68 protein-coding genes and 1 tRNA gene are annotated in these 81,858 nt (G+C 58.9%); 26 read left to right on the forward strand and 43 right to left on the reverse strand.

Annotated elements, in window-relative coordinates; all coding sequences use genetic code 11:
- Window positions 1-839: patatin-like phospholipase family protein (locus tag WA157_RS05515; RefSeq protein ID WP_422620013.1), on the reverse strand; the 839-nt coding region annotated here is incomplete at its 3' end.
- A gap of 155 nt (window positions 840-994) precedes the next feature.
- On the reverse strand, window positions 995-2,008 hold the full coding sequence (locus WA157_RS05520; protein ID WP_422620014.1) for a M14 family zinc carboxypeptidase: 1,014 nt from the start codon (window positions 2,006-2,008) through the stop codon (window positions 995-997).
- A gap of 641 nt (window positions 2,009-2,649) precedes the next feature.
- Between WA157_RS05520 and WA157_RS05525 the strand changes: the two genes are divergently transcribed.
- Window positions 2,650-4,149, forward strand: a complete 1,500-nt coding sequence (locus WA157_RS05525) for a CHAD domain-containing protein (protein ID WP_422620015.1) — start codon at window positions 2,650-2,652, stop codon at window positions 4,147-4,149.
- 116 nt (window positions 4,150-4,265) lie between these two features.
- Here the strand turns inward: WA157_RS05525 and WA157_RS05530 are convergent, their stop codons facing one another.
- Window positions 4,266-4,826 carry a cytochrome b gene (locus WA157_RS05530; protein ID WP_422620016.1) on the reverse strand — a complete coding sequence of 187 codons (561 nt, stop codon included), beginning with the start codon at window positions 4,824-4,826 and terminating at the stop codon, window positions 4,266-4,268.
- Between the two features lie 454 nt (window positions 4,827-5,280).
- On the opposite strand from WA157_RS05530, the gene WA157_RS05535 reads away from it, so the two are divergent.
- Complete coding sequence (locus tag WA157_RS05535) at window positions 5,281-5,751, forward strand: Lrp/AsnC family transcriptional regulator (RefSeq protein ID WP_422620017.1); 471 nt, start codon at window positions 5,281-5,283, stop codon at window positions 5,749-5,751.
- Between the two features lie 230 nt (window positions 5,752-5,981).
- Here the strand turns inward: WA157_RS05535 and WA157_RS05540 are convergent, their stop codons facing one another.
- Window positions 5,982-6,743, reverse strand: a complete 762-nt coding sequence (locus WA157_RS05540) for a lysophospholipid acyltransferase family protein (protein WP_422620018.1) — start codon at window positions 6,741-6,743, stop codon at window positions 5,982-5,984.
- A 19-nt stretch (window positions 6,744-6,762) separates the two neighbouring features.
- Window positions 6,763-8,706 carry a PhoX family protein gene (locus WA157_RS05545; RefSeq protein ID WP_422620019.1) on the reverse strand — a complete coding sequence of 648 codons (1,944 nt, stop codon included), beginning with the start codon at window positions 8,704-8,706 and terminating at the stop codon, window positions 6,763-6,765.
- A 208-nt stretch (window positions 8,707-8,914) separates the two neighbouring features.
- On the opposite strand from WA157_RS05545, the gene WA157_RS05550 reads away from it, so the two are divergent.
- Window positions 8,915-9,325 carry a hypothetical protein gene (locus WA157_RS05550; protein ID WP_422620020.1) on the forward strand — a complete coding sequence of 137 codons (411 nt, stop codon included), beginning with the start codon at window positions 8,915-8,917 and terminating at the stop codon, window positions 9,323-9,325.
- Between the two features lie 54 nt (window positions 9,326-9,379).
- On the opposite strand, the gene sixA is transcribed toward WA157_RS05550, so the two are convergent.
- A complete protein-coding gene (sixA, locus tag WA157_RS05555; RefSeq protein ID WP_422620021.1) occupies window positions 9,380-9,841 on the reverse strand; it encodes a phosphohistidine phosphatase SixA in 462 nt (153 codons plus the stop codon).
- Window position 9,842: 1 nt separating this feature from the next.
- Window positions 9,843-11,945, reverse strand: a complete 2,103-nt coding sequence (gene ppk1, locus WA157_RS05560) for a polyphosphate kinase 1 (RefSeq protein WP_422620022.1) — start codon at window positions 11,943-11,945, stop codon at window positions 9,843-9,845.
- 176 nt (window positions 11,946-12,121) lie between these two features.
- On the opposite strand from ppk1, the gene WA157_RS05565 reads away from it, so the two are divergent.
- Window positions 12,122-14,746, forward strand: coding sequence for a bifunctional diguanylate cyclase/phosphodiesterase (locus WA157_RS05565; RefSeq protein WP_422620023.1), 2,625 nt, complete (start codon window positions 12,122-12,124; stop codon window positions 14,744-14,746).
- A gap of 1 nt (window position 14,747) precedes the next feature.
- Here the strand turns inward: WA157_RS05565 and WA157_RS05570 are convergent, their stop codons facing one another.
- From WA157_RS05570 to WA157_RS05595, 6 genes are all read right to left on the reverse strand, one after another.
- Window positions 14,748-15,080, reverse strand: a complete 333-nt coding sequence (locus WA157_RS05570) for a hypothetical protein (RefSeq protein WP_422620024.1) — start codon at window positions 15,078-15,080, stop codon at window positions 14,748-14,750.
- Between the two features lie 83 nt (window positions 15,081-15,163).
- Window positions 15,164-15,685: a GNAT family N-acetyltransferase gene (locus WA157_RS05575; protein ID WP_422620025.1), complete on the reverse strand. Its 522-nt coding sequence runs from the start codon at window positions 15,683-15,685 to the stop codon at window positions 15,164-15,166.
- Entirely contained in the window at window positions 15,682-17,013 is a 1,332-nt protein-coding gene (glmM, locus tag WA157_RS05580; protein WP_422620026.1) for a phosphoglucosamine mutase, read from the reverse strand. Before glmM ends, WA157_RS05575 begins: the two co-directional genes overlap by 4 nt.
- A gap of 40 nt (window positions 17,014-17,053) precedes the next feature.
- Entirely contained in the window at window positions 17,054-17,932 is an 879-nt protein-coding gene (folP, locus tag WA157_RS05585) for a dihydropteroate synthase (RefSeq protein WP_422620027.1), read from the reverse strand.
- Window positions 17,933-18,005: 73 nt separating this feature from the next.
- Window positions 18,006-19,925: an ATP-dependent zinc metalloprotease FtsH gene (ftsH, locus tag WA157_RS05590; protein WP_422620028.1), complete on the reverse strand. Its 1,920-nt coding sequence runs from the start codon at window positions 19,923-19,925 to the stop codon at window positions 18,006-18,008.
- Between the two features lie 118 nt (window positions 19,926-20,043).
- Window positions 20,044-20,718 carry an RlmE family RNA methyltransferase gene (locus WA157_RS05595; RefSeq protein WP_422620029.1) on the reverse strand — a complete coding sequence of 225 codons (675 nt, stop codon included), beginning with the start codon at window positions 20,716-20,718 and terminating at the stop codon, window positions 20,044-20,046.
- Window positions 20,719-20,746: 28 nt separating this feature from the next.
- Between WA157_RS05595 and WA157_RS05600 the strand changes: the two genes are divergently transcribed.
- The gene (locus tag WA157_RS05600; protein ID WP_422620030.1) at window positions 20,747-21,220 is read left to right on the forward strand and encodes a YhbY family RNA-binding protein; all 474 of its coding nucleotides are present in this window, start codon (window positions 20,747-20,749) and stop codon (window positions 21,218-21,220) included.
- A gap of 54 nt (window positions 21,221-21,274) precedes the next feature.
- Here the strand turns inward: WA157_RS05600 and WA157_RS05605 are convergent, their stop codons facing one another.
- The 20 genes from WA157_RS05605 to rpsB all read right to left on the reverse strand — a co-directional run bounded on the left by WA157_RS05605 (window position 21,275) and on the right by rpsB (window position 42,436).
- The gene (locus tag WA157_RS05605; protein WP_422620031.1) at window positions 21,275-21,688 is read right to left on the reverse strand and encodes a DUF4149 domain-containing protein; all 414 of its coding nucleotides are present in this window, start codon (window positions 21,686-21,688) and stop codon (window positions 21,275-21,277) included.
- Window position 21,689: 1 nt separating this feature from the next.
- Complete coding sequence (gene greA, locus WA157_RS05610) at window positions 21,690-22,166, reverse strand: transcription elongation factor GreA (RefSeq protein ID WP_422620032.1); 477 nt, start codon at window positions 22,164-22,166, stop codon at window positions 21,690-21,692.
- Between the two features lie 185 nt (window positions 22,167-22,351).
- Entirely contained in the window at window positions 22,352-25,648 is a 3,297-nt protein-coding gene (gene carB / locus WA157_RS05615) for a carbamoyl-phosphate synthase large subunit (RefSeq protein WP_422620033.1), read from the reverse strand.
- 86 nt (window positions 25,649-25,734) lie between these two features.
- A complete protein-coding gene (gene leuE, locus WA157_RS05620) occupies window positions 25,735-26,415 on the reverse strand; it encodes a leucine efflux protein LeuE (RefSeq protein ID WP_422620034.1) in 681 nt (226 codons plus the stop codon).
- Window positions 26,412-27,599 carry a glutamine-hydrolyzing carbamoyl-phosphate synthase small subunit gene (carA, locus tag WA157_RS05625; protein WP_422620035.1) on the reverse strand — a complete coding sequence of 396 codons (1,188 nt, stop codon included), beginning with the start codon at window positions 27,597-27,599 and terminating at the stop codon, window positions 26,412-26,414. The genes leuE and carA overlap by 4 nt, the downstream gene beginning before the upstream one ends.
- Before the next feature lie 153 nt (window positions 27,600-27,752).
- Complete coding sequence (locus WA157_RS05630) at window positions 27,753-28,547, reverse strand: TrmH family RNA methyltransferase (RefSeq protein WP_422620036.1); 795 nt, start codon at window positions 28,545-28,547, stop codon at window positions 27,753-27,755.
- Complete coding sequence (gene rnhB / locus WA157_RS05635) at window positions 28,544-29,203, reverse strand: ribonuclease HII (RefSeq protein ID WP_422620037.1); 660 nt, start codon at window positions 29,201-29,203, stop codon at window positions 28,544-28,546. The genes WA157_RS05630 and rnhB overlap by 4 nt, the downstream gene beginning before the upstream one ends.
- Entirely contained in the window at window positions 29,175-30,344 is a 1,170-nt protein-coding gene (gene lpxB, locus WA157_RS05640) for a lipid-A-disaccharide synthase (RefSeq protein WP_422620038.1), read from the reverse strand. The genes rnhB and lpxB overlap by 29 nt, the downstream gene beginning before the upstream one ends.
- Before the next feature lie 23 nt (window positions 30,345-30,367).
- Window positions 30,368-31,162 (reverse strand): acyl-ACP--UDP-N-acetylglucosamine O-acyltransferase, encoded by a 795-nt coding sequence (lpxA, locus tag WA157_RS05645; RefSeq protein ID WP_422620039.1) that lies wholly within the window; start codon window positions 31,160-31,162, stop codon window positions 30,368-30,370.
- Between the two features lie 92 nt (window positions 31,163-31,254).
- A complete protein-coding gene (gene fabZ / locus WA157_RS05650; protein ID WP_422620040.1) occupies window positions 31,255-31,695 on the reverse strand; it encodes a 3-hydroxyacyl-ACP dehydratase FabZ in 441 nt (146 codons plus the stop codon).
- 89 nt (window positions 31,696-31,784) lie between these two features.
- Entirely contained in the window at window positions 31,785-32,789 is a 1,005-nt protein-coding gene (gene lpxD, locus WA157_RS05655) for a UDP-3-O-(3-hydroxymyristoyl)glucosamine N-acyltransferase (RefSeq protein ID WP_422620041.1), read from the reverse strand.
- 22 nt (window positions 32,790-32,811) lie between these two features.
- On the reverse strand, window positions 32,812-33,336 hold the full coding sequence (locus tag WA157_RS05660; protein WP_422620042.1) for an OmpH family outer membrane protein: 525 nt from the start codon (window positions 33,334-33,336) through the stop codon (window positions 32,812-32,814).
- The gene (gene bamA, locus WA157_RS05665; RefSeq protein WP_422620075.1) at window positions 33,336-35,633 is read right to left on the reverse strand and encodes an outer membrane protein assembly factor BamA; all 2,298 of its coding nucleotides are present in this window, start codon (window positions 35,631-35,633) and stop codon (window positions 33,336-33,338) included. Before bamA ends, WA157_RS05660 begins: the two co-directional genes overlap by 1 nt.
- 39 nt (window positions 35,634-35,672) lie before the next feature.
- A complete protein-coding gene (rseP, locus tag WA157_RS05670) occupies window positions 35,673-37,034 on the reverse strand; it encodes an RIP metalloprotease RseP (protein ID WP_422620043.1) in 1,362 nt (453 codons plus the stop codon).
- An 18-nt stretch (window positions 37,035-37,052) separates the two neighbouring features.
- A complete protein-coding gene (ispC, locus tag WA157_RS05675; protein ID WP_422620044.1) occupies window positions 37,053-38,267 on the reverse strand; it encodes a 1-deoxy-D-xylulose-5-phosphate reductoisomerase in 1,215 nt (404 codons plus the stop codon).
- 8 nt (window positions 38,268-38,275) lie between these two features.
- A complete protein-coding gene (locus WA157_RS05680) occupies window positions 38,276-39,121 on the reverse strand; it encodes a phosphatidate cytidylyltransferase (protein ID WP_422620045.1) in 846 nt (281 codons plus the stop codon).
- A 99-nt stretch (window positions 39,122-39,220) separates the two neighbouring features.
- Window positions 39,221-39,781, reverse strand: a complete 561-nt coding sequence (gene frr / locus WA157_RS05685) for a ribosome recycling factor (protein ID WP_422620046.1) — start codon at window positions 39,779-39,781, stop codon at window positions 39,221-39,223.
- A gap of 60 nt (window positions 39,782-39,841) precedes the next feature.
- Entirely contained in the window at window positions 39,842-40,564 is a 723-nt protein-coding gene (pyrH, locus tag WA157_RS05690) for a UMP kinase (RefSeq protein WP_422620047.1), read from the reverse strand.
- A gap of 109 nt (window positions 40,565-40,673) precedes the next feature.
- Window positions 40,674-41,597, reverse strand: coding sequence for a translation elongation factor Ts (gene tsf, locus WA157_RS05695; RefSeq protein WP_422620048.1), 924 nt, complete (start codon window positions 41,595-41,597; stop codon window positions 40,674-40,676).
- A gap of 86 nt (window positions 41,598-41,683) precedes the next feature.
- Window positions 41,684-42,436 carry a 30S ribosomal protein S2 gene (gene rpsB, locus WA157_RS05700; protein WP_011464282.1) on the reverse strand — a complete coding sequence of 251 codons (753 nt, stop codon included), beginning with the start codon at window positions 42,434-42,436 and terminating at the stop codon, window positions 41,684-41,686.
- Window positions 42,437-42,610: 174 nt separating this feature from the next.
- Between rpsB and WA157_RS05705 the strand changes: the two genes are divergently transcribed.
- From WA157_RS05705 to WA157_RS05755, 11 genes are all read left to right on the forward strand, one after another.
- A complete protein-coding gene (locus tag WA157_RS05705) occupies window positions 42,611-43,939 on the forward strand; it encodes an amidase (protein WP_422620049.1) in 1,329 nt (442 codons plus the stop codon).
- A 115-nt stretch (window positions 43,940-44,054) separates the two neighbouring features.
- Window positions 44,055-45,281 carry an FAD-dependent oxidoreductase gene (locus tag WA157_RS05710; RefSeq protein WP_422620050.1) on the forward strand — a complete coding sequence of 409 codons (1,227 nt, stop codon included), beginning with the start codon at window positions 44,055-44,057 and terminating at the stop codon, window positions 45,279-45,281.
- 62 nt (window positions 45,282-45,343) lie between these two features.
- Window positions 45,344-46,186, forward strand: coding sequence for an HDOD domain-containing protein (locus WA157_RS05715; RefSeq protein ID WP_422620051.1), 843 nt, complete (start codon window positions 45,344-45,346; stop codon window positions 46,184-46,186).
- Window positions 46,187-46,195: 9 nt separating this feature from the next.
- Window positions 46,196-47,083 carry an MBL fold metallo-hydrolase gene (locus WA157_RS05720; RefSeq protein WP_422620052.1) on the forward strand — a complete coding sequence of 296 codons (888 nt, stop codon included), beginning with the start codon at window positions 46,196-46,198 and terminating at the stop codon, window positions 47,081-47,083.
- A gap of 5 nt (window positions 47,084-47,088) precedes the next feature.
- Complete coding sequence (locus WA157_RS05725) at window positions 47,089-48,546, forward strand: NAD(P)H-hydrate dehydratase (protein ID WP_422620053.1); 1,458 nt, start codon at window positions 47,089-47,091, stop codon at window positions 48,544-48,546.
- Between the two features lie 690 nt (window positions 48,547-49,236).
- On the forward strand, window positions 49,237-53,298 hold the full coding sequence (locus tag WA157_RS05730) for an EAL domain-containing protein (protein ID WP_422620054.1): 4,062 nt from the start codon (window positions 49,237-49,239) through the stop codon (window positions 53,296-53,298).
- Window positions 53,299-53,410: 112 nt separating this feature from the next.
- Window positions 53,411-54,253: an HDOD domain-containing protein gene (locus WA157_RS05735; protein WP_422620055.1), complete on the forward strand. Its 843-nt coding sequence runs from the start codon at window positions 53,411-53,413 to the stop codon at window positions 54,251-54,253.
- A gap of 12 nt (window positions 54,254-54,265) precedes the next feature.
- Window positions 54,266-55,735: an ATP-binding protein gene (locus WA157_RS05740; RefSeq protein WP_422620056.1), complete on the forward strand. Its 1,470-nt coding sequence runs from the start codon at window positions 54,266-54,268 to the stop codon at window positions 55,733-55,735.
- Entirely contained in the window at window positions 55,732-57,081 is a 1,350-nt protein-coding gene (locus WA157_RS05745) for an HD domain-containing phosphohydrolase (protein ID WP_422620057.1), read from the forward strand. Before WA157_RS05740 ends, WA157_RS05745 begins: the two co-directional genes overlap by 4 nt.
- Window positions 57,082-57,200: 119 nt before the next feature.
- Window positions 57,201-58,496 carry an HD-GYP domain-containing protein gene (locus WA157_RS05750; RefSeq protein ID WP_422620058.1) on the forward strand — a complete coding sequence of 432 codons (1,296 nt, stop codon included), beginning with the start codon at window positions 57,201-57,203 and terminating at the stop codon, window positions 58,494-58,496.
- A complete protein-coding gene (locus WA157_RS05755; RefSeq protein ID WP_422620059.1) occupies window positions 58,493-60,154 on the forward strand; it encodes an ATP-binding protein in 1,662 nt (553 codons plus the stop codon). Before WA157_RS05750 ends, WA157_RS05755 begins: the two co-directional genes overlap by 4 nt.
- Before the next feature lie 59 nt (window positions 60,155-60,213).
- Here the strand turns inward: WA157_RS05755 and WA157_RS05760 are convergent, their stop codons facing one another.
- Complete coding sequence (locus WA157_RS05760) at window positions 60,214-60,969, reverse strand: SDR family oxidoreductase (RefSeq protein WP_422620060.1); 756 nt, start codon at window positions 60,967-60,969, stop codon at window positions 60,214-60,216.
- 36 nt (window positions 60,970-61,005) lie between these two features.
- The gene (gene rnr, locus WA157_RS05765) at window positions 61,006-63,246 is read right to left on the reverse strand and encodes a ribonuclease R (protein ID WP_422620061.1); all 2,241 of its coding nucleotides are present in this window, start codon (window positions 63,244-63,246) and stop codon (window positions 61,006-61,008) included.
- A 50-nt stretch (window positions 63,247-63,296) separates the two neighbouring features.
- On the opposite strand from rnr, the gene WA157_RS05770 reads away from it, so the two are divergent.
- Window positions 63,297-63,381 (forward strand) — tRNA-Leu (locus WA157_RS05770).
- A 113-nt stretch (window positions 63,382-63,494) separates the two neighbouring features.
- On the opposite strand, the gene rimO is transcribed toward WA157_RS05770, so the two are convergent.
- The 3 genes from rimO to WA157_RS05785 all read right to left on the reverse strand — a co-directional run bounded on the left by rimO (window position 63,495) and on the right by WA157_RS05785 (window position 66,029).
- The gene (gene rimO / locus WA157_RS05775) at window positions 63,495-64,889 is read right to left on the reverse strand and encodes a 30S ribosomal protein S12 methylthiotransferase RimO (RefSeq protein WP_011464268.1); all 1,395 of its coding nucleotides are present in this window, start codon (window positions 64,887-64,889) and stop codon (window positions 63,495-63,497) included.
- Window positions 64,890-64,923: 34 nt separating this feature from the next.
- The gene (phaR, locus tag WA157_RS05780; protein ID WP_422620062.1) at window positions 64,924-65,457 is read right to left on the reverse strand and encodes a polyhydroxyalkanoate synthesis repressor PhaR; all 534 of its coding nucleotides are present in this window, start codon (window positions 65,455-65,457) and stop codon (window positions 64,924-64,926) included.
- A gap of 284 nt (window positions 65,458-65,741) precedes the next feature.
- Window positions 65,742-66,029 (reverse strand): late competence development ComFB family protein, encoded by a 288-nt coding sequence (locus WA157_RS05785; RefSeq protein WP_011464266.1) that lies wholly within the window; start codon window positions 66,027-66,029, stop codon window positions 65,742-65,744.
- 276 nt (window positions 66,030-66,305) lie between these two features.
- Between WA157_RS05785 and WA157_RS05790 the strand changes: the two genes are divergently transcribed.
- From WA157_RS05790 to WA157_RS05815, 6 genes are all read left to right on the forward strand, one after another.
- The gene (locus WA157_RS05790; protein ID WP_011464265.1) at window positions 66,306-66,617 is read left to right on the forward strand and encodes a winged helix-turn-helix transcriptional regulator; all 312 of its coding nucleotides are present in this window, start codon (window positions 66,306-66,308) and stop codon (window positions 66,615-66,617) included.
- 95 nt (window positions 66,618-66,712) lie between these two features.
- A complete protein-coding gene (locus WA157_RS05795) occupies window positions 66,713-67,066 on the forward strand; it encodes an FKBP-type peptidyl-prolyl cis-trans isomerase (protein WP_422620063.1) in 354 nt (117 codons plus the stop codon).
- Between the two features lie 159 nt (window positions 67,067-67,225).
- Window positions 67,226-67,789 (forward strand): nucleotide exchange factor GrpE, encoded by a 564-nt coding sequence (gene grpE, locus WA157_RS05800; RefSeq protein WP_422620064.1) that lies wholly within the window; start codon window positions 67,226-67,228, stop codon window positions 67,787-67,789.
- An 85-nt stretch (window positions 67,790-67,874) separates the two neighbouring features.
- A complete protein-coding gene (dnaK, locus tag WA157_RS05805; protein ID WP_422620065.1) occupies window positions 67,875-69,830 on the forward strand; it encodes a molecular chaperone DnaK in 1,956 nt (651 codons plus the stop codon).
- 97 nt (window positions 69,831-69,927) lie between these two features.
- The gene (dnaJ, locus tag WA157_RS05810) at window positions 69,928-71,067 is read left to right on the forward strand and encodes a molecular chaperone DnaJ (RefSeq protein ID WP_422620066.1); all 1,140 of its coding nucleotides are present in this window, start codon (window positions 69,928-69,930) and stop codon (window positions 71,065-71,067) included.
- Window positions 71,068-71,189: 122 nt separating this feature from the next.
- On the forward strand, window positions 71,190-72,554 hold the full coding sequence (locus WA157_RS05815; protein ID WP_422620067.1) for an MBL fold metallo-hydrolase: 1,365 nt from the start codon (window positions 71,190-71,192) through the stop codon (window positions 72,552-72,554).
- 60 nt (window positions 72,555-72,614) lie between these two features.
- Here the strand turns inward: WA157_RS05815 and WA157_RS05820 are convergent, their stop codons facing one another.
- Together WA157_RS05820 and WA157_RS05825 are read right to left on the reverse strand one after the other, a co-directional pair.
- Complete coding sequence (locus WA157_RS05820) at window positions 72,615-73,010, reverse strand: hypothetical protein (RefSeq protein ID WP_422620068.1); 396 nt, start codon at window positions 73,008-73,010, stop codon at window positions 72,615-72,617.
- 237 nt (window positions 73,011-73,247) lie between these two features.
- The gene (locus tag WA157_RS05825; protein ID WP_422620069.1) at window positions 73,248-74,498 is read right to left on the reverse strand and encodes an iron-containing alcohol dehydrogenase; all 1,251 of its coding nucleotides are present in this window, start codon (window positions 74,496-74,498) and stop codon (window positions 73,248-73,250) included.
- A gap of 197 nt (window positions 74,499-74,695) precedes the next feature.
- Between WA157_RS05825 and WA157_RS05830 the strand changes: the two genes are divergently transcribed.
- From WA157_RS05830 to WA157_RS05840, 3 genes are all read left to right on the forward strand, one after another.
- Window positions 74,696-76,783, forward strand: a complete 2,088-nt coding sequence (locus WA157_RS05830; protein WP_422620070.1) for a dehydrogenase — start codon at window positions 74,696-74,698, stop codon at window positions 76,781-76,783.
- A gap of 176 nt (window positions 76,784-76,959) precedes the next feature.
- Window positions 76,960-77,661 carry a VIT1/CCC1 transporter family protein gene (locus WA157_RS05835; protein ID WP_422620071.1) on the forward strand — a complete coding sequence of 234 codons (702 nt, stop codon included), beginning with the start codon at window positions 76,960-76,962 and terminating at the stop codon, window positions 77,659-77,661.
- Between the two features lie 48 nt (window positions 77,662-77,709).
- Window positions 77,710-78,684: a rhodanese-related sulfurtransferase gene (locus WA157_RS05840; protein WP_422620072.1), complete on the forward strand. Its 975-nt coding sequence runs from the start codon at window positions 77,710-77,712 to the stop codon at window positions 78,682-78,684.
- A 39-nt stretch (window positions 78,685-78,723) separates the two neighbouring features.
- Here WA157_RS05840 and WA157_RS05845 read toward each other — a convergent pair whose 3' ends face one another.
- The 3 genes from WA157_RS05845 to WA157_RS05855 form a co-directional block, all read right to left on the reverse strand.
- The gene (locus WA157_RS05845) at window positions 78,724-79,689 is read right to left on the reverse strand and encodes an NAD(P)H-dependent flavin oxidoreductase (protein ID WP_422620073.1); all 966 of its coding nucleotides are present in this window, start codon (window positions 79,687-79,689) and stop codon (window positions 78,724-78,726) included.
- A gap of 100 nt (window positions 79,690-79,789) precedes the next feature.
- Window positions 79,790-81,580, reverse strand: a complete 1,791-nt coding sequence (locus tag WA157_RS05850; RefSeq protein ID WP_422620074.1) for an acyl-CoA dehydrogenase — start codon at window positions 81,578-81,580, stop codon at window positions 79,790-79,792.
- A 102-nt stretch (window positions 81,581-81,682) separates the two neighbouring features.
- Window positions 81,683-81,858: FAD-binding protein (locus tag WA157_RS05855; protein WP_422620076.1), on the reverse strand; the 176-nt coding region annotated here is incomplete at its 5' end.

Consider the following 81,858-nt stretch of genomic DNA (forward strand, 5'->3'; position numbering starts at 1 on the left):
GCCGCATGAACGAACATCCGCATCTCGCGCATGAAGTTGGCACTGAACGCCAGTTCGGCGATGCGCGACTCGATCTCATCCACCGTGTTCGGTGTGCCTTCGCGTTTCAGCGGACTCAGCAGCACCAACAACACATCGCGCGAATCGCAGTCGTAAAACAGCGGGAATACCGCCGGATTGGCCGCGTAGCCACCGTCCCAATACGGCTCGCCATCGATTTCCACCGAATGATGGATTTTGGGCAGACAGGCGGAGGCGAGCATCACGTCAACGCTGAGTTCACTCTCGCGAAACACGCGCAGCTTGCCGGTATTCGCCTGCGTGGTGCCGACGAACAACTTGAACGGACTGCGCGCGCGCAACTGCTCAAAGTCGACCAGCCGATTGAGCAGATCGCGCAAGGGGTTCAGATCAAAAGGGTTGAGCTGTGCTGGCGAGAAGTGGCCGGCCCAGTTCACCAGCAACTTGCTGGCTGGCGACAGGCTGATCGCCTCGCCCTCACCCTGGGTCATCAAGCCCCAGGGCATCTGCTTGCCAACTTCCATCCAGAAATCCGACAAACCCTGGCGAGCGCCATCGCGCCCGCCCTTCATCCAGCCATCGGCAAAGACCAGCGCGTTCATGGCCCCGGCGCTGCTGCCGCTCAGGCCCTCGAACTCAATGCGCGGGTCTTCCAGCAGCGCGTCCAGAACGCCCCAGGTGAAGGCACCGTGCGCACCACCGCCCTGAAGCGCGAGGTTGAGCGGGCTGGGCGACGGCTGCACCAAGCGCTTGAGCCAGGCAAGGCCTGACTGCCTGGTGACGCCTGGGCGCACGGGTGTTGCTGCGCTGTCGATCAAATGAACTCCTTCGCGGTGTGAGAACCGCCCTACCTGTGCGAATCAGTATAGGATTTTTCTGTGTCACCGTGCACACACCGGCCGAACGGCCCAGGACCTTGCGTCAAGCGGTCAATCGTGCACAACGTTGCACAAAACCACGTCTGCGTTGTAGATCAATACCAGTCCTGTAGCGCCTGTGCATGGTGTTGCGCCCGGGTCTCATGGCCTGGAAGCCAAAGTGAGTGACCACACGCTGCGCGCGACAAGAAGTCCAATAACAACTGGTGCTGGCGGAGCACCCGCTGTTGGCGGTGCTCAATCAGGGGATTAAAAATGCCGTGTCGCGAAAACAGCTGGCGTGGATTTTTCTTCACCCAAAGCCAGGAACCCATCTCTAGCGTGAGCGGCAGAAATATGTTTTTGGCTTGCGCACATGACTGTTGGTACAAATGGTCCCACAAATCCCCATGCGCAAGGTACTGCAAGCTTTGCGGTTCAATAATGTACCGGTGATGGCTGTTCGACTGCACAAAAATGCTCTTGAGGGCATGCATCTCTGCCAAGTGGGTGATGGGCACCCGGGTATGTGCATAGGGAAACCAGATGCGGTCGCTGGCGCCAAAACCCGAATGACAATCCACGCTCAGGCTGAAGCTGCGGGGCAACAATTCAGCCTTCACCACATCACACACGGCCTGATTCTCAATTTCCATGGCCTGGCCTTTGAGACCGCGGTACCAAGGCAAGCCAGCGCTCAAGCGCTGTCCGCCGACCAAAAATGGCACCGGCTCTTGCGCCTCTACCGGCGCGTTTCTCATCAAGTCCACACCGTTGGGGTTGGCCCGGGTGCCAAGCGCCATGCCGCCCGGATTGACGATAGGCATAAAGACCAGGCGAACCGCTTCAAGTTGCCGGTGCAAGGTGCTGTCCCATTGCAGACGCATGACCAAACTTTGCAGATACGAAATCACCACGCCAGTGCCAATGCGCTCCAGGCCATGAACACCACCAAAATAACCCACCGCCGGCACGTCGAGCGCTGGATTGCCCAATGCGATGACATGAACCGGATAGGAGCCCCCGCCTGGCAAATTGACGTTACAGACCACGCGTGTTTCGAGCCAGGCTGCACCCAATTCAATGATGCGCTCCAACGCAAGCAATTCTGGCAGCCTGGTTTGCGTCACAGTTGCCGATGGGATAAGAGTTGAAGGACGATCGTCATGAACGGTGAGCTTAGCGTCGAATCCTTCGCGCGTGCAACGCTTGTCTGGATAGGCGTCGTAATTTGACACTGACACAAGGCTGTCACAAGGCCGGTGTAATTTGGCTCTTGCCAACTACAAAACGCCTGCCAGCGTCTACCCTATGTTTAACAAAAGAACTTTCTTTCGCGTCATGGCCATCCCGGCCTGTATTGCCTATGGTGTGCTCGAATTCCTTGCTTTGCAACGCTCACGTCTGATGAGTCGTCGCACTTATTCCTAGACACCGCTGCCGGGTTCTGATTTTCGCGGGCCAACGCTACATCAGCGTCTTCAAGTTGTCATTTTTCCCCATTAAATTAGCGCCATGTTGGTGGCGGGACGGACATTCCCGGCAAACAATGCATCAGTATTCATTGACGTGATGCTACCAACGCCATACACCAAGTGGCCGATCAGCAGATCGGCCACTGCTTGCTGTCAGCATGTATTCACCTGGTGGCCAGGGTCAGAACTGAAGACTCAAGACGCATAATTGAAGTCCAAAGTTGGTACAAAGGACAGGTTTTATGAGAGTCGTGTTGTGCCTGAGCGGCAGCGATTGAACAAGCAGCTTGCATCTTATGAAACAAAATACTCTCCCCCAGGGTCCGCAAGAAATCGAGCTCAAACTGGCCTTGCCAGGCTCTGACCCCTCACACCTGGCACAGCAGCTGGCGCAGATACCCCTGTTGGCTCGGCGCCAGGCGATCCGTCTGCACCTGCACAATGTTTACTACGATACGCCTACGCAGGTATTGCGACAGGCGCGCATCGCATTGCGAATACGGCGCGTTGGCAGCGATGCAAAACCGCAATGGCTACAGACCCTCAAAATGGGGGGGCTTGGTGACTCGGCACTGAGCCAGCGTGGCGAATGGGAAGTGCCCATGCCGGATGCCAGGCTCGACTTGCAGGCGCTTCAGGCGACCCCCTGGAACCATATCGATCCTGATGGAAGCGTGTTTCAGTCCCTGGCGCCGAGTTTCTCAACGGTCTTCGACCGAACAATCTGGGTCGTTCGCAAACGCGATGGCAGCGTGGTCGAGGTCGCGCTGGACCTTGGGCAAATAGAAGCCAATCACTTGAATTCACCGATTTGCGAATTGGAGCTTGAATTACTCGCGGGCTCACCCCTTGCCCTGTTTGACATCGCCCGACAAATTGCCAAGACAACTGCCGTATTGCCAGCCAATGCCAGCAAGGCCGAGCGTGGCTACACCCTGGCCGACGGCTGCCTGGACAAGCCACTGCGCGCCCAGCCCCCCAGCCTGACACCCAAGCTCTCATTACATGAGACGACGCGGCGAGTATTGCGCGAGATGTTCTGCCAGTTCACCACCAATCTTGGCCTGCTATGCCGCTCTGACAACCCCGAGGTGGTGCACCAGGCCCGGGTCGGTTGGCGACGCTTTAAAAGTGCTTTGCGACTTTTCAAGGTAAGCCTGCCGGGCAACGCGATGCCATCGTGGCAAGCGCTGCGGCCGTTATTAAATCTTCTAGGTGACGTGCGCAATTTCGACGTTGCCTGCACAGAAACGCTGCCCCCGCTCGGCGCCGCCTATGCCGCCGGAGACAGCCAACGGGCACAAACCTGGCACACGATGGAACAGGCCTTGAAACAGGCCGCCATGCGCCAGCGCGAGCTCGCGCGCGAGGCGCTCCAGCGGCCCGCGGTCGGCGCAAGTCTGCTTGAAATCACTCAATGGCTCGAAGGATGGTCAACTTTGATGGCGCCGGACCAAGTCGCGCTTGAACCCAAAGAGCCCCTGCGGGGCTGGGCCAGGCGTCGAATCAAGCGCCTGCATGATCAGTTGCAGCTCGCCCTGCGCGACACCAGCGACCCGGACAGTCAGCACCATGCTCGCATCATTGCCAAGCGAATGCGCTACGGCATCGAAGCATTACAGCCGCTGCTACCCAAAAAGCGCTCGCAACGCTGGCATGAACAGGCGAGCGAGCTTCAATTGAGTATTGGCGCAGCACGCGATGTCAGTCTGGCCATCACCCTGGTTGCCAAGTTGGAAATAGAACCCGGCGTGCTTGATTTCTTGCGCGGCGTCGCGGTCGGCAGACAAAGGTGAGTGCATTCAATACTGAAGCGCTGCTGATTGCGCCAGGCCACCGTTTTGTGCGTTCAACTGTCTGTGGGGCAGGCAGTCCTGGAAGCACCGAGACCACCAGTCGCTGCACTTTCACTTCATGTGGCCAATTTCCTGGAACCTGGCCACATGCGCAGCAAGGTATTGTCGCGCTGGACGTAGTGATGGAATAAGGCTGCCGCCGCATGGCCACCGATCAGGAAGTAGCCGGCGGTCCCCACGAACTCATGGATTTCCTTGAGCTGGGCCGCCAACGCCTTGTCTGGCCCGATCAGCGCCGGGAGCTCCAGACCAAAAAATGGAATGGGCTTGCCTGCCGCACTCAGCATGAGCCAGCCCAGCAGCGGCATGCCAATCATGATGGCGTACAGCATCAAGTGGGCCAGTTTGCCAGCCATCGCTTGCCACTGAGGCAGGGCGGCTTGCAGGCGCGGAGCGGGGTAGATCGCGCGCATTGCCAGGCGCAGCCAAACCAGGGCAAACATGAAAAGACCCAGCATGAAGTGCAGGCTTTTCAAGGCCTCACGGGGCACGCTGCCCTTGTCAAAAAGCTCGCGCAAATTAATGCTGGCATACACGCCGATAAACAAGGCAAGCATCAGCCAATGCAGCGATATTGACGCCAGGTGATATCGATCCACTGTTTTTCTAAAAGTCATAAACCAACTCCTAACATTGAAGAAGTCGGGATCCTAAAAATCCCTGCTTAAGGCCTCCTTAAATTTCAGCCATTTCAGGCGATTTGCTTACCTCTTGTCACCGTTGTTGCATCGCTCGCAATCCTTGACCATCTTTGAGCAAGGTACGTCGCCCCTCATCAAGAAAGGCATTCAAAGACGCGGGGCGGTTAAGAGATTCCATTAACCCAGGGCGAATGTTTCGCCTGGGTTCTGGTTTTGCATCGCCCGCCCTCGTGAGGCCAGCTTGCGCAACGTTTGGCTTTGACCAGTTTGTTGCATTTGCCTGTGGGTAACAGGTGAGAGAAGTGTAGATCGGGGTGCCCCGCAGGGGATTGCGTAATTTTCACAAAAATCAAGTTTTTAGATATTTACTGCTTGTAGATTAACTTAATTTAGAATAATCTGCCTGAATATTCGGAATATGAGGCAAAACATGAAACTGGATCGCTACGACCAACACATACTTGAAGTGCTGCAGCAAGACGGGCGCATCAATAACCAGGACCTGGCCGACCGCATCGGCCTGTCCCCGTCACCCTGCCTGCGCCGGGTGCGTGCGCTGGAGGAATCCGGCCTGATCGTGGGCTACCGGGCGGTGCTGGACGCCAAAAAAATGGGCCTGACGCTGCTGGCGCTGATCAACGTCTCCATGGACCTGCACACGCCCGAGCGCTTTGCCAATTTCGAGGCGACCGTGTGCGCATTGCCCGAGGTGCTGGACTGCCTGCTGATCACCGGGCAGGATGCCGACTACCAGCTCAAGGTGGCCGTGCGCGACATGGATCACTACCAATCTTTGCTGCTTGACCAGCTCACCCGCATTGAGGGCGTGACCGGCGTGCACTCCAGCTTCGTGCTGCGCCGGGTGGTGAGTAAAACGGCGCTGGCAGTGGCGGCGGGGTAAGGCGCGCCGATACCTGTCAAAGTGCTGTGAATCGGATCGAATCAGCCTATCGTTTGGCGAGATTGAAGACGGCCCAATCCGTGGCAGAGCCGTCTTCGGCGAGGAGATTCCGGCCATGGGAACGCTCTTGTATACCGACGTACGCTTGTTTTGCGAGAGGGGCATTCCCGGCGTCATTTATGGCGCCGGACCGCGCACCGTGTGGAGTCCCACGCCACCGCTTTCTGCACTCAGCTGTCCACGGGGCTTGCCCGCAGGGCTTCTACCGCCAGGCGCAGGTCGGCGCTCCACGCACGCCGTCCACGCTCTTGGGCTGATTGCTGCTCGCCAAAGATCAAGGTCGCGCACAGCGGCGGCGCGGTCAGCATGCGCCACATGGAGCCCATTAGCGTGTCGTTATTTATGTAGCACGGCGCCAGGCTGTGCGCGGCGCTGGCGGCATCCGAAAACCGCAGCGCCACGGGCTGCACCGGCGCATTGGCAGCAATGGCGGCTTGCACCAGGTTGGCATGAAATGGCAGCACGCCAACGCCGTCACTGCTGGTGCCTTCTGGAAACACCACGATCGAGTCACCGGCATGCAGGCTATCTGCCATCTGCTGCACCACACGCAGAGCGTCTCGCCGGGACTCGCGCTCGATAAACAAGGTGCCGACAGCCGCGGCCAGAGTTCCGATCAGGGGCCAGCGCCCAACATCGGCTTTGGCGACAAAGCGGCAATGGCAGACCGCATAAATCACGTAAATATCGAGCCACGAGATGTGGTTACACACCAGCAACAAGGGGCCACGCTTTGGCGGCCTGCCGATTACTACCAATTTGATAGCTAGCAGCGCAAGAAGGGCGAGGGCCCAGGCCCTGATTCGTTCTTGCTTTTGGGGGGTCGTCAGTCCTGGAAACACCAGGACCACCGTCCACCAGCCGCGCAGCAGATGCAGCAGCACACATGCCAGTTTCCAACTGGCATGAACCCTGGAAGCGATCGGTTTCATCAAACCGAACAGCACACGCTCAGAGTGCGGGCAGTCCGCTGAGGTAGCCGATGGCGGCGCTCTTCTTGTTGTTCCAGTTGGCGTTGATCAGCGGATCGACGCCAGCCTTGATCACCGAATGGATGCTGCCCCAGTCACCGGGGTGCTGGAAGTTGCTCATGATGTAGGAGAAGCCATTGAGGTTATCCACCATCTCCAGCCCGGTCGCCTCGCCGCCCGCCGGAACCGAGAGAATGCGCGACAACTTCTTGCTGTCCACGTTGTAAGCCCACAGGAAGTTGTTGACGTGCTGACCAGAGTCTTCGCCAATGAACAGCGTGCGCAGTTTTTCCGAGAACTTGAGGTTGTCGGCGTTGGCGATTTTGTCCACGTTGGCGCTGTTGCCAACGGCGTCAGCGGCCTGATCTTCGCCCACCAGGGCGGGGATGGCCGCCATGACGGTGGGGACCCAGTCACTGCCGATGGTCGTGCCCGCCTTGTCCTTCTGGCCTGTCGACAGCTTGAGTTCGTAGGTTGCACCGGCCGAGATGGCGCCCACCTGAATGTCACCAGCCGTATCCGACATGCTTTTCTGGATGTACGACACGGCGACGTAAGCGACTTTGTCCTTGCGGTTGAGTGTTACCCCCTCCATCTTGGTGAATTCCATTGAACCACCCATCACGGCGGCATAGCGGTGGGATTCCAGGAAGGCGGCTGCTTTTTCCTTTCCTGCAGCAAACTTGACCCACTCCGTCTTGCCATTGAAGGCAATCTTGCTGAAGCTGGCATCCAGCGGATCGGTCTTGCTGACCGTCACGATATCGCTGGCTGAGAGCGTGTCTGCCAGGGCCTTGATTTCTGCGCTGGTGGCGCTGCCCAGCTTGATCCAGCTCAGCGTGGCGGTACCGCCCGCAACAGCCGAGGTCTGCGTCCATTTCGCAACATACAGGCTGCCACTGCTGAGGTCTTTTTCCTTGTCAGCAATGAACATGAACAGGCCGGTGTTGGTGCCGTCATCACCCATCAGCACGGTCTTGTTGTCGGGGCAGACTTCGACCAGTTCGCGCGCGATGCGGCCCAGGCAGTAGTGTTTCACGATGGTAGCCGTTCCGTCGGGCTTGACCGTGACTTCCGGCACGTGGCCGTAGTGGTAGGGCTTGGCAGCGGTAGTGCTGCCGAACAGATTCTGGCTGAACGCCTGGAACATGGTGTTGCCGGCGATATTGACGGCGTCAGGCTCGTACTCCTCGCTGGAGAGGTGGGTGTTCCAGGGCGACAGGCTCGAAGCACAGGTGATCCACAGGCCGTTGACCGGCTTGGTATCCACATTGAAGTGCTTGACGGCTTTCAGTGCACCCGTCGTCTTGTCCTGGTCCAGGGTGGTGATGGAAATCGGCGATGGCAATGTGCCGTACATGCTGACGCCGGCATTGTTGAGGGTCTTGTACTCGTACTGCGTCACCAGGAACAGCGTGTTGCCTGTAACGCCAGCCACCGTTGGGTTGGACAAGGAGATCAGCGAGTTGCCATCCGGACAATCAGAGTAGAACGGCTCAGACGTGGTGCCCGACGTGTCCATGATGGGGTTGCCATTGATGTCATAGAAGGCGCCGGCGATCACGCTGGCGCTGCCGTTCTTGAGCGTGTCGCCGGTCTTGAACAGGGTGTTGTAGGCCAGTGCCTGGGTCTTCGTGCCGGCATCGGAATAGCTGATCTTGACGCTGGCGCTGGTGAAAGTGGTAGCGCGTTGTACATCGGTCATGGTGGCAGGCATGCCGATGAACTCCACGCCCGTGGGGGCGACGGCTGTTGCGGCATCGCTGCCACCACAGGCACTCAGACCCAAGCTTCCCAGTCCCAACGTGGCAACGCCACCGAGCGCGCCTTTGAGCACTTGGCGGCGCTGCAGGTGAGTCGCTCCTGGCGCAATGCGCTCAGGCTTGCCGGATGCGGTGTTGGTGAGTGAAAAATTTGACTTCATGGAGACTCCTCGGGTTGAAAAGCCATCAGCATAAAAACCAATCATGACAGGATGACGGCGGTTTTATGACAGTTCCGTGAAACACCGCGAGCCGTGGCGATGACACGTGTGTCTGTCCAAGCAAACCCGTCAAATTGGACCTGCAACTTGACGAATTTGTATCAAACAATATAAACTGTATAAATCGTTTTATAAAGGACAGTTCATCATGGTCACAACAGACAAGAAAATCGTTTCTGCCAAATCTGCAAAAACAGCCGCACCAGCAGTGGTTCGCGCCAAGGTCACGCCCGCGCCAGTAGCGCCTGCCACCATGGCAAAAGTGGCGCTCAAACGTAGCGCCAAACCAATTGCCAAACCAATTGCCATGCCTAAGACCGAAAAGCCCTCCAAGGTGAAAAAACCGAAACTGGTACGCGACAGCTTTACCATCCCCAAGGCTGAATACACCGTGCTCGACGACCTGAAGCAACGCGCTGGCAAGCTGGCCCATGCCGTCAAGAAAAGTGAATTGCTCCGCGCCGGCATCAAAGCCCTGGCTGCCATGCCAGACGGGGCTTTTCTGGCCGCGCTGAAGGCCGTGCCAGCCATCAAGACCGGGCGCCCCAACAAAGATTGAGCCTGCGCGAACTTCTGCCGGACCGCATCTGAAAATGCCGCGCTGGTGGATTCGCTACATGACCTCGGGTGACTGTACCGCGACGATCACAGTCTGGGACTGTGCGTCGCGCTGGCGATTGCGCAGCCACCAGACCGCCCCTTTTTTGACCGTGCATTCGGTCGCGCTTAGACCGAGCAACTGGGCGATGGTTTGGCCCAACGTAGGTTGATGACCCACCACCAGCACGGTGCCTTTTGCAAGCGGCCATTGAACCAGCGCCAGCAACCGGTCGGCACTGGCGCCCGGCGCCAGTTCTTCTCGCAACTTGTATTTACGTCCCAGTGCCTGCGCAGTTTGCTCACAACGGCGTGCCGGGCTGACAAAAATACGCGTGCCTTCGGGCAACTGACGGTCGAGCCAGTTCGCCATGCGCGCGGCCTGTTTGTCGCCACGCGAAGTGAGTGAGCGGGCCATGTCGTCACAGCCCTCCAGCCATTCCTGTGCCTCCGCGTGACGCCATAAGATCAGATCCATATCAGCCTGCGCGTCTGTCGTCCTGTCCGGCGTAGCGCGCCATCAGGGCAGCTTGTGCACCATGCGCCAGGCGTGGATGCTCGCACTTGACGCGCGCATAGGTGCCGTCCGGCAGCAAGTCCCACGCGTCCACACCGTCATGCAAATAGGCCACCAACTCTTCATCAACAATGCGCTGGCGCTGCGCCGGGTCCGTGACTGGCCAGGCCAGTTCTACCCGGCGCAGCATGTTGCGATTCATCCAGTCGGCGCTGGACAGGTAAAGCTCTTCCACGTCATCATGGCGAAAGTAGAAGACCCGCGAGTGCTCCAGAAACCGGCCAATGACGGAGCGGACCCGGATGTTGTCGGTGACACCCGGCACCTGGGCTGGCAGCATGCAGGCACCGCGTACGATCAGGTCAATCCTGACGCCCTTCTGCCCGGCTTGAATCAATGCGTAGATGAGTGCTTCATCCGTCAAGGCATTCATCTTGGCAACGATGCGAGCGACCCCACCCGACGCGGCCACAGCGCCCAATTTGTTGATTTTTTCGAGCAGCTTGCGTTGCAGATAAAACGGCGCCAACAACACCCGCTTGAGTTTGGGCAGCCGACTGTGGCTGGCCAAATGAACAAACACATACTCAACATCGGCCGTGAGCACCGTGTCGGCCGTGAGGTGGCCCCAATCGGTGTACAGGCGCGCCGTGCGAGGGTTGTAGTTGCCGGTCGACAGGTGCGCGTAGCGCACCAGCCTATTGCCTTCGCGGCGGGTAATCAGCATCATCTTGGCATGGGTTTTAAGCCCCACCACGCCGTACAAAACCTGTGCGCCAATGGATTCGAGCATCTCGGACCAGTTGATGTTGGCCTCCTCGTCAAACCGGGCCTTGAGTTCCACCACCACGGTGACTTCTTTGCCACGCCGCACCCCCTCGCGCAGCAAATCCATCAGCTCTGAGTCAACGCCGGTGCGATAGATCGTCTGTTTGATCGCCAGCACCTGCGGGTCATTCACGGCTTCACGTAAAAATGCCAGGACGCCGCCAAAGCTCTCAAACGGCTGGTGAATCAAGACGTCGCCCAGCTTGAGTTGCTCAAAAAACGATACACCTGGCGTCAGTTGCGTCGGATAACACGACTGGTAGGTGGGAAAACACAATTTCGGCAACGGCACCAGATCAATCAACTGCGTCAACCGAACCAGATTGACCGGACCTGGCACGCGGTACAAGGCCTGCTCCGGCAAATTGAACTGCTCGCACAGAAACGCTGACAAGTACTCTGAGCACCCAGCGGACACTTCCAGCCGCACCGCTTGGCCAAATTGACGGGATTCCAGGCCCTGGCGCAAGGCAGTGCGCAAATTCCTGACGTCATCTTCGTCCACGGCAAGATCGGAATGGCGGGTCACCCGGAACTGTGAGAATTGCCCGACATCCCGCCCCGGGAACAACTCGGCCAGATGTCCCCGAATCACGCTGGAGAGGGAGACGAAGTGGTAAGTTTTACCCGAGATTTTTTCCGGCATGCGGATCATGCGCGGTAAAACACGCGGCACCTTCACGATGGCAATCTCGTTCTCTCGGCCAAACGCGTCGTGGCCACCCAACCGCACGATGAAATTGAGCGATTTATTGGCCACTTGCGGAAACGGATGCGAAGGGTCCAACCCGACCGGAATCAGCAAAGGGCGCACTTCGCGCTCAAAGAACTGCTTGACCCAGCGCCGCTGGGCCTCGTTACGCTCACCATGGGAGACCACCTTGATGCCCTGCGCCTCCAGTGTCGGCATCACGTGATTGTTGTACAGCGCATACTGACTCGCGACCAAGGTGTGTGCGGTCATGGCAAGCCGCTCAAACGACGCCACCGTATAGTTTCCCTTGGCATCCTGACGCTGGTTGGCCACCAGATGAGGCTCCGCCCGAACCTCAAAAAACTCATCCAGATTGGACGACACAATGCACAGATAGCGCAGCCGCTCCAGCGGTGGAACGTCTTTGCGCCGGGCCCAATCCAGCACCCGCTCGTTGAACGCAAAAATGCTGTGGTCGCGATCAAGAAGCGTCACCGCTGCAATGGCCGGCATCAATTTTGGCGGACGAAAGAATGAAGACATGATGCCCCAAGGCTCGTTTATTACAGACAGATGACTGATTGTTGACCGTATTGGTGACAATCGTGTGACAACAGCTTACTCCGCACCCAGCTCAACTGGCGCAACGCGTCAAACCGGGTCCGTCGACGATGAGGCGCACACCGAGCCGACTCCTTTATTGATAGACTCCGACCGACATGATGAATGCAGCCCGCCAGCACCGCACGCGCCAATGGATTTTGGCGACGAGCGTCTTTGTTTTCAGCGCGGTGGCCATCGCTGTCTTAATCTGGCGCTGGGAACAGCAGACACTTATAGAAGTCCGCGCGCGAGCCGCTGATCTGGCCACAGATCACGCACACACCCTGCAACGCGATATCGAGCGGGCCTTGTCTGCAACCTACGCAATTGCCGCGCTGGTTCGCCAAGGCCAGGGAAACATCGCTGATTTCGAGGCGGTCGCCACTGAAATGCTGCCGTTTTATCCTGGCATTGCCGCATTGGGAATGGCTCCCGACGGCATTATTCGAAACGTGGTGCCTCTTGCTGGCAATGAAAAAAGCATTGGCTTTAACCAGTTGAAGGACAACGCCCAGAACCAAGAGGCGATCATGGCCCGTGACACCGGCAGGCTGACACTGGCGGGCCCCCTCAAGCTTGCGCAAGGTGGACTGGGAGTTGTGGGGCGTCTGCCCGTCTTTCTGAACAACGCGCAGGGACACAAGGTATTTTGGGGCTTCACTTACGTAACCTTGCGGTTTCCGGATGCTCTGGCCTCCGCCCGCCTGCCTCTTTTGACGCAACGCGGTTATGCCTACGAGCTTTGGCGGACCGCACCGGACACGGGCGAGCGACAAAGCATTGAGGCGTCTGGAAACGCTGTGCTCAATGCACCGGTAGAGCGCACGCTGGAACTGCCCAACGGCCAGTGGACACTGAGTGTCGCGCCGATCAACGGCTGGGGCCAATCAGACCGCATCGGGTTCGAGGCCGCCGCCGGATTGCTTCTCAGCCTGCTGATGGCCTATCTCGCCTGGTTGCTGTATGAGATGAGGATGCGTGACCAGGGACTAGAAGTGCAGGTGAACGAGCGCACGGCTGAAATTCTGGCGACGCAGCGACAGCTTCAAGCTACGCTGGGCGCCATTCCGGACCCGCTCCTTGAGTTGGGACTGGACGGGCGCTGTTACAACGCACACTCGTCCCGGACTGACTCACTGCCATGGCCGACCGAGGATCTGATCGGCAGAACGATCATGGAAGTGCTGCCACCGCAGGCCTGCCAAATCGTGCTGGCGGCCTTGCAGGAAGCCAAAGAAAGAGAATGTTCAATCGGCAAACAAATCAAAGTGCCGCTTGACAATGGCATGCACTGGTTTGAAATGTCGGTGAGGCGCAAATCAGCCTTGCCTGGCGAAGAACCCCTCTTTTTGGTTTTATGCCGCGACATCACCGAAGGCAAACAGGCAGAGAGAAAAATCCAGCTGCTGGCACATTTTGATTCACTCACAGGCCTGCCCAATCGGGTGTTGTTGACCGACCGCTGCAACCTGGCACTTAGCGCCGCGCAGCGCAATGGCACACCGCTGGCGCTGTTGCTCCTGGACCTGGATCATTTCAAGAACGTCAACGACTCGCTCGGACACCGGGTAGGCGACGAAGTGCTGATTGCCCTAGCGGGTCGGCTCAAAGGCGCCGTGCGTGAGCAGGACACCGTTTGCCGTCTGGGTGGTGATGAGTTCATCTTGGTACTTCCCGAAACAAATGCTGCGGGTGCTGCACACATCGCCGAAATGTTGCTGCAATCGGCATTGGTGGCATTTGAGCTCGAACCGCATGAGTTGACGGTGACACCCAGCATCGGGATTGCCTTGTTTCCTGGCGACGGCTCAGACTTTGACACGCTGTCGCGCTGCGCCGATGCCGCGATGTACCGCGCTAAAAAAGACGGGCGCAACAACTACCGCTTCTTCACGGCAGAAATGCAGGCTCGCTCTGAACGCACCCTGGCGCTGGAAAATGCGCTGCGCCGTGCTTTGGAGCGCAATCAGCTGCAGTTGCACTACCAGCCGCAAATTTCGCTGGCGAGTGGCCGCGTCGTTGGCGCAGAAGCCTTGCTGCGATGGAATCACCCCGAGCTGGGGGCTGTGCCGCCGGCTGAATTCATTCCCGTGGCCGAGACCTGCGGACTGATTTTGCCCATCGGCGAATGGGTGTTGCGTACCTCTGTACAGCAGTTCAAAGCATGGATTGACGCCGGGATGCTGCCCATTGCCCTCTCTGTCAATCTGTCATCGGTGCAGTTCCGCCATGCCGACCTACCTGAACTGGTAACCAGCATTCTGAATGAAGCCCAGTTGCCCGCCCATTTGCTGGAACTCGAACTGACCGAAAACGTTGCCATGACCGACCCACTGGGGGCCATTGCCGTCATGAACAATTTGCACGAACGCGGCGTACGCATGTCGATTGATGACTTTGGCACGGGTTATTCGTCGCTGAGCTACCTGAAAAAGTTTCGGGTCTACAAAGTCAAGATCGATCAATCTTTTGTGCGTGACATCACCGAAGACTCCGACGACAAGGCAATTGTGGGCGCCATCATCAGCATGGCAACAAGCCTGGGCATGCAAACCATTGCCGAAGGGGTAGAAACCGAGGGGCAGCTTGAATTTTTGAAGGCCAAGGGCTGCACCGAAGTGCAAGGCTACTATTTCAGCCGACCGCTGCCGGTTGAACAGTTTGAAGCGTTCATGGGGACAAAATCATCTTCAAACCAGCCGTTTGTTCCCGGTCAGTCCGCTATTGACATAAGGCTCTGAATCAAGGACCTGGCTTATCGCTGTGCGACACATCAAAGCCATCGGCCACGTAGGCTGGGCCTTTCATGAGCCAGACAATGACACAGCCGATGGTGACAGTCACCACCAGCGCCCAGATAAAGATCACCAAACCAATCATCACAAAATCAAACAATTGAATGCGTCGCGCCAGTTCTGCCGCGCTGCCGTCGACGATCAAAAAACGGGCGGCCAGCGACATCAGGGCTGGCAGCAGCGTACCCGCCAGACACGCCGTCGGCATCAGGCGCAGCAGGCGCCACTCAAGTCCATAGGGCGTTTGCTGAAATCCAGGCAGTTTTCGAAGCCAGTTCATGCGCAAGATTTTAAAAGAATAGCCAATATTTTGCTGCTATCAACGCGCACAGCATCTTGACCAGGAATTTCAACGACTTGCCACTAACGAAGCCACTTTTGCAAAAATTGAGCCTGCCCCATGGCCGGGTCAAGTTGGTAGTTGGCAAATCCAACGCGGTGATAAAGTTTGATAGCGCCCGCGTTGCCGTGCAGCACTTCGAGCGTGAGTTTGCAGGCACCCCGCTCACGCGCTATTTCCTCAGCCAGAGCCAGCATCTTCTCGGCGACACGCTGCCCCCGGTACGCAGGCAACACGGCCACATCGTGTACGTTGACCAAAGGCTGACAGGCAAAAGTCGAGAAGCCTTCAATACAATTTACAAACCCGACAGGAAGACCACCGCCAAGACCGTCCACATCATCAAACGCCAGCACACTGAAGGCTTGCGGGCGCGCTGCGAGTGCCGGGATGAGATTGACTTTGGCGAATTCACTCAGGGGCTCGGCACCCCCCATCGGATCCTGGGCATAGGCGTCCAACAAGCTCACCAGTGCTTGCGCATGCACGGGGTTGGCGTAATCAGCGCGACAAACGCGCAGGGAAGTGTTGGGCGCCATGGTCATACCGAGAGGGTGTTGGCAATCCGCTCGGCGCACACCCTGGCCTGGACGGCGTCACGCGCCTCCACCATCACGCGCACCAAGGGCTCTGTGCCGCTGGCACGAATCAGCAATCGGCCAGCGGCACCCAGTTCTGTCTCCACCGCCCGCGATTCGCTGGCCAGGTTGGCGCTAAGCTGCCAGTCCTGGCCGGGTTGCAAGCGAACATTGATCAGGGTCTGCGGAAATAGCGTCACTTCAGCGAGCAAGTCAGCCAACTTTTTCCCGCTGCGTACGCAGGCTTGTAACACCTGCAGAGCCGAGATTAGCCCATCGCCGGTGGTATGTTTGTCCAGCGCCAGCAAGTGGCCAGAGCCTTCTCCACCCAGCAGCCACTTGTGCTTTTCAAGCTCTTCCAGCACATAACGATCCCCCACCTTGGCGCGCACAAACTGCACCCCACGGGCTCGAAGCGCCACCTCCACGGCCATATTGGTCATCAAGGTACCCACCACACCCGGTACCGGTTCATCGCGCCCCAGTCGCTCGTCCACCAACAGATATAACAGCTCATCTCCGTTGTACAGACGACCCGCATGGTCAACCAACTGCAGACGATCAGCATCGCCATCGAGCGCTACACCAAAATCAGCCTGGTGCGCCTTGACGGCTTCAATCAGGGCCTGCGGATGTGTGGCTCCCACCTCGTGGTTGATGTTCAAACCGTCGGGCGAACAGCCAATGGCGACGACTTCTGCCCCCAATTCGTGAAACACCTTGGGTGCCACCTGGTAGGCCGCACCATGCGCAGCATCCACCACAATCTTGAGCCCCTTGAGTGTGAGGTCGTTGGCAAATGTACTCTTGCAAAATTCAATGTAACGGCCCGCGGCATCATCGAGTCGCCGCGTCTTGCCCAGGCTGGCGGAATCAGCCCATACCGGTGACTCGTCCAGTGCAGCCTCCACGTCATGCTCCCAAACGTCTGGCAGTTTGCTGCCCTGAGCACTGAAAAACTTAATGCCATTGTCGGCAAAGGGGTTGTGGCTGGCGCTGATGACCACGCCCAGCGAGGCACGCTGAGCGCGCGTGAGGTAGGCCACGCCTGGCGTCGGCAAGGGACCCAACAACACGACATCGACACCGGCAGAATTGAAACCACTCTCCAGTGCGCTCTCCAGCATGTAGCCCGAGATGCGGGTGTCTTTGCCAATCAGCACGGTCGGGCGCGCTTCTGATTTTTTGAGCACGCGACCCACCGCATGGGCCAGACGCAACACAAAATCAGGGGTGATGGGCGCTTGCCCAACCGTGCCGCGAATACCGTCCGTGCCAAAATATTTTCTAGTCATTGATCTACTCTTGCCTACTTGTTAATGAAATCGACGCCAACTATCTTATAGCGCCGAGCACCTTGAGAGCCTGCACGGTTTCCCGCACGTCATGCACACGGACAATGGCGGCGCCACGCTCCACCGCCAATAACGCAGCGGCCACACTGGGCACCAGGCGCTCATGAACATCCAGTGTCGCCACGGCGGCCAGCGGGGTGGCTGTAACCGCTGCCAATGAAGATTTTCGCGACCAGCCGACCAGCAGCGGAAAACCCGCACCCAGCAGCTCACCCTGCCGTGCCAGTAGCGCGAAATTCTGTGCCACGGTCTTGCCAAAGCCAATGCCGGGGTCAATAACGATACGATTACTTTCTACCCCTAGCCCACGCAACGACTGGGTTTCATGCTTCAAAAACAATAGCACCTGCGACACCACGTCACCCTCCATGGGGGCCACCTGCATCGTCAAAGGTTCACGGTGCATGTGCATCAGACAGACGCCACAGCTGGGGTGTTGTGCCACCACTTGCATGGCGTTCAAGGCAGCGGGTGCGGCGCTGGCACAGGGCTCAGTCCAACGCAGAGCCCAAATGTCGTTGATGATGTCAGCGCCGAGGTCCAGCACGGCTTGCATGACTTTTGGCTTGTAGGTATCGACCGATACCGGCACACCCAAGCGAACCGCTTCACGCACGACCGGCAGCACCCGCGCCAACTCTTCATCCAGTGGCAAGGACAAGGCGCCGGGACGGGTCGACTCCCCCCCGATATCCAAAATGTCAGCCCCCTCTTTGAGCAGCGTCTCACAGTGCCGCAGAGCCGCTGCGGTGGAGGCATGCTGACCACCGTCCGAGAACGAATCGGGTGTGATATTGACAATGCCCATCACCTGGGGGCGGCTGAGGTCAATCAGGAATCGGGCCGTGTTCCATTTCATGCTGATAGAGCGCTCCAGAAATTTGAAAACAGAAACGGGGCTTGTCGCCCCGTTTTTTTGATAAATACCGTTTTCAGGCAGCCGTTGGCGCCACATCCGTTTTGACGGCGGGCGTGCCCCCACTGCTGCTGTCACTGCCAGCGGGCGGGATACGTGGCGTCCAGTCTTTCGGCGGACGGGGCTCTTTACCGGCCATGATGTCATCGAGCTGTTCACTGTCAATGGTTTCCCACTCCAGCAAGGCCTTGGCCATGGCGTGCATCTTGTCGCGATTGTCTTCAATGAGCTTGCGCGCCAGACTGTATTGCTGGTCAATGATGCGGCGCACCTCGGCGTCAACCTTCTGCATGGTCTCTTCGCTCATGGTGGTGGTCTTGGTGACAGAGCGACCCAAAAACACCTCACCCTCATTCTCGGCATAGACCATCGGGCCCAGGGCATCGGTCATGCCATAACGCGTCACCATGTCGCGCGCAATATGAGTAGCACGCTCAAAATCGTTGCTGGCACCGGTGGTCATCTGGTTCATGAACACTTCTTCAGCAATACGACCACCAAACAGCATGCTGATCTGGTGCAGCATGTATTCGCTGTCGTAGCTGTAGCGGTCTTGCGCCGGCAAACTCATGGTGACACCCAAGGCACGACCACGCGGAATGATGGTCACTTTGTGCACCGGATCGCACTTGGACAACAACTTGCCGATCAACGCGTGACCCGACTCGTGATAAGCCGTGTTCTTGCGCTCGCTTTCGGGCATGACCATGCTCTTGCGCTCCGGGCCCATCAGAATTTTGTCCTTGGCCTTTTCAAAGTCCACCATCTCGACCGTGCGCGCATTGCGACGTGCTGCCATCAAGGCCGCCTCATTGCACAAATTGGCCAGATCAGCACCCGACATGCCCGGTGTACCGCGCGCGATCACCCCAGCATTGACATCCTGACCCAAGGGCACCTTGCGCATGTGCACATTGAGAATTTGCTCACGGCCCCGAATGTCGGGCAACGTGACATACACCTGGCGGTCAAAACGGCCGGGACGCAGCAAAGCGGAATCCAGAATGTCAGGGCGATTGGTGGCAGCCACCACGATCACGCCAACATTGGTCTCAAAACCATCCATCTCCACCAGCATCTGGTTCAGGGTTTGCTCACGCTCGTCATTGCCACCGCCCAAGCCGGCGCCACGTTGCCGGCCCACAGCATCAATTTCATCGATAAAGATGATGCAAGGCGCATTTTTCTTGGCGTTCTCAAACATGTCGCGCACCCGGGAAGCACCGACGCCGACGAACATTTCAACAAAATCCGAACCCGAGATTGAAAAGAACGGCACCTTGGCTTCACCGGCAATGCCCTTGGCCAGCAGCGTCTTGCCGGTGCCCGGTGGGCCCACCAGCAACAGGCCACGCGGAATGCGTCCCCCCAGTTTCTGGAATTTTGCCGGGTCTTTCAGGAAGTCAACCACTTCCTTGACTTCTTCCTTGGCCTCATCGCAACCTGCCACATCCGCAAACGTGACTGTGTTGGTGTTTTCGTCAAGCAGACGCGCCTTGGATTTACCAAAACTGAAGGCCCCACCCTTGCCGCCGCCCTGCATCTGGCGCATAAAGTAAACCCAGACACCGATCAACAAGAGCATCGGTCCCCAACTGACCAGCAGCGTCATGAGCAAAGAACCTTCTTCGCGGGGCTTGACATCAAACTTGACATCATTGGCGATCAGGTCGCCCACCAGACCACGGTCCAGGTAAGTCGCGGTGGTCCTGACCCTGCGGTCATCGGTCGTCACAGCCACAATTTCAGTACCGCCCTGCCCCTCCTGGATGACGGCGCTCTTGATACGATTGCTGCGCACTTCCTCCAGAAAGTCAGAGTAGCCCAGATACCCGGCGCTCGCAGGCCCACGCGCATCAAACTGCTTGAATACCGTGAAAAGCACAAGTGCAATAACAAGCCAGACGGCAATTTTTGAAAACCACTGATTATTCAAGCGAGGCTCCAAAGGGTGAGCAAATAAGAAGACAGAGATAACTTGGGTTGCATTTTAGGCGTTTCAAGATGCGCCGGACATGGTTTTCTGCCGTTCATCCTCAGACAAAGCATGGGATTCAATGGGGTTTCAAACCCAGACCGACAAGAAAGGTTTCCGACGACTTGTCACGCGAGGCCTTGGGCTTGATCCGCTTGACCAGCAAAAAGGTCTCCTTGAATCGTTTGACCAGTGGGTCGTAGGAAGCGCCATGAAACACTTTTGCCACCAGCGCACCCTCCGGTTTCATGTGGGTCTGGGTGAATTCAAGCGCCAACTCCACCAGATGCTCAATGCGGGCAGCGTCGGCAGAGTCAATGCCCGACAAGTTGGGGGCCATGTCGGAAACCACCACGTCGGCCTGGCGCCCCTGCATTTCAGCCTCCAACTGCAGCAAGACATCGGACTCCCGAAAATCCCCCTGCAAGAAGACAACGCCTTCTACCGGCTCCATCGGCAGGATATCGAGCGCAATGATGGTGCCATTGAGCGCCCCGACCGCCGCGCCGCCGCCGGTGGCGGTTTTGGGTGACATTTTGCGGCGCACGTACTGACTCCACGCGCCGGGGGTTGAGCCCAGATCCACCACCAGCTGACCCGGCTTGATCAAACCCAGCGTTTCATCGATTTCCTTGAGCTTGTACGCGGCGCGGGCACGGTAACCTTCGAGTTTTGCCAATTTGACGTAGGTGTCATTGACGTGGTCGTTTAACCAGGCCCGATTGACCTTACTGCTTTTAGTTTGGGATTTCATTTTGACCTTCCTCGTCGATAATATAGACATGTCTCAAATTCAACTGACCCCCGCCCAACGCAAAGTACACCGCTCAGAAGCACACCACCTTGACCCAGTGGTCATGGTTGGGGGTGACGGGCTCACGGCCGCGGTTAAAAAGGAAGCCGATGCCGCCTTGAACGCGCACGGGCTGATCAAGATTCGTGTCTTCTCGGACGATCGGGCCGCACGCGAAGCCATGTTTCAGACCCTGGCCGACGAACTGGGCGCAGCACCAATTCAGCATATCGGCAAGCTGCTGGTACTCTGGCGACCGATGCCGGAACGGGAAAAAACAGTGGATGAAGATCGCATGCCCGGCCCACGCGACTTCAAAGTACTCAAATACAGCAAACGCGGCGGCCAGCGTCCCGAAGTCAAGACCTTGCGTGTGCTGGGCAACCAGCGCCTCACTTCGGGAGGCCAGGTGAAGCGTTCCAAACCGAAACAAATCAGCATCAAGAAGCGCAGCCAAACCTGAAGTTCCGAGAACTTGCGGGGCAAGTCCCAACCACACGCATCAAACCGGCCCTTTCTAAGTACGTTGCGACGTCAACTTCCAGAACGTCGCCCCAGCGCACAACCATTGCAGCAAGTACATCGCGCTGCCCACGCTGTGCCACAGGCGCAAATTCTCGCGCGCCACAATGCGGGGCGCCACGGCAAACTCGGCCAGCAGCGCCAGCAGCATCCCTCCAACTATAAAAATAATAGCTGTTTGTTCAATAGGGGCGGGGGCTAGAGCCTGATTTTGCCTTGAACTCATGAGCAGCAGCAAAGCACACACACAGGACAGCCCGGTCTGAGCGGCGAACAGGCGTGCCGCCATATTGCCCGCCAGCGCCGGGGTCGGCAAAGTCGCAAACAGCAGGGGCACAACCAGGAATCCGATCGTGCTCAGGCTGCCCCACCACAGTGCAGCCGCCCAAAAAGGCAACCGTGACAACAACTTAGACGTAGCTCACCGCCACCACTTCATAGTGTTTGATGCCACCCGGCGCCTGCACTTCGGCCGTGTCACCTTGTTCTTTGCCAATCAGCGCCCGGGCAATCGGGCTGCCAATGTTGATCAAGCCCAGTTTGATATCGGCTTCATCTTCGCCGACGATCTGGTAAGTCACCGCTGCGCCGGACGCCTCGTCCTCAAGTTGCACCGTGGCACCAAACACCACCCGGCCTTCCGCATGCAGTTCAACCGGATCAATGACCTGGCAGACCGAGAGCTTGCCTTCAATCTCCTGAATGCGCCCTTCGATAAAGCCCTGCTTGTCTTTGGCGACCTCGTACTCGGCGTGTTCGCTCAGGTCACCCTGGGCGCGCGCCTCGGCGATGGCGTTGATGACCCAGGGGCGATCAACCGTTTTCAGCTTGTGCAACTCGGCTTTGAGCTTTTCGGCACCGCGTTTGGTAATAGGAAGGGTAGCCACGTGCTGCTCCGTTAAAGGGAATGGGGTATAAAAATAAAACCGCCGAGCGTTACCGTTCGGCGGCATGGACCAAGAGTTCGAGGGGCAACCTTATTTCTGGAAGTTTGCGCAACAGACAGACGTCACGCGAAACTGGCTAGCTGCGCCCCCAATTGGCTGGATTATGCAGTGATTGTCAGGTCACATCAAGCACCAGCCAACTGGGCATGCATTTCCTGGATCGAAATAACACTCAGGTCGTCCATGTAGCGCATTCCCTGCACGGCGGCCTCGGCGCCGGCAATGGTCGTGAAGGTGGTCACCCGCCCGAACAAAGCCGAGGTGCGAATATGACGCGAGTCCGCAATCGCATTGCGCCGCTCTTCCACCGTGTTGATGACCAGCGCAATCTCCTGGTTCTTGATCATGTCCACAATGTTGGGCCGTCCTTCGGTCACCTTGTTGACCGTCGCACAGGGCACACCGGCCGCGTTGATGGCCAAGGCCGTGCCCTTGGTTGCCAGTACCGTGAACCCGAGGTCAACCAGATCACGCGCAACCTCAATGACACGGGGTTTGTCGTTGTTTTTGACCGAGATGAACACCTTGCCTGCAGGCTCGCCAGAGGGCGTGCGCGGCCGGGGCAATTTGGTGCCGGCCCCGATTTGAGACTTCACAAAGGCCTCACCAAAAGTCTTGCCCACGCCCATCACCTCGCCGGTGGACTTCATCTCGGGGCCGAGAATGGTGTCAACGCCGGGAAATTTGACAAAGGGGAACACCGCTTCTTTCACGCTGAAATAGGGTGGCGTCACTTCCGTCCCGATGCCCTGAGAGGCAAGCGACTGACCGACCATGCAGCGGGCCGCCACCTTGGCCAACTGAACACCGGTGGCTTTGGACACAAAGGGCACGGTGCGGGACGCTCTTGGATTGACTTCCAGCACAAAAATAACATCAGCGCCATCGAGGGTCTGAATGGCGAACTGCACGTTCATCAAGCCGACCACATGCAGGGCCTCGGCCATGGCCGCCGTTTGCCGCTTGATCTCTGTCACTGTTTCAGCACACAAGCTGTAGGGCGGCAGCGAGCAGGCCGAGTCACCACTGTGCACGCCCGCCTGTTCAATGTGTTCCATCACGCCGCCGATGAAGGTTTGCCCCTGCGAGTCGCGCACACAGTCCACATCGCACTCAATGGCGTCATTCAGGAAGCGGTCCAGCAGCACCGGCGAATCGTGGCTGACCTTGACCGCCTCGCGCATGTAACGCTCCAGGTCGCGCTGCTCATGCACAATTTCCATGGCCCGGCCACCCAGCACATAGCTCGGTCGCACCACCAGCGGGTAGCCCAGCGCGGCCGCCTTTTCAAGCGCCTCGGCCTCGGTGCGGGCAGTCGCGTTGGCGGGCTGACGAAGCCCGAGTTGATGCAGCAACTTCTGAAAGCGTTCACGGTCTTCGGCGGCGTCAATCATGTCGGGCGAGGTGCCGATGATGGGCACGCCGTTGGCTTCCAGCGCCAACGCCAGTTTGAGTGGCGTCTGGCCCCCGTACTGCACGATCACGCCATACGGCTTTTCCTTGTCCACGATTTCAAGCACGTCTTCCAGCGTGACCGGCTCGAAATAGAGACGGTCCGAGGTGTCGTAGTCGGTCGACACAGTCTCGGGGTTGCAATTGACCATGATGGTCTCATAGCCGTCTTCGCGCATCGCCAGCGCCGCATGCACGCAGCAGTAGTCAAACTCGATGCCTTGGCCAATGCGGTTCGGGCCACCGCCGAGCACCATGATTTTTTTCCGGTCGGTGGGATCGGCCTCGCACTCGCTACCGGTGTCGAAGGGGCTGGACGACTCATAGGTCGAGTACAGATACGCCGTGTTGGTGGCGAACTCGGCCGCGCAGGTGTCTACACGCTTATAGACCGGGCGCACACCCAGGGCGTGGCGCTTCTCACGCACAGCCGTGTCGGTGGTCTTGAACTGTTTGGCCAGGCGCCGATCGGAAAATCCTTTTTGCTTCAAAGCGCGCAAGGTCTCGCCGTCCATCGCATCCAGCGCGGAGCCCTGTTCCGGCGCGGGCAGGCGCTCAATCTCCAGCTCAATCTTGACGATCTGCTCAATCTGCACCAGAAACCAGCGGTCAATTTTGGTCAGCTCAAACACCTCGTCGACGCTCCAGCCGGCGGCAAACGCGTCGCCCACGTACCAGATCCGCTCGGGGCCGGGCTCGCCCAACTCTTTTTCCAGCACTTCACGGTCCTGCGTTTTCTCATTCATGCCATCGACGCCCACTTCGAGGCCGCGCAGGGCTTTCTGGAACGACTCCTGAAAGGTGCGCCCCATCGCCATCACTTCACCGACCGATTTCATCTGCGTCGTCAGGCGGCTGTCAGCCGCCGGGAACTTCTCGAACGCGAAACGCGGAATCTTCGTCACCACGTAGTCAATGCTGGGCTCAAAACTGGCGGGTGTGGCCCCGCCCGTGATGTCATTGCGCAACTCGTCCAGCGTGTAACCAACCGCGAGTTTGGCGGCGATCTTGGCAATCGGAAAACCAGTGGCCTTGGAAGCCAGCGCTGAGGAGCGGCTGACGCGCGGGTTCATCTCGATCACCACCATGCGCCCATCTTCGGGGTTGATGGAAAACTGCACGTTGGAGCCACCGGTATCGACGCCGATTTCGCGCAGCACGGCCAGACTGGCGTTGCGCAGAATCTGGTACTCCTTGTCACTCAGCGTCTGCGCCGGCGCGACCGTAATCGAGTCGCCCGTGTGCACACCCATCGGATCCAGGTTTTCAATGGAACAAATGATGATGCAGTTGTCAGCCTGGTCGCGCACCACCTCCATCTCGTACTCTTTCCAGCCGAGCAGCGATTCTTCAATCAGCAGTTCATTGGTCGGCGACGCCTCCAGACCGCGCTTGCAGATGACTTCGAATTCTTCCGAGTTGTAGGCAATGCCGCCACCGGTGCCGCCCAGCGTGAAACTGGGCCGGATCACGGTCGGAAAACCCACCGTCTTTTGCACGCCCCAGGCTTCTTCCATGCTGTGGGCAATGCCGGAGCGGGCCGAACCCAGACCGATTTTGGTCATGGCGTCCTTGAACTTCAGGCGGTCTTCGGCCTTGTCGATGGCCTCGGGCTTGGCGCCAATCAATTCGACGTTGTACTTCTCCAGCACGCCGTGATGCCACAGGTCGAGCGCACAGTTCAGCGCGGTCTGACCGCCCATGGTCGGCAGGATCGCATCGGGGCGCTCCTTGGCAATGATTTTTTCAACCGTCTGCCAGGTGATCGGCTCGATGTAGGTGACGTCCGCCGTGGCCGGGTCGGTCATGATGGTGGCCGGGTTGCTGTTGATCAGAATGACTTTGAAGCCTTCTTCGCGCAGAGCCTTGCAGGCCTGCACACCAGAGTAGTCAAACTCGCAAGCCTGGCCGATGATGATCGGGCCGGCGCCAATGATGAGGATGCTTTTGATGTCGGTACGTTTTGGCATATTGTTGACTGCTCTCTCGTTCTCAGGTGCAACCTTGAGGCTGCACCTGCAAATTCATAAACTCAAAAATGGTGAACCAAACTGAATCAGTTCAGGCTGGCTGTGGCCAGTTTGGCCCCAAACCAGACAAACAAACCACCCACCAGGCTGGAGAGCCCGCTTGAGAGCCGCTTGCGCTGGCTGAAGGCTTGCGCCAGTCGGGCACCCGCAAAAATAAGCGCCGTCAGGTAGGCGGCACTGAAGCTCATCAAAATAGCGCTCAAAATCAGAAACGGCACTTCAGGCTGGGCGTAGGCAGGGTCAATGAACTGCACAAAGAACGATAGCAAAAACAAAATCGCCTTTGGGTTGAGCAAGCTGATCAGCAGCGCCCGGCGAAATGGCCGCTGCAGGTGCGCAGCCGCGGCTGCCGGCTTGGGAACAGGCGCCGCCGCCGTCGATGGCAGGCCATCCGCACGGGCGCGCAAACCAGCGATGGCGCCACGCAGCAAATTCAACCCGACCCAAAACAGATAAGCCGCACCGGCGTACTTGACCACCATGAACACGGCCGCATGCGTGCGCAGCAGGCTGGCCGCACCCAAAGCGGTACACAGCAGCAAAATAGTGTCGCCCACAAACACCCCAAACGCGCCCTGATAGCCGGCACGGACACCGCGCACGGTGGCCACTGACAGCACATACAGCGAGTTCGGCCCAGGCAGCAAAATGATGCCGAAAGCGCCGACAACATAAGTCCACAGGTCGGTGACGCCGTAAAAACTCATGCCTTCTGCTCCATCGCCAGCAGGAAACGGTCAAACAGGTAGCCGATATCGTGCGGCCCCGGCGAGGCCTCCGGGTGGCCCTGGAAACAAAACGCCGGTTTGTCGGTGCGCTCCAGCCCCTGCAGCGTGCCATCGAACAGGCTGATGTGGGTGGCACGCAGATGAGTCGGCAACATGTTTTCATCCACCGCAAAACCGTGGTTTTGACTGGTGATGCTGACGCGCCCGGTATCAAGGTCTTTGACCGGGTGGTTGGCCCCGTGGTGGCCAAACTTCATCTTGAAGGTCCTGGCACCACTGGCCAGCGCCATGATCTGATGCCCAAGGCAAATGCCAAAGGTCGGAATGCCGGACTCGATCAACTCGGCAACAGCGGTAATGGCGTAGTCGCACGGCTGCGGGTCACCAGGCCCGTTGCTCAAGAAAATGCCATCGGGCTGGTACTTGACCGCATCAAACGCAGGGGTCTGCGCTGGCACCACGGTCACCCTGCAACCGCGCTCGGCCAACATGCGCAAAATGTTCTTTTTAATGCCAAAGTCGTACGCCACCACATGAAACTTCGGCTTTGTGAGTTCTCCATGACCGGGCTTGCCGCCGAGGGCCGGTTGGGACAAGCGCCACTCGGTCTGGGTCCATGCATAGGGCTCTTTGACCGTGACCACCTGGGCCAGGTCCAGTCCGGCCATGGCAGGCGCCGCCAGCGCCAGCGCAATGGCCTTGTCGATCAGCCCCTGGGTCACCGCCTCGCCCGGCGCCAAGGCCATGATGCAGCCGTTTTGCGCACCCTGGCTGCGCAACTGGCGCGTCAACTTGCGGGTATCAATGTTGGCAATCGCCACCGTGCCTTCGCGCACCAGGTAGTCACCCAAGGACATGGTTTGGCGGAAGTTGGACGCCAGCAGCGGCAAGTCCTTGATGACCAGACCGGCCACATGCACTTTATCGGCCTCGACATCTTCAAAATTGACGCCGTAGTTGCCTATGTGCGGATACGTGAGGGTAACGATTTGCTGGCAGTAGCTCGGGTCTGTGAGGATTTCCTGGTAGCCGGTCATGGCGGTGTTGAACACCACCTCGCCGACGGTGGAGCCAGCGGCTCCAATGGAATGACCAACATAGACTGTGCCGTCTGCGAGCGCCAAGATGGCGGGGGGAACATTTCCCTGTAAAGACAAAAGCACTGGGTTCTCCGGAAGGGGTTTTCGGGTACGCCCACGCCCGCTCAAGATTGAACTCTTGGCTTGCATTGTCGGGAGAATTGGCTTGAGAAGGCGCTAGGCGTACAGGGTGCGATGAGGCCTCCGAGTATAACCGAGGGGGCCGTCAGGCAGCGATCACCCCACCAAGGAAGTTGCCGCACTGGCATGCAGGCAAATGGCAGCGGCGGCGGCGACGTTAAGAGACTCTTCACCGCCGGGCTGGGCAATACGCACATGCAAGCGGGCCAGCGCCTCCAGCTCGGCGCTGACGCCCTGCCCTTCGTGCCCCAGCGCCCAGGCGCAGGGCATCGGCAGCGCCTGATCTGCGATCGCCTGATGCAACCAGGCGCCCCGGTGCGAGCTGGTCACCACGATCGGCACGGCCAGTAGCGCCAGATCAGCCAGCGCCACGCCTTCGATCAACTGCAAACCCCAATGCGCGCCCATACCGGCACGCAGCACTTTGGGGCTCCACAGCGCAGCCGTACCTTTCAAGGCGATGACTTGTTTGAAACCGAAGGCTGAGGCACTGCGCAGAATCGATCCGACATTGCCTGCGTCTTGCACCCGGTCCAGAATCACCGACGCCATGACCGGCTGCAAAGCCGCCAGCAGCGGCAAATCAAAGACAAAACCCATCTGGGCCGGTGACTCAAGGCCACTGATCGCCGCGAACAAGGAATCCGGGATAACTATACTTTTGATAGCTGCCTGCGCATATTTCACGGGGGCTAGAGGCCAAAATGACTCTGAAAAAACACCAATGGCGGGCCTCACATGACGGGCCAGTGCGGCAGCACCCAGGTGCTCACCCTCGGCCCAGAACCGGCCCTGTCTCCGATAACCGGTGTTGTCTTGCGCCAGGCGACGCAAGTCTTTGAGAAAAGCGTTGTCGCGCGACGTGATGCGCTGAACCTCAGACGCACTCATGGCAGCGCCTCTCGCAACACCTCAGCCACCGGGCCAAAAGTTTTTCGGTGCTGCGGGCAAGCCCCATGCTTTGTCAAGGCCGCCAGGTGCTGCACCGTGCCATAGCCTTTGTGCCGGGCAAAACCATATTGCGGGTACTGCACATCCACCTCGGCGCACCAGCGGTCGCGGTGGACCTTGGCCAGAATCGAGGCGGCTGATATGGCAGCGACCAGTGCGTCGCCTTTGACAATGGCTTCAGCCCGCATGGTCAAGACCGGTAGCCGGTTGCCATCCACCAGCACCAGTGCGGGCTTAAGCCGCAGACCCTCAACCGCCCGGCGCATCGCGAGCAGCGTGGCTTGCAGAATGTTGAGTCGCTCAATTTCCTCCACGCTGGCCTGGGCAATGCAGCAGCACAGAGCTTTGGCACGAATCTCGTCAAACAACTGCTCGCGACGCCGTGCGCTGAGTATTTTTGAATCCGCCAAACCCTTGATCGGCTGCAGGTCGTCCAGAATCACGGCGGCGGCGACCACGGGGCCCGCCAGCGGGCCGCGCCCGGCCTCGTCCACCCCGGCGACCAGTCCAGCAACATCCCACAGGAGCGATGCCTGTTTGATGGATGGCTTGTGAAACACGGCTTGTTCAGCCCTGGAGGACTTGCTGGATCGCATGGGCGGCCAATCGAGGAGTGTCGCGCTGCAACTCTGCGTGCAGGGCGGTGAATTTTTGTTGCAAAGCTGCTATTTTCGCAGGATGCGATGCCTTGGCATCGATCCAGAGCAACACCGCGTCAGCCAGCGCTTGTGCCGTGGCAGCCTCTTGCAGCAATTCAGGCACGACAAACTCCCGGCACAAAATATTGGGCAAGCCGACCCAAGGCTGCAGTTGTTTGCGCCGCATGATCTGCCAGGAGAGCCAAGCCATGCGGTAGGCGATCACCATCGGCCGCTTGAACAGGGCCGCTTCCAGCGTGGCCGTGCCACTGGCGATCAAGGTGACATCACAAGCCGCCAGCACCGTGTGCGACTGGCCCGCAATGATTTGCAGATGCGCCTGCATGCCGCTGGCACGGGCGGCGTGCTCAATGCCTGCCCGCACCGCCGGAATGGCAGGAACTATAAATTTAATAGCAGGATGCGCTTTATTGATAAGGGCTGCAGCCTGAAAGAACCTTAAAGCCAGATGATTGATTTCAGATTGACGACTGCCAGGCAAAATCGCGACAACTTGGTCCTCATCGGCCAGTCCCAAGGCGGCACGCGCAGCCGATCGATCGGGCTCCATCGGAATCACGTTGGCCAATGGGTGCCCAACGTAGGTCGCGGCGATGCCGTGCCGGGCCAGCAGAGCGGGCTCGAACGGAAAAATACACAACACATGGTCGACACTGCGACGAATTTTCTCTACCCGCTCAGGGCGCCAGGCCCAGATGGACGGTGACACAAAATGCACGGTCTTGATGCCCTTGGCTTTCAGGTCTCGCTCCAGATCCAGGTTGAAGTCGGGCGCATCCACACCAATGAAGACATCGGGCTGCTGCCGCAGCAGCCGGGTTTTGAGTTGCCGGCGAATACCCACAATCTCGCGGTAGCGGCGCAGCACCTCCCAGCCAAAGCCATGCACCGAGAGTTTGTCGTGCCCCCACCAGGCCACCAGGCCACGGCGGGCCATCTGAGGGCCGCCGATGCCGACTGCGGTCATGAGTGGCCATTGCTCACGCAGACCATCCAGCAGCAAACCCGCGAGCAGATCACCCGAGGTTTCGCCGGCCACCAGCGCCACCTGGAGTTGTTGGCTAGTTTGATTTGCCATCCAGGCTTCAGCGCGCTTTTGGTTCAGCGCACAATGCCACGCTGGGGCGATGTCTGCTCCAAAAATGAGAGCATCATCTGCACATCTGGCAAGGACTCAGGGCTGCTTTTGACCAAATCCGCAATGCGCTCACGCGCCAGCTGTAGCGTCAGACTCTCGCGATACAGCGCCTTGTGCATGGCTTTGACGGCAGCAATCCGCTCTGGCGAAAAACCACGACGGCGCAGTCCTTCATAGTTCATGGAGCGGGCTTGTGCCGGCTGGCCCTGACACATGACGAACGGCGGCAAATCGGCCAACAACACAGTACACAGGGCCGTCATGCTGTGGGCGCCGATTTTCACAAACTGATGCACCATGGTAAACCCGCCCAGAATTGCCCAGTCTCCCACATGAACGTGGCCCGCCAACTGGGAATTGTTGGCAAATATGGTCTTGTTGCCGACGACGCAATCGTGCGCAAGGTGCACATAGGCCATCAGCCAGTTGTCATCGCCGACGCGAGTTACACCCAGATCCCCTGGCGAACCAATGTTAAAGGTGCAAAACTCGCGAATGGTGTTGCGGTCGCCAATGACCAGTTCACAGGGTTCTCCGGCGTACTTCTTGTCTTGCGGGATAGCACCCAAAGAGCTGAATTGGAAAATGCGGTTGTCGCGTCCGATCGTGGTGTGTCCTTCAATCACGCAATGCGGACCAATCGTGGTCCCCGCGCCCACCTTGACGTTGGGGCCAATCAGGCTGTAGGGGCCAACGGTCACCGAGCTGTCCAGTTGGGCCTGGGAATCGATAATCGCCGTGGCATGAATGGTTGTCAAAGTGCGGACCTCCGCCGGGCCGCCCCAAGGAGGCCCAGCCTCCCCGGGGGGCAGTGCAGCGGCGAAGCCGCAAACGTGGGGGCTCTCATCTTTCAGGCTATTTTGCGCACAGCGCAGGTCAACTCGGCTTCCACAGCGAGCTCATCATCGACCAGGGCGCGCGCCTTGAACTTGAAAACACCTGCCTTCATGCGGACCAACTCAGCTTCAAGAATCAGTTGATCGCCAGGCTCCACAGGCCGGCGAAAGCGCACCGCGTCCATGCCGGCGAAATAGTAGATCATCTGGTCGTCCGGCGAGGCACCGAGTGCGTCGAATGACAGCAGGGCCGCCGCCTGCGCCAGGGCTTCGAGCATCAACACGCCCGGCATCACTGGCCGATGGGGGAAGTGGCCTTGAAAAAATGGCTCATTGATGGTGACATTTTTCACCGCCCGGATGCTCTTGCCCTTGTCAATCGCCAGCACCCGATCCACCAGCAGGAAGGGGTAACGGTGTGGCAGTTGCTTGAGAATTTTGTGGATGTCCATCATGACTTGAATTGACTCGGAACAGGGTTGGTGAAATTTGGCGTCAGACCGCGCCACCGGTTTCAGGGTAGTTTAGGACAGCGCGACACCGCTTAGTGCGCGTCGGACGGTCCCGCAGGAATTGACGCCTTGAGTTTATCTTCCAGCACCCGAATGCGGTCGCGCAAACTGTGCAATTGTTTCAGTGACGCAGCATTTTTTTCCCAGGCGGCATTGTCATCAATCGGGAACATGCCCGTGTAGTGACCGGGCTTGCGAAGCGAGCGGGTGACGACTGTGGCCGCCGAGATGTTGACCCCATCGGCCAGCGTCAGATGTCCCAGCACAGTGGCACCGCCGCCCAGGGTGCAATGAGCGCCAATGGTGGCGCTGCCAGCCACACCGGCGCAACCGGCCATCGCGGTATGTTTCCCAACGTGTACGTTGTGGCCGATCTGTATCAGGTTGTCGAGCTTGACGCCGTCTTCAATCACCGTGTCTTGCAAGGCGCCACGGTCAATACAGGTATTGGCGCCAATTTCAACGTCGTTGCCGATGCGAACCGCACCGAGTTGTTCAATTTTTTCCCAAGCCCCCGCATGGGGCGCAAAACCAAAACCATCGGCACCAATCACAGCACCTGAATGCACCAGACAACGCTCGCCGATGACACAGTTTTCACCCACCGTCACGCGCGACTTGAGGACCGTATCGGCACCCACGCTGGCGCCACTCTCAATCACGCACAGCGCGCCGATGCAGGCGCGCGAGTGCACAAAAGCCTCAGGGTCAATCACCGCGCTCGGGTGAATCTGCGGCCGTGCCGTCCGCGGCAGACTCTTTTTCCAGAGTTGCGTGACACGGGCAAAGTACAGGTAAGGCTGCTCGGTCACGATGCAAGCCCCGCGCGCCAACGCCGCTCCTCGCATCTCCGGGCCGACGATGACACAAGCGGCTCTGGAGGCCGCCAATTGGTTCTGGTACTTGGGGTGGCTGAGAAAACTCAACTGTTGTGGCGTTGCGCTTTCAAGTGGCGCCAGGCCCTCGATTTTGAGACTTGCATCGCCCTGCAAATCTCCGCCAAGCAACTCGACAATCGAACCTAGAAGCAGCGTCACACGTCACTTGCCTGAGGCACCGCTATTTAACACCGTTCGAATTCAGTACCTTGAGGACTTTGTCGGTGATATCCAGTCTTGGATTGACATACACCGCGTCCTGCAGAATCAGGTCGTATTTTTCCGCTTCAGCCACTTGCTTGACCACTTTGTTGGCGCGCTCAATCACCTGCTGCAACTCTTCGTTTTTGCGGGCATTCAGGTCTTCCTGAAATTCACGACGCTTGCGCTGGAAGTCACGATCCTGCTCCACCAACTGCTTTTGCCGCGTGGTGCGCTGCCCCGCCGACAAAGTAGGTGCTTCACGCTCAAAGGTGTCAGCCAGCGTCTTCAACGCAGCCCCCAGATCAATGATCTCCTTTTCGCGCTTGGAAAACTCCTGTTCAAGCTTGAGTTGGGCCGACTTGGCCGTACTCGCCTCCTTGAAAATCCGGTCGGTACTGACGAATCCAATCCTGAACTCCTGGGCTTGAGCCTGCATTTGTGCCGACACCAGCAGACAGCCGAACAGAATACTGGCAAAACTGCGACGTAGAAAATAGTTCATTAGAAAGTCGTTCCAATTTGAAATTGCATGTTCTGGATTTTATCGCCTTCGAACTTTTTGATGGGCTTGGCGATCGCCAGCCGCAACGGACCGACCGGCGATATCCAGCTGACGCCCACCCCGACCGATGAGCGCAGGCTGCCCGCATTTTCATTGATCGCGCCCGGACCCGACACACTGCCAACATCAAGGAACGCAAACATCCGCAAGGTCCGGTCATTGCCGGCGCCGGGAAAGGGGGAAAGTATTTCGGCGTTCAAATTCATCTTTCTGGTACCACCAAGGATGGTTCCCGCGCTGTCCTGCGGTCCCAGACTTCCTTGCTCAAATCCGCGTACCGACCCCAAACCGCCCCCGTAGAAATTTTTAAACACTGGATAACTTTTATCGCCAACTGCCACACCCCAGCCCAACTCACCATTGAAGGCGGCGGTGAACTGCTTGTTGAGTGGGACATATTGCTGATATTGGTAGGTGGCGCGTACATAGTGGACATCGCCCGCCGGCGACCACTCGGCATTGGCGCGTTGATAGCGGCCGGAGTTGGGTGCCAGTGCACTGTCACGACGGTCGCGCGACCAACCAACCGTCAAAGGAATTGCCATACTGGAAAGCCCATATTCCTGGATGTGCGCTTCGTAGGATGAAGGTAAAAGAGTGCCGCGCTCAATGGTCGTATTCTCGATACCAGCACCGAAATAAACCGTATCGGTCTCCGTGAAAGGCACACCAAAGCGCAAACTGCCGCCCGAAGTTACCAGCTTGTAATAACTGTCGTCCTGGTACGGACTGCTGGTCCGATGGTAGACGTCAACAGTCCGGGAGACACCATCGGCGGTAAAGTAAGGATCGGTGGTATTGAAAACAACAACCCGGTTGAACTTGCTGGTGTTGACTTGCACCCCCAGGGAGTTGCCCGAACCAAAGGCGTTTTCCTGCTTCAGACCAAAGGAAAGCCCGAGCCCGTCGCCGCTTGAAAAGCCAGCACCCAGACTCAGGCTGCCGGTTGGCCTTTCAACAACATTGATGCTCAAATCGACCTGATCCGGTGACCCGGGCACTTCCTGGGTCTCGATACCGACCTCGCTGAAGTAGCCCAGACGATCCACCCGGTCGCGTGACAGCTTGATCTTGTCAGCGTCATACCAGGAGGCCTCAAATTGCCGAAACTCCCGGCGCACCACCACATCACGCGTGCGACTGTTGCCGGCTACATTGATTTTGCGCACATAGGCCCGCCGCGATGGCTCCGCCTGCAGGACCAGGGCGACACGGTTGTTGACGCGATCGATGTCAGGGCGCGCCTGCACCCGCGCAAAAGCAAAGCCAAAATTGCCGAAATAGTCGGTGAACGCCTTCGTGGTCTTGGCGACTTCATCGGCGTTATAGGCCTGACCGGGTCGAATCGTCACCAGCGACTTGAACTCGTCGTCTTTGCCCAGAAAATTACCTTCGAGCTTGACACCACTCACGATAAAGCGCTCACCTTCGGTGATGTTGATCGTGATGGAAATATCCGTTTTGTTAGGCAAAATCGCCACTTGGGTTGAGTCCACTTTGAACTCCAGATAACCCCGTGTCAGGTAATAAGAACGCAGGGTTTCAATATCAGCATTGAGTTTGGCGCGTGAATAACGATCCGACTTGGTGTACCAACTCAGCCAGCCACCGGTGTCCAGATCAAACAGGCCACGCAAGGTTGACTCGCCAAAAACATGGTTGCCGACGATCCGAATTTCGCTGATTTTTGCCGCATCGCCCTCGGTGACAGTGAACGTCAGGTTGACCCGGTTGCGTTCAATCGGTGTCACCGTCGTCACCACTTCTGCGGCATACAGGCTGCGATTGATGTATTGCCGTTTGAGCTCCTGTTCAGCGCGGTCAAGCTGGGCTTTGTCAAACGGGCGGCCATCAGCCAGGCCGATATCACGCAAGGCTTTTTTGAGGACGTCCTTGTCAAACTCTTTGGTGCCGACAAACTCAACCTCCGCAACGGTGGGCCGCTCCTCGACCACAATCACCAACACGTCACCACTGACCTCAATGCGGACGTCCTTGAACAGACCCAGCGCAAAAAGCGTCCGGATTGCGGAAGAGCCCACTTCGTCGTTATAGACGTCGCCGACCCGAACCGGCAGCGACACGAAAACAGTGCCTGGCTCCACCCGCTGCAAGCCCTCAATACGAATATCGCGCACAGTGAAAGGACTGACCGCCCAGGCCGAGCCGGCCACAAAAACCAGAGAAGCGACGACGGATACGGCGCGCAGAGCAAAGCGATTGAATTGCATTTTTATTAAAAAATCAAGCCGATGTTGAATGTCAACACCAGACATTTAGCCAAATAAGCGGGTTATGTCGTTAAAGAGGGCAATCGACATCAGAAGGAACAGGATGGCAACGCCACCCCGCTGCAAAGTCTCCATCCAGGCATCCGAAACCGGTTTGCCCGTCACACCTTCCCAAAGATAATACATCAGGTGACCACCGTCCAGAACCGGCAGCGGCAGCAAATTCAAAACGCCCAAGCTGACACTGATCAAGGCCAGGAACAGCAAGTACTGCGTCAATCCCATCGCAGCGGATTTGCCGGCGTAATCCGCAATTGTCAAAGGACCGCTGAGGTTTTTGACTGAAGCCTCGCCAATCAGCATCTTGCCCATCATTCTGAGCGTCAAGAGAGAGACATCCCAGGTATGCGTCACGCCGCGCCACAAACCGTCGACAGCGCCATAGCGCATCGTCACCAGCTCCGGCATGGCCCCAACATAGGCGCCGATTCTCCCCACCAACAACTCTCCGTCTTGCCGAGACTCGGGCGTGACGATGATTTCCAGTTCGATTCCGGCCCGGTCAATTTTCCAGGTGGATGGGACGGTTCGGCCGTTCACGATCGATGCGCGAATCAGTCGACGCAATTGCTGGCCGTCCACCACCGGCACCGACCCGACCTGGCGCACCACATCGCCTTCGCGCAAACCAGCTTTGTCGGCCGCGGCGCCCGCCATGACCTCGCCAATGACAGGACGGGTGTATGGGCCCACGACCCCAATTTTGCGAAACAAGTCCGCATTGGCCTCGCTGGCATCCATGGCGGAGAGCTTCAGCAGCACGTCGCCTGTCGTCGTACGTCCCGGCCCCGTCAGCTCCAGTTGCACGTCTTGCCCTTCCAGCGCCCCCCGGGTCAAGAACCAGCGCAGGTCTTCAAACGACGCCACGCTCTTCATTTCGTCGTCGGCAAAGCCGGCACGCTGGACCCGCTCACCGCCCACCAATCCGGCCTGCTGCGCAATCGAACCCGCCTCGGGGCTGGCCAGAATCGCTGCCGGATATTGCACGCCACTCCAGTTCACCACCGCGTACAACAACACCGCAAGCAGCAAATTGGCCACCGGGCCCGCCGCCACAATGGCGACGCGCGAACGCAAAGGCTGATTGTTGAATGCCAGATGCCGCTCACCCTCGGGCACCGGTGCCTCGCGCTCATCAAGCATCTTGACGTAGCCGCCCACCGGAAAAGCGCACAGCGCAAATTCGGTCGCTGAACCCTTGCGCTGCCATCGATACAACGTCTTACCAAATCCAATGGAAAAGCGCAGCACTTTGACACCACAAGCCACAGCCACCCGGTAGTGGCCATACTCGTGGATGGCGATCAATACGCCAAGGGCGAGTACAAAGGCGGCAACAGTCAGCATGCGTCTTCTATTGGAAATTTATTGATTGCCGACACGGCGCACCACCTGCTGCGCGGCAGCACGCGACTCGGCGTCCAGTGCCAGCAGATCCTCCAGCGACTGCGGGCTGGCCGGGACAACCGATTCGAGCGTTTCCAGATTAACCTCGTGAATCTGGTCAAACCGAATTCGGCCGTCAAGAAACGCAGCGACCGCCACTTCATTGGCAGCGTTCAACACGGCAGTCGAACCGGAAGGCGCCCGCAACACTGACCACGCCAGCTGCAAACCCGGAAAACGTTGTTCGTGGCCGTTCGAGTCCAGCGACTCGAACGTCAGGTCAGCCATCGCCCGAAAATCCAGCGCGCCAGCACCCGAGACCATGCGATCCGGCCAGCACAGGCCATAGGCAATCGGCACTTTCATGTCGGGCGTGCCGAGCTGGGCCAGGACGGAATTGTCTTTGTACTGCACCATTGAATGAATGACGCTCTGCGGGTGAATCACCACCTCAATCTGCTCCGGATTGACACCAAACAGGAATCTGGCCTCAATGACTTCCAGCGCCTTGTTCATCATGGTGGCGGAATCGACAGAAATCTTGCGCCCCATGACCCAATTGGGGTGGGCGCAGGCCTGCTCCGGGGTCACGTCCCGCAGCGTGTGGGGCTCACGCTGTCTGAACGGCCCACCTGATGCAGTGAGAATAATTTTGTCAATCTGGCTCGACCAGACGGCAGCATCGTCGGGCAATGACTGAAAAATAGCCGAATGCTCGCTGTCAATCGGCAGCAGCTTGGCGCCCCCCTTGGCCACCGCCTGCATGAAATAGGCGCCGCCCACCACCAAGGCTTCCTTATTGGCCAGCAACAAACGTTTGCCCGCCTGGGCTGCCGCCAAACAGGAGGCCAATCCGGCCGCCCCCACGATCGCAGCCATAACCGCATCCACCAGTTCATGCGAGGCAATCATGGCAAGGGCCGATGCGCCCCAAAGAACCCGTGTCGTCAAATGAAGTTCGCGGCATTGGCGCTCCAGCGTGCGTCCATGGGGCTCACTGACCATGACGGCAAACACGGGCTTGAACCGCACGCACTGTTCCAGCATCAATTGCGTCTGAGTCGCAGCGCTCAGGGCGAAGACCTCGAACCGATCGGGATGGCGCGCAATCACATCGAGCGTGCTGACCCCAATGGATCCCGTCGAGCCCAAAATAGCAACCCGCTGCTTGGGCAAGTTTTTCACATCATTCATTGGCACCGTCACACAGAGTAAAGCATCATGGCCAGCGGCAAGGTAGGCAACAAGGCGTCCACCCGGTCCAATACACCGCCATGACCTGGCAGCAAGCCACTGCTGTCCTTGACGCCCGCACTGCGTTTCACCAGCGACTCAAACAAGTCACCCACAACGCTCATCGCCGCCATAAAGATGGCGGCAATCAGCAGCAACCAGCCGCCTTGTCGGCCCACGTGGCTATAAAAACTGGGCACGGTGCTGGCCCATGCGGTATCCAACCAACGCCAGGCAAAGGCCAGTGCAATGACACCCGCCATGCCGCCCCATACCCCTTCCCAGCTTTTGCCGGGGCTGATGCTGGGTGCCAGTTTGCTTCGGCTAAAACGCCCGCCGAAGGTGCGGCCCGCAAAATAGGCACCAATGTCCGCCACCCACACCAGCACCAGAATGGAGAGCAAAAAATTAATGCCAATCACCCTCGCCTGCGCCACTGCCAGCCAGGCCAGGCACAGCGCCAGCAGACCCGCCATCAGCCGCAGCGCCCGCGGATGGGCCGACCAGGCCGACACACCACGGTGCAACACCCAGGCGCCAGCCAGCACCCAGACAGCTCCAGCAGCCATCCAGAGCCCGCCCAGCGATCGCTCCAGCCAGCCTGACCACCAGGCCGCAGCACACAGCAACCCACTGACCAGTCCAGCGCCAAGCGAGACCGACTGGGAATAGCCGTTGAGGCGAGCCCACTCCCACGCGCCGGCAGCAATCAGCAACAGGGCGATGGCACAAAATGGCTCAGGCGAGCGATAGAACATCGCTGGCAGCAAGATAAGCAGCATGACCAGGGCGGTGATAACACGCTGCTTCAACATCTATTGGTTCTCAAGCAAAACCACGCACAACAGTCGGCATGACAAGCTGATCTGCATGGCGATGGGGGGAGGAAACACCTGAGGCAAGGTTGTTGCAAATCAGACCGCCATGATGTCTTGCTCTTTGGCAGCCACCAGTTGGTCGATCACGATGATGTGCCGGTCAGTCACTTTTTGAATGTCGGTCTCGCAGCGTTTTTGCTCATCTTCCGAGGCCAGCTTGTCCTTGACGGCTTTTCTGATCGCTTCATTGGCGTCACGGCGCAAATTGCGTATCGCGATCTTGGCGCCTTCGCCTTCACCGCGAACCACTTTGGAGAGTTCCTTGCGTCGCTCCTCCGACATGGCGGGCATCGGGACGCGGATCAAGTCACCCATGGACGACGGGTTGAGTCCCAGATCGCTGTCACGAATGGCTTTTTCGATCTTGGCGCCCATCCCCTTTTCCCAAGGCTGCACACTGATGGTTCGAGCATCCAGCAAGGACACATTGGCCACCTGGCTGATCGGCAGCATGGCACCGTAATAGTCAACGTGCACGGTGTCCAGCAACGCAGGGTTGGCGCGACCGGTCCGAATCTTGGTCAGGTTGTGTTTAAACGCTTCGATGGATTGGTCCATCTTGCCTTCAACCGTGTTTTTTATCTCGGCAATCGTCATGTTTATTCCTCACTCGACTGTTCAAAGGACACTGTTCAAAAAGATGCAATTTTGACACGGTCAGGCATAAACCAGCGTGCCCTCGTCTTCGCCCATCACCACACGCTTGAGGGCGCCATGTTTCAATATGGAGAACACTTTGATGGGTAGTTTTTGATCGCGGCACAAGGCAAATGCAGTGGCGTCCATGATGCCCAGGTTTTGCGCCATCGCGTCATCAAATGAAATTTTGCTGTAGCGAGTAGCCTGCGGGTCTTTCTTGGGATCGGCGGTGTAGACACCATCGACCTTGGTCGCCTTCAGCACCACCTCGGCGCCGATTTCAGCGCCACGCAATGCGGCAGCGGTGTCGGTGGTGAAAAACGGGTTGCCGGTACCGGCCGCAAAAATCACCACTTTGCCTTCTTCAAGGTATTGCAGCGCCTTGGGTCGAACATAGGGCTCCACCACCTGTTCAATCGCAATGGCCGACATGACGCGTGCGGTCAGCCCCGCCTTGTTCATGGTGTCACCCAGGGCAAGGGCATTCATAACGGTGGCCAACATGCCCATGTAATCGGCAGTCGCCCGATCCATCCCGACCGAGCCACCCGCCACACCCCGAAAAATATTGCCACCGCCAATGACCACCGCCACCTCCACGCCCAGACGTGTCACCTCGGCGATCTCGTTGACCATGCGCACAATCGTGTCGTGGTTAATACCGAACTGGTCATCGCCCATCAAGGCCTCGCCTGACAGCTTGAGCAAAATACGCTTATGAGCTGGTTTGGCGACGGACATGATGAACTCCTGATGTGATGACGGTTGAGCGGGGTAAATCCAAATTCAGATCTGTGGTTTCGATCTGAACCCGGATTGAAATACCTGGTTTTCGCAGGGGCAGAGGCAATCAGCTGGCCTGTTTGGCAGCCGCCATCTGGGCCGCCACTTCAGCGGCAAAATCTTCGACTTTCTTCTCGATGCCTTCACCCACCACGTACAGCGTAAAAGCCTTCACCGTCGTACCCGTGGCCTTGAGCATCTGCTCAACCGTCTGCTTGTCATTTTTCACAAATGACTGGTTAAACAGCGATACTTCCTTGAGGTATTTTTGTACGCCGCCTTCAATGCGCTTGGCGACGATCTCGGCCGACTGAACCGGCTTGCCGGCGGCCGTCGCCACTGCAGCATCTTCAGCTGCTTTGGCGGCTGCCACGGAACGCTCCCTGGCCACCAGTTCGGCAGGCACATCGTCGCTGGACAAAGCCACTGGCTTCATGGCAGCAACGTGCATCGCCACGTCCTTGGCGGCAGTGGCGTCGCCGTCAAACTCAACCACGACGCCAATGCGGGTGCCGTGCAGATACGAGGCCAGCTTGGCACCTGACGCAAAACGTTTGAAGCGGCGAAAACTCATGTTCTCGCCGATCTTGCCGATCAGGCCCTTGCGCACGTCTTCGAGAGTCGGTCCAAAACCATCCTGGGTGTAAGGCAAGGCAGCCAGCGCCGCCAGGTCAGCGGGATTGTTCTGCGCAATCAGTTTTGCCGCCGTATTGGCCAACGCCAAAAAGCTGTCGTTCTTGGTGACAAAGTCGGTTTCGCAGTTGACTTCGAGCAAAGCGCCGACGTCACCTTCCATGTAACTGGTGATCACGCCTTCGGCGGTAATACGTCCGGCGGCCTTGCCAGCTTTGCTGCCCAGCTTGACGCGCAGCAACTCTTCGGCCTTGACCATGTCACCTTGCGCTTCGGTCAAGGCACGTTTGCATTCCATCATGGGTGCGTCCGTTTTGCCACGCAGTTCAGCCACCATGCTTGCGGTAATTGCAGCCATTTTTTTCTCCGTCATCAGTTCAAATAGTTAAATGGGGACTCAAAAAAGGGGCCCAGAAGCCCCCTTTTTTTAGGGCAGCAGACAGCTCAGGCTGCTGTTTCATTCACTTCAACAAATTCGTCAGAGCTCTCAGCGACGACAGCCTTGACCACATCGTCCACCGCATTGGAACGACCTTCAATGATCGCATCGGCAATGCCGCGAGCATACAAAATAACTGCCTTGGATGAGTCATCGTTGCCAGGAATGATGTAATCAATTCCTTCAGGCGAGTGATTGGTGTCGACCACGGCAATCAGGGGAATGCCGAGCTTTTTGGCTTCGGCAATCGCAATTTTGTGGAAACCGACGTCAATCACGAAAATCGCATCCGGCAGCACCGTCATATCCTGAATGCCGCCAATGTCGCGTTCCAGCTTGGCCAGCTCACGGGCGAACATGAGCTGCTCTTTCTTGCTCAAGCTGTCCAGACCCGCTTCTTGCTGGATCTTCATGTCTTTGAGGCGTTTGATGGAGGTCTTGACCGTCTTGAAGTTGGTCAACATGCCGCCGAGCCAACGCTGGTCAACATAAGGCACGCCCGCACGCTGGGCTTCCAGGGCGACGGTCTCACGTGCCTGGCGTTTGGTACCCACCATCAGCACGGTGCCGCGCCGGGCGGAAACCTGGCTCGCAAACTTGGCGGCCTCCTGGAACATCGGCAGCGATTTTTCCAGGTTGATAATGTGAATCTTGTTGCGATGGCCGAAGATGAACGGGGCCATTTTGGGGTTCCAGAAGCGGGTTTGGTGGCCAAAATGGACACCGGCTTCCAGCATTTCGCGCATGGTAATTGCCATAATTAATTCCAAAGGTTAGGTCTAAAATCCAGTTCGTTTTTGCCACTTTTCGAAGACGCCACTGATGCGCCGGTAAAAAGTTGCAACACCTTGATGAAACTGGTTTGCTGATTTGCTCACCAAATAGCCACTTGGGCCACCCAGCAAAGCCCGACAATTATAGCCTGCGATTCCATGCTTTCAGACCTCCACACCACCCGGCAGCGCTTGCGCACCGGCCAAACCCAGGCAACAAGCGAAATTGAGCGAGCCATTCAGGCCGCGCAATCACCTGCCTGCCAGCATGCCTTCCTGCAGACCACGTTTGACGAGGCCCGCGCCATCGCCAACACCCCTGGCATCCAGACCAAGCCGCTGGCGGGCCTGGCCGTTTCCATCAAGGACCTGTTTGACGTGGCCGGACAAACCACCTGCGCCGGCTCGGTGGTCCTCAAGGACACCCCGCCCGCCAAGCAAGACAGCCCGGCCGTTGCGCGTTTGCGCCGCGCTGGCGCCGCCTTCATGGGGCGCACCCATATGGTGGAATTTGCGTTCTCGGGCGTCGGCACCAATCCGCACTTTGGTACACCGGTCAACCCGTGCAGCACCGATGTGCCACGCATTCCCGGTGGCTCCTCGTCGGGCGCTGGCGTATCAGTCGCTACCGGCGCCGCCCTCATCGGTCTGGGAAGCGACACCGGCGGCTCCATCCGCATCCCGGCCGCTCTGAACGGCATTGTTGGCTTTAAAAGCACCGCCCGCCTGGTGCCGACCCAAGGTGCCCTGCCCTTGTCCACCACACTTGACACGGTCTGCGCCATGACCCGCAGCGTGCGTGACGCAATGCTGGCGCACGAGCTGCTGGCCCAGCGCCAGGTGACGCGTAGCGCCGCGCCACTGGCCGCCTACCGCCTGGCCGTTGCCCGCACCCTGATGCAGGACGACCTGGACGACACCGTTTCACGCGCCTGGCAGCGCACCCTGGCCACCCTGCGCCGGGCCGGAGCCCGGATTGAAGAAGTCAACCTGACCGAGATCAGCCAGCTGCAGTCGATTCAGGCCGCAGGCAGCTTGGCGGCGGCTGAGAGTTACGTTTGGCATCGCCAGTTACTTGAGCGCAACGCAGTTGCTTACGACCCACGCGTAGCAAGCCGCATCCAGCGCGGCGCCAGCATGAGTGCCTATGACTACATCACGCTGCTGCGCGAGCGGCAACGCTGGATCAGCCAGATGGCATCGGCCCTACAGGGCTTTGACGCGGTGTTGTCGCCCACCGTCCCGATCGTGGCGCCACCCATAGCGGAGCTGGCACCAGGCCTCGCGCGCGACGCCGCATTTTTCCGCGTCAACGCCCTGCTGCTGCGCAACCCCAGCGTGGTCAACATGCTCGATGGCTGCGCCCTGTCGCTGCCGTGCCAGACCGCCGATGAGTTACCCGTGGGTTTGATGGTCTGGGCCGGTGCGTTACGCGACGACACCGTGCTCAATATCGCGCTGCAGATCGAACAAATACTACAAAAATAGTAGCACATTGTGCATAGTACACGGGGGCTAGAGGCCATTTACACCTGATAAATTGAGGACAGAGCTGCGTTTCGCTACGGTCTGTCCTGCAAGGTTTACAAGAACAAAGGGATTCATGAAGATTGCAGTTATTGGCGCCGGCATCATCGGCGTCACCACGGCCTATGAGCTGAGCCGTGATGGGCACGATGTCACCGTGCTGGAACGCTGTGGTGCCGCAGCCGAAGAAGCCAGTTTTGCCAATGCCGGCATCGTGACACCCGGCATGCCGAACCGGGAAGTCAGCCATTTTTTCAGCCGCCCTGCCCCGATCAGACTGAGTTGGCCCATTTCGGCTCACGAGCTGGCCTGGTTCTGGAAGTGGCGTCGCGCCCGTCGGCTTGACCGCCATCGAGCCAATCAGGCTCAGAGGCAGAGCCTGGCCAGCTACAGCCGTGAACGTTTGCACCACATCACGGCGGATCTAAAACTGGACTACGAACGCAGCGAGGGCCTCCTGATGTTGCTGCGCTCCGAGCAGGACAGCAAAATGGTACAGCCTGGTCTGCAACTGCTGCGTGAAGCGGGCCGGGACTTCAAGGAACTGAGCGCACCCGACGTCCGCAAGCTGGAGCCCGCCTTGAGTCCGGACACGCCATTTTTTGGTGCCATTCAACTCATCGATGCGGAAGTCGCCAACTGCCGCCAGTTTGCCCTGCTGCTCAAAAACGAGTCGCAACGCCGTGGCGTCAAATTTGAATTCAACACCGAAGTCACGCACATCAGCAGCGCCGGCGGCGTCACGCTCACGGTCGCCGGCGAAACCGGCGCCCGCCCCTTTGACGCGGCCGTGATCTGCGCGGGGACCGATTCGGCGCGCCTGCTTGTGCCCTTGGGCATCAGAGTAGCGCTAGCCGCCGTCCACGGCTACTCCATCAGCGCCCCTATTCGTGAGCCGCTCAATGCGCCGCGCAGTGGCGTCATCGATCGGCGCCACCAAGTGGCTATCACCCGCCTGGGCAACCGGGTGCGCGTGTCGGGCCTGGCCGAACTGGGCGGCGTACCTGGAAGAAACCGGGCCGACGCTCTGCAAACCCTGTACCGGGTGTTGCATGACTGGTTCCCGGGCGCCGCCAAACTGTCAAGCGGCGTGCAGGAGTGGAAAGGTGCACGCCCGACGTTGCCCGACGGGGCACCGATTGTGGGCGCCAGCGGTGTGCCGGGCCTATGGCTGAACCTGGGACATGGTGCCAGTGGCTGGGCCTTGAGTTGCGGCTCAGCCCGTGTTTTGGCCGACCTGATGGCGGGCCGACCACCTGACCTCGACGTCAACGCATTCGGCATCGAACGGCTGGGGCGCTAAAACAGGACATTCATCAGGGCCTGCTACATTGTCAGCCTAACCGGTTCACAGAAAATTCCCGCATGAGCCCTGAACTCTCTTTAAAACTCGCCGCTGCCGTGGACGGCATGCCTGCGTTTCCCAAAAGTGTGCAAAAGATCCTGGAACTCACGCGCGACGTCAACTGCTCGCCCAAGGATCTGGTGCAAGTCATTGACAAGGATCCGGTGGTCACGGTCAAGGTGCTGCGCGTCGTCAACTCGGCCTACTACAGCCTGCCCAAGCAGATCACCTCCATCAACCATGCGGTGGTTTACCTGGGCTTTAACACCATCAAAAACCTGGCCTTGAGCATCGCCGCCATCGGCATGTTGCCGGCCAGCAATGCGGCCGGTTTTGACGGCGCGCAGTACCTGCTTCACTCGCTGTCCACGGCGGCCATCGCCAAGCAACTGGCCTTGCGTCTGGATGACGCCGACCCGATGGACTGTTTTATTGCCGGCCTGCTGCACGATTTTGGCAAGGTGGTGTTCGCGCAGTTCATGCCGGCCGAATTTCGCAAGGCCCTGGAAACCAGCCAATGGAACGAGAGCTCACTGCACCTGGCGCTGCGAGACGTGATCGGTGCCGATCACGCGGTTGTCGGCGCGATGCTGGTCGAAAAATGGCGCTTCCCGGCCGACCTGGTGGAAACCATCCGCTACCAGTACGGTCCGGAAATCAAAGACACACCGATGATCGCCTGTGTCTTTGCCGCCAACCAGATCAGCAAGAAGCTCGAATTCGGCTTTGCCGGCAACCGCTGCGTCGAACAACTGCCACCCGCTATTGCGCAGCGGCTGGGTGGCACCTTGGACGAACTGATTGTCTCTTTGGGCGACCTGGCACCCCTGCTGGAAGAAGCCAAAATATTTTCAAAAGTTTGAGGTCACTGCATGAAAATCAGATTTTGGGGCGTGCGCGGCTCCATTGCTTCACCCGGCCCGAGCACCGTGCGTTATGGCGGCAACACCACCTGCATCGAGATTCGCACCGACAACAACGAGCTGATCATCCTGGACGCCGGCACCGGCATTTTTCCGCTGTCGCAGACGCTGCTGGCCGAGTTGCCGGTGACTGCCAACGTGTTTATCAGCCACTCGCACTGGGACCACATTCAGGGCCTGCCGTTTTTCATCCCCAACTTCATTCCCGGCAACACCTTGCGCCTGCATGGTGCGTTTGACCCGGTGTCGGGCAAGGGCGTGGAGCAGGTGATGGCGGTGCAACTGCAGTACAGCTATTTCCCGGTGCGCGAGGCCGAGATGAAGGCGCGCATGGAATACGTCACGCTCAAGCCCGAGCAGAGCCTGCAGATTGGCTCCGCCACGGTCACACCGTTTCTCATGAATCACCCCGTGATTGACTTCGGTTACCGCATTGAAGCCAACGGTAAATCGGTGTTCTTTACCGGGGACCATGAGCCGCCGCTCAACATCTACGAACCAGGCGACGAGAGCTACGACGAGTACCAGGGTTTTATTGATGAAAAAGCCCACAGCATCCTGCGCGCCATGCACGGCGTCGATGTGCTGATTGCCGACAGTTCCTACACTGAAGCGGAATACCCGGCCAAAAAAGGCTGGGGCCACGGCACCTTCAACTCCAGCTTCGCGTACGCCAAGGCGGCTGGCGCCAAGATGCTGTTTTGCACGCACCATGAACCGACCCGCAGCGACGATGCACTCGAAGCCGCTTTCCGCCAAGTGCTGCTTGACAACCCGTCGCTCGCCGGTGGCCCCGAGGTTCGACTCGCGCGCGAGGGCGAAACCTACGAGTTTTAGAACCGATGCAAAAAGTAGACTTCCGAACCCGCCACGCCTTGTTCAACGTGGCGGCCACACGCGCCATGGAGCAGGCGGCACAGGCCGCCCTGCCCACTCACAGCCTGATGCAGCGCGCCGGGCTAGCCGTGGCGCAACTGGCGCTCGCCCTGGCGCCGCACGCCCAGCGCATCTGGATCGCCTGCGGCCCCGGCAACAACGGCGGCGACGGGCTGGAAGCCGCCATGCACTTGCAGCGCTGGGGCAAGCAGCCGGTGCTCACCTGGCTCGGCAGCCCAGACACGGCGCCAGCCGATGCCGCGGCTTCTTACCAGCGCGCGCTGCAAGCCGGCGTCACCTTCTCGCAGACGCCGCCCGACGCGTTTGATTTGTGTATTGATGCCTTGCTGGGCATCGGCACCCAGGTGCGCGAGCCCGACGGTCGCATGGCCGACTGGATCAGGTTGATCAACGCCAGCAAGCAGGCGGTGCTGGCGGTGGACTTGCCCACCGGCCTGCACGCCGACACCGGCGCCGTCACGCAACTGAGCGTCAAGGCCACGCACACCTTGAGCCTGCTCACACTCAAACCCGGCTTGTTCACCGCGCATGGGCGCGACGCCGCTGGCAGCGTCTGGCTGGCTGACCTCGGCGTGGATCAGCTCAGCGCCCTGGCGCAACAACCGCTTGCACCCGCGGCCTGGCTGGCAGGCGCGCCGCCGGCAGCCGAGCGCCCGCATGCCTCGCACAAAGGCAGCTACGGCGATGTCGCCGTGGTGGGCGGCGCACCCGGCATGACCGGTGCCGCCCTGCTGGCCGCGTCGGCCGCGCTGCACGCGGGCGCCGGGCGGGTTTTTGTCGGCTTGCTCGACGGTGGCACGCTGAGCGTGGATACCAGCCAACCCGAGTTGATGTTCCGACCGGTCGAGGCACTTGACTTGTCCGCCATGACGGTCGTTTGCGGCTGTGGTGGCGGGGACGCCGTTCGTGCTCAGCTGCCCAGAATTTTATCGGCTGCAGCCCCCGTCGTTATTGATGCAGATGCTATAAATGAGATAGCAAATGACACCCAGCTTCAAACCTTGCTGACCGATCGCAGCCCACGTGGTGCCGCCACGGTCCTGACCCCGCACCCATTGGAAGCCGCGCGCCTGCTGGGCACCAGCGCGGCACAGGTCCAGGCCGATCGCCTCGCCGCTTGCGGGCAACTGGCCGAGCGCTATCAGTGCACCGTGGTGCTCAAAGGTTCGGGCACCGTGATGGCTGCCCCCGGCCAGACGTCCGTCATCAATCCCACCGGCAACGCCCGCCTGGCCACCGCAGGTACGGGCGATGTACTGGCGGGGCTGATTGGCGCGCGCCTGGCGGGCGGCCTGGACGCTTTTCAGGCCGCTTGCCAGGCGGTCTACCAGCACGGTCTGGCGGCCGATCGGTGGCCCACCGAGCGCGCCCTGACCGCCGGGTCTCTCGCCAGGGGCCTATAAAAATAGTAGCCACTTACGTTAGCAGGCGTGAAATGATTTCGCGCTTGGGCAGCCGCATACCGCGCGTCACCAGAAGCATCGCAAGCTCGGCCCGGGCATGCACCTCGCCCATATCACGCTGCAGCGCCAACACAGCCTGAAACGCTCCGCTGTCGCGATGACAAAACAAGCTCTCGCGACAGCCCTGCCTTGTGGCGCCAAACCGTATCGGACACTTTTTTGCAGTTGCGGAGCTGGTGTATCCGACAGCCCTTGCCAAAGCTGCTCAGGAAGAATGAATGAGCCGCTCACGCCCCAGACAGCTACTAAATAGATAGCTATAAACCAAGACAGAACGGGGGCTAGTGGCCTATTTTATATAAATACACGGTGGCGCTGATCTACGTCAATAGTGCGGGTCATTTTCGAGCCGACCTGTTGCTGCAGTACCCAAAACGCACCCGTCTCATCGCAAACACCTAGCGCCAACCCTGGAAAAACCATTATTCTCTTGCACTGCACAAGCGCTGTCCCGGCGTCAACGCCCATAGAAAGAGGCCCTCACGGTTAAAGCCCGCATGAATCCAGATTTTTTCAGTCGCGCTCGCGGGTCATTTTTGTACTCAACATCTGGGCGCTGGCGTTCTGCGCCAGCCGCACGTTGCGCCAAGACGAGCCGGGCATTGATGAAATCATGACGAAAATGTGACCATGAATCCCGTCACCAAGACGCCGGATGATCTGGCAGATACCTCACTGATCCGTGCTGCCGGGCGGCTGGTTCTGGTCTATGCTGTCTTTGCCGGCTTATGGATTTGGCTCTCGGATGAGTTGCTGGCGCGGCTGGTCAGCGATCCGGCCCAAATCGTCCAGGCCAGCATCTTTAAGGGCTGGCTGTTTGTGGCCGCCACATCCCTGTTGCTTTATGGCTTGCTGCGGCGACTGCTGAGGCAGAGCCTTGTTGCCTCGATGCGCGAGCAAGAAGCGCAAACCGAAAATCATCGCAGCCAGCAGTTGCTGACGGCTCTGATTGACAGTTCAACGGACGCCATCTTCGCCAAGGACCTGGCCGGACGCTACTTATTGTTCAACCACGAAACCACGCGCGTCATGGGCACCACACCTGAGCGGGCGCTGGGCCATGATGACACGGCACTGTTCCCGCCTGAGCAAGCCGAGTTGATCCGCGCCAACGATCAGCGCGTACTCGCGTCGAACCGGACCACCAGCTACGAGGAAACACTGGATACGGTCGATGGCGAGCGCGTTTTTCTTGCCACCAAGGGGCCCCTGCGCGACAGCAGTGGACAAGTCATCGGCCTGTTTGGCATCTCGCGCGACATCAGCGACCGAAAGAGAGACGAAGCCAGACTCACCCTGCAAGCGCGCCGCGCCGAGGCGCTGTTGACGCTGCCTGGCGCAGCCGAAATCATGACTGAGAGCGCCTTCATGCAGCATGGGCAGGAGTTGGCCGAGCAGCTCACCGGCAGCCAGATCGCCTTCATTCATCTGGTGCACGACGACCAGGAAGCGATTGAACTGGTGACATGGTCGCGCAGCACGCTGGCGCAGTACTGCACCGCCGCTTTTGACAGGCACTACCCCATCAGCCAGGCCGGCGTCTGGGCCGATGCACTGCGCCAGCGTGCGCCGGTGGTCATCAATGACTACGCCAGCGTGATGGACAAACACGGCCTGCCTGAAGGGCATGCGCAGCTCGACCGCCTGATCAATGTGCCGGTCATCGACGGTGGCCTGGTGCGCATGATGGCCGGCGTAGGCAACAAGCCCGAGCCCTACACCGAGGCCGACGTGGAAACGGTGCGCCTGATCGCCGACGCCGTCTGGCGCATCGTGCGTCAACGCCGGGCCGAGACAGCGCTGCACGAAAGCGAGCAGCGGCATCGTCTGCTCGCCGACAACGCCAGTGATGTCATCTGGACCATGGACCTCAAAGGCCGCTTCACCTACGTCAGTCCTTCGGTCGAAAAGCTTCGCGGTTTCACCAGTGCGGAAGTGATGCAGCAAACACTGGCGCAAACCCTGTGCCCCTCATCCATCCCGGTAGCGACCGAGGCGCTGGGCAAGTCCATGGCTGCCATGGCAGCCGGTTTGCCCTTCATCGGATTCAGGGGCGAGTTGGAACAACCTTGCAAGGACGGATCAACGGTCTGGACCGAGATTTCCACCAATGGCATCCGCAATGAGCACGGTGAATTTATCGGTATCGTCGGCGTCAGCCGCAATATCGCCGAGCGCAAAGTCCAGCAACAACAGCTTCAACTCGCGGCGCAGGTGTTTGCGCAGGGGCGCGAAGGTATCACCGTCACCGATGCTCTGGGCCACATCATCATGGTCAACCGGGCCTTTACCGAGATCACCGGCTATACGCAAGCCGAGGTGCTGGGCCAAAACCCGCGCATCCTGAAATCCGGGCGACAAAGCCCGGAGTTTTACCTCGACATGTGGGCTGCCCTCACCACGTCGGGCCATTGGGCTGGCGAAATATGGAATCGACAGAAAGACGGTACGGTGTACCCGGAGTGGCTGGCCATCTCGGCACTGCGTGACAGCCAGGGCCAAACCACGCACTATGTCGCGAGCTTTAGCGACTTGAGCAGCGCCAAGGCTGCTGAAAGCCGCATCCAGTGGCTGTCGCAATTCGACACCCTCACCGGCCTGCCCAACCGTACCCTGCTGCAGGACCGCACGGCGCTGGCCATCAGCATGGTGCAACGCGCGCGGGAGCCGCTGACCATGCTGCTGGTCGCCATCGACCATTTTGGCGCCGTCAATGACACCCTGGGGCATCAGCTTGGCGACGAGCTATTGGTCGAAATGGCCAGGCGCCTGAGCGATTCAGTGCGCGAGCAAGATACCGTGTCCCGTATGGGCGGCAAAGAATTTGTGCTGGTTTTGCCTGGCACACCGGCCATGGGAGCCGCACACCTGGCCACTGAACTGCTCTGGAAACTGTCCCGACCCTGCTCACTGGGCGTGCACGAACTGACCCTGACGGCATCGATCGGCATTGCCAGCTTCCCGGACAACGGGGCTGACTTCGACATGCTGTTCAAAGCGGTTGAAATTGCCATGCACCGTGCGCAGCTCAAGGGACGCGACACCTATCAGTTCTACAGCGACGACCTGTATGAGCAAGTGCTGGCGCACGACCGCCTGATAAAAGCCTTGCGCCAGGCGATCGTGCTGAATCAACTGCAACTGGTGTACCAGCCCCAGGTGGACTTGCAAACCGGGCAAATTTGCGGTGTCGAGGCGCTGTTGCGCTGGCAGCACCCCGAACTCGGCGCCGTGTCGCCGGGGCAGTTCATTCCCCTGGCCGAGGAATCGGGCCTCATCATCGGCATCGGTGAGTGGGTGTTGCGCCGTGCCTGCCAGGACATTCGCCGCTGGCTTGATCACGGTATCAAAGTCCCACATGTGGCGATCAATGCATCGCCCTTGCAATTTCGCGACAACAATTTGGTGCTTCAGGTCAAAGCCGCCCTGACCGAATCGCAGATCGACCCGGCGCTGATTTATATCGAGGTCACCGAGAGTGCACTGATGGATGACGTGCCACGCAACGAGTCCATGCTCAAGGCGCTAAAAGACCTGGGCATCAAGCTCTCGCTGGACGACTTTGGCACCGGTTACTCGTCGCTGAGCTACCTCAAGCGCTTTCCATTTGACCAGGTCAAGATCGACCGGTCTTTTGTGCAGGACATTGCCACCAGCCAGAGCGACAGCCTGCTGGTGAAGGTGATTGTGTCCATGGCCCATGGCTTGGGTATGAAGGTCATTGCCGAAGGGGTGGAAACCGAAGCCCAGTGCGAGATCATGCGCACCAGCATCTGTGACGAAATTCAGGGCTATTTCTTTTGCAAGCCGATCTCAGCCCAGGCGATTGAAGAACTGTTTTCTGAGGGTCGCCAGTTGCCAGCGCATCTGCTGCGCCTGCAAAAGCCGCAGCGCACGCTGCTGCTGGTGGACGACGAGCCCAACATCCTGGCCTCGCTCAAGCGCCTGTTCAGGCGCGATGGCCATCTGATCCTGACCGCCAACAGTGGCGCAGAGGGGCTGGAGCTGTTGTCCAGACAAAAGGTCGATCTGATCATCTCGGATCAGCGCATGCCGGGCATGACCGGGGTGGAGTTCCTGCGCGCCGCCAAAGCCCTGTACCCTGACACGATTCGCATCGTGCTGTCAGGCTACACCGAGCTGCAGTCCGTGACGGATGCCATCAATGAAGGCGCCGTCTACCGCTTTTTGACCAAGCCGTGGGAGGATGAGCCACTGCGCGAGCACATCAACAAAGCCTTTGAATACAAGGAGTTGCAGGAGGAAAACCGCCAGCTCGACATCAAGATTCGCACCACCAACCAGGAGTTGATTGCCGCCAATCGGCAACTCGGCGACATCCTGCAAAACAAGCGCTACCAGATCGAACGCGACGAAACCAGTCTGGCGATTGCGCGTGAAGCCTTGCAGCACATGCCGCTGCCCGTGATTGGGGTGGATGACGAAGGCTTGATTGCGTTTGCAAATGTGGCTGCCGAGCACCGGTTCGCCGACGCCGGCGCCTTGCTCGGCATTGAACTGGCTCGGGCGCTACCCGCCGTTGATGCAGCCATCGCCGCTGCCGTTGAAGGGACGCCCTGCGAGCTGCTGATTGACGACACCCGCTACCTGGTCAAGTGGAACCCCATGGGCATCAACTCGCGCTCCAGAGGAAAAATAGTCACCTTGATTCATACCGGGCCTGCTGCATGAGCGATTTGCAGCGACAAGACCGGTTGAAACGATTATTTCGGCTGGCCGGCAACAACGCAGAGGGGCGCTACCTGCTTGCGCTCATGGCGCGCTACCGGAGGGTTGCCTTGCCATGAACCACATCGTGATGGACGACGTGCTGGGAAGAATCCACAACCTGCCCTCGCTGCCAATGGTGGTGATGGAGTTGTTGGCGTGCATGGGCCAGGACGACGCCAACATTGAGGCACTGGCGGAAAAGATCACAAAGGACCAGGCCTTGTCGGCCAAGACCTTGCGCCTTGCCAATTCATCCTTTTATGGCATGGCGCGCCAAGTCACCACCATCCAGGAAGCCATTGCCATCCTGGGTTTCAGAACGGTGCGCAGCCTGGCCGCCACAGCCGCCCTGATTGGCAACTTCTTCGCCAACCCTGGCAACAGCTTCGATTTCACCCCGTTCTGGCGCCACGCCATTGGGGCTGCCGTGTGCGCCCGGGAACTGGCGCCCCACCTCCATCTCAACCCGGACCAGGCCTACACCGCAGGCCTGCTGCACGACATTGGGCGCCTGGTGTTGGTCACGCAGTTTCAGCCACAGTACCAGGCCACCATGACGTACCGGGCCGAGCGGGATTGCCATCTGCTGGATGCCGAACACGCCGTGCTGGGCCTTGACCACGCGCAGGTGGGCCATGCGCTGACGCAGCTCTGGCAGTTCCCGCTGACCATGCAACAAGCGCTGGCCGAGCACCATGCGCCCAGCAGCCTTGGCATGCAGCCGCTCTCGCTGGTGGTGATGGCCGCTGACGCCATTGCCCATGCGCTGGACTTGTCGATGGACGCCGACGACCTGGTTGCGCCTGTGCCGTCGGGTCTGTGGCAACAACTGGGTCTGGATGAAGCGACCCTGCTGCAGGTGTTTGCGAGCGTCGAACAACAGTTCGACACCACCAGTCTGCTTTTGAACGGCTGAGGACTCAAGCTTATGAACAGTCCAGTCCGGGCCAATGCGACGGCAGCTCAAGGTCTTGCCGACGTCGATCAAGCCATTTTCTTCAATGCCAGTCCGGTGCCGGCCTTCGTGATCGACTTGAACCATGTGGTCACCCACTTCAATCACGCCTGCGCCATGACCTTGGGGGTCACCGCGGACCAGGTGGTCGGGCGCAAGGGCATTGGTCGTGTATTTCATGGCCATGACCGGCCCATGATGGCCGACATGATCGTCGATGGCGTCATGCAAAAGGCCGTCGACGATCTCTACCAGAGTAGCTATCGCGGCTCACTGGCAGTCGTCGATGCCTACGAGGCCGAGGCATTTTTTTCCAGCTTGGGCGCCGCCGGGCGATGGTTGTTTTTCACCGCGGCGCCGATTCGAAACCAGCAGGGTGAACTGGTGGGCGCAATTGAAACCCTGCAGGACATTACCGAGCGAAAAGTGGCGGAAGCCGCGTTGATGAAGGCGCAGCTTGAAGTCGAACAGATGGTCGAGCAGCGCACCGCGCAGTTGGCCGAGGTCAATCGCACCCTGCGTGACGATGTCAAACGTCGCGAAACCGCGGAACGCGAGTTGCTGGACCGCAATGACGAACTCAACGCCCTCAATGTCAAGCTGTCAGCCGTCAAGGAACATTTGATTCAGTCTGAAAAGCTGGCCTCCATTGGCCAATTGGCCGCTGGCATTGCGCACGAAATCAATAACCCGATTGGCTATATCTTTTCCAACTTTGGCACGCTGGAAAACTACCTGACACAACTGTTTGGCATGCTGGACGCCTATGAAAAGGCCGAAGTCGCGTGCTATGCACCACAAACCCTGCAAGCGCTCCAGGCCAAGCGCGAAGAAATAGAGCTGGCTTTTCTGAAAGAAGATATTCCGGTCCTCATGCGTGAATCAAAAGAAGGCATTGTGCGGGTGCGCAAGATCGTGCAAGACCTGAAAGATTTCTCGCACGTTGACACCAACCCCGATTGGCAATTTGCCAACCTGAACCAGGGTATTGACTCGACGCTCAATGTGATCAACAACGAAATCAAGTACAGGGCCGACTTGGTCAAAGACTATTGCGACCTGCCCGAGGTGCAATGCATGCCCTCACAGATCAACCAGGTGGTGATGAATCTGGTGCTTAATGCGGCGCAAGCCATGGGCGCTGAGCGCGGCAGGATCACCGTGCGCACCGGTGTGGCCGATGACAAGGTCTGGCTGGAGGTGATTGATAACGGAAGCGGCATCCCGAAGGACGTCTTGCCGCGCATCTTTGATCCGTTCTACACCACCAAGGCGGTCGGCAAAGGTACCGGCCTGGGCTTGTCGCTGTCGTATGGCATCGTACAAAAGCATCACGGCAGCATCGACGTTCAATCTGAAATCGGCAAAGGCAGCACCTTTCACGTCACACTGCCACTCAGGCAGCCCGCCACGCCGGCAGCCAATGGAGCCAGCGCAACATGACAGACATCAGCATCACGGCTTCCGGCGCCAGTGCAGCGCGGCTGCCCACCATTTTGTGTGTGGACGACGAGCCCAATATTTTGTCGGCGCTCAAACGGCTGTTTCGCGGCAAAGGCTGGCGGGTACTGTCCGCCGAAGGGGGCCAGGCCGCCCTGGCGCTGCTGGAGACGCAGACCGTTGACCTGGTCATCTCCGACATGCGCATGCCAGAGATGGATGGCGCCCAATTTTTGGCACAAGTGCGCGTGCGCTGGCCCGACACGGTACGCCTGTTGCTGACCGGTCACTCCGACATCAACGCCATCATTGACGCTGTCAACCGGGGAGAAATTTACCGCTACATCACCAAACCGTGGGACGACAACGACATCGTGCTGATCGTGCGCCAGGCGCTGGAGCGCCAGGCACTGGAGCATGAGAAGAAGCGCCTGGAAGCGCTGACCAAGCGCCAGAACGAAGAACTCAAAGCCCTCAACGCGAGTCTGGAAGCCAAGGTAGAAGCGCGCACGACTGAACTCAGGATTGCCAACGAGTCACTGCAAGACGCCAATGAGCGACTGAAAAGCAGCTTCGTCACCTCGATCAAGGTATTTTCCACCCTGATGGAAATGCGCGGCGGCAATTTGGCCGGGCACTCGCGTCGTGTGGCCGATCTGGCGCGGCGCATGGCCAGCAAACTCGAACTCGACAGCAAGCTGGTGCAGGATATATTTGTCGCTGGCCTGCTGCACGAGATTGGCAAGGTCGGCTTTGCCGACGAACTGCTGAACACGCCGGTGGCGATGATGAAACCAGAGCAGTTGGACGCCTACCGCAAGCACACGGTGCAAGCCGAGCAGTTGCTGCTGCCGCTGGCCGAATTGCGCGCTGCCTCTGACATCATCACGGCACAATTTGAACGCTTTGATGGCAGCGGCTTCCCAGCCCAGCTCGCCGGGCCCAACATCCCCATCGGAACCCGGATTTTGTCGCTGGCCAGTGACTACGACAACATGCAAATCGGCACGCTGACACACAGCCGTTTGAAACCGGAAGAAGCCAAAATCCTGATCATCCACAGCAGCGGGCAGCGCTATGACCCGCAGGTGGTGAGCGCCTTTCTGGAAGTGCTCAGCGGTGCGGCACGGCAAGCCGCGGGCAAGGAGAACTTTGCTGAAATGACGGTCAACGCGTGTGACCTGAAAGCAGGCATGGTGCTGGCGCGCGATCTCATCACGCCGAGCGGCTTGTTGATGCTGTCGGCAGAGCATGTGCTCGATCAACGCATGATCGGCAAGATCATCACTTTTGAAAAGTCAGGCGGCATGGAACTGATCGCCCACATTCGCGTGGACAGCGCAACCTGAATGGCAATTTTCCCAATGAACATCCGGTACACAAACAGGCGTCAGATTTTCGAGTCGGCCCGCCGGCGCCTGGTTTCTTCCCGTGGCTTGGGTTATGACAAAGCGATCAGGAGCCTGGTTTGAACGCCACGGCCAACCGCGATATCTCCGTGGACCAGCTTCGTGTGGGGCTGTACGTCCATCTCGACTTGAAGTGGTTTGAGCATCCATTCGCGTTTGGTCATTTCAAGATCAAGTCCGAGGAACAAATCACGCTGATCCGCAGCCTAGGTCTGAAGACTGTGCGCTTCAGCCAGGAACTGAGCGAGGGCAGTCCCCCGCCCCAGGTGGTCGCACCGCTCACTCCCATACTCAACGCGGCTGCGGCTGCCGGCATGGCGCCGGAGCTGTCTCAGATCATGCTGGCCAAGCAGGCCATGATGGCGCAGATGCGGCTGCGAAGGCAGGCGACCGAGCGCATCGAGAATGCCTTTGTCAACACCGCCAAGACCATCCGCAACATCGAGAAAAACCTGTACAGCCGCCCGCTTGAAACCGTGCAGCAGGCCACCCTGCTGATTGGCCAGATCACCGATTCGATTCTCAGTGCCCCGGAACTGGCGATTCATGTGATGGGCGACAAGATGGGGGGCGAAGAGCTGTACTTGCATTCGCTCAACGTCACCATGCTGTCGATCATGATGGCCCGCGACATCAAACTGCCGGTTGAGGTCGTGAGCGTGCTCGGCGTCGGTGCGCTGCTGCACGACATCGGACGCAAGGAAGTGCCCGACAAGATCTTGCACAAAACCGAAGCACTGACGCAGGCAGAGCGTAGCTTCTATGAGATGCACTGCCAGTTTGGAGTCGAGATGGGGCAGCGCCTGCATCTGAGCCCTGCAACGCTGGCCATTATCCGGGAGCATCACGAGCTGTTTGACGGCACCGGCTATCCGGCCAAACTCAAAGGCGAATCGGTCAGCCTGCTGTCGCGCATCGTGGCCATTGCCAACTATTACGATGAGTTGTGCAACCCGTCTGCCATTGCCGATGCACTGACACCGCACGAAGCACTGTCCCTCATGTTTGCCAAGTTGCGCAGCAAGTTCGACCCCAAGCTGCTGCAGGTCTTCATTCGCTGTCTGGGGGTGTATCCGCCCGGTACGATCGTGCAGCTGTCCAACGGCGCCATTGGCATGGTGGTCACCGTCAACACGGCACGCCCCATGAAGCCCACATTGGTGGTGTATGACCCCGAGGTCGCCAAGGATGACGCGATTTTGCTTGACATGGAGCGTGAGACCGAGGTCAACATTGCGAAAGCCATCCGGCCGGCCCAAGTGCCGCAAGAGGTGTACAACTACTTGAGCCCGCGCAAACGGGTCAGCTACTACTTTGATGCGTCCTCTGCACGGCCACAGGCGGGCACGCCATGAATACGCTGGCCAGACTGATGCTTGACAACAGCCCCGAGATGTCGCTGTTGGTCAACCCGGCAACGCTGCAGATCATGATGGCCAACGCGTCGGTGGTCAAAACGCTGGGCTACTCGCTGGCGCAGTTGCAGGGCTTGGCGATCACCGAGATTGAGAGTGCGCTACAGGATGTGTTCTATTGGGACGACGTTCGAACTGGCCAGTATCTTGAAGTACAGAATCAGGAGGGGCAGTATCGCTGCGCGCAGGGAGAGCTGTTGACGGTCAACAAGTCAATTCGGTTGCTTGACCATGAAGGGGCGCCTCTGCTGCTGGTGCAGGCCGTGCAGACCCGCAATGAGCGCAAGGCGGAGGACGCGCTGGCACAAACCTTGTCGCAGTTGCGAGCCACGCTGGAGTCCACTGGCAATGGCATCCTGGTCATTGGCTGGCAAGGCCGGATCGAGAGCATGAACCGCCTGTTTGGCAAGATGTGGGAGATTTCTGACGATCTGCTCGACTCGCATGACGATGGGCGTATTCTGGGTTTTGTGGCCGGGCGTGTCATCGAGTCCGAGCTGCTTCACGCTCGACTGGGTGCGATCGTGGACAAACGCGAGACCGAAGACCTGCTGCATCACCAGGACGGCCGCGTGTTCGAGGTCAGTTCGCGGCCGCAGTATCTGGGTGAGCAGATTATTGGCCGCGTGTTTGGTTTTCAGGACATCACCCAGCGCACGCTGGCCGAAGCCGCATTGCGTGAATCGCGCGACCTGCTGGAACAAAGAGTGGGATCCAGAACAGCCGACTTGAATACCGTCAATGAGACGCTGCAGCAAGAAAAGGAGCGCCAGGCCATTTTGATCAAGCGACTGGAAGAGGCGCAAAACCAGCTGCTGCAATCGGAGCGCATGGCGTCCATCGGCCAACTGGCGGCCGGCGTCGCGCATGAAATCAACAATCCGGTCGGGTTTGTCAACTCCAATCTGGGCTCCTTGCAGCGCTATGTCACCGACATGCTCAGGCTGCTGTCGGTCTACGAGAAGGCTGAGGGCGCCCTCCCCGGGGCAGCGATACAAGAGATAAACCAGGTCAAGGCGGACATCGATGTCGCGTTCCTGCGCGAAGATGTCACCAACTTGCTGGTCGAGTCGCTGGACGGGCTCAAGCGCGTCACGCGCATCGTGCAGGACTTGAAAGATTTTTCTCATGTGGATGAATCAGAGCGCCAGTGGGCCGACCTGGAGGCCGGGCTGGAGAGCACCTTGCGCGTGGTCTGGAACGAGCTCAAGTACAAGGCCGAGGTGATCAAGGAGTTTGCAGGTATTCCGCAGGTCGAGTGTTTTGCTTTTCAGCTTAACCAGGTGTTCATGAACCTGTTGATCAACGCCTCGCACGCCATTGAAGGACGTGGCACCATTGCCGTTCGCACCGGGCACGACGACACCTGTGTGTGGGTGGAAGTGCAAGACAGCGGCCGCGGCATCAAACCGGAGCATCTATCCCGGATTTTTGAACCGTTTTTCACGACCAAACCGGTCGGCCAAGGCACTGGGCTGGGCCTTTCACTGGCTTACGGTATTGTCAAAAAACACGACGGGCGCATTGAAGTCAAGAGCGAATTGGGACAGGGGACGGTGTTCAGGGTGATCCTGCCAAAGAAAACCAAGACGCTATAAAAATAGTAGCTGCATACGCAGTCTACATGCTGGCTACAGCCAGATTTCTTATATAAAATCTAGCCACGCCCGGCAAACGGCATCTTGGTTGCCATCACGGTATGGAACATCACGTTCGCTTCCAGCGGTAAATTGGCCATGTACAGCACCGATTGGCCGACGATGTTGACATCCATTAACGGCTCGATGGCAACATCGCCATTGGCCTGCAAGATGCCGGTTGCCATACGCTGGGCCATTTCGGTCGCAGCGTTGCCGACATCAATCTGTCCAACGGCAATATCGTACTTGCGGCCATCGAGCGAAGCCGCCTTGGTCAGGCCCGTGACAGCGTGTTTGGTCGCCGTGTAGGCAATCGAATTGGGGCGCGGGGTGGTGGCAGAAATCGAACCATTGTTAATGATGCGCCCACCAGACGGGGTCTGCGCCTTCATGACCCGAAACGCCTGCTGGATGCACAGGAACATACCGGTCAGGTTGATGTCCACCACGTTCTTCCACTGCACCAGCGTCAGGTCTTCCAGCGCAATACCGGGCGCGCCGACACCCGCATTGTTGAACAGCACATCGACGCGCCCAAATGCACTCACCGTGGCATCAAACAATGCCTTGACAGAATCAGCGTCAGACACATCGGTGGGCACGGCCAGCGCTCGCTCGGGCGCCGCACCCAAGGCGATCACCTCGGCCAGTGGCTCGGGGCGTCGACCGGCCAGCACCACCCGGTAGCCGTGCGCAAGCAGCGCCAGCGCAGCCGCCTTGCCTATGCCACTGCCAGCGCCGGTGACGATGGCGACTTTTGAAGTTGAACTCATATTTGTTGCTTGCGTAAAAAAATTAGTGGCCTCAAATCAGGAGCGTCGACGTGGCTTGCGTCCTGCTTCCTTGCTCTTGCTGGCGGATTTTGGCGCGCGCACATCGGGTTCCGAAGTTTTTCGTGCCCGGCGCTTGCCCGCTGCGTTGGCAGACCCGCCAGCGGGAGCATCACGGCTGCCAGCGGCGCGCGGCAACTCTTTGTCTTTGCCGCCCCGCGCAGCCAGTGCCTCCCCCTCGTGAATCAGCCGGAAATCAATGCGTCGCCCATCCAGGTCCACCCGGCTCACCTGCACCTGAAGCCGGGTGCCAATCGCGTAGCGCATACCAGTGCGCTCACCGCGCAACTCCTGGCGCATCTCATCAAACTTGAAATAATCGCCACCGAGCTCCGTGATATGCACCAGGCCCTCGACATACATGGCGTCCAGCGTGACAAAAATACCGAAGCTGGTCACGGAGCTGACAACACCCCCGTACTCCTCACCCAAATGCTCGCGCATGTACTTGCACTTGAGCCAGGCTTCGACATCGCGGCTGGCCTCGTCGGCGCGACGTTCATTGGCGCTGCAATGCATGCCCGCAGCTTGCCAAGCCTGCGTTTCCACGCTCAATTTTTTGGGCTTCTGCCCCGGCTCGGCGACGCGCGCGGCCAAGCCCTTTTCGAGTCGCCGTGAGAGCTTGGCGTGAGCCTCGCCCGGCAGCGGCAACACTGGCAAATGGTATTTGGTTCCGGCCAGAATCGCCTTGATGACCCGGTGCACCAGCAGATCCGGGTAGCGCCGAATCGGACTGGTGAAATGGGTGTAGGCTTCAAACGCCAGGCCAAAATGGCCCTCATTCACGGGCGTGTAAATCGCCTGCTGCATGGAACGCAGCAGCATGGAGTGAATCTGCTGGGCGTCGGGCCGGTCTTTGGTGGCGTTGGCAATGGTCTGAAACTCGCCCGGCGAGGGATTGTCACTGATGGAATGCCCCACGCCGGTAACTTTGAGGTAGTTGCGCAGAATCTCTTTTTTCTCGGGTGTCGGGCCTTCATGCACCCGAAACAACCCTGCATGCTTGCTCTGGGCAATAAAGTCCGCGCTGCAGACGTTGGCCGCCAACATGGCCTCTTCGACAATTTTGTGCGCATCATTGCGTGTGCGCGGAATGATTTTCTCGATTCGCCCACTCTCATCACACACGATCTGCGTCTCAACGGTTTCAAAATCAACCGCGCCGCGGCGTGCACGCGCCTTCAGCAGGGCCTGAAAGACATCGTGCAGGTTGATCAAATCACCCACCCGCTCTTTGCGCTTGAGGGCTTCGGGGCCATGCGTATTGGCCAAAATTGCAGCCACCTCGGTGTAGGTAAAGCGAGCATGGCTCCACATCACAGCCGGGTAAAACTGGTAAGCCGAGACCTCCCCGTCCGCGCTGATCATCATGTCACACACCATGCACAGGCGTTCGACTTCAGGGTTGAGCGAACACAGACCGTTGGAGAGTTTCTCCGGCAGCATCGGGATCACGCGGCGCGGAAAATACACGCTGGTGGCGCGTTCATAGGCGTCGATATCAATGGCCGAGCCGTTTTCCACATAATGGCTCACGTCGGCAATGGCCACCAGCAAACGCCAGCCCTGCTCCGCCGTCTTGCCCTTGCCAATCTTCACTGGTTCGCAATACACCGCATCGTCAAAATCACGGGCATCCTCGCCGTCGATCGTGACCAAGGGCACGTCGGTCAGATCGACCCGGTGCTTCTTGTCTTGCGGACGCACGTGGTCAGGCAAGGTGCGCGCCAATGCAGTGCAGGCCTCTGAAAACTCATGCGGCACACTGTATTTGCGCACCGCAATTTCAATCTCCATGCCGGGGTCGTCGACCTCGCCGAGTATTTCCTTGATGCGCCCAACCGGCTGACCGTACAGGGACGGTGGCTCGGTCAACTCAACGACCACGACCTGACCCGGTTTGGCCAGGCCGGTCGCCGATTTGGGAATTAAGACATCCTGCCCGTAGCATTTGTCTTCCGGCACCACAATCCAGATGCCACTTTCCTGCAACAAGCGCCCGATGATGGTTTGACTTGTTCTTTCGATGATCTCAAGCACGCGGCCTTCGGGGCGACCTTTGCGATCACTGCGCACAATGCGCACCTTGACCCGGTCCTTGTGCAGCACGGCACGCATCTCGTTGGGGGGCAAATAGATGTCCGGTTGACCGTCATCACGGGTCACAAACCCATGTCCATCACGGTGACCCAGCACAGTTCCTTCAACTTCGTCCAGCAAGCCGCTGGTTTGGCTAATATTTTTGATACAATAATCCTCTTTCCTGAAATGCCCGGATGGCGGAATTGGTAGACGCGCACGGTTCAGGTCCGTGTGCCGAAAGGTGTGGAGGTTCGAGTCCTCTTCCGGGCACCAATGTTAATGAAAACCAGAGATCTTCTAGCAAGATTTCTGGTTTTTTTTTGGCCAGGAACCACTGCACTTGCATCGGCTCCTGGCTTGTCCTGAAATATTCCAAGGCTTGAATCTTAAAACGGCTGAGCCACAAGATCGTGTCCCTGTGCACCGACAATGCGCGCTTTGGTGAATTCACCAACCCGTAAAGTCTTGCTGATTTTTTCCGGCGGCAGCAGTTTCACCACGCCATCAATCTCAGGCGCATCGGCATAGGAGCGGCCGAGGCCGCCCTTTTTACCCAAACCAGGCGCCGAATCAACCAACACTTGCATCGTGGCACCGATGCGCTGTTGCAGCTTGGCGCTTGAGACTGCCTCGGCGACCGCCATGAAGCGTGCGCGCCGCTCTTCGCGCAATTCAATCGGCAACATACCGCCAATGTCATTGGCGACAGCGCCCTGCACCGGGCTGTAGGCAAAACAACCGGCACGGTCAATTTGAGCCTCCCGCATGAAATCGAGCAAATGTGAAAACTCTTCTTCCGTCTCGCCCGGAAATCCTGCGATGAACGTGCTGCGCACCACAATATCGGGACAGACTTCACGCCAGCGCTGGATGCGCTCCAGGTTTTTCTCGCCGCTGGCCGGGCGTTTCATGCGCTTGAGCACCTCCGGGTGACTGTGTTGCAGAGGCACATCCAGGTAGGGCAACACTTTGCCGGCGGCCATCAAAGGCAACAAGTCATCGACACTCGGGTACGGGTAAACATAGTGCAAACGCACCCAGGCACCATAAGGCTCGGCCATGTCGCCCAGTGCTGCGGCGAGTTCCAGCAGGCGGGTCTTGGTAGGTTTGCCATCCCAGAAACCGGTGCGGTATTTGACATCCACGCCATACGCTGACGTGTCCTGGCTGATCACCAGCAACTCCTTCACACCGCCTTCAAACAGGGCGCGCGCTTCCTTGAGCACGTCACCAATCGGGCGCGACACCAGATCGCCGCGCATGGACGGAATGATGCAAAAAGTACAGCGGTGGTTGCAGCCTTCGCTGATCTTGATGTAGGCGTAGTGCCGGGGCGTGAGCTTGATGCCCGCCACACCGAAAGCATTGGGCACCAGATCAATAAACGGGTCGTGCGGCTTGGGCAAGTTGGCATGCACCGCATCCATCACCTCCTGCGTTGCCTGCGGGCCGGTCACGGCCAGCACGCTCGGGTGCATTTGCCGCACCAGGTTGCCGCCACCCTCGGCGGTTTTGGCGCCCAAACAACCGGTGACGATCACCTTGCCGTTTTCGGCCAGCGCTTCACCGATGGTGTCCAGGCTCTCTTTGACCGCATCATCGATAAAACCACAAGTGTTGACGATCACCAGATCGGCACCCTGAAATGTCTTGGAGGTTTGATAACCCTCGGCGCTCAATTGCGTGAGGATCAGTTCGGAATCTGTCAGCGCCTTGGCGCAACCCAAGCTGACGAAACCGACTTTGGGTGCTGTATTGCTTTTTGTAATAACTTCGCTCATAAATAAATAAATTGTTCCAGCATTTGCGTCACGATCAGCGTTTGATGCCAAACGCCCCGAGCATCTGACCGGTCTGTTTTTGCATCTGTTCCTGCATTTGCTCGAACAGGTTTTTGGATTGTTCCAGTTTGCCGCCCAGCATGCTCTGCAGCACGGGGGACTGCAACGCCATGAACTGGGTCCACATTTCCGGTGACAGACCTTTGCTTTGTTCTGCAAATTTGGCCTGAACATCCATCAATTGCTGCATGTTTTTTTCCAGGTAGCCGCCCATGAAACCCTGCATGGCATGGCCATAGAAACGGATCACACTGGCCAGCACCGGCGCGGTGAACATGGGAGAGTCATTGGACTCTTCTTCCAGAATGATTTGAAGAAGGATGCTGCGCGTCAGGTCTTCACCGGTTTTGACATCGATCACGACAAAGGGCTCACTGTCCATCACCAGGCGTTTGACCTGGGCCAGCGTGATGTAACTCGACGTGTCGGTGTCGTAAAGGCGTCGGTTAGGGTATTTTTTTATGATCCGCTGGGTGACTTTTGGCTCAGCGACTTTCTTGGATTGCATGGGATTCCCTTAAGCACAGTTCGAAGCTGAAATAGCTGTATTGCACTGCAGCACATTTTAGGGATTACACCAGCACGAACGTCCCAAGGTTTACCCTGAGGCCAAGTGCAACTAAAAAATAATTGCCGCCACAACGGGACTCAAAGCGATCAAATTACAGTCCAAGCGACGCATTTTAACCGCCTATCAAGACAACAGGCGCCAATACACTCTGAATACCCGGCGATCTTGAAATGCCTTGCCGGCGTCCTTGAACTCGTCAACCACATCAGCCAACAGGCTTGTCAAACCAGCGCCTGGCGCTTGGCAACCCGATCAGCGACAAAAGCAAAGGCAAAAATCAGCCCTTCGGCCATGGATTGTTCGATGGCATGACGTTCATGTTCAGTCAGGTAGAACATCATGTCCACATCGTGCCGGACATAACGCGCAGGCAGGCGGTTCAATGCGACGCAGGCCACATCAGCCAGCATATCGGACGTGAAACCCGGGTGCGCCGCAGACTGCCGGGCCACCGCCTCAAACACCAGTCGTTCGTAATAGTTGTGAACCTGTTCAAAATTGATAACCATGAAATCCTCCAGAAAATCGCCAGACATCAACCGTTCAAAGAAATGACCTTAGCAGCTCCCCTTGACCCTGACAAGAAAAATCAACGTGAAGAATCATGAGAAAAATTGCCAGGACTGTGGCAATGCGACGGATGATAGCTATGAAACATGTAGCAAGTCTTCAATCTGCGCTATAGTTTCGGCCAGCGCCGGAAAACTACAGATATCAAATGTCTGACGACTTTTGCCAGTTCAAGACGCTCGTCGATCAATCAATACCAAAAGGAGAGTTGTCTCATGAGTTCCAAAGAAAATGCTGCAATCGGTCAACTGCTTGAACTTCTCGAGTCGCGTTATGCCATTCGGGTTCTGTGGGCCTTGAGGGACGGTCACGCGCAGACTTTTCGATTGCTGCAGGACAGCGTAGGCACTATCACTCCCAACACGCTGAACACCCGCATCAAGAATTTGCGCGCAGCCGGACTGGTCGACCACGGCAATGAGGGCTACGTCGTCACGACTTTGGGGGCGGATCTGCTCAAACGCTTGGCCGACCTGCCGGCATTTGCCACCAAATGGGTGGCAACCCTTGCCAAGAAAGACATTTGAACACCCCGGTCTGCTGAGACTTTTTATTAATGGCTGTAGCCCTTGTAAACAGGGCGTATTAAGCTATCTTTTTTATAGCAAACAAGGACTTCAACATGACAACGACCTCCTCTGGACTTCAATATGAAGACACCATAATCGGCTCTGGCCCACAGTCGACCAAGGGCCAAAGCGTCACGGTTCACTACACCGGCTGGCTTTATAACGACGGCGTTCAAGGTGCCAAGTTTGACTCCAGCAAAGATCGCAACGACCCATTTGTCTTTTCGCTGGGCGCCGGTATGGTGATTCGAGGCTGGGACGAAGGCGTGGCAGGCATGCAGGTAGGCGGCTCACGCACCCTGATCATCCCGGCGGCGCTGGGTTATGGCGCGCGCGGTGCCGGTGGTGTCATTCCGCCCAATGCCACATTGAAGTTTGACGTCGAACTGCTCGGCCTGTCAGGCTGACCTGCTGAGCCACCAAGCGGCTTACCCAACGGCCCGGCGCACATCCGGCGCGCTCGCTTTGTTCCTGAGCCGGCTTTCGGCTCGTACGTCTTGCGCTCTTGAATTGTCTGTGTATGGCCCCATATCGAGGGCTTAGTATTTGAAATTTAGCTCAATAGCATGTCTGAATCCAAACCAAACCAAACCCAACCACCTGCTACCGGGTATCAAAGCACCGAAGAAATGGTCGCCGCGCAGGGAGCCTATGAGTCGGACGCTTTATCGCGGGCACAAGCCGATCTGGCTGAATTACAAGCCAAAAGCGCTGAACTCGCCGACCAGTATCTGCGGGCCAAGGCCGAGGCTGACAACGCCCGGCGCCGTGCCGAAGACGAAATCTCAAAGGCGCGCAAGTTCGCGGTCGAGGCTTTTGCCGAAAGTCTGCTGCCCGTGGCAGACAGCCTGGAGGCGGGCCTGATCATCAAGGACGCCACCATTGACCATCTTCGCGAAGGTGCCCAGGCGACCCTGCGCCAATTGCTGGCAGCGCTGGAGCGCAACAAGGTGATTCCCATCAACCCGCAGCCTGGGACGACTAAATTTGATCCACATCAGCACCAGGCCATCAGCGTGGTGCCCTCGGAGTTCGATGCCAACACCGTGGTCACGGTGCTGCAAAAAGGTTACGCCATCGCCGATCGCGTGCTGCGTCCAGCGCTGGTCACCGTCGCCGCACCAAAATAATTAGCAACGTGATGGTCATCGTGACTTGAAAATTTTCGGCTGATCCACACGTTAAAAGCATCTGACTTTCATTTAAGGAAAAATCATGGGAAGAATCATCGGCATCGATCTGGGCACGACCAACAGTTGCGTCGCCATCATGGAGGGCAACACGCCCAAGGTCATTGAAAACTCTGAAGGGGCGCGCACCACGCCGTCCATCATTGCTTATCAGGAAGACGGCGAAGTACTGGTCGGCGCCTCGGCCAAGCGTCAGGCGGTGACCAACCCGAAGAACACGCTGTACGCCGTCAAGCGGCTGATTGGCCGCAAGTTCACTGAAAAGGAAGTCCAGAAAGACATCAACCTGATGCCTTACAAAATTGCAGCCGCTGACAATGGTGACGCCTGGGTCGAAGTGCGCGGCAACCGGATGGCGCCCCAGCAGGTCAGCGCCGATGTGCTGCGCAAAATGAAAAAGACGGCCGAGGACTACCTGGGCGAAACCGTCACCGAGGCCGTTATTACGGTGCCGGCTTATTTCAATGACGCACAGCGTCAGGCCACCAAAGACGCGGGTCGCATCGCCGGACTCGATGTCAAACGCATCATCAATGAACCGACCGCTGCAGCACTGGCTTACGGCCTGGACAAAACTGAAAAAGGCGACCGCAAAATCGCGGTTTTTGACTTGGGTGGTGGCACTTTTGACGTGTCCATCATTGAAATTGCCGACGTTGACGGCGAAAAGCAGTTTGAAGTTTTGTCCACCAACGGCGACACGTTCCTGGGCGGCGAAGATTTTGACCAACGCATCATCGACTTCGTCATCGCCGAGTTCAAGAAAGAGCAAGGGGTTGATCTGGGCAAGGACGTGCTGGCCCTGCAGCGCCTGAAAGAAGCCGCCGAGAAGGCCAAGATTGAGCTCTCCAGCAGTGCGCAGACTGACATCAACCTGCCCTACGTGACGGCCGATGCTTCCGGCCCGAAACACCTGAGCATCAAGCTCACCCGCGCCAAGCTTGAGTCGCTGGTTGAAGAATTGATCGAACGCACCATTGCGCCCTGCCGCACTGCCATCAAGGACGCGGGTGTCAACGTGGCTGACATCAACGACGTGATTCTGGTCGGCGGCATGACGCGCATGCCCAAGGTGCAGGAAAAGGTCAAGGAATTGTTTGGACGCGAACCGCGCAAGGACGTGAACCCGGACGAAGCCGTGGCCGTCGGTGCTGCCATTCAAGGCCAGGTGCTGTCCGGCGACCGCAAGGACGTGTTGTTGCTCGACGTGACCCCGTTGAGCCTGGGTATCGAGACGCTGGGCGGTGTCATGACCAAGATGATCACCAAGAACACCACCATCCCGACCAAGTTTGCACAGACCTTCTCGACCGCCGACGACAACCAGCCGGCTGTGACCATCAAGGTGTTTCAGGGCGAACGCGAAATCGCCGCTGGCAACAAGATGCTGGGTGAGTTCAACCTGGAAGGCATTCCACCGTCCGCCCGGGGCACACCGCAAATTGAAGTGTCGTTTGACATCGACGCCAACGGCATCCTGCATGTGGGCGCCAAGGACAAAGGCACGGGTAAAGAAAACAAGATCACCATCAAGGCCAATTCCGGCCTGACCGAAGCAGAGATTCAGCAAATGGTGAAAGACGCTGAATTGAACGCCGCCGACGACAAGCGCAAGCTTGACTTGGTGCAGGCCAAGAACCAGGCCGACGCCAGCTTGCACAGCGTGAAGAAGAGCCTGACCGAATACGGCGACAAGCTCGAAGCCGGCGAGAAGGAAAAGATCGAAGAGGCGATCAAGCACCTGGAAGACGCCATCAAAGGTGACGACAAGGCGCATATTGAGGAAAAAAGCACCGCTTTGATGACCATCAGCCAGAAGCTGGGCGAGAAAATGTATGCCGACATGCAGGCCAAACAGGCCGCTGAAGCGGGCGCAGGCGATTCAGGTGCCGAAGCGGCAGCGGGTGCACAAAACACTTCAAACCAGGCGGCTGACGACAATGTGGTCGACGCGGAAGTGAAAGAAGTCAAAAAAGGTTAAGCGCTTGCGCTGGACATTGTTGTAAACACTGAAAAGGGGCGCCGCGTTGAATATCTATTCAACGCGGCGTTTGCGTTGAAACCAGGCACTCAAAGACATGGCTAAAAGAGACTACTACGAAGTCCTGGGCGTTCCCAAGAACGCCTCTGACGAAGAAATCAAAAAGGCTTATCGCAAACATGCGATGAAGCATCACCCGGACCGCAATCAGGGCGACGCCTCCAAGGTGGCTGAGGAAAAATTCAAAGAGTCCAAGGAAGCCTACGAAATGCTGTCGGACCCGCAAAAGCGTGCGGCCTACGACCAGCACGGCCATGCCGGTGTTGATCCCAATATGCGCGGCGGACCCGGCGCGGAAGGTTATGGCGGCTTCGCCGAAGCCTTTGGCGATATTTTTGGCGACATGTTTGGCCAGCAGCGCGGTCGGGCCGGTGCGGGCGGCGGACGCCAGGTTTTCCGTGGCAGCGATCTGAGCTATGCGATGGAGGTGACGCTGGAGGAAGCGGCTCGGGGCAAGGATGCCCAGATCCGGATTCCCAGTTGGGACGCGTGCGACGTGTGCCATGGCAGCGGTGCCAAACCCGGCACCCAGGCCAAGACCTGTGGCACCTGCAGCGGCTCGGGCGCAGTGCAAATGCGCCAGGGCTTTTTCAGCGTGCAGCAAACCTGCCCGACCTGTCGCGGCACCGGCAAAGTCATTCCCGAGCCCTGCACGGCCTGTCATGGGCAGGGCAAGATCAAAAAGCAGAAAACTCTGGAAGTCAAGATTCCGGCCGGTATCGACGGCGGCATGCGCATTCGCAGCGCCGGCAACGGGGAGCCTGGCACCAACGGCGGCCCGGCCGGTGACCTGTACATCGAAATCCGCCTCAAGAAACACGACATTTTTGAGCGTGACGGCGATGACATCCATTGCTCGGTGCCGATCAGCATCGTCACGGCCTCATTAGGGGGCGAAATTGATGTCCCAACACTGGCCGGCAAGGCCGCCATTGATATCCCTGAAGGAACCCAAACCGGCAAGCAGTTCCGGCTGCGCGGCAAAGGTATCAAGGGCGTGCGCGCCAGCTATCCCGGCGATCTGTATTGCCACATTCTGGTGGAGACACCGGTCAAGTTGAGCGAACACCAGCGCAAGCTGCTGCGCGAGCTTGACGAGTCGCTCAAAAAAGGGGGCAGCAAACATTCGCCCAGCGGCGACAGCTGGACCGACCGGCTGAAAAGTTTTTTCAGTTGAGGAAAATCACATAACGTCATGAAAATTGACGCACCAGAAATGCCACGAAAGATTTAACTGTCTTCGTGGCATTTTTTTGTGCATAGTGTGGGCATGACATCACCGAAGCGGGAGATTTCCACATGAGCGTCAACATTACTTTTCTGGGGGGCGCCGGCACCGTCACCGGCTCCAAGTACCTGGTGCGCCACGGCGCCGAATCTCTGCTGGTGGACTGCGGCCTGTTTCAGGGCTACAAGCCGCTGCGCTTGCGCAACTGGACCCGTTTGCCGGTCGCGCCGAACCAAATTGATGCGGTCGTGCTGACCCATGCCCACCTGGACCACAGCGGCTACCTGCCGCTGCTGGTCAGGGACGGCTTCGCGGGCCATGTGCACGCCACCAGCGGCACACGCGACCTGTGCCGCATCCTGCTGCCCGACAGCGGTCACATCCAGGAAGAAGACGCTGCGTTTGCCAACCGCCACGGTTTCTCCAAACACGCGCCCGCCCTGCCCCTGTACACCCGGCAAGATGCACTCGATTGCCTGCCCCGTATAAAGGCGGTCGACTTTGGCAAGACCTTCCAGCCCATCCCCGGCTGGCGCGTCACGTTCTCCACGGCCGGGCACATTCTGGGTGCCGCCAGCGTGTTGCTGGAAGTGGCCGGACGGCGCATTCTGTTCTCAGGTGATCTGGGGCGCACCGACGACCTGATCATGAATCCCCCGGCGAAGGCACCGGCCGCCGACACGGTCTTGATCGAGTCCACCTATGGCGACCGCGAACACCCGCAGGAAGACGTGCTGGCCGAACTGGCGCCCGCGTTGCAAAAGCTGGCCAAGCGCGGCGGCGTGGCGGTGATTCCGGTGTTTGCTGTGGGGCGGGCACAAGCGCTGCTGCACGCGATTCATCAACTCAAGCTGCGCGGTGAGCTCCCCACCTCGCTACCTGTATTTCTGGACAGCCCGATGGCCGTGCACACCACCCATTTATTTGAAGCGCATCAGGGTGAACACCGGCTCAGCAGCAAGGACACCCACGCGCTGACGCACAGCGCCACCATGGTCAACAGCACCGATGAGTCACGTGCCCTGGCCAGTCGCCATGGCCCGATGGTGATTCTGTCAGCCAGCGGCATGGCCACCGGCGGGCGCGTGCTGCATCACCTCGCGCACTACGCGGGGAACCACCGGAACATGATCATCCTGACCGGCTACCAGGCGCCCGGCACCCGCGGCGCGTCCATCGCCGGTGGCGCCAAGTCGGTGCGCATCCACGGCCACGATGTGGAACTCCAGGCTGAAGTGGTGCAGTTGCAGTCGGCCTCAGCGCACGCAGACGCCAGTCAGCTGTTGGCCTGGCTGCGCACGATGCCCGAGTCACCTGACCAAGTCTATGTGACCCACGGCGAGTGGGGTGCCTCAGACGAATTTCGCAAACGCATCAAGCACGAGTTGGGCTGGCGGGCCATCATGCCGGAGCACGGTTCGACCTGGCCGACCTGAGCCAGAGCCCGCAAGCTTTGTCAGGACGTGCCATCACCGTGCTGCGTTGCACTACCCAGCCTATTGGCCGGGCGTAACCGTCACGCTCTTGCGCAAGATTCCGCCAGCCTCGACACCACTTTGGACATTGCCCTCACCGAGAATGCGCGCCTGGCAAGCGATGCGGTCCTCACCTTGGTGGGCGTCACAGCGCCGCAGCGCATTCTGCTGATACTGGTCGGGGGCACTGTTGAGGGCACCGCGCCTGGCTTCGGCCAAGGCGTTTTTGGCCTCCCGACGGCAGGTTGCAATATCCTGGTTTGATTGCCCGCTGGCACACGCCGCCATGTCCTGGCGATAGCGCGCCTGCGCGTCGGCCATGGCACTGGCGTTCGCCGCCAGGGCGGCTGAAGTGCACAGCAAGGTGGCCGCTGCGGCGAGGGCGAGATTGCGAAACGCAAAGCGTATGCTGGTCATGATGAACTCCTTGGTGATACGAAATGACGAATGCAGAGGGTCTGAGACCACAGACCGCTTGTTATGGCTGGCTGGCGCATAGAGCGGCTGACTGGGTGGACCACATTGCATTGTTGAAGGCTAGGCCAAAAATACCGCGCTGTATGTGCGCTCGCGTACCGAGGCGAAAATTGTCACGAACCGCTCATTGCTGGCAGGTTTGAAAAAGACAGGACTGAAGACGTCAGTCAGAGCCCGTCACAACGCCTTTAGCTTTTTGCGTGCGGCGGGTTTTGGCAACACGGCGCGAATCAAGGCCGCACAGCTTTCGGCCGACATATAGCGTGGCACCGGGTAATTGGTGTCCGCTTCACGGCAGGCAGCTCTCGCCAAGGCGGGAATGTCCGCTTTGCGCAGCGCGTTCAGTTGGCGCGGAATGCCGAGGTCGTGGTTCAGCGCATCCACCGACGCCAGAAACTTCTGTGCCAGCACGTCCTCTGGTTCCCCCTGGGTCCCCACTTCAGCGTGCAGCGCCAGAACCGCCAATCTCTCATTGACGGCAGGGCCGTAAAACCGCAGGACATGCGGCAACATGATGGCATTGGCGAGACCATGCGGCGTGTGGTATTTGCCGCCGAGTTGGTGGGCAATGGCGTGGACATTGCCTACATTGGCCCGTGTGAATGCCAGGCCGGCATAGGTCGCCGCCAGCGCCATTTGTTCGCGCGCCTCGAGGTTGTTGCCGTCCTTGTAGACCGTACGCAAATTTTGATAAATCAGGCGCACCGCGGCCAGCGCCATGCGATCGGAGTCGTCGGTGGACCAGTGGCCGATGAAGGCTTCAATTGCATGGGTCAGCGCATCCATTCCGGTGGCGGCAGTGACATGGCGCGGCAGCCCGGTCATCAAGACGGGGTCCAGGGCCGCCATCTTTGGCACGATGCGGGTATCGGCAATCACCAATTTCTTCTTGTTTTCAGGGTCGGAAATGACAGCGGCCACGGTCACTTCAGAACCGGTGCCGGCGGTGGTTGGCACAGCATAGATGGGCACGGGTGCGTGCAAGCCCCTGAAATACCCGGCCAGGCTGCGCGGCGACCTGTGGTTGGCCGCCGAAAGCCCAATAGCCTTGGCGGCATCCATCGCCGAGCCACCGCCAAAGGCCACGATGGCGTCACAGCCCTCGGTCTTGAAAACCGCAATTCCTTTCTCGATCAGCGGGATGGGCGCGTCCTGGGTGATTTCATCAAACACCACAAAGGCCGTTCCGCCTTCGGTCAAGGCCTGGGTCAATCGATTCAGCAAGCCCAGACCGGAGACGATGGGGTCGGTGACGATCAGGACCTTGCGATGACCAACGCCGCAGACAGCTTGTCCCAGCCGCGCACTTGAGCCGGGTCCCACCAGCAGGGTGGGCTGCGGTATGGGCATTAGTCGCGTCACCAGACCCGCCGCCCGCATGACGGCCGAAAGCCCCACCGAGCGCCCCACGTCCGCGATCAGATTCATGGTCAACATCGTTCTCCTGGTTGCGCCTGGTGGCCCCGGCGCTCAGAACTTGCCGCAAAACCGGCCAGTTGCGTCTGCCGAGCATTCAGTGAAATATGTCCAATTTAATGACAAGGAAGAAGGTGGCGGGTTGATCATGATCAACCCGCGAATCCGTGGCCAGCGGCAAAGTGGAAATGCCTTCACCGGACGGACACATGAAAAGAGTCGTCAGCATCAGCTTGGGCGCGCGTGCCCAGGATTTTGAGTTTGTTGCATCCTTCATGGGGCAGCAAATCCGTGTTCAGCGCCTGGGCACCGACGGCAGCACGAGCAAGGCCGTAAGCCTGCTGAAACACTGGGAAAAACACGCCGATGTGCTGGGCTTGGGGGTCGCGAAAGACAGCTACAACGTCGGATCCCGCCGCTACATTGAAAAAGACAGCGCCCGCATGGCAAGCGTCGTCAAGCGCATCCCGGTGACCACCGGGGGTCGCTTGAACGACATCCTGCAGGAATGGGCCTTGCGCCATGTGCAGATCAAGCTGGGCAACTATTTCAACAACGCCAGAACCCTGTTTTTTTCCGGCATGAGCAACTACAAGCTGGCAACGTGCATGGCGGAGTACAGCCAGAACCTGCAGTTTGCCGACCCGCTGTTGCAGTTCGGGGTGCCCAAGCTCCTGAGCTCACTGAACGCCCTGGAGCTGTATGCCGCTGGTGCGCACTACGTGTCCGACTGGGCGTTGCCAAGTGTGATGTCTTGCGCCCCCGTCAAGCAGTGGAGCCGTTTCGTGCTGGGCAAGGCGATGCAGGAAGCGACCGTGATCGTGGCACCGGTGCATGAACTGGACGATTTCAATGCGGAAGAACTGGCTGGCAAGACCCTCATCACCACCTCGGTCAACGAGGAGCGGCTGGCCCAATTCAAGGAGAAGGGCGTTCACCTGGTGATTGATGGCGCGCCCAGAATGTTCGAGCACGTGCTGGGCCCCAATATCCTGGATGCCATGATCATCGCCGCCAGCGGCAAGAACCCACAAGATCTGCTGGAGGACGACTACCTGGAAATCATCACCGATTTGCAGATGGAACCACGCCTTCTTTACCCGGGCGGATTCAAGCGCGTCAACCGCTTTGCCTTCGTCATCCATCCCCTGTCGCAGGAGTATTTCAAGGTGGTCAAGCCCATCGAGTTGCTGTCGCAGGTGTCGCCGCCCCTGTTCATGGATTCACTGGAAAAGGTGCTGGCCTATGCCCCGCCCTTTGTTTATTCAAGGGTGACGGGGATCAAGTCGCCCACGGGTGTGGAAGCTCAAGGGTGGCTGATTTCGGTGGGGGGAACACCCAGGGAGATCATGGCCCACAGCCCCGAATTTACCTACCGCCGCTTGCTGGCCGCGGCCGACATGGCCCAAAAGCTGGGCGCGCAGATCATGGGCCTGGGCGCTTTCACCAAGGTGGTGGGCGATGCGGGGCTGACCGTCGCCAAACGCGCGCCCCTACCTATCACCACGGGCAACAGCTACAGCGCCTCCGGGGCGTTGTGGGCCGCGCATGATGCCTTGTTGCGCATGCGACTGCTACCCATGCCCAGAAAGGGCCAGAAAGTGCAATTCAAGGCCATGGTGGTCGGTGCCACCGGGGCTATCGGCTCGGTCTGCGCCCGCCTGCTGGCCACTTTTGCCGAGGAGCTTTACCTCGTCTCCCCCGAGACCGCCAAACTGCTGTCGCTCAAGGACTCCATCCTGAAAGAGACACCGGACGCCCGGCTGTTTCTGTCAGCCCGGGCCGACAAGGACATCGCCGGCATGGACATGATCGTGACCGCCACCTCCGGCGCCGGCAAGAAGGTGCTCGACATCATGAAGGTCAAGCCCGGCTGCGTCATCACCGATGTGGCACGCCCGCTGGACCTGCCGCCCGAGGAGGTCGTCAAGCGCCCGGATGTGCTGGTGATCGAATCCGGTGAAATCGAGCTGCCAGGGGATGTCCAGATGAAGAACATCGGCCTGCCCAAAAACTTGGCCTATGCCTGCCTGGCCGAAACCATCGTGCTGGCGCTGGAGGGGAGGTTCGAGAACTACACGGTCGGCCGTGCCATCGAATGGGAAAAGGTGCGCGAGATCTACCGCCTGGGCCTGAAGCACGGCATGAAGCTGGCGGCCATCTCCGGCGTCAATGGGGTGTTTTCCGATGCGGACATTGAGCGTGTGCGCGAGCTGGCCTTGGCGGCGCGTGCCAGAAAAACGCGGACAAAACCGGTAGCAGCCGTGAAGAGAAAACCGAGACTGCAAGCCAGATAGATGCCGGCCGGCCACAGCGGCTTCGCCGTGGCCGCAGATGCCCCACCAGCCCAAGACCGGGACCGGGACCGCAATCCTGCACTGTCGCTACGGTCGCGTGCCAGGGACGGAGATTGTCAGCAATCAATAATCCTTGACAATACCGAACCTACCTTGAATGCGACAACACCTGGCCTATGAAGTTACACCACCGTCACACTGAACGTCACCGCACTGACCGGATCGGCTGGCTGCGCGCGGCCGTACTTGGCGCCAACGACGGTATCGTTTCAACCGCCAGTCTGGTGGTTGGTGTTGCGGCTGCCAGTGCGAGCCATGGCAGCATTTTGCTGACCGGTGTCGCGGGGCTGGTGGCGGGCTCCATGTCGATGGCCGCGGGTGAGTATGTCTCGGTCCATTCGCAGGCAGACACCGAAACAGCCGACCTCTCGCGTGAGCGCGCCGAGCTCGAACTGGACCCCGCCTCGGAGCGGCGTGAACTGGCAGCCATTTATGTCGCGCGGGGGCTGCAGCCCGGCCTGGCGCAGCAGGTGGCCGAGCAACTGATGCACCACGACGCCCTGGGCGCCCATGCGCGCGACGAGCTCGGCATCTCCGAGACGCTGAGCGCCCGGCCCATTCAGGCCGCGCTGGCGTCGGCCGCCAGCTTCGCCGTTGGTGCCGTGCTGCCGCTGGCCGTCACCGCGTTGGCGCCCGAGACCTATCTGATTGCCTGGGTGTCCGGCACGTCGCTGGTCTTCCTGGCCTTGTTGGGCGCCGTCGCCGCCCGGGTTGGCGGCGCTGGCATTCTGGTGGGCGCCTCGCGGGTCACCTTCTGGGGCGCCCTGGCGATGGCGATCACGGCGGGTGTCGGGGCCCTGTTCGGTGCGGTCGTTTGATGCAGCGGCAACGGGTGAGCCGCTGCGCTGTGACACGAGAATGCCGACATGACTGAATTCCTGACCGCCGCCTTCTACAAGTTCGTCGAACTGCCCGATTTCGCCCAGCTCAAAGCACCGCTGCTCGCCTGCTGCGAAGCCAACGACGTCAAAGGCACCATTCTGCTGGCGACCGAGGGCATCAACAGCACGATTGCCGGACCGGCGGTCGGCGTGCACGCCGTGCTGGCCTATCTCAGGCGTGATCCGCGCCTGGCAGACCTGCAACACAAGGAAGCCCGGTCAGCCAAAGCACCGTTTTACCGGATGAAGGTGCGCCTCAAGCGCGAGATCGTCACCATGGGCGTGCCGGGCATCGACCCGACCCTTGTGGTTGGCACCTATGTCAAACCGCAAGACTGGAACGCATTGATTGGCGACCCCGATGTGGTGCTGATCGATACACGCAACAACTACGAAGTCGGCATCGGCTCGTTTGCGGGTGCCGTCAACCCGGACATCCAGAGTTTTGCCATGCTGCCGCAATGGCTGGCGCAAGCGCCCGCCTTGCATCCGGCCACCGGCAAGAAGCCCAAGGTCGCCATGTTTTGCACCGGCGGCATCCGCTGCGAGAAGTCCACGGCCCTGCTGCGGGCGCAAGGCTTTGACGAGGTCTTCCACCTGGAAGGCGGCATCCTGAAATACCTGGAGACGATTCCCCCTGAGCAAAGCCTTTGGCAGGGCCAGTGTTTTGTGTTCGATGAACGGGTGTCGGTTGGCCACGGCCTGCTACCTGGGCAGCACGATCTTTGCCGAGCCTGCCGGCAGCCTCTGGATGACGCTGAGCTCGCATCACCGCTGTTTGAGGCGGGGGTGAGCTGCCCCAAATGCCATGCTATCACCCGCGACATTCAGAAAGACAGCGCCCGCGAACGCCAGCGCCAATGGGAGCTGGCCAAGGCACGTCAGCAAGTGCATATCGGCGCGAGCCCGGAACCGAAAGCCAAGCCAGCCACGGCAGGCGCTTGCAACGCTACACTTTAGATAGCACTAAGTGCTTATTTCACGGGGGCTGCAGCCAAATCAGGCATAATTTTTTGCCAGCAGTCGTGCCCGCGCACTGGCGTACTCGCGCTTGAGCTGGGCCACAAAATCGGCGGTACTCTGAACCTTGGTGACGGCGCCAATGCCCTGGCCGCAGCCCCAGATGTCTTTCCAGGCTCTGGACTTGTCGCCGCCAAAATTCATCTTGCTGGGGTCGCTTTCCGGCAGGTGCTCGGGGTCCAGGCCAGCGGCGCGGATACTGGGCGCCAGGTAGTTGCCATGGACACCGGTGAACAGGTTGCTGTAGACGATGTCGTCCGAGTTGCTGTCGACAATGGCCTGCTTGTACTCTTGTGCGGCCCGTGCTTCTTCGGTGGAGATGAAGGCGGAACCGATATAGGCAAAGTCCGCTCCACAAGCCTGCGCGGCCAGCACGGCGTCGCCGGTGGCAATGGCACCGCTCAGGACCAGCGGGCCGTCAAACCACTGGCGGATTTCCTGAATCAGCGCAAACGGGCTCTTGAGTCCAGCATGTCCGCCGGCACCGGCCGCCACTGCAATCAAACCGTCAGCGCCCTTCTCGATCGCCTTGTGCGCATGCTTGTTGTTGATGACGTCATGCAGCACCACACCGCCGTAGGAGTGGGCAGCCGCATTGATGTCTTCGCGCGCGCCCAAGGACGTGATGATGATCGGCACCTTGTACTTGACGCAAAGGGCCATGTCATGCTCCAGGCGGTCATTGCTCTTGTGCACGATCTGGTTGATGGCAAAGGGTGCGGCGGGTTGCTCCGGGTGGGCCAGGTTGTAGGCAGAGAGTGCCTCGGTGATTTCTATCAGCCATTCTTCCAACTGCTCGGCCGGGCGCGCATTGAGCGCCGGCATGGCACCGACCACACCGGCGATGCACTGGGCAATCACCAGCTTCGGGTTGCTGATGATGAACAAGGGCGAGCCGATCACGGGGAACGGCAAGCGGTTCAGGGGCGCAGGCAAGTGGGACATCGGATCTCCGTCAACATGAAATTTCATTGATAAAAATAGCCGCTAGCCCTTGTCCAGCAAGCGCGAGCAGCTATTAGATATGTAGCAGTTTTAAATCAGATCAGAACGCATCCAAGGCCAGCGCCGTGACGCTCTCGCAGCCGTCCACAATGGCGTCGCGCATGCCAGGGGCCTTGGTCAGCAAATGGTCGGCATAGAAGCGCGCCGTGATGATCTTGGCTTGCATGAAGGACACGTCCACCCCTTGGGCGATCTCTTCCTGTGCCATCAATAACGCGCGCGCCAACTGCCAGCCGGCCATCAGGTTACCGGCCAGCATCAGGTAGGGCACACTGCCGGCAAACACATCACTGGGCCGGGTCTTGGTGTTGGTCGCCACAAAGTTCACCACGTCAACAAAGGCCACACGCGCCGCCTTGAGACGCTTGGCGACCGCGACCGCATCGGCACTGCCGTTCTTGACCAGCAAACCTTCCGTCGCTTCAATCTGCGCGGCCAGCGCCTTGGCGGTTTGCCCGCCATCACGCGCGGTCTTGCGCCCGACCAGGTCATTGGCCTGAATGGCGGTGGTGCCTTCGTAGATGGTCAGTATCTTGGCATCACGGTAGTACTGCGCCGCACCGGTTTCTTCAATGAAGCCCATGCCGCCATGCACCTGCACGCCCAGCGAGGTGACTTCAAGGCTCATCTCGGTGCTGTAACCCTTGATCAGCGGCACCATGAACTCATAGAACGCCTGGTTCTGTTTGCGCACCTCGGCGTCTGCGTGATGATGCGCCGCGTCATAGGCCGCAGCCGCCACCGTCGCCATGGCGCGGCAGCCCTCGGTGTAGGCGCGCATCGTCATCAGCATGCGCTTCACATCGGGGTGGTAGATGATGGTCGCGTTGGCAGGTGCCAGAGCATCGACCGGACGGCTTTGGACCCGGTCTTTGGCAAAGGTCACCGCTTGTTGATAAGAGCGCTCGGCAATCGCGATGCCCTGCACGCCGACACCAAAGCGGGCCGCGTTCATCATGATGAACATGTATTCGAGGCCGCGGTTCTCCTGGCCCACCAGGTAACCTAAAGCCCCCCCATGGTCACCGAATTGCAGCACGGCCGTCGGGCTGGCCTTGATGCCCATCTTGTGCTCGATGCTGACGCATTGCACATCGTTGCGGGCACCCAGCGAGCCGTCCTGGTTCACCAAGAATTTGGGCACGACGAACAGGCTGATGCCCTTGACGCCTTCCGGTGCGCCAGTGACGCGGGCCAGCACCAGATGGACGATGTTTTCGGCCATATCGTGCTCGCCCCAGGTGATGAAAACCTTGGTGCCAAACACCTTGTAACTGCCGTCTGCCAGCGGCTCAGCGCGGCTGCGCACGGCGGCCAGATCGCTGCCAGCCTGTGGCTCGGTCAGGTTCATGGTGCCGGTCCACTTGCCGCTGACCAGGTTTTCAAGGTAGGTGGCTTTCAGTTCGTCGGAACCGGCCGTCAGCAGCGCTTCAATCGCGCCGTCGGTCAGCAGCGGACACAGGGCAAAACTCATGTTGGCTGAGTTTTGCATTTCTCCGCAGGCCGCGCCAATCGTCTTGGGCAGCCCCTGGCCACCAAAATCGACCGGGTGTTGCAAGCCCTGCCAGCCACCGTCAGCAAACTGGCGAAACGCTTGCTTGAAACCGGGTGTTGCCGTCACCACGCCGTCTTTCCAACTGGAGGGGTTTTTGTCACCCTCCCAGTTCAGCGGCGCAAGCACCCCCTCATTGAACTTGGCCGCTTCCTCCAGCACGGCTTGCGCCGTCTCAAAACCAGCATCTTCAAAACCTGGCAACTGGGCGATCTGCTCAATATCGGCGAGATACTTGAGATTGAAAAGCATGTCTTTGAGGGGGGCAACGTAGCTCATGGTGAGTCTCCAAATGGAAAAGAGAAAGCGCGCACGTTCAATCGTTCAAACCGGGCGCGAAAAAAAAAGGGCACCGCGAACGATGCCCTGTTTGTGCCTGGCCTACAGCGCGGCAACCAGTTCGGGCACCGCCACGAACAGGTCCGCTTCCAGGCCATAGTCGGCCACCGAGAAGATCGGCGCCTCGGGGTCCTTGTTGATGGCCACGATCACCTTGGAATCCTTCATGCCGGCCAGATGCTGGATCGCGCCGCTGATACCGACTGCGATGTACAGCT

The organism is Rhodoferax ferrireducens, assembly GCF_049302455.1.
Lineage (GTDB): Bacteria > Pseudomonadota > Gammaproteobacteria > Burkholderiales > Burkholderiaceae_C > Rhodoferax > Rhodoferax ferrireducens_B.

Excerpts from the sequence above, each read along its gene's own strand:
- WA157_RS05525 (WP_422620015.1), top strand. The coding sequence starts at position 2,650 with ATGAAACAAAATACTCTCCCCCAGGGTCCGCAAGAAATCGAGCTCAAA.
- WA157_RS05530 (WP_422620016.1), bottom strand. The coding sequence starts at position 4,826 with ATGACTTTTAGAAAAACAGTGGATCGATATCACCTGGCGTCAATATCG.
- WA157_RS05535 (WP_422620017.1), top strand. The coding sequence starts at position 5,281 with ATGAAACTGGATCGCTACGACCAACACATACTTGAAGTGCTGCAGCAA.
- WA157_RS05540 (WP_422620018.1), bottom strand. The coding sequence starts at position 6,743 with ATGAAACCGATCGCTTCCAGGGTTCATGCCAGTTGGAAACTGGCATGT.
- WA157_RS05545 (WP_422620019.1), bottom strand. The coding sequence starts at position 8,706 with ATGAAGTCAAATTTTTCACTCACCAACACCGCATCCGGCAAGCCTGAG.
- WA157_RS05550 (WP_422620020.1), top strand. The coding sequence starts at position 8,915 with ATGGTCACAACAGACAAGAAAATCGTTTCTGCCAAATCTGCAAAAACA.
- sixA (WP_422620021.1), bottom strand. The coding sequence starts at position 9,841 with ATGGATCTGATCTTATGGCGTCACGCGGAGGCACAGGAATGGCTGGAG.
- ppk1 (WP_422620022.1), bottom strand. The coding sequence starts at position 11,945 with ATGTCTTCATTCTTTCGTCCGCCAAAATTGATGCCGGCCATTGCAGCG.
- WA157_RS05565 (WP_422620023.1), top strand. The coding sequence starts at position 12,122 with ATGATGAATGCAGCCCGCCAGCACCGCACGCGCCAATGGATTTTGGCG.
- WA157_RS05570 (WP_422620024.1), bottom strand. The coding sequence starts at position 15,080 with ATGAACTGGCTTCGAAAACTGCCTGGATTTCAGCAAACGCCCTATGGA.
- WA157_RS05575 (WP_422620025.1), bottom strand. The coding sequence starts at position 15,685 with ATGACCATGGCGCCCAACACTTCCCTGCGCGTTTGTCGCGCTGATTAC.
- glmM (WP_422620026.1), bottom strand. The coding sequence starts at position 17,013 with ATGACTAGAAAATATTTTGGCACGGACGGTATTCGCGGCACGGTTGGG.
- folP (WP_422620027.1), bottom strand. The coding sequence starts at position 17,932 with ATGAAATGGAACACGGCCCGATTCCTGATTGACCTCAGCCGCCCCCAG.
- WA157_RS05595 (WP_422620029.1), bottom strand. The coding sequence starts at position 20,718 with ATGAAATCCCAAACTAAAAGCAGTAAGGTCAATCGGGCCTGGTTAAAC.
- WA157_RS05600 (WP_422620030.1), top strand. The coding sequence starts at position 20,747 with ATGTCTCAAATTCAACTGACCCCCGCCCAACGCAAAGTACACCGCTCA.
- carB (WP_422620033.1), bottom strand. The coding sequence starts at position 25,648 with ATGCCAAAACGTACCGACATCAAAAGCATCCTCATCATTGGCGCCGGC.
- leuE (WP_422620034.1), bottom strand. The coding sequence starts at position 26,415 with ATGAGTTTTTACGGCGTCACCGACCTGTGGACTTATGTTGTCGGCGCT.
- WA157_RS05630 (WP_422620036.1), bottom strand. The coding sequence starts at position 28,547 with ATGAGTGCGTCTGAGGTTCAGCGCATCACGTCGCGCGACAACGCTTTT.
- rnhB (WP_422620037.1), bottom strand. The coding sequence starts at position 29,203 with ATGCGATCCAGCAAGTCCTCCAGGGCTGAACAAGCCGTGTTTCACAAG.
- lpxB (WP_422620038.1), bottom strand. The coding sequence starts at position 30,344 with ATGGCAAATCAAACTAGCCAACAACTCCAGGTGGCGCTGGTGGCCGGC.
- fabZ (WP_422620040.1), bottom strand. The coding sequence starts at position 31,695 with ATGATGGACATCCACAAAATTCTCAAGCAACTGCCACACCGTTACCCC.
- WA157_RS05660 (WP_422620042.1), bottom strand. The coding sequence starts at position 33,336 with ATGAACTATTTTCTACGTCGCAGTTTTGCCAGTATTCTGTTCGGCTGT.
- rseP (WP_422620043.1), bottom strand. The coding sequence starts at position 37,034 with ATGCTGACTGTTGCCGCCTTTGTACTCGCCCTTGGCGTATTGATCGCC.
- ispC (WP_422620044.1), bottom strand. The coding sequence starts at position 38,267 with ATGAATGATGTGAAAAACTTGCCCAAGCAGCGGGTTGCTATTTTGGGC.
- WA157_RS05680 (WP_422620045.1), bottom strand. The coding sequence starts at position 39,121 with ATGTTGAAGCAGCGTGTTATCACCGCCCTGGTCATGCTGCTTATCTTG.
- frr (WP_422620046.1), bottom strand. The coding sequence starts at position 39,781 with ATGACGATTGCCGAGATAAAAAACACGGTTGAAGGCAAGATGGACCAA.
- pyrH (WP_422620047.1), bottom strand. The coding sequence starts at position 40,564 with ATGTCCGTCGCCAAACCAGCTCATAAGCGTATTTTGCTCAAGCTGTCA.
- tsf (WP_422620048.1), bottom strand. The coding sequence starts at position 41,597 with ATGGCTGCAATTACCGCAAGCATGGTGGCTGAACTGCGTGGCAAAACG.
- rpsB (WP_011464282.1), bottom strand. The coding sequence starts at position 42,436 with ATGGCAATTACCATGCGCGAAATGCTGGAAGCCGGTGTCCATTTTGGC.
- WA157_RS05705 (WP_422620049.1), top strand. The coding sequence starts at position 42,611 with ATGCTTTCAGACCTCCACACCACCCGGCAGCGCTTGCGCACCGGCCAA.
- WA157_RS05710 (WP_422620050.1), top strand. The coding sequence starts at position 44,055 with ATGAAGATTGCAGTTATTGGCGCCGGCATCATCGGCGTCACCACGGCC.
- WA157_RS05715 (WP_422620051.1), top strand. The coding sequence starts at position 45,344 with ATGAGCCCTGAACTCTCTTTAAAACTCGCCGCTGCCGTGGACGGCATG.
- WA157_RS05720 (WP_422620052.1), top strand. The coding sequence starts at position 46,196 with ATGAAAATCAGATTTTGGGGCGTGCGCGGCTCCATTGCTTCACCCGGC.
- WA157_RS05725 (WP_422620053.1), top strand. The coding sequence starts at position 47,089 with ATGCAAAAAGTAGACTTCCGAACCCGCCACGCCTTGTTCAACGTGGCG.
- WA157_RS05730 (WP_422620054.1), top strand. The coding sequence starts at position 49,237 with ATGAATCCCGTCACCAAGACGCCGGATGATCTGGCAGATACCTCACTG.
- WA157_RS05735 (WP_422620055.1), top strand. The coding sequence starts at position 53,411 with ATGAACCACATCGTGATGGACGACGTGCTGGGAAGAATCCACAACCTG.
- WA157_RS05740 (WP_422620056.1), top strand. The coding sequence starts at position 54,266 with ATGAACAGTCCAGTCCGGGCCAATGCGACGGCAGCTCAAGGTCTTGCC.
- WA157_RS05745 (WP_422620057.1), top strand. The coding sequence starts at position 55,732 with ATGACAGACATCAGCATCACGGCTTCCGGCGCCAGTGCAGCGCGGCTG.
- WA157_RS05755 (WP_422620059.1), top strand. The coding sequence starts at position 58,493 with ATGAATACGCTGGCCAGACTGATGCTTGACAACAGCCCCGAGATGTCG.
- WA157_RS05760 (WP_422620060.1), bottom strand. The coding sequence starts at position 60,969 with ATGAGTTCAACTTCAAAAGTCGCCATCGTCACCGGCGCTGGCAGTGGC.
- rimO (WP_011464268.1), bottom strand. The coding sequence starts at position 64,889 with ATGAGCGAAGTTATTACAAAAAGCAATACAGCACCCAAAGTCGGTTTC.
- phaR (WP_422620062.1), bottom strand. The coding sequence starts at position 65,457 with ATGCAATCCAAGAAAGTCGCTGAGCCAAAAGTCACCCAGCGGATCATA.
- WA157_RS05785 (WP_011464266.1), bottom strand. The coding sequence starts at position 66,029 with ATGGTTATCAATTTTGAACAGGTTCACAACTATTACGAACGACTGGTG.
- WA157_RS05790 (WP_011464265.1), top strand. The coding sequence starts at position 66,306 with ATGAGTTCCAAAGAAAATGCTGCAATCGGTCAACTGCTTGAACTTCTC.
- WA157_RS05795 (WP_422620063.1), top strand. The coding sequence starts at position 66,713 with ATGACAACGACCTCCTCTGGACTTCAATATGAAGACACCATAATCGGC.
- grpE (WP_422620064.1), top strand. The coding sequence starts at position 67,226 with ATGTCTGAATCCAAACCAAACCAAACCCAACCACCTGCTACCGGGTAT.
- dnaK (WP_422620065.1), top strand. The coding sequence starts at position 67,875 with ATGGGAAGAATCATCGGCATCGATCTGGGCACGACCAACAGTTGCGTC.
- dnaJ (WP_422620066.1), top strand. The coding sequence starts at position 69,928 with ATGGCTAAAAGAGACTACTACGAAGTCCTGGGCGTTCCCAAGAACGCC.
- WA157_RS05815 (WP_422620067.1), top strand. The coding sequence starts at position 71,190 with ATGAGCGTCAACATTACTTTTCTGGGGGGCGCCGGCACCGTCACCGGC.
- WA157_RS05820 (WP_422620068.1), bottom strand. The coding sequence starts at position 73,010 with ATGACCAGCATACGCTTTGCGTTTCGCAATCTCGCCCTCGCCGCAGCG.
- WA157_RS05825 (WP_422620069.1), bottom strand. The coding sequence starts at position 74,498 with ATGAATCTGATCGCGGACGTGGGGCGCTCGGTGGGGCTTTCGGCCGTC.
- WA157_RS05830 (WP_422620070.1), top strand. The coding sequence starts at position 74,696 with ATGAAAAGAGTCGTCAGCATCAGCTTGGGCGCGCGTGCCCAGGATTTT.
- WA157_RS05835 (WP_422620071.1), top strand. The coding sequence starts at position 76,960 with ATGAAGTTACACCACCGTCACACTGAACGTCACCGCACTGACCGGATC.
- WA157_RS05840 (WP_422620072.1), top strand. The coding sequence starts at position 77,710 with ATGACTGAATTCCTGACCGCCGCCTTCTACAAGTTCGTCGAACTGCCC.
- WA157_RS05845 (WP_422620073.1), bottom strand. The coding sequence starts at position 79,689 with ATGTCCCACTTGCCTGCGCCCCTGAACCGCTTGCCGTTCCCCGTGATC.
- WA157_RS05850 (WP_422620074.1), bottom strand. The coding sequence starts at position 81,580 with ATGAGCTACGTTGCCCCCCTCAAAGACATGCTTTTCAATCTCAAGTAT.